Source organism: Microbacterium mcarthurae, assembly GCF_046064585.1.
Classification (GTDB): domain Bacteria; phylum Actinomycetota; class Actinomycetes; order Actinomycetales; family Microbacteriaceae; genus Microbacterium; species Microbacterium mcarthurae.
In genome coordinates, this window is sequence record NZ_JAROCE010000004.1 from 170,147 (window position 1) to 283,326 (window position 113,180).

Below are 113,180 nucleotides of genomic sequence, written 5' to 3' on the forward strand. Positions count from 1 at the left end.
GTGGGGCTGGGCAACGTCGATAACGCCGACGACGTCTTCCTCGCGCTGAAGGACGGGCTCTTCGGCCCGTTCGGCTGGATCCTCATCGTCGCCGTCCTCATCTCGGCGGTCTCGTCCACCCAGACGACGATCCTGCCGACGGCCCGCGGAACCCTCGCCATGGCGGCGTACAAGGCGCTGCCACGACGCTTCAGCACGGTGCACCCGCGGTTCCAGACGCCCTCGTTCTCCACGCTCGTCATGGGCATCGTCGCGAGCGTGTACTACGTGGGGATGACGCTGATCAGCGACAACATCCTGCAGGACTCGATCCTGTCGCTCGGGCTGGCCATCGCCTTCTACTACGCCATCACCGGCTACGCGTGCGTCTGGTACTACCGACGTGACCTCTTCACGTCGGGCAGGAACCTGGTGTACCGCGGCATCCTGCCGCTCCTGGGCGCGCTCATGCTGACCTACGCCTTCGTCCAGTCGGCGATCGACATGTACGACCCGGAGTACGGCTACACGGTGCTCTTCGGCATCGGCGGCACCTTCGTGGTCGGTATCGGGGCGCTGGCTCTCGGTGTCGTCCTGATGATCGTCTGGTACCTCGTGCCGACGTCGAAGCCGTTCTTCCGCGGCGAGAGCCTGAACCGCGACACCGAGGTGCTGGTGCCCGACGAGCCCATCACCTACCCCCGGTCGGTCGACGGCGGCATCTGATCCGCGGCGGTCAGCGGTCGGGTGCGTTCACACCGCGGCGCGGATGACACCCACCTGCTGACCGCCGCCGAGCACGGTCAGTCCCAGCGCGGGAAGCACGTCCGCAACGGCGGCCGCGTCGAGGGAGCCCGCGCGCTCGAGCAGACGCAGAGCGACGGCGTGGCCCGCGCGGTTGGAGCCGTCGAGCATCTTCAGCGCCACGGTGGTGCCGTCGGGCGCGGTCATGACCTGCACACCCTCGGCGCCCATCTTCGCGAACACCCCGAGGCGCTCGATGACGATCGTGTCGGGACGGCCCGGACCGTCGATGGTCCACGGGTGCTCCCGGACGGCACGCACGAGGGCACCCGCACTGCGGTGCAGAGCGAACGGCGACCGCTCCGACGACGTCGCGATCCGTTGGATGGCACGGGCGAGCCCGGTGAGGCTCATGGCGTAGACGGGAGCCCCGCACCCGTCGATGGCCGTCGTGGTGACCCGTTCGCCGACGAGCCGTTCGATGACCTCGCGGATGTGCACCTGCAGCGGGTGCTGCAGGTCGAGGTAGTCCGCGGTGGACCAGCCGTTCGTCACGCAGGTGAGAAGCATCGCGGCATGCTTGCCCGAGCAGTTCATCCGCAGCGGGGAAGGAACGCCGTGGTCGCGGACGAGCTCGTCGCGCGTCTGCGTGTCGCTCGGCCAGGCGGCGGGGCAGCCCAGATCGTCTTCGGTCAGACCCGCCGACTGCAGGATGCCACGGGCGACCTCCGCATGGCGGTCGGTGCCGCAGTGGCTCGCCATCGCCAGCGCGAGGCGTTCTCCGCTCAGGTCTGCACCCGCCGACAGACACGCGAGCGCCTGAAGCGGCTTCATGCTCGAGCGGGGGAGGAACGGTGCCCCCGGGTCGCCGAGCGAGAGGTGCTCCGAGCCATCCGGGGACAGCACCACGGCGACGCCGTGATGGCGCGACTCGATGAATCCGCTGCGTTCGACGACAGCGAGTTCGACGGCATCCGGGGACGTTGCAGGCATCCGTCCATCGTATCCGCCGGGTCCGTCCCGTCAGGTGCGGGCGCGAGTCGCCAAGGTTTGTCGCTTCTCGGCCTCGCGAGGCGACAAATCCTGGCCACTCACGCGACGTGCGCGCGGGAGGGAGCAGGATGGAACCATGAACGGAGAGCACCAGTACCGTCTGCGCGCGACGTGGACCGGCGACCGGGGGACCGGGACGAGCGGATACCGCGACTATGACCGCTCGGTCTCGCTCGAGGTCGATGGCAAGCCGCTCGTCGAGGCATCCGCCGACACGCCCTTCCGCGGCGACGGGTCGAAATGGAACCCGGAGGAACTCCTGCTGGGGGCGCTGAGCGAATGCCACCTGTTGTCGTATCTGTACGCGTGCGTGAAGACGGGGGTGGTCGTGGTGTCGTATCGGGATGACGCCAGCGGAACGCTCGTCGAGGACGGCAAGGGCGGGGGAGCGTTCTCCGACGTCCTGCTGCGCCCGCAGGTCGTGGTGGCCGATTCGTCGATGATCGACGCCGCCGTGGCCGCGCACCGGCAGGCGCGCGAGTGGTGCTTCATCGCGAACTCGGTGAACTTCCCGGTCCGGCACGAGCCCGTCGTGACCGCCGCCTGAGCGATTCGACGCCACTTCCCCCGAAACGACGGAACCCCGCCGGCACGAAGCCGACGGGGTTCCGCTTCTGCGGGCGAGGGTTCAGCGCACGTCCTCGTCGACCCAGTCCATCGACTTCGTGACGGCCTTCTTCCACAGGCGCAGCTCGCGGTCGCGCTCGCCGGAGTCCATGTCGGGCTCCCAGCGCTTGTCCTCCTGCCAGTTGGCGCGGAGGTCGTCGAGGTTGTCCCAGAACCCGACGGCGAGGCCAGCCGCGTACGCGGCACCGAGCGCGGTGGTCTCGGCGACCACCGGACGCACGACGGGCACGCCGAGGATGTCGGCCTGGAACTGCATGAGCGCGTCGTTGGCGGTCATGCCGCCGTCGACCTTGAGCTCGGTGAGGTCGACACCGGAGTCGGCGTTGACCGCGTCGAGCACCTCCCGCGTCTGGAAGGCCGTGGCCTCCAGAGCGGCGCGCGCGATGTGGCCCTTGTTGACGTAACGGGTCATGCCCACGATCGCGCCGCGGGCGTCGGGACGCCAGTACGGGGCGAACAGGCCCGAGAACGCCGGCACGAAGTACACGCCGCCGTTGTCGTCGACCGAGCTGGCCAGAGCTTCGACCTCGGGCGCCGACGAGATGATGCCGAGCTGGTCGCGCAGCCACTGGATGAGCGAACCGGTGACGGCGATCGAGCCTTCCAGCGCGTACCGTGCGGGCTGGTCGCCGAGCTTGTAGCCGAGGGTCGTCAGCAGACCGTTCTTGGAGTGGACGATCTCCTCACCCGTCTGGAAGATGAGGAAGTTACCGGTGCCGTAGGTGTTCTTGCTCTCGCCCGGATCGAAGGCGGCCTGACCGAAGGTCGCGGCCTGCTGGTCGCCGAGGATGCCGGCCACGGGCGTCTCGCGCAGCAACGACGAGGACTCGACAGTTCCGTACACCTCGGAGGACGAGCGGATCTCGGGCATCATCGACCGCGGCACGCCGAAGTCGGCGAGGATGTCGTCGCGCCACTCGAGCGTCTCGAGGTCCATGAAGAGGGTCCGGCTGGCGTTGGTGACGTCGGTGGCGTGGACACCGCCGTCGATGCCGCCGGTGAGGTTCCACAGCACCCAGCTGTCGGTCGTGCCGAAGAGGAGGTCGCCCGCCTCCGCCTTCTCGCGCGCGCCGTCGACGTTCTCGAGGATCCACACGATCTTCGTGCCCGAGAAGTAGGTCGCCAGCGGCAGGCCCACGACGCTCTTGTAGCGCTCGACGTCACCGTCGGCGAGACGGTCGACGATCGACTGCGTGCGGGTGTCCTGCCACACGATGGCGTTGTAGACGGGCTTTCCGGTGTTCTTGTCCCACACCACCGCCGTCTCGCGCTGGTTGGTGATGCCGACGGCGGCGATGTCGTGGCGGGTGATGTCGGCACGGCTCAGGGCGAGGCCGATCACTTCCTGGGTGTTGTGCCAGATCTCCAGCGGGTCGTGCTCGACCCACCCGGCCTTGGGGAAGATCTGCTCGTGCTCTTTCTGTCCGACGGAGACGACACCGCCGGACTTGTTGAAGATCATCGCGCGGGTCGAGGTCGTGCCCTGGTCGATGGCAAGGACGTAGTCGGCCATGAATGGACTCCTTTGTCAGTAGAGGAAGGGGAATGGGTGAGGAAGAGGCGCGGGGGTGTCGTTGACGACACCCCCGCGGGGATCAAGCGGCGACGAAGCCGAGGAGGACGGGGGCCAGGAGGCCGGCGAGCGCGCCTCCGACGAGGGGGCCGGCGACGGGCACCCACGAGTAGCCCCAGTCGCTGGAACCCTTGCCCTTGATGGGCAGCAGGGCGTGCGCGATGCGGGGTCCGAGGTCACGGGCAGGGTTGATGGCGTAGCCGGTGGGGCCACCCAGCGAGGCGCCGATACCGACCACCAGCAGCGCCACCGGGACGGCCGACAGGCCACCGAGGCCGCCGGGCACGCCGATGTCGGCGACGCCGTAGTCACGGAATCCGAAGATCACGAACACCAGGACGAACGTCGCGATGACCTCGGTGACGAAGTTGAAGCCGTAGGAGCGGATCGCGGGGCCGGTCGAGAACACGCCAAGCTTGGCGGCCGGGTCCGGCTCGTCGTCGAAGTGCTGCTTGTAGGACGCCCACGCCAGCACCGCACCGATGATGGCACCCACGAGCTGGGCGGCAACGGCCACGAAGAACTGCGCGATGGTGATGTCGCCGTGGACCAGGAGTCCGATCGACACGGCGGGGTTCAGCTGTGCGCCGGAGTAGGCGGAGACGATGACACCGGCGAAGACCGCGAGGCCCCAACCCCAGTTCACCATCAGGAATCCACCGGCATTGCCCTTGGTCTTGGCCAGCGCCACATTGGCGACCACGCCACAACCCAGCAGGATCAGCATGGCGGTGCCGACGACCTCCGAAAGGAAGTACAGCCCCAGATTCACTTCTTGCATGTCGTCATCGACCTTTCTGTTTTGCCCGGCCCCCATCGGCGCGGACGTGTGCGGCTCGGTGTCTCGAACCTATGACCGCCGTGCGGGCGCGCAACAGAAGGCGCGCCCGCACGTTCTCTCAAATTGTGGCGACGCCGGCTTCCTCGAGGTCGACCCGGTGCGCGGTGCGCAGCGCCTCGGTCGCGCGCGCGATCTCCTCGTCGACACGCGCGGCGTCCCATCCGAGCGGACCGGCGATCGTCTCCGCGACCTCCCGCAGCGTGCGCTCGGTCATGCCGCCCACGAACGCGAGGTGGGTGCGGCGCAGGAGGACGTCGATCAGGTGGACGACCTGCTCGTTCTCGGCGATCCACACCAGCTCTTCGCGGTAGTAGCCGGGGACGTTCGCCAGCGCCGTCGGCTCCGCCGGCAGGACGTCGAGGATCCCATCCGCGCGCGTGCCGTAGCGCTCGAGCATGGCATCCACGAGGGCTGCCGAGTGCGCATTCGTGCGAGCGGCGATCCAGCGCCGACGCTCTTCCTGGCTCGCCGGGAAGCCCTTGCCGCCACCGATCGGGAGGCCCTGCGTGCTCACCCGGTGCGGTCGACGCAGCTTCTGCAGCGTCTTCATGCTGAGGTGCTCGGCGAGGGCGCGGAAGGTGGTCCACTTGCCACCCACGAGGCTCATCGACGGGGTGCCGGCGATCTCGTCCTCGACGATGCGGTAGTCGCGCGAGACGAATCCGGGCGCGGTGTCGTCGTGGCGCGGCAGGGGGCGGATGCCGGAGAAGGTGTAGACGATCTGCGTGCGATCCACGCTGACGGTGGGGAAGACGTGGCCGATGAGGTCGAAGAAGTACTCGATCTCATCGTCGGTGCACACCACGGGCGTCGACGGGTCGGCGTCGATGTCGGTGGTACCGACGAGGACGCGGTCCTTCAGCGGGTAGATGAGGACGATGCGACCGTCGGAGTGCTCGAAGAAGATCTCGCGACCGCCCGTCGCGGCCAGCAGCTCGGGGTTGTCGAGCACGATGTGCGAACCCTTGGTCCCGCCCATGAACTGCGTCGGAAGCCCCATCGCGCCGTTGGTGAGGTCGGTCCACGGCCCCGAGGTGTTCAGGATGACCTTCGCCTTGACGGAGAACTCCTCGCCCGAGACCTCGTCGCGCACCCGCACGCCGTTCTCGTCGGCGCCGACCGCGGAGACGTAGTTGACCGCCTGCGTGCGCCCGCCACCGGCGACGATGCCGTCGTGCAGGACGTCGAGCGCGATGCGCTCGGGGTCGTGCATCGAGGCGTCGAAGTACGTGGCGGTGTAGGCGAGGTCGGGGTTCAGCCGGGGCAGCTCGGCGAGCGACTTCTTCTTGCCCAGGAACTTGTGCCGGGGGACGGTCCCGCCGTCGCGCGAGAAGGTGTCGTACATGATGAGGCCGACCTTGATCAGCAGCGCGCCGCGCTCGTTGGGCTTGCCGCGTCCGTGCGTGACGAGCAGGCGGAACGGAGCCGACAGGATGCCGGAGAACGTCTTGTAGATCGGGATCGTGGTCTCGAGCGGCTTGACGTAGTGCGGCGCGGTCTTCAGCAGATCGTTGCGCTCGGTCACGGCTTCCTTCACGAGCCGGAACTCGCCGTTCTCGAGGTACCGGATGCCGCCGTGGACCATGTGGCTGGAGGCGGACGAGGCGCCGGAGACGAAGTCGCCGCGTTCGACGAGGGCGACTTTCACGCCTTGCAGGGCGAGATCGCGGAGGGTGGCGATGCCGTTGATGCCCCCTCCGATGATGAGGACGTCGAGGTCCTCGGCGTCACGGAGCGCCTGGACGTCGGCGCGAAGCGAAGGTGAGGGGGACGACATGTCGACTGCGACCTTTCGTTGGGGTACGAGAAAGGATGCGCCCATCTGCACGTTGTTGCAAGCCCCTTGAACAAACGTGCAGAATGGGCTCTGCACGAAAGGGCCGACCATGACGACGCAGACCGAGGAGCGCTCGCGCGACGCCCTGCGCGCCGCCCAGTTGTACTACATGCAGGACCTGACGATGGATGCCATCGCCCACGAGATGCGCGTCTCGCGGTCGTCGGTGTCACGGCTACTGCAGCACGCGCGCGACGTGGGCCTCGTGACGATCTCGATCAGTCCGCCCGACGATGCGCGCGGCCAGATGGCCCAGCGCATCGCCGATCGATTCGGCATCACGGCGCACGTCGTGCCCACGCCCGCGCGCACCTCCGAGGCTGAGCGCCTGGAGCGCACCGCGCTGACCGCCGCGCGCATCCTCGCCGAACGGATCGAGTCCTCCATGACGGTCGGCATCGCCTGGGGATCGACGCTGTCGGCGATCGGCCGGCACGTGCCGTCGAAGGACGTCCACGACACCCACATCGTGCAGATGAACGGGGCCGCCAACCTCCGCACCTCCGGCATCCCGTACGCCGGCGAGATCCTCTCGCGGTTCGGGGCCGCCTGGTCGTCGTCGGTGCACCAGTTCCCGGTTCCGGCGCTGTTCGACGACCCGCGCACGAAGCAGGCGATGTGGCGCGAACGCTCGGTTCGTTCGGTGCTCGAGATCCAGCAGCGCGTGGGGCTGTTCGTCTTCGGTCTCGGCTCTCCCCATGCCGAGGTCCCCTCGCACGTCTACAGCGGCGACTACTTCGACGAGCGCGACCGCTCGATCATCGAGCGCGAGGGCATTGTGGGCGACTGCGCGACGGTGTTCTACCGCGTGGACGGGTCGTGCGACATCCCCGAACTCAACGCCCGCTCCAGCGGGCCCGACCTCGACACCGTGCGACGCATCCCGCGACGGTTCTGCGTCGTGTCCAGCCTCTCCAAGCTCGACGCCCTGCGCGGCGCACTCGCCGCGAGGCTCATCACCGAGCTCGTCGTCGAGGAGGCCCTCGCCCGAAGGCTGCTCAGCGTCACGCGCTGAGCAGCCTCAGACCTCGCCGAAGCCGTCGTCGATCAGGCTCCGAAGTTCGGCGAGAGCGTCCCGCGCCTGCGGCCCGGTGGCTGTCACGCGCACGCGGGCACCCTGGCGGACGCCGAGGGACATCAGGGCGAGAAGGCTCCGGGCCGAGACCGGTTGCGCTCCACCGTCCAGATCCGTGATCTGCACGTCGGCGTCGTAGCGCGACGCGGCCTTGACGAACGTCGCCGCCGGGCGCGCGTGGAGGCCCGACGGATTGATGACGGTGGTCTCGAACGACAGTTGCCCGCTCGCGGGTTCTGCGGGCACCGCCGTGGGCGCATCCGGTTCCGTCGCCCCGAGCTGAGCCCGCTTGGCATCCGCGGCGCGAGCGACCTCGGCGGCGGTGTCGGCCAGCGTCGCGCCGCCCGCGGCGGTCACGACCGCGCTCACCAGACCCTCCACGAACGGTGCGGGGCTCAGGACGATTCGATCGGGATCGGCGGTGAACTCCCGCGCCATCTCGGCGCTGAGCAGCGCCGACCCCAGGTCCATCAGCACGAGGACGCCGTCACCCGAGTCCGCCTCGGCGAGGGCCTCGGCGATGGCCGTGGCATCCGTCCCCAGGTCGCCGTCGGGGCCGCCCGCGGCGATGCGCACGGTCGGGGGAGCGTCACCACCCATCCGCAGCGCCAGATCGGCTGCGGCCTCGGCGAGCGGACGGCTGTGCGAGACCGCGACGATGCCGATCACCCGCGCGCCGCCAGAGCGTCGCTGAGGGCACGGAAGAGCAACGCCGAGGAGGCCGCCCCCGGATCGATGTGGCCCGCACTCCGCTCGCCGAGGTAGCTCGCCCGACCTTTCCGCGCGACGAGCGGCTCGGTGTCGTCGCGCCCTGCGGCGGCGGCTGTGGCGGCCGCTGCCGCCGCCTCAGCGACGCCCTTCCCCGCGGTCACCGCGTCGTCCCACGCGCTCAGGGCAGGCATCTGCGCGTCGATCATCGTCTTGTCGCCGGGTTCCGCGCGCCCGCGGGCGACGACCCCCTCGGCGCCGGCCCGCAGCGCCGCGCCGAGGGCGGCGGCATCCATCTCACCGGTGAGGACCGGCCCCATGCGGAGGAAGAACGTCCCGTAGAGCGGGCCGCTGGCACCTCCCACCGACGAGACCAGGGTCATCCCCACGACCTTGAACAGATCGGGGGCGGACGAGGGCGGCGGGTCGAGCTTGGCGACGACCGCGTCGAGGCCCCGCGCCATGTTCGAGCCGTGGTCGGCGTCGCCGATCGCGGAGTCGAGCGCGGTCAGCTCGTCACGGTGTTCCTGCACGGCATCCCGGAACTTCCGGATCCAGGCAATGAGGTCGGCGGTCGAGACCGTGTCGATCATGCGCCCCACCGCAGGCCGGGCGTGACCACGGGCGCGTCCCACAGACGCAGCATCTCGTCGTCCGCCTTCACGACGGTCAGCGACGCCCCCGCCATGTCGAGGCTCGTGATGTAGTCGCCGATCAGAACCCTCTTCACGTCGACGCCCGCCTCTGCCAGTCGAGGGGCGATCTCGCCGTACAAGAGGTATTGCTCGATGAGAGGCGTCCCGCCGAGGCCCGAGAGCAGCACGATTGCGTCGCCGACCGGCTCGCCGAAATCGTGCACGATCGGGTCGACCAGGAGCCCGGCCACCTCGTGCGCGGTGGCGAGCTTCACGCGCGTGCGGCCGGGCTCACCGTGGATGCCGACCCCGACCTCCATCTCGTCTTCCGGAAGCTCGAACGTGGGGTGGCCGACGGCGGGAACCGTGCAGCTGGTCAGGGCGACGCCCATCGACCGCCCTGCGGCGGACACTCGTCGGGCCAGTGCCGCGACGGCATCCAGGTCGGCACCTTCTTCGGCCAGGGCGCCGACGATCTTCTCGAGGATCACGGTCGTGCCCGTGCCTCGGCGGCCGGCCGTCCAGGTGGAGTCCTGCACCGCGACATCGTCGGCGACGACCACCGACTCCACCCGGACGCCCTCGGCTGCGGCCAGCTCGGCGGCCATCTCGAAGTTGAGCACGTCGCCGGTGTAGTTCTTCACGATGTGCAGGACGCCGGCGCCGGAGTCCACGGCCTGGGTCGCCGCGAGCACCTGGTCGGGGGTGGGGGAGGTGAACACCTCGCCGGCAGCTGCCGCGTCGAGCATTCCGCGCCCGACGAATCCGCCGTGCATCGGCTCGTGGCCGGAGCCGCCGCCGGAGACGAGCGCGACCTTGCCCGCCGGCGTCGGCTCGGCGCGCGCGATGACGCGATTGTCCATGTCGACGCGCAGATCGGGATGAGCCGCGTGGATGCCGCGCAGAGCCTCTGCCAGCACGTCAGCCGGGTCGTTCACGAATTTCTTCACGGGTGCCTCCTCGTCGTGGCTGCGGCGGGTTCGGGCCCGCTTCTTCAGACCCTGCTCGCCGCGAGGCTCCACGTCAAGGGCACTTGGTCACATGCGTTCGTGCGGAAGGACCTGCTTGATGCGTTCGAGGGGATTCTGCGCGGGGACCTCGTTGTAGGCGTGAGCGAGCTCCTGCTCACTGAGCGCGTGAATGGCGGCCATGATCTCGTCCGTGGCTCCGCGCCGAGCGCGTCCCGAGGTGGCGGCGCCGTGCGGGGACAGGTCGAGCGGGGCCCCGAAACGCACCGTGATGCGCTCCTTCGTCGTGGGGATCTTCGCGCCCACCGGCATTACCTTGTCGGTACCGATCAGCCCCACCGGAACGACGGGCGCTCCGGTCTGGAGGGCGAGGAAGGCGACACCCGTGCGGCCCTTGTAGAGACGCCCGTCGAGCGAACGCGTCCCCTCCGGGTACAGCGCCACGGCCCGCCCGTCCTCGAGCAGCGCGCGCTGCTGGTCGAGTGCGTCGAGGGCGGCCTGACCGGCGCCGCGCTCGACGGGAATGGCTCCGATCGCGGTGAAGAACTGCCGCGACGCCCACTTCTCGAAGTAGGCCGACTTGGCCAGGAAGTGCACCGGGCGGGGGGAGGCGACCGGGATGGCGACGGAGTCGATGAAGGAGAGGTGGTTGCTGGCGAAGATGACCGGCCCCGTGCGCGGGACGTTGTCGCGTCCCTCGACACGGGGGCGGTACACGGCGCGCGCGAGCGGGGCGATGAAGAAGCGCCCGAGGCCGTAGGCCGCGCCCATCTGCTTCGGGGGGACGGCGGGGGTGCCGCCCGGATCGTCGGAACTCACCCGTCGAGGCTACTGTGCACCGCATGCGCCGCCGCGCATGGGGCTCTCAGCGGCGGCAAAGGCCGATGGGGGATGATGGACCGGTTCCCCGTCGTCTTCGAGAGGTCTGCCGTGCGCATCCGCCCGATCGCTTCCCTGTCCGTCGCCGCCGCCGCGGTCCTGCTCCTGGCCGGGTGCAGCGGCTCGTCGGACGAGAGCCCGACCCCGGACGCCAGTGGCTCGGCGGACGCCGGTCAGTGTCAGAGTGCGTTGTCGCAGGGGGCGGTCTCGGACGACGTGCAGGTGTCGGGCGACTTCCGCGGAAAGGTCGAGGTGACCCTGCCCGACGGGTATGCACCCGCCGGCCTCGAGCGCACCACTCTCGTCGAGGGGTCGGGCGAGCAGGTCCGCTCAGGTGACGTCCTGCGGGCCAACTTCACGCTCGTCGACGCCGCCACGGGCGAGGTGCAGCTCGAGACGCAGACCACTGCCCCCGACGGCATGGACACCCTGATCTCGTCGCAGCAGATCTTCGGCGCCGCGCTCGAGTGCGCCACCATCGGGTCGCGCACCGTGTCGGCCTTCCCCGCCGGAGCGCTCGGCGAGGGGTCGCCGGCGTTCATCCTCGTCGCGGACGCGCTCGAGGAGCTCCCCACCCGTGCCGACGGCGCCGAGGTCGAGCCCGCGGAGGGGATGCCGACCGTCACCTTCGGCGACGACGGCGCGCCCACCATCACCATGCCCGACGCCCCCGCTCCCTCTGAGACGCGGGTCGAGAACCTGCGCAAGGGCGACGGCGACGTCGTCAACCCGGGCGACCAGGTGATCGTGCAGTACACCGGCGCGCTCTACGACGACGGAACGGTCTTCGACTCGAGCTGGGAACGCGGCACTCCGGCAGAGTTCGCCACCACCGGTGTGGTTCCCGGATTCCGCAAGGCCCTCGAGGGTCAGACCGTCGGCTCGCAGGTCGTCGTCGTGATGCCGGCCTCCGACGGATACGGCGAGGCGGGTCAGGGCGACATCCCGGCAAATGCCCCGCTCGTCTTCGTCGTCGACATCCTCGGCGTTCAGCACGCGGCGGCGCCCGCTCAGTAGGCTGAGCGGATGCGTCGCGTCGTCATCCTCGGCTCCACCGGTTCGATCGGCACCCAGGCCCTCGACGTCATCCGGGCCAACCCTGACCGGTTCGAGGTCGTGGGCCTGGCTGCCGGAAGCGATCGCGCGGGCGTCGCGGCGCAGGCGGAGGAGTTCGGCGTCGACGCGGTCGCGCTGGGCGCGGTCGAAGCGGAGCAGCTCGTCCGGGACGTGCCCGCCGACGTCGTGCTCAACGGCATCACCGGATCGGTGGGTCTCGGGCCCACGCTCGCGGCGCTCGAAGAAGGGCGAACGTTGGCCCTCGCCAACAAGGAGTCGCTCATCGTCGGGGGCGACCTCGTCACTCGTCTGGCGGCCCCCGGGCAGATCGTCCCGGTCGATTCCGAGCACTCGGCCATCGCTCAAGCGTTGCGGTCGGGCGAGCCCGACGAGGTGCAGCGGCTCGTCCTCACGGCATCCGGGGGTCCTTTCCGCGGACGTTCGCGCGCGCAGCTTCTGAACGTGACCCCCGCGCAGGCCCTCGCCCACCCGACGTGGGACATGGGACGCGTGGTCACCACGAACTCCGCCACCCTGGTGAACAAGGGGCTCGAGGTCATCGAGGCGCACCTGCTGTTCGACGTGCCCTATGAGCGCATCGATGTCGTCGTGCACCCGCAGTCGATCGTGCACTCGATGGTCGAGTTCGTCGACGGCTCGACGATCGCGCAGGCGTCGCCTCCCGACATGCGGTTGCCGATCTCGCTCGGGCTCGACTGGCCGCACCGCGTCGCGGGTGTGGGCGTGCCGCTGGACTGGACGACAGCGACCCAGTGGACGTTCGAGCCGCTCGACGAGGAGGCGTTCGGATCCGTCGCTCTGGCCAAGCGCGTCGGCCGCGCCGGCGGGACGTATCCCGCGGTGTTCAACGCCGCGAACGAGCAGGCCGTCGACGCGTTCCACGAGGGACGCCTGAGCTTCCTCGGCATCCTGGATGTCATCGAGCGTGTCGTGGAACGCCATGACGCGCCCGCGGCGCTCACGCGCGAGTCGCTCGCGGAAGCCGAGGCCTGGGCGCGCCGCACCGCCGACGACGTGATCGCCGCGCTCTGACGGGAGCCGCCGCACCGGCGGCGCGCGCACGTCCGGAGGGTCCGTTCGTCCGCGCCGCTGCACCGGCCGCGCGCACAAGTCCTGCGCACCCCGCGGACCGGGGCCCCCGAACGCGCGCAGCGCCTCTCCTGCAGGACTTGTGCGCGCGTCTCCGGGCTGCGCGCGCAACGGGCTGTGCACGACTCCGGCAGAGGGGGATGCCACGGCCCAGCGCGCGTGCATTCGGTCGGCGGCGCAGGAGTTATGCGCGACCGCCGTCGCGACGTCGCACCGCCGTGTCAGGCCGGGAAGTCGACCGGTCGCTCGGGATCGGACGACGGAGTGCGGTCGTCGGGGTAGGGCACGGGCCACTGCGCGTCGGGGACGGACCAGCCAGCGGCCCGAAGCGCACGACGCGACAACTCACGCGCGGAGTACGGCGTGCGGATGCCGCGGATGTCGCGGTAGTCCTGGTGACCGGGCCCCGCCCACAGGATCGCATCGCCCTCGCCGACCAGCTTCACGGCCTCGAGGATCGCGCGCTCCGGCGGGGTGAACTCGAGGATCTCGGCGTCGGGCCGGGCGCGGCGGGCGCCCTCGACGAGCACCGCGCGGATGGCATCCGGGTCTTCGTTGCGGGGGTGATGGTCGGTGACGATGAGCACATCGCTGCCCTCGACCGCCGTGCGCCCCATGTCGTGGCGCTTGGTCGCGTCGCGGTCGCCGTCGGCGCCGAAGAGCATGACGACCTTGCCCGGCGTCACGCGACGCACCGCCGCGAGTGTCTTCTCGAACGCGTCGGGGGAGTGCCCGAAGTCCACGTACACCGCGGGACCCTCGGGGCCGGAGACGAGCTGGGTGCGACCGGGCAGGGATGCCGTGATGCGCCCGCCGTCGAGCGCGGCGACGAGCGTCTCCCACGCGTGCCCCGCCTCGAGCAGCATGACGATCGCGAGACCCGCGTTCGCGGCCATGTGGCGCCCGATCACGGGGACCACCGTGGTGAGGGACCGGCCGCCGCGGTCGCGGAGCGTGAACTCCGTGCCCTCCTGACGCTCGTCGACGATGTCGACCATCCAGTCGGCCTCCGCCGTGGGGTCGTCGGCGATCGCCGGGGTCACGATGGTGACGACGGGGATGTCGGCCCGCGCGGCGATCTCGGCACCCGCGGGGGAGTCCAGGCACACCACGCCACGGCGAGAGCGATCCGAACGGAACAGGGGCAGCTTGGCCTCGAAGTACTCGCGCATGTCCGCGTAGTCGTCGAGATGGTCGTGCGTGAGATTGGTGAACCCCGCCACGTCGAACAGCAGGCCGTCGACCCGGTGACGTGTGAGTGCCTGGGCGCTCACCTCCACGGCCACGGCCTCGACGCCGCGCTCGCGCATGAGGGCGAGAAGGGCGTGGAACTCGGATGCCTCGGGGGTGGTGAGCCGCGACACAATGACCTCGCCCGCGATGTGGCGTTCGGCGGTCGAGGAGAGCCCCGTGACGACGCCCAGCTGCTCCAGGATGCCCTCGAGCAGGTGCGACACACTCGTCTTGCCATTGGTTCCGGTGGTGGCGAGCAACTGGGGGAGGTCGTCCCCCGGGCCCGTGCCGTAGACCCACGCGGACAGATCCCCCAGGAGCGCCCGGGGGTCGGCGACGACGACGATGGGGAGACCGGCCGACGCGGCGATCGCGGCGCCGTCCTCATCGGTCACCACGGCGACGGCACCGCGTTCGGCGGCCGTCACGGCGAACTCCGCACCGTGCCGGTGGACGCCGCGGATGGCGACGAACGCCTCGCCGGCGCGCAGGTCGGCGGTCGCGAGGGTGATGCCGGTGAGCACGGTGCCCTCGACATCGCCGACGGTGCGCTCGCCGAAACGGCGGGCCAGCTCCGACAGGTCGCGGCGGGGCGGGTGCTCCGGCCGGAGGACGGGCGGGAGGTGGGAAGGCGTGTCGATCGGCATCCCTCCCATTGTCTCATCCGACCCCGCTCAGCCCTCGCATCGGCACCGCACGGGAGGTTCCAAGGGCAGCGGCGGTATCGTCGGCGGGTGACCGCGATCGCCTTCCTCATCGGCGTGCTCGTGCTCGTGATCGGCTTGGCCGTCTCGATCGCCCTGCACGAGATCGGGCATCTGCTGCCCGCGAAGCTGTTCGGCGTGCGCGTCGGGCAGTACATGATCGGCTTCGGACCGACGCTGTGGTCGCGCCGTATCGGCGAGACCGAGTACGGCGTCAAGGCTCTGCCCCTGGGCGGGTTCATCTCGATGTCCGGCATGTATCCGCCGGCGCCCGAGACCGACGCCCCGCCGACCCGCCGGTCGCGCCTGTTCGCCACGATGATCCAGGACGCGCGCGACGCCAACGCCGAGACGATGATCGCCGGCGACGAGCGCGTGTTCTACCGGCTGCCGGTGTGGAAGCGCATCGTCATCATGCTCGGCGGCCCCGTGATGAACCTGATCCTGGCGTTCGTGCTGTCGGCGGTCGCGGTGAGCGCCATCGGTGTCGCGCAGGGGACCACCACGGTGTCCTCCGTCTCGCAGTGCGTGATCCCCGCCGACGCGGAACGCGCCGACTGCCAGGCGAGCGACCCCGTCGCACCGGCGGCGGCAGCCGGCATCCGTCCCGGCGATGTGATCCTGTCCATCGGCGGGACCGCCGTGTCGACCTTCGACGAGGCGGCGGCGATCATCCAGCGCTCGCCGGGGCAGGCGCTCCCGGTCGTCGTCGAACGCGATGGCGTCGAGCAGACGCTCACGATCACCCCCGTCTCCACGGAGCGGCCCGTGGTGGGGGCGGATGGCCAGCCCGAGGTGGATGCCGCGGGCGCACCGCTGTATCGGACGGTCGGATTCGCCGGCCTGAGCCCGCAATCGGCGTTGGTGCCCCAGCCGATCTGGGCAGGGCCCGAGGCCACCGTGCAGCAAGTCGGTCAGGTCGCGCAGATCATGGTTCAGCTGCCCGTGCGCATCTACGACACCGCGGTCGATCTGTTCACCGGTCAGCCGCGCGACCCCAACGGCCCCCTGAGCGTCGTCGGAGCCGGGCGTCTCGCGGGCGAGTTCGCGGCGGTGGATGCGCCGATTCTCTCCCGCGTGCAGGCGATCATCGGGCTGCTCGCGGCCCTGAACATCGCCCTGTTCGTCTTCAACCTCATCCCCCTCCTCCCGCTCGACGGCGGGCACGTGGTGGTTGCGCTGTGGGACGGGCTGAAGCGCTGGTTCGCCCGCATGCGTGGGAAGGTCGCCCGCCCGGTGGATGCCACCAAGCTGGTGCCGGTGACCTTCGTCGTCGTCGTGCTGCTCATCGGCATGGGCGGCATCCTCTTCCTCGCCGACATCTTCAACCCGATCCAGCTGCTCTAGAGGCCGCACAACTCCTGCGGCGTGCACGGTACGCGACGGCGAACCGCTGCCCGACGTGGATCTGCAGGAGATGTGCGCGCGTCAGAGGGCGGCGGCGATCAGACGCTCGAGGGTGCGCATGCCGTCGCGCGACAGGATGGACTCGAGGTGGCCCTGCACACTCGCCACGGCGGGTCCGCGCAGGGCGTACACGTCGCCGGTCCCGGCGTCCGCCGAGACCTCCACCGCGATGTCCAGGCCAGCCGTCGGTACGGGCGACACCGCGTCGGCGGGCTCCGAGAGGGCCGTGACGGGCCCGATCGTGATCCCGCGCTGCGTCGTGCCGGGGGCCACGCACGCCGTGAACGTGTTGTAGAACCCGATCGCGGCGGGTTCGCCGAACACGTCCACGCTCTTCTGCAGACCCTGGTGCGGTTGCGCGAGGGGCACCAGGTCGATGCCCAGCTGATCGGCCAGGATCTGATGGCTCAGGCACACCGCCAGCAGGGGAGCGCGGCGGAACAGGCGGCGCGAGACGACGTGGCGCATCGCGGCGATGCGCTCGCTCGCGTCATCGCGCGGGTCGCCCGGACCCGGGCCCGCGACGACGAGATCCGCGGCATCCACCTCGGCGTCGGTCGCCTCGGACCAGTGCACGATCCGGGTGTCCAGACCCAGGTGACGCAGCTGGTGCGCGAGCATCGTGGTGAAGCGGTCCTCGGCATCCACGACGAGCGCCGTGCGCCCGGCGAAGGGGCCGGAGCCGTCGGGATCCTGCGGGTTCATCCAGAACGGCGCGAGGCGTTCGTTGCGGGATGCCAGCAACTCGGCGATCGCGGGATCCTCGGCGAGCGGCCGGCGCGGAGCGACGGGGGCGTCGGGGTCGGCCTCGGGTGCGGCGGCGGGCGCGGAGTCGCGGGGGATGGCGCCGATCGCGCCGAGCACTCCGGCAGCCTTGCCGTGCGTCTCGCCGACCTCGCCGTAGGGGTCGGAGTGGCGCACGAGAGTCGCTCCGACCGGCACCCGCAGCCGCCCGTCCACGAGGTAGGCGGTGCGGATGAGGATCGGCGCGTCCAGGTCGTGCGTCGGACCCTCGGTGGCGCCGTTGGGGGTGAACAGGGCCGCGACGCCGGAGTAGTAGCCGCGCGGCGTCGTCTCGTGCCGCGCGATGACGGTGCACGCGTTCTGCATGGGCGAACCCGTGACCGTCGGTGCGAACATCGTCTCGCGCAGGATGTCGCGCGGGTCCAGAGTGCTGCGCCCGCGCAGCATGTACTCGGTGTGCGTCAGCCGCGACATCTCTTTCAGGTGGGGGCCGGTAATGCGGCCGCCGTCGCTGCAGACGGCGCTCATCATCTTCAGCTCCTCGTCGACGACCATGAAGAGCTCCTCGGTCTCTTTGGTCGAGCGCAGGAACTCCGCGAGGGTGTCGGCCGTGGCGCCCCCCTGCGGGTGGCGGAAGGTGCCCGAGATGGGGTTCATCGTGACGACGCCGTCGTGCGCGCTGACGTGCGCCTCGGGGCTCGCGCCCACCGCGACGTGACCGGGCGTGACCACGGCGAACGTCCAGTACGCCCCCTTCTCATGCTCCAGCAGTGCGCGGAACCACGTCAGCGCCGCGACGCGCGGCTCGGCGTCGACGCCGGCGACGAAGTCGCGGCGGATGACGAAGTTCGCTCCCTCGCCTCGACCGATCTCGTCCGCGATGACGCGACGCACGATGTCGGCATACGCCTCGTCGTCGATGTCGAACCCGGCGTCCGCGAGGGCGACGGGGGCCGGAGGAAGGGATGCCACCACCTCGGCGCGGGGGAGAGGTATCCGCTGCTCCACGACGAGGCAGCGCAGCGGCGCGCCGTCGTCGTGGCAGACGAACCCGCGCTCGCGCACCTGCCGGAACGGCACCAGCGCGAGCACCTCGCGTGGCCGGCCGTCACCGTCGATCAGAGGGATGTCCGCGAGGAGGTCGACGTCGACGACGGTGCCGGTGAGCACCTCGACGCTCGACGCGTCGCGCGCGATGAGGGCGAACGGCGCGTCGCCGGTCAGCAGCTCGTGGATCAAGGAGGAGGGGTCGGGCCCGGTCATCGAAGTACTTCCGTCTGTGATCGAGGGTCCAAAGCGGCCGCCGGAAACACGAAGACCGCCCGAATCCCGAGGGAGGGCGGTCTGTCGCACGCGTGCTCACCGCCTAGACGGTGAGCCACCAGCTGGAATACGCGCGCATGGCGCCGAACCTATCACAGAGCGCCCTTCAGCCCCCGTGCGGGTCCGGCGGCGTAGGCTGTGGGCGTGCCTGCAGTGAACATCGGGATGCCCCGCGTGCCGGAGGTCCTCGCTCCCCGTCGCAAGACCCGCCAGATCAAGGTCGGCAAGGTCCTCGTGGGGGGAGACGCCCCCGTCAGCGTGCAGTCGATGACGACGACGCCGACCACCAACATCAACGCCACCCTCCAGCAGATCGCCGAGCTCACGGCATCCGGCTGCGAGATCGTGCGCGTCGCGGTGCCGTCGCAGGACGACGCCGATGTGCTGCACATCATCGCCAAGAAGAGCCAGATCCCGGTCATCGCCGACATCCACTTCCAGCCCAAGTACGTCTTCCAGGCCATCGACGCCGGGTGCGGCGCGGTGCGCGTGAACCCGGGCAACATCCGCAAGTTCGACGATCAGGTCGGTGCGATCGCCAAGGCCGCCAAGGACGCGGGCGTCTCCCTCCGCATCGGCGTCAACGCCGGGTCGCTCGACCGTCGCCTGCTCGAGAAGTACGGCAAGGCCACGCCCGAAGCTCTCGTGGAGAGCGCGGTGTGGGAGGCGTCGCTGTTCGAGGAGCACGACTTCCACGACTTCAAGATCTCGGTCAAGCACAACGACCCCATCGTCATGGTGAAGGCCTACCGCCTGCTCGCCGAGCGGGGCGACTGGCCGCTGCACCTCGGCGTCACCGAGGCCGGCCCCGCGTTCCAGGGCACGATCAAGAGCGCGACGGCCTTCGGCATCCTGCTGTCCGAGGGCATCGGCGACACGATCCGCGTCTCGCTGTCGGCGCCGCCGGCCGAAGAGGTGAAGGTCGGTCACCAGATCCTGCAGTCGCTCAACCTTCGGGAGCGCAAGCTCGAGATCGTCTCGTGCCCGTCGTGCGGTCGCGCCCAGGTCGACGTCTACACGCTCGCCGACAACGTCACCGAGGGCCTCAAAGACATGACGGTGCCGCTGCGCGTCGCGGTCATGGGGTGCGTCGTGAACGGTCCGGGCGAAGCGCGCGAGGCCGACCTCGGTGTCGCATCGGGCAACGGCAAGGGGCAGATCTTCGTCAAGGGCCAGGTCATCAAGACCGTTCCCGAGGCGGAGATCGTCCAGACGCTCATCGAAGAGGCCAATCGCATCGCCGACGAGATGGGTCCCGACGCCGCCCCCGGCACGGCCCAGGTCATCACGGCCTGACGACCAGTCCACGCGTGCGGCGGTGGCCGCCCGAGGAGCTGAGCCCGATCCGCTAGCGTCGGGAGTCTCATGCCTGAGACCGCCGTTGCCCCCGTGTCGCTCGCTCGCCCTCTCGTTGCGGGGATGGTGACGGCGCTCGTCGGCTTCACCAGCACGTTCGCCGTCGTGCTGACGGGCCTTCGCACCGTGGGGGCCACCCCCGCGCAGGCTGCGAGCGGACTGCTGGCGATCTCCCTCGTCGTGGGGGTCGGATGCATCATCCTCGCGTGGCGGTATCGCATCCCCATCACGATCGCGTGGTCCACCCCCGGTGTCGCGCTCCTGGCCGCCACGGGCGCGGTCGAGGGAGGGTGGCCGGCGGTCGTGGGCGGGTTCCTGGTGTCGGCGGCCCTCATCCTGTGCACGGCGCTGTTCCCTCCGCTGGGGGCGCTCATCGCCCGCATCCCGCCGTCGATCGCCCAGGCCATGCTCGCGGGAGTCCTGCTGCCCCTGTGCGTCGCCCCCTTCGTCGGGCTCGTCGACGACCCGTGGGGCGTGGCGCCCGTGCTGATCGTGTGGCTCGTGGCATCCCGGCTCGTTCCGCGGTGGGCGGTGCCGCTCGCGTTCCTGGCCGCCATCGTCGTTGTCGCGATCGAGCTCACCCGCACCGGGGTCGACGCGGATGCCGCAACCCTGCTGCCGCGACTGGAGTTCACGGCCCCGACGCTCACCGTCGGGTCGGTCGTCGGGATCGCCCTGCCGTTGTTCGTGGTGACGATGGCCTCGCAGAACGTGCCGGGCGTCGCGGTCATGCGAAGCCTCGGGTACACAATCCCGTGGCGTCCGGCGATGCTCGTCACGGGGCTGGGGTCGGCACTGGCCGCGACCGCCGGCGGGCACGCGGTGAACCTCGGCGCGATCAGCGCCGCGATCGCCGCGGGCCCGGACGCGCACCCCGATCCCCGCCGGCGCTGGGCGGCCGGCGTGTCGGCCGGCGGCATGTACCTCGTGCTGGGTGGGCTGTCCGCCGCCTTCGCGGCGATCGTGCTGCTGGCCCCGCCCGGTGTCATCCCCGCGGTGGCGGGCGTGGCGCTGTTCGCCGCGTTCGGTTCGGCGGTGCAGCAGGCAATCGACGACCCGGGTGAGCGCCTCCCCGCTGTGGTGACGTTCCTCGTCGCGGCATCTGGGATCGCCATCGCCGGCGTCAGTGCGGCGTTCTGGGCGCTGGCGGCAGGGCTCGTCGTGCGCACCGTCCTGCACCTGGGGCGGCGCCCCGCGGCCTGAGCCCCGGGTCAGTCCAGACCGAACTCGGCGCGGATGCGCTGACGTGCGTCGGCGTACTCGGGCAGGGCATCGAAGAAGGCGTACTTCTCGCCGATGACCGAGTCGCGGGAACCGTCGGGCTCGAGCACGTAGGTCGCGAACGTCTCGGCGAAGTCCTCGGACGCGTTGGTCGCGGCGTAGTCGCTGACGAAGTCGCTCTCGTGAGCCTGGTAGAACTCCCACGCGATGTCGGCGTCGACGTTGTCGCGGGCGGGAGCGTCGTCGTACGCCGCCCAGAACCGCTCGGCGAACCGCTGCAGGTCGGAGTCGGGGAGCAGGCATCCCGCTCCGCTCCACTCGGTGTCGCACACCTCGGCCGCGGGGTCCACGTCGTCGAGTCCCAGGCTCAGCAGGTGTGCGTACTCGTGGACGAGCGTCGACAGGAGGAGGTCGGCGTCGTCGGCGTAGGCGAGGTTGGCGGCGAACACCCACTTCGTCGGGTCGTTCTCGTCGCTCGTGACGTAGGCCAGGGTGTCGCTGTCGGGGTCGTCGCCCGTGTGGTACCCCGTGATGTCGGATGCCACGAAGTCCGGGGTCGCGACGCGCACGAACTCGTCCCACACCTCGCGTGCGCGCCCCTCGGGCTCGGGGTCGAGCGTGCCATCGGGCAGCACCGCGTACGTCTCGGTCGGGGTGAAGTCGCCCGTGGACCCCACCGAGGGCTGCCGTGTGCCGGTTCCGAACAACCCGCTGGTGCCGGCCACGGCGCCGATACCGATCCAGACGAGAACGCCCACCAGGACGACGGCGGAAACGGTGAGGAGGGCGATCCAGCGGCTGCGCACGTGCTCACCCTAGGGGGTGAGGTGGGGCGGTGCTGGTGTTGCGGTTTCGTTACCGAATCGGCCATGTCGGCGGGAACCGATCCGCGGGACGCGGACACTACTGGGTGTGGAAGATGACGACGCCGAGCTGTGGGTTCGGGTGCGCCAGGGGGATGAGCTCGCGCTCGCCGCGCTGTTCGATCGGTATGAGGGGCGGTTGTTCCGTCATGCGTCGCGGTTGTTGTCGCATCGAGAGGATGCGAAGGATGCCGTGACGGTGGCGTTCTTCGAGCTGTGGCGTAAGCGGGCGTCGGTGCGGTTGGTGGAGGGGTCGCCGTTGCCCTGGTTGGTGAACACGGTGGCGCATTGTGCGCGGAATCTAGAGCGATCGGGGCGGCGGTATCGGGCGTTGCTGGATCGGGCGCCGGTGGCGGAGATGGCGGTGACGCCGTCGGGACACGATGACAGCGGCGTTCTCGCCGCGCTGAAGCGGCTGCCCGAACGGGAGCAGGCCGTTGTGGTGCTGGCGGTTCTGGAGGGCTATGCCGAGCGCGAGGTCGCTCAGGTTCTCGGCATCCCTGCGGGCACCGTGAAGTCGCGTCTGGCGCGAGCCAAAGCGAAGCTGCGCAACGACATCACTCTGGAAGGGGCACGGTCATGAACGACGAACTGACGCCCGATGAGCGGGCGGCGATGCGTGCGCGGATCGTGGGTGGTGCTCGTGGCATTCGGCCGGTGGGAGCTCACCGGAATGCGTGGATCGCGGGGTCGGTGGCGGTGGCGCTGGTTGCGGCGGTCGCTGGCGGGGTGGTGGCGACGTCGACGCTTTCGGCGCCGCAGATCGCGACCACGCCCACCCCCAGCCCGACGGCGACGACCGAGTCGACCCCCACGCCGACCCAAACGCCCACGCCCACCCCGAGCCCCACTCCGGCCGCGGCAGCGCCCGCCGTTGCGTTCGGAGGACAGTGCTCGAGAATGCTCGACGACTTCGAGGCGCGCAATTTCGTCTCCGACGCGGCGCCCTGGACATGGGGCGATGGGATCGAAGCCACTCCTCCGAGCTCTCCCGACATTCACGCCTTGCTCGGTGGCCTGTCCTGCTGGTGGGGAGGCGAGCAGGAGAGCTTCGGGGTGACTGTGTTGCCCCGCTCCGTCGTTCCCACCTCGATCATCGAGACGTGGCAGTCGACGCTGAGATGCGACCTGGGCATCGTGTGCCTCGCCGAACAGACGGTGGGAGATTTGTGGGTCGGCGTCCAGTGGTACGAGCCGGGGTGGCCTCAAGAGCAAACGTTCTCGGAATCGTCGGAGATCGACCGTGTGCGAGCGAGTGCACAAGCGGTGCTCGCGATGGTTCTGCCACGTGCACAGGTGGCAAGCGGTGCTCCGCAACCGGACCTTGCGTTGTCCCCGTTGCCCGAGTGCGCGAGCTTCGACGATGTTGTTGCGCAATGGGCGGGGGCCGAACTCGAAGCCGGATACCCGACCGACTGGGTTCCATCCGGTCCGATCTGGGACATCACCGTCGCCGCCGGGGCGAATCGCTACTGCGGGTGGCACCTCAATCCGGCCGACTCAACGCAGTCGCCGCTTGCGGTCGAGTTCTACATTCAGCCCCTGCTGGGTGCGCCGCGCGCCGAGGATCTCCAATCCACCGGCATGGCGTACCGCGACATACCCGGTACATCCTCGGCATGGCTGAAAGAGAGCGTGGAGAATCCCGGTTCCGTGCGCATGATCGTGGATGTGGGAGGGACGAGAGTGACGGTAGCGGGCGGTGGGCGGAGCACGGCGGAATGGAACGACCTCGTCTCTCGGCTGGCGGATGCGGTATCCGCCCCCGGTGACCGCGGCTGAGGCCACGGCATCCCCCGCTCTAGACTCGATTCCGTGGTCACCCGTCTGTCGAACTACTTCCTCCGCACGCTTCGCGAAGACCCCTCGGATGCCGAGGTCACGAGCCACCGTCTGCTCGTGCGCGCCGGATACATCCGTCGCAACGCCCCCGGCATCTTCGCGTGGTTGCCGCTGGGCTTGAAGGTCAAGGCCAAGATCGAGACCGTCGTTCGCGAGGAGATGGCGAACGCCGGGGCGTTCGAGGTGCATTTCCCGGCGCTGCTGCCCCGCGAGCCGTACGAGGTCACGGGCCGCTGGGAGGAGTACGGCGACGCGCTGTTCCGCCTGCAGGACCGCAAGGGCGCCGACTATCTCCTCGCCCCCACGCACGAGGAGATGTTCACGCTCCTGGTGAAGGACCTGTACTCGTCGTACAAGGACCTCCCGCTGACCATCTATCAGATCCAGGACAAGTACCGCGACGAGGCCCGCCCCCGCGCCGGCCTCTTGCGGGGCCGCGAGTTCACGATGAAGGACGCGTATTCCTTCGATGCGACGGATGCGGGACTGGATGCCTCATACCAGGCGCAGCGCGACGCATACGAGCGCATCTTCCAGCGCCTCGGGCTCGAATACGTCATCGTCGCGGCCGACGCCGGCGCCATGGGCGGCTCGAAGTCGGAGGAGTTCCTTCACCCGACGCCCATCGGTGAGGACACCTTCGTGCGTTCGGCCGGCGGGTACGCGGCGAACGTCGAGGCGTTCACGACCGTCGCGCCCGACGCCCTTCCCCTCGAGGGGCTGCCCGAGCCGGTGATCTTCGATTCGCCGAACACCCCCACGATCGCGACGCTCGTCGACCACTCCAACGCGCATCTCGACGCCCCGGCCCCCGGTATCGCGGGTCCCGCCACCGCGGATTCCGCCGAGTGGACGGCGGCGCACACGCTCAAGAACGTGGTCTTGGCGCTCACGCACCTCGACGGCACGCGCGAGATCGTCGTCGTCGGCATCCCCGGCGACCGCGACATCGACGACAAGCGCGTCGAGGTGGCCTTCGCGCCCGCCGAGGTGGAGGCGGCGACGGAGACCGACTTCGAGAACAACCCGCTGCTGGTGAAGGGATACATCGGTCCGTGGTCGCCCACCGGCCCCGTGCTCGGCGAGGAGTCGGCGACCGGCATCCGGTACCTGCTCGACCCGCGCGTCGTGGACGGGACGGCCTGGATCACCGGCGCCAACATCGACCAGAAGCACGTGCACTCGCTCGTCGCGGGCCGCGACTTCACGGGCGACGGCTTCGTCGAGGCCGCCACGGTGCGAGCGGGTGACCCCGCGCCCGACGGCTCGGGCCCCGTGGAGCTGGCGCGCGGCATGGAGATCGGTCACGTGTTCCAGCTCGGCCGCAAGTACGCCGAGGCGCTGGGCTTGAAGGTGCTCGACGAGAACGGCAAGCTCGCGACCGTCACGATGGGGTCGTACGGCATCGGCGTGACGCGCATCCTCGCGATCATCGCCGAGCTCAACAACGACGAGAAGGGCCTCGTCTGGCCCGCGTCGGTGGCGCCGTTCGACGTGCACGTCGTGGCGACGGGACGGGATGCCGTGGCCTTCGACCTCGCCGCCTCGGTGTCCGCGCAGCTGGAGGAGGCCGGGCTCGACGTGCTGTACGACGACCGCCCCAAGGTCTCGCCCGGCGTGAAGTTCGGCGACGCCGAACTCGTCGGCATCCCGCGCATCCTCATCGTCGGCCGCGGTGCCGCCGATGGCGAAGTGGAGCTGTGGGACCGCCGCACCGGGGAGCGCGAGACCCTGCCGGTCGCCGAGGCCCTGGCCCGGCTGCAGGCTTGAGCCGTCTCGAGGGAACCTGCCGGGTGGGACGCCGATAGCGTGGATGCCATGATCGCCGCGCCCCGTGTGCCCCTGTCCGACGGTTCCTCGATCCCGCAGCTGGGCGTCGGAACCTACAAGGTGCCCGCCGAGGTGACGGCGGACCTCGTCGCGGGTGCGCTCGCCGCGGGGTATCGGCACGTCGACACGGCGGCGCTGTACGGCAACGAGCGCGAGGTCGGGGAGGGTGTCCGCGCCTCGGGACTCGCGCGTGACGAGGTCTTCGTGACCACGAAGGTGTGGAACGACGACCAGGGTTATGACGAGACGCTCCGCGCCTTCGATCAGAGCGCGGCGAGGCTCGGTCTCGACCGCGTCGACCTGTACCTGATCCACTGGCCCATTCCGAGTGCCGACCGCTACGTCGACACGTGGCGAGCGCTCATGCGGCTGCAGGAGGAGGGGCGGGTCACGTCCATCGGCGTGAGCAACTTCTCGCCGACCCACATCGAACGTCTGCGCGACGAGACCGGTGTCCTCCCGGTCATCGACCAGGTCGAGTTGCACCCGCGTTTCCCGCAGCGCGACCTCGTCGACTGGAACACCGCGCACGGCATCGTCACAGAGTCGTGGGCGCCGCTGGCGCGCGGCGGTCTGCTCGATGAGCCGGTGCTGGCCGGCATCGCGGCGCGCTACGGCAAGACCCCGGCGCAGGTCGTCGTGCGGTGGCACCTCGATCGGGGGCTCGTCGTCTTCCCGAAGTCGGTGTCGCTCGACCGTCTGCGCGAGAACGGCGACGTCTTCGACTTCGTACTGGATGCCGACGATCACGACGCGATCGCGACGCTGGAGACGGGGGAGCGCACCGGGCGTGACCCCGACCTCGACTGACCGATCCCGCGCTTCCGCCTACGCTCCCAGCCGGGCGTATTTGGCCCGGAAGATCGTGAACACCCCGTAGGCGAGGAACCCGGCGCCGACGATGCACGCGAGCAGGGGCCCGGCGGGGAGTGCCACGAGAGCCGCTACCGCGCCGTCCAGTCCGCCCGCGGTGTCGGGTTCGACACGGATCGCCGCGATGATCAGGAGCACGCCCACGATGGCCAGGGCCACGCCCTTGGCGAGGAATCCCGAGACGCCGAGCACCGTCAGCGCACCCCCGCCGCGTCCGTCCGGGAGGCGCACCTTGTCGCGGAACGAGCGGCGCACGCCCATCCCGCAGAACCCGACCCCGACCGCCGCGACGGCAACGCCGACGGTTCCGAGCACGAAGCCGCCGATGGGCAGGGTCAGAACGCCCTGACTGACGTCTTCGGCCGCCTGCTCCGCGCGCGGGCGAGCCCCCAGCGCGACCGAGGCGGACACGACCCCGATGACGAGGAAGACGATGCCCTGCGGCGCTTCGGTGGCGATTCGCGAGATCCGGCGGGGGACGGAAAGCCCGCGAGGCACGAAAGCCTGCAGCAGGTGCCACGCGCCGAGGGCCACCAGACCCACCGCGAGAGCCCAGAGGGCGACGGCACCCAGGGGCGCGGCGGCCACGGCCCGGAAGGCGCCCGTCTGATCGCTGTCCTCGGCAGCCCCGAGACCGACCGCGATGACCAGCGCTCCGATCACGAGGTGGAGGATGCCGTTGGCGGCATAGCCCGCTCGGGCGGCGACGCGGAACGCGGGGTTCGCCTCGGCCTCGCGGGCGGCGGAGCGGGCGTGCGAGGGCATTCCGGAACCGTACGCTGTGTCACGCCCGAGCGACAAACGCGGACGCCGGGTGGCCGCCCCTCGCCCGATCACCCGGTCACCCGTGCCTATAGTGGCCTGATGCCCGCGCCCCGCCGACCGTTGCCGCGCCGGTGGAACGCGCTTCCCGCGCTTGTGCGGAATGCGCCCCCGCGGGTGCTGCTCGTGGTCGGCGCCGTCGTCGTCGTCCTCGGCATCCTGATCGTCACGCGACCCCTGACTTCTCTCGTTCTGCTGGGTGTGTACGTGGGGTTGAGCGCCGTCGTGATGGGCGTGCTCGAGCTCGTCGGTCGACCGGCCGGCTGGTGGGCGCGGGCGGTGTCGGCGGCCTGGATCCTCGCGGGCGTCGCCGTCCTGGTGTGGCTCGGGCGCAGCCTCGAACTGCTGCCGTCGGTGCTGGCCGTTCTGCTGGTGATCGGTGGCCTCGCCTCGGTCGGACGCGCCGTCACGAGGGGGACGGCGAGCTCGCGAGTGCTCTCCCTGGCCTGGGGCGTCGCACAGATCGCGCTCGGGCTGCTGTCGTTCACGTGGCCCGACGTCACGGTGCTCGTCCTTTCGGTCGTGTTCGGTGTCCGCACCATCGTCTTCGGTGTCGGTGTCTTCGCGCGGGGGGTCGTCGGCATCCGGCGTCCGCGTCCGCGCACGACGCCGTTCGACGCGCAACGCGCGGTCCGTCGCCGCCGCGCGCGTACCCGGTGGGCCGCCGCGGGCCGGTACGCCTTGTCGCTCGTCCTGGTCGCCACGGCCGCCGGCGGATGGTGGCTCAATGACTGGCTCAACGACGGCGCTCCCGTGGTCGACGCGTTCTACGACCCGCCCGCGGAGGTGCCGGGCGGGCATGGGCGACTCATCCGCTCCGACGCCTATCTGGGGCGCCTGCCCGAGAACGGCGACGTCACCCGGATCCTCTACACGACCCGGGATGCCGTGAGCCGGCCCGCCGTCGCCAGCGCACTGGTCATCGTGCCGAAGGATCTGCCGCCCGGGCCCCGGCCCGTCATCGTGTGGAACCACGGCACCACGGGGGTCGCGCAGGGGTGCGCCCCCAGCCTCCGCGACGCCTCGGCGACGCGGTGGTCGATCCCCGCGCTCGAGCAGGCGCTCAAGGCCGGGTGGGTGGTCGTCGCGTCGGACTTCTCGGGACAGGGCGCGCCGGGCGATTACCCCTACCTCATCGGTAAGGGGGAGGCCCGCTCCTCGCTGGATGCCGTGCTGGCCACGAGCGAACTGCGCAGCGACCTGACCCTGTCGCCGGACACGGTCGTCTGGGGGCATTCGCAGGGCGGGCACGCCGCGCTGTGGACCACCGCCATCGCCTCCGAGTACGCGCCCGGGATCGACGTCCTCGGGACCGCGGTCGTCGCCCCCGTCGCCGACCCGCCCGCACTCGCGCGCGAGCTGCTCTCGGGGCCGCCGAACGCCCTGCTGTCCGTCCTCACCTCGTGGGTGCTCGTTCCCTACTCGCGCACCTACGCCGACGTGCACCTCGACGACTACATCGCCGAAGGGTCGCGCTCGATCGTCCTCGAGATGACGCAGCGCTGCCCGACCGAGCCGGGCGTCGTCGTCTCGGTGCTGACCGCCCTCGGCGTCTCGGAGGATCGGCCGCTGTACAGCGCCGACCTCACCGACGGCGCGCTCGGCCGACGTCTCGCCGAGAACGCGATGACCGAACCGCTCGGGAGCCCCTTGCTGGTCGCGTGGGGCGCGGAGGACGAGGTCATCCCGCCGAAGCTGCAGCGCGACTACGTCGAGGGGCTCTGCGCGCAGGGGCAGCCGGTGCGGTGGGCGACCTACGCCGGGTACGACCACCTGCGGCCGATCCTGCCGAAGTCGCGCTTCCTGCCCGTGCTGTACGACTGGACGAAGAACCTCATCGAGCGGCGGACGCAGGTCGTCGACGGGTGCGGCCTGCGCTGACGCGCACGCGCGTCGTCCGTGCGGCGGCGCGGTGAAGATCCTGTGTCGATCGCGTTCCCTCTTGGCGCTCGCCGTGGGTTCTGATTACGGTCGAACCGTGCCCGAGAACACTCCCTCCGCGTCTGAGCTCCGCCCGACCCACCCGCTCGCGCTGGCCCCCGTCGCCGCTCCGCCGGCCTCGGTCGACGGTTTCGTCCGGCGGTTCCTGCAGAACCTCAACTTCGACCAGGGTGTCGCCCTGTCGACATCCGATGACAACGACCGTTATCTGGCCCTGGCGGGGACGGTCCGCGACTACCTCATGGCGCGCTGGCTCGACGATCAGGCTCAGCAGAGTCGGCAGCAGTCCAAGACGGTGTGCTACCTGTCGGCGGAGTATCTGCTCGGACGGCAGCTCGACAACAACCTCTTGGCCGCTCGGCTGACCGAGATCGCCACCGAGGCCCTGGCGCAGTGCGGCATCGACATCGATGACCTCCGCGCGCTCGAGATCGAGCCGGGCCTCGGCAACGGCGGCCTCGGCCGGCTCGCGGCATGCTTCATCGACTCCCTCGCGACGATGAGCATCCCGACGATCGGGTACGGCATCCGCTACGAGTACGGCATCTTCCGGCAGGCCTTCGCCGACGGCCAGCAGGTCGAGCAGCCCGACGCGTGGCTGCGGCTGGGCTCGCCGTGGGATTTCCCGCACCCCGAGGCGGCGCAGACCATCTCGTTCGGCGGTCGCACCGAGACGTACGACGACGACGGCGTCGAGCGCACGCGCTGGGTGCCGGAGTGGAACGTCCTCGCCGTGCCGTACAACATGATGGTCCCCGGCTATCACAACGGCCGCGTCAACACCCTGCGGCTGTGGCGCGCGGTGGCCACGAACGCTTTCGACCTGCACACGTTCAACTCCGGCGACTACGTCGCGTCGGTGCGCGCGCAGACCTTCGCCGAGAACATCTCCAAGGTGCTCTACCCCGAGGACTCCACGCCCCAGGGGAAGGAGCTGCGGCTGCAGCAGCAGTACTTCTTCGTCGCGGCATCCATCGCCGATTTTGTCGAGCACGTCCTGCCCGACGGGTTCGACCTGACGAAGCTGCCCGAGCGTGTCATCTTCCAGCTCAACGACACTCACCCCGTGATCGGGGTGCCCGAGCTCATGCGGGTGCTCGTCGATGAGAAGGGCATGGAATGGGATGCCGCGTGGGCCATCACGCAGAAGTGCTTCGCCTACACCTGCCACACGCTGCTGCCCGAGGCGCTCGAAGTGTGGTCGGTCGACCTCCTGGGGCGTCTGCTGCCGCGCCACCTCGAGATCATCTACCGCATCAACGATGCCTTCCTGCTCGAGGTGCGGGAGCGTTTCGGTGACGACGAGATGCTCATCCGCGACATGTCGATCATCGGAGAGCACCCGTTCCGCTCCGTGCGCATGGCCTACCTCGCCACGGTCGCGGGGTCGAAGGTCAACGGCGTGGCCGAGCTGCACTCGCAGCTGCTGCGCGACAACGTGCTCAAGGACTTCGCGCGCATGTGGCCCGAGAAGTTCACCAATGTCACCAACGGGGTCACGCCGCGCCGCTTTCTGCGCCTGGCCAACCCCGAGCTGTCGACGCTCATCACCGAGACGCTCGGCGCGGGCTGGACGGTGGACCTCGAACGGCTCCGGGGGCTCGAGGCCTACGCCGACGACCCCGAGTTCCGTGAGCGTTTCGCGGCGGTCAAGGCCGCCAACAAACGTCGACTGAGTCGCGTTCTCGCCGCCCGCGACGGCACCACGATCGACGACGGCCATCTGCTCGACGTCATGATCAAGCGGCTGCACGAGTACAAGCGCCAGACGCTCAAAGTCCTGCACATCGTCAGCGCGTACGACGAGATCGTCTCCGGCCGCGTGCCCGTCGAAAAGGTCCAGCCCCGCACGTTCCTGTTCGGGGCGAAGGCCGCGCCGGGGTACGCGATGGCGAAGCACATCATCCACCTCATCAACGCCGTCGGCGAGGTCGTCAACGCCGACCCCCGCGTCGAGGGGCGTCTGAAGGTGCTGTACCCGTCCAACTACAACGTGACCCTCGCCGAGAGCATCATCCCCGCCGCCGACCTGTCGGAGCAGATCTCGCTCGCGGGCAAGGAAGCCTCGGGAACGGGGAACATGAAGCTCGCCCTCAACGGAGCCCTCACGATCGGCACCGACGACGGCGCCAACGTCGAGATCCGCCAGCTCGTCGGCGACGACAACTTCTTCCTCTTCGGCATGAGCGAGCCCGAGGTCGAGGCGCTGTGGGCCGAGGGCTACCGCCCCGCCGACTTCTACCACGAGGACGAACGCCTGCGCCGGGCGATCGACCTCATCGCCGCGGGGGCGTTCTCGGGCGGTGACCGGTCGGTGTTCGAGCCCCTCATCTCGAACCTCCTGTACGACGACCGCTTCATGGCGCTGGCCGATTTCGGCTCCTACCTCGACGCCCAGGAACGAGTGGATGCAGCGTACGCCGACCAGGACGCCTGGGTGCGGTCGGCCATCCTGAACGTCGCGCGCAGCGGTTTCTTCTCCTCCGACCGGGCGATGCGCGACTACCTCGACCGCATCTGGCACGCCACGCCGGTGCACTGAGCGTCGGATGCCACGGCTCGCGGGCCGTGGCATCCGTCGTTCCCGCGGCGATTGGCGGGAAGGCGGCGAGAGCTGACCGTTCGAAGCGGGCGCGAGGTGCGTATCCCGGGGAGAGTGGGAACACACCCCAGGAGGAACCATGCGTCTGTCCGAGTTTTCCGTCCCCGACACGCTCGCCGCTCGCGGCGCCCTCGCGCTCGCGGAGCAGTACCAATCGGAGGCGATCACCGCGCACGCCCTGCGCTCCTGGGTGTGGGCCGAAGCCTTCGCGCTCGTCGACGGCATCACCGGCATCGACCACGAGCTCCTGTATGTCGCCGCGGTGCTGCATGACATCGGCACCGTCACGGAGTTCGACAACCACACGCTGTCGTACGAGCATGCGGGAGGTCACGTCGCGATCGCCCTCGCGGCGGGCGCCGGCTGGGAGAGCGAGCGTCGCGAGCGCGCGCTCGAGGTGATCGTGCGGCACAACTGGCCGCGCGTCGACCCGGCGATAGATGCCGAGGGCTACCTGCTCGAGATCGCGACCGGACTCGACATCTCGGGGGCGCGGCCCGACGCGCTGCCGCGGGAGTTCGTGCGCGACGTCCTCGACGCGTACCCGCGGGGCGCCCTCGCGGCGGAGTTCGGCGCGTGCGTGGTGGATCAGGCCGAACGCAAGCCCGATACCGCCGCGCGTCGCCTGGTCGACGGGGGAGTGCTCGAGAAGCTCGCAGCGAATCCGCTGGAAGCCCGGTGACCAGCCGGGATCAGGCGACGAGCTCGACGTCGATGCCGAGGACGTCGTAGGTCGCGCGAGCGCGAGCGTCGCGCGTGGCGAGACGCGGTCCGTGTTACCGGGCCGCGAGAGCGACCAGCCCGTCGTACACGGCGCCGCCCGCGACACCGACGCGGGGGCCACTCTCAGCGCCGCCCCGCGTCCCATGCCTCTCCGGTGAGGGTCGCGGGTGAGCCGGCATCCGGGTATCGTAGGAGGGTTGTCGGCGCCGTTCCGCGTCGACGAGAGCTGAATACGGAGGGTCTTGTGGACATCGATCTGGCACTTCTGAAGACGATCGAACGCGAGAAGGAGATCCCCTTCGACGAACTCGCGCGCATCATCGAACAGGCGATCCTCACCGCCTACGCCAAGCACATCTCGCCCAGCGGTGAGATCCCGGCGGGTGCGCGCGCCGAGCTCGACCGCAAGAGCGGTCACGTGGGCATTTACACGCCCGTCCTCGACGAGGAGGGCGTCGTGATCGGCGAGGAGGAGCAGGCGCCCGACGACTTCGGTCGCATCGCCGCCTTCGCCGCCAAGCAGGTCATCAGCCAGCGTCTGCGCGACATCGCCGATGACGCCGTGCTGGGGGAGTTCCGTGGCAAGGAGGGCGACATCGTCGCCGGCGTCGTCCAGCAGGGCCCCAACCCCCGCATGGTGCACGTCGACCTCGGCACCGTCGAGGCGATCCTGCCTCCCGAGGAGCAGGTGCCGGGTGAGACCTACCCGCACGGTTCACGCCTGCGCGTGTACGTCACGTCGGTCGCGAAGGGCAACAAGGGCCCCCAGATCACGGTGTCGCGCACGCACCCCGGGCTGGTCCGCAAGCTCTTCGCCCTCGAAGTGCCCGAGATCGCCGCGGGCCTGGTCGAGATCGTCTCGCTCGCCCGCGAGGCCGGACACCGCACCAAGATCGCCGTCAAGGCGAACGACCCGACGATCAACGCCAAGGGTGCCTGCATCGGCGAGCTCGGCCGACGCGTGCGCGCCGTCACCGAGGAACTGGCCGGCGAGAAGATCGACATCATCGACTACGACGCCGAGCTGCCGAAGTTCGTGGCCAACGCGCTGTCTCCGGCCAAGGTCACCTCGAGCTTCGTGCTCGACGCGTCGACCAAGGCCGTGCGGGCGCTCGTGCCCGACTATCAGCTGTCGCTCGCGATCGGCAAGGAGGGCCAGAACGCTCGCCTCGCCGCCAAACTGACCGGCGCCAAGATCGACATCCAGCCCGACAGCATCCTCGAAGACAACTGAGCGTCCGTCGTCCGGACGACGGCGAGGTGTACGATGGAACCTGTACGAACGTGCGTCGGATGCCGCGCACGTGCCCCCCGATCATCGCTTCTGCGTGTGGTCGCGGACGGGTCGGTCCTCGTCAGAGACGAGCGGGCGATCCTCCCGGGACGGGGCGCGTGGGTGCACGAGACGGACGCGTGCGTCGGGAAAGCTCTCGCACGCCGCGCCTTCGTACGAGCATTGCGTGTGTCAGGCCCGCTTGACACGCAGACCTTCGAATCAACCCTCCAGCGAAACGGCTGAACGGCTATGGACACGAAGTGAACGGCTCGAAATGAGACCCGTCCGCAACTAACGGTCTGCCCTGTCCGGGGTAGGCCCTCAGACAGGAGAATTGTGGCAAAACCACGCGTGCACGAGATCGCTTCCGAGCTCGGCGTCGACAGCAAGGTCGCGCTTGCGAAGCTGAAGGAGCTCGGCGAGTTCGTCAAGAGCCCCTCATCCACCATCGAGCCCCCGGTGGCCCGTAAGCTCCGCGCCGCCCTCGCGGCCGAGGGCTCGTCGGGATCGACGGATGCCAAGCCCGCCGCCGGTGCGGCGCGCCCCGGCGCCCGTCCCGGCCCGGCTCGCCCGGCCGCCACCCCCGGCACCCGCCCCTCCGGGCCCACGCCCGGACCCGCGCGTCCCGCGGCCAAGAGCGCGCCCGCTCCGTCGGCGCCCGCTCCCGCCGCCCCTTCCGCCGCGCCCGCTCCGGCAGCGTCGGCCCCGTCGTCGCCCGCCACGGAGACGCCCGCGCCCTCGGCTCCCGCTTCGCAGGCGCCGAAGCCCGGCGGCCCGAAGCCCGGCCCCGCCGGCGCGACGCCGCAGGCGCCGCGCCCGGGGGGAACGCCGCGCCCCGGCAACAACCCGTTCGCGTCGTCGCAGGGCATGGGACAGCGCCCCGCGGGGCCGCGCCCCGGCAACAACCCCTTCGCATCGGCGCAGGGCATGGGCCAGCGCCCGACCCCCGGCAACATCCCGCGCCCGCAGGCCCCGCGTCCGGGTGCCCCGCGTCCCGGTGCCCCGCGTCCCGGCGGTGCCGGTCGCCCCGGTGGCGGCGGTCGTCCGGGGGCTCCGTTCCAGCAGCGTCCCGGCGGCCCCGGTCGTCCCGGTGGTGCCGGCGGCGGCTTCCAGCGTCCCGGCGGCGCTCCCGGCGGCGGCTTCGCCGGTCGTCCGGGTGGCGGTGGCGGCCGAGGCCGCGGCCCCGGCGGTGGAACCGCGGGCGCCTTCGGTAAGGGTGGCGGCAAGTCCAAGCAGCGCAAGTCGCGTCGGGCGAAGCGGCAAGAGTTCGAGATGCGGTCGGCGCCGGTCGTCGGCGGCGTCAACGTCTCCAAGGGCAACGGCGAAATCATTCGTCTGCGCCGCGGCGCGTCGATCGCCGACTTCGCCGACAAGCTCGAGGCACTGCGCGGCTACACCGTGCAGCCCGGCACGCTCGTGACCATCCTGTTCAACCTGGGTGAGATGGCTACGGCCACCGAGTCGCTCGACGAGGCCACCTTCGAGGTGCTCGGCGAGGAGCTCGGCTACAAGATCCAGATGGTCTCGCCCGAGGACGAGGACAAAGAGCTCCTCGAGGGCTTCGGTCTCGACCTCGACGCCGAACTGGAGGCCGAGAGCGAGGACGACCTCGAGATCCGTCCTCCCGTGGTCACCGTCATGGGCCACGTCGACCACGGTAAGACGCGACTGCTCGACGCCATCCGCCAGACGAACGTCGTGGCGGGCGAGGCCGGTGGCATCACGCAGCACATCGGTGCGTACCAGGTCTGGACCGAGCACGAGGGCATCGAGCGCGCCATCACCTTCATCGACACCCCGGGTCACGAGGCGTTCACCGCGATGCGTGCCCGCGGTGCGCAGGTGACCGACATCGCGATCCTCGTGGTCGCGGCCGACGACGGCATCATGCCCCAGACGGTCGAGGCGCTGAACCACGCCCAGGCGGCGAACGTGCCGATCGTGGTCGCGGTCAACAAGGTCGACAAGCCGGATGCCAACCCCGCCAAGGTGCGCCAGCAGCTCACCGAGTACGGTCTGGTCGCCGAGGAGTACGGCGGCGACGTCATGTTCGTCGACGTGTCGGCTCGCCAGGGCACCAACATCCAGGAGCTCCTGGATGCTGTGCTCCTGACCGCCGACGCCGGTCTCGACCTGACGGCGAACCCGAACAAGGCCGCCCGCGGCGTGGCGATCGAAGCGAAGCTCGACAAGGGCCGCGGTTCGGTGGCGACGGTTCTCATCCAGTCGGGAACGCTGCGCGTCGGCGACGCGATCGTCGCGGGTACGGCATACGGCCGCGTCCGCGCCATGATCGACGAGAACGGCGAAGCGGTCGACGAGGCCTACCCCTCGCGTCCGGTCCAGGTGCAGGGTCTGAACTCGGTCCCGCGTGCCGGCGACGTGTTCATCGTCACCGAGGAAGACCGCACCGCGCGCCAGATCGCCGAGAAGCGCGAAGCCGCCGAGCGCAACGCCCAGCTGGCCAAGGCCCGTAAGCGCATCTCGCTCGAGGACTTCACCCGCGCTCTCGAAGAGGGCAAGGTCGAGTCGCTCAACCTCATCATCAAGGGCGACGTGTCGGGTGCCGTCGAGGCGCTCGAGGAGTCGCTGCTCAAGATCGAGGTCGACGACAGCGTCCAGCTGCGCATCATCCACCGCGGTGTGGGTGCGATCACCGAGTCGGACATCAACCTGGCCACGATCGACAACGCGATCGTGATCGGCTTCAACGTCCGTCCCGACACCAAGGCCCGCGAGCGTGCCGCCCGCGAGGGCGTGGACGTCCGGTTCTACTCCGTCATCTACAACGCGATCGACGACGTCGAGCAGTCGCTCAAGGGCCTGCTCAAGCCGGAGTTCGAAGAGGTGCAGTCGGGTGTGGCCGAGATCCGCGAGGTGTTCCGTTCCTCGAAGTTCGGCAACATCGCCGGTGTCATCGTCCGCTCGGGCACGATCACGCGCAACGCCAAGGCGCGCGTCATCCGCGACGGAGTGGTGCTCGCCGACGGTCTGCAGATCGAGTCGCTGCGCCGCTTCAAGGACGACGTCACCGAGGTCCGCACGGACTTCGAGTGCGGTATCGGCCTGGGCAAGTTCAACGACATCCAGGTCGGCGACGAGATCGAGACCACGGAGATGGTCGAGAAGCCGCGAGGCTGATTCGTCGAACGGGGGTCGCGCTCGCGGGCGCGGCCCCCGTTCCGTCCTCCCAGAGAAGGAGAAGGAAGTGGCAGGGGAACGACAGGCACGGGTGGCCGACCGCATTCGCGTGGTCCTTGCGGAGCGTCTCGAGCGGGGTCTGCGCGACCCGCGGCTCGGTTTCGTGACGATCACCGACGTGCGCGTGACCGGCGACCTGCAGCACGCCTCGGTGTTCTACACCGTCATGGGTGACGAGGCGCACCGCGCCGACACGGCCGCGGCGCTCAAGTCCGCGACGGGCATGCTGCGCAGCGAGGTCGGCAAGAACCTCAACACGCGGCTCACTCCCACGCTCGAGTTCATCCTCGACGCGATCCCCGAGAACGCCGACCACATCTCGGCGCTCTTGCGCGAGGCGCGCGAGCGCGATGAGTCCGTCGCCGGACTCGCTGCGAGCGCGAGCTACGCCGGTGAGGCCGATCCGTACGTCAAGCCGCGCGAGATCGACGACGACGAGGACGACGAGCGCGACTGACCCGCACACGAACGGCCGGATGCCACCCCCGCGGGGGCGCGTCCGGCCGTTCGTGTTCCGCCGTGCGACGGATCCCGGTGTCTCCCTCGCGCGGGGGAGGTCGTGGCATCCGGGCCCTCGTACTGTCGAGACATGACCGTCTCGCCCCGCCCGGACTGGCCCGCCATCGGTGTCTTCGCCGTGACCTCCGTCGCGCTGTCGTGGCTCGTCGCGCTGCCGCTGTGGCTGCGCGGGCTGGGACTGGCCGATCCGTTCCTGGGGCTGACGGCGGCGGCCATGATGTTCACGCCCGCTCTGGGGGTCGTCGCCGCGCTGCTCGTCCAACGGCGCACGCACGGGCGACGGGGGGCTCGCGTCGTCCTGCGTGAGCTCGGCATGTGGCCTCTGCGCCCCGCGGCTCGCACGATCTGGATGTGCGTCGCCGTCATCGTCGCGGCGCCGCTCCTGATCGCCCTGGGCCTTGTGGGGGTGGGGGCCCTCGGTCTCGCGACGTTCGACGTGGTCGGATTCTCCGGCTTCGCGCAGACGCTCCAGGCCGCCGTTCCGCCGGGGACTCCGCTGCCGCCGATCGCTCTGCTCGCGCTCGTCCAGGTGGCCATGATTCCGATCGGGGCAGTCATCAACGCGCCCTTCGCGTTCGGCGAGGAGCTGGGGTGGCGCGGTTTTCTGCTCCCCGCGCTGCGCCCCTCGGCGTGTGGCCGGCACTGCTGATCTCGGGCGCTTTCTGGGGGTTCTGGCACAGTCCGCTGATCCTGCTCGGGTACAACTTCCTCGAGCCCAACGCCTTCGGTGTGCTGATGATGGTCATGGCGTGCGTCTTCTTCGGCATCCTGCTGGGATGGACGCGCCTGCGCACGGCATCCGTGTGGCCCGCGGTCTTCGCGCACGGTGCCTTCAACGCCTCGGCCGGACTCGGGGCGCTCGTCGTCGCCGCGGGCTCGGCAACGCCCGCGCCGGTCCTCGCGGGCCCGCTCGGCCTGATCATGTGGGTGGTGTTCGCGATCGTCATCGGGGTGCTCGCGCTCACGAGACAATTCCGCGCCGACCGGCTCGACGCTCGACTCGGCCCCGATCCCGTGCGGGCCGCGCCGGTGCCGACCGTCTGATGCGCCCTCCGCCTTCGGAAGAAGTGCTCAGCGCGGGAGGAAGAGGGCGCCGTCCGCAGCCTCGGCGAGACCGTCGGCGATGAGGGAGTCGATCGCCCGATCCCGCTGCGACGCGTCCGGCCAGGTGGGGAGGACGTCGTCCAGGCGAACGGGCGCGGGGGACGCCTCGCGCAGCACCCGCAGCACGGCCCCCCGCGCCTGACGGTCGCTGCCCTCGTACTTGGCCTGTCGACGACGCCGGTCCTCGGAGGCCGGGTAGCCCGCGGCCCGCCACGCGCAGCGCGCCGCCAGCGGGCAGACGCCGCATCGGGGTGAACGGGCGGTGCAGACGATCGCTCCGAGCTCCATCGCGGCCGCGTTGACGACCGCGGCCTCGCCGATGTCGTCGGGGAGTTCGGCGGTCATGCGCACGAGGTCCGACTTTCCCGGCGGCCCCGGCTGCGCCGCGCCGTCGACGACCCGGGCGAGGACGCGGCGCGTGTTGGTGTCGACGACGGGATGCCGATCCCCGTAGGCGAACACCGCCACGGCGCGGGCGGTGTAGTCGCCGATGCCGGTGAGCGCGAGCAGCGCATCGACGTCGCGCGGAACGATGCCGTCGTGGCGGTCGCGAATCTCCACCGCGGCGCGGTGCAGCCACAGCGCGCGGCGCGGGTACCCGAGGTTCGCCCACTGCGTCACCGCCTCGGCGGGAGCAGCCGCGGCGAGGGCGGCCGGGGTCGGCCATCGCTGCAGCCACGCCTCGAGGTGCGGGATGACGCGGGTCACGGGGGTCTGCTGCAGCATGAACTCGCTCACGAGCGTGCCCCACGCACCGAAGCCGGGGCGACGCCAGGGGAGGTCGCGGGCGTGGTCGCGGTACCACGCGATCAGCGGCGCGGCGATTCCTGGCATCCCTCCACCCTACGAGCCCGCGCGGTCCGGGTGCCCGCGGGCATAAACGCGATCCACGCGCGGAAACACGCTGCCCCGCCGTTTCTCCGCGCGGATCGCGTTTATGCCGCCGGACCGACGCGCGCGGACGCCCGAGCAGTGGGCCACCGAGGGGCGGGAGCCCGGCGGCGACCGTAGGCTGGAGGGTATGCCGAGCGAGAACGCCGTCGAGACCCTGCAGCGGAGTCTGCGCGACCTCCTGCGCCAGAACGCGGGCAACGGACGTCTCGTCGTGGCCGTCGACGCCCTGGATGCCGCTGCCGCCGCGGCCTTCGCCGACGGTTTCGCCGCGGCGGTCGGCGAGGACGGAACCGCCGTCTTCCGCGCGACCCTCGCCGACGGCGCCGAGGACGCGCGCGAGCGGCTCGTCGCGCCGTTCCGCGCGGGGGAGCCCTTCGACGACGGCGGACCCGCGCCCGCGAGCGCGGTCCTCGTCATCGACGGCCGTTTCCTGCACGCGGCAGGGCTGCGCGGTCTGTGGAACTGGTCGGTGTGGCTCGAGGCGAACCCTCCCGTCGGCACCCCGCGCCCGGAGCTACCCGACGCCGAGAAGCAGTACCTCCGCGAGTCCCGACCGCGCGCCGCCGCCTCCGTGATCGTCGAGAACTCCGACCCCGCGCACCCGGTTCAGGTGTTCGGCGACTTCTGCTGATGGTCGGCGCCGGCATCCTCCTGGTCGACAAGCCGGGGGGCATCACCAGCCACGACGTCGTCGCGCGGGCGCGGCGCGCCCTCGGAACCCGCAAAGTCGGGCACGCGGGCACGCTGGACCCGATGGCGACGGGCCTGCTCGTCCTCGGAGTCGAGGGCGCCACGCGTCTGCTCACCTACATCGTCGGTGCCGACAAGACCTACGAAGCGACGATCCTCCTCGGTGTCACGACCGACAGCGACGACGCCGACGGTGCGGAGACGGCACGGGCGGATGCCGCTGACCTCGCGGCCGTGACCGACGAGGCGATCGCCGCGGGCATCGCCGATCTCACCGGCGACATCGCGCAGGTGCCGAGCACCGTGTCCGCCATCAAGGTGCAAGGGCGCCGCGCCTACGACCGCGCCCGTGCCGGCGAGACGGTGGAGCTCAAGGCGCGGCACGTGACGGTGTCGCGCTTCGACGTGCGGGGCACGCGTCGCGAGGAAACGTCGATCGCCCTCGATGTCGTCGTGGATTGCTCGAGCGGCACGTACATCCGCGCGCTCGCCCGCGACCTCGGACGCGCCCTCGGTGTCGGCGGCCACCTCACCGCTCTTCGCCGCGCGCGCATCGGCCCGTTCGACGTGGCATCCGCGGCATCCGTCGACGACATCGCCGAGAGCGCGCTCGTCACCCCCGCCGTCGCCGCCGCGACGGTCGTCGGCGCCCTCGCCGTGAGCGGAGACGACGCCCGCGATCTCCGGCACGGCAAGCGCATCGACGGCGGCGGTCGGCTGACGGGGGAGCGGGCCGCCGCGATCGATCCCGACGGCCGCCTCGTGGGCATCGTGGAGCGCCGGGGGAGTCAGCTCAAGAGCGTCATGAACATGCCCGAGGAGGTCGCGCCGTGATTCTGTGGTTCACGCTCATCCAGGTGGGCGTTGCGGTGCTCGCGGGTGTCGTGGCGGTCGTCGCCGGGTTGGCCGGACGGCGCCCGTCCGACCTCACCGTCGGAGCGCTCGCCCTCATCGAGCTCCTCCTCATCGCGCAGATCGTGGTCGCCCTCATCGCGCCGTTCGCGGGAAACCCGCCGACCGGCAGTCTGCTGGAGTACTGGACCTACCTCGTCTCCGCCGCCCTGCTGCCGCCCGCCGGCGCGGCGTGGGCGCTCATCGAGCGCAGCCGGTGGAGCACGGTCATCATGGGCGTCGCCGCGCTCGCCGTCGCCGTCATGGTGTGGCGCATGCACGTGATCTGGACGGTCCAGGTGGCCTGAGCGGCCCCCGCCGCACCGCGAGCGCGGGCCGCGACCGAACTAGACTCGGAAGGTCATGGCATCCACCACTCCCGCCCGCACCCGCGGAATGACCGGCATCGGCCGGGTCCTCGTGATCGTCTACGGCATCATGGCGCTCGCCGCCACGGGGCGGTCGTTCGTGCAGATCGTCCGCGAGTTCGACGAGGCGCCGGTCGCGTACACCCTGTCCGCGCTGGCCGCGGTGGTGTACGTCCTCGCGACGCTCGCGCTGATCTTCTCGGGACGTCCCGCGTGGTACCGCGTCGCCTGGGTCGCGATCGGTTTCGAGCTGGTGGGCGTCCTCGTGGTCGGCACCCTCAGCCTCGTGCTGCCCGCGCTCTTCCAGCACCCCACGGTGTGGTCGGTGTACGGCGTCGGCTACCTGTTCATCCCGCTCGTGCTGCCCTTCCTCGGCCTGTGGTGGCTCGTGCGACACCGCCGGGCGGCGTCGTGATCGTCTTCCGAGACCCCGCGGAGGTTCCCGCGGGCTTCGGGCCGTCGGTCGTGGCGATCGGCAAGTTCGACGGCGTCCACACCGGGCACCGGGCGGTCATCGACCGCGCGCGGGTCGAGGCCGCCGACGGGGCCGAGGTCGTCGCCGTCACTTTCGACCGCAACCCGCTCAGCGTGCTCCGACCCGACACCTGCCCGCCCGACGTCATCGGGCCGCACCAGAAACTCGAACTCCTCGAGCGCGCGGGCGTGGATGCCACCCTGCTGCTGACCTTCGACGAGGCCCTTGCCGCGGTGCCCGCCGAGGAGTTCGTGCGACGCGTGCTCGTCGACGCGCTCGCCGCGCGCACCGTGCTCGTCGGTCGGGACTTCCGCTTCGGTGCCGGAGGAGCGGGCGATCCCGCGTTGCTGGAGCGGATGGGGAGCGCGCACGGCTTCCGCGTCGACGTGGTGGACGATGTCCGCGCGGTCCACGCCGATCGCCGGGTGTCGTCGACGTGGATCCGTGAGGCTCTCTCCGCCGGCGACATCGCCACCGCGACACGGCTTCTGGGGCGCTGGCCGTCGGTGTGGGGCGAGGTCGTGCACGGCCTCAAACGGGGGCGTGAACTGGGGTACCCCACGGCCAACCTGTCGCCCGATCTCGAGGGCTTCGTCCCCGCGGACGGCGTCTATGCGGGCTGGCTGATCGACGTCGACGGGACGCGGCGCATCAGCTACCCGTCCGCCATCAGCATCGGCACCAACCCGACGTTCGACGACGTGCACGCCCGCCAGGTCGAGGTGTACGTCCTCGACGAGACCGACCTCGACCTCTACGGGCACCACGTCGAAGTGCGCTTCGTCGAACGGGTGCGCGGAATGGCGGCCTTCGACGGCGTCGACGCCCTGCTGGTGCAGATGGCCGACGACGTCGAGCGCGTGCGCGGCATCCTGCACTGACCTCGACGGGCGTGCGCCGACTCCTCGGCGTTCGCGGAAGCGAGAGACGGGCTGCGCGGACGCTTTCCCCGAGAAGGGGCGTCAGGGCTGCGCGGACGCCTTCCCGCGAACGGGCCTCAGTCCCGTCGCGACAGATGATTGCGGATGCCGAGGAACGACGTCGCGGCACCGAGAGCCATCAACACGGCGGTGAAGACGGCGGCGCGGTGGAATCCGTCGAGGTCGAGCGCGCCGCCCGCCACCGCGGACACCGCGGCGATCGCCAGCAGTCCCGCGACCCGCGAGACGGCGTTGTTCACCGCCGAGGCGATGCCGGAGCGTTCGGTCTCGATCGCGCCGAGGACCGCCGCCGTCAGTGGCGACACCGTCGCCGTCAACCCCAGTCCGAACACCACGACCCCCGGCAGCACCTGAGTCCAGTAGTCGAACTCGGGCCGCACGGAGAGCAGCAGCAAGGCGCCGATCGCCATGACGGCCGGCCCGATCGTCATGAACAGGCGCGGACCGAAGCGACCCGACAGGGCCCCCATGCGTGAGCTCAGGGCGATCATCAGCAGTGTGCTGGGCAGAGAGGCCAGCCCGGCCAGGGTCGCGGACAGCCCCGCGCCCTGCTGCAGGTACACGCTCAGGACGAAGCCGTTCAGCGACAGCGCGGCGTAGACGAACATCGTCGTGAGGTTTCCCGCCCAGAAGTTGCGGGAGCGGAAGAGGTCGAGAGGCATCAGGGGCTCGCGCGCGACACGCTGGCGCACGAGGAAACCCGTGAACGCGGCGACGCCCAGCGCCCCCGGCACCCAGATCAGGGGCGAGCCCCACCCGAGATTCGGCTGTTCGATGAGGGCGAAGACGATCCCGCCCAGCCCCGCCGCGCACAGCACGGCGCCGAGCACGTCGACACGGGCTCCGGGGCGTCGGTGATCGGCATGCGCTCGCCGCGCCATGAGCCAGAGCGTCAGCGCGATGGGGAGGACGTTGACGAGGAAGACCAGGCGCCACGACAGAGCGTCGACGAACACCCCGCCGATGAGGGGACCGGCGATCATCGCGACGGTGGTGGCACCGGTCCAGATCCCGATCGCACGGGCCTGCGCGGCGCCACGAAACGTCGAGGTGATCAGCGCGAGCGAACTCGGCACGAGCAGCGCGCCCGCCACGCCCTGCAGGGCGCGCGCAACGACGAGGAACTCCGCCGTGGGGGCCGCGGCGATCGCGACGGAGGTGATGCCGAAGCCGACGAGACCGATGCGGAGCACGAGAGTGCGGCCGAGCACGTCGCTCAGGGTTCCCGCCACGAGGATGAACGCCCCGAGCGTGACCAGATACGCATCGACTACCCATTGCTGGGTGGACAAGCCACCGCCGAGGTCGCGCGAGATGGCGGGGAGTGCGACGTTGACGACGGTGCCGTCCAAGAACGAGACGAAGGAGGCGAGCACGGCGACCGTCAGCACCACGCGCTGATCGCGCGACATCCGTTCCGCCATGCGCCCAGCGTAGGGGCGGCCGCGGTGGGCCGGACCTGATCAGCGCCACGAGGCGGAACGGCACGCCCGCGGGGCGACCTCTCCCGCCGGCGCGATCGGGTTAGGGTCGAGACGATCCCCGGAGGTTTCCATGCCCGCCCTCGTCCGTGCTCTTGCCGCCGGCTCCGTCGCAGCGGTGCTGGCCGTCGCCCTCGCCGCGTGTGTGCCCGAACCTGTTCCGACCGACTCACCCAGCGCCGGTGCTCCGGTTGCGGACGACCCCGGGACGCCTACGCCGATCCCGACGTCGACGGTGACACCGACGACAACTCTTCCCGGCTCGTGCGACGACATCTATTCGGATGCCATGCGTGCGGCGCTGGAGGAGCAGAACCCGCCGCTGAATGACCCCGGTGTGACCCTTCTCTCCACGCAGCAGGCCCCTTTGCTGGAGCTGCTCGAGGTCGTACCGACGCTGCGCTGCTCGTGGGGAGGCCCGAGCGAGCGGGGCCTCGCAACCACGGTGTCGATCGTCGACAGCGCGCAGGCCACCGTCGTTCGTGACACTCTCACCACAAACGGGTTCGGATGCGAGGATCGCGGTGATGCGACGATCTGCCGCCTCGAACAGCGTGGTGTGTCATTGGACGACGTGCCGTTCGAGCGGGGCGAAGTGCACGCGCTCCGGGGCGAGATCTGGATCAGTACGTCGTGGATCAACTTCGACCCCGACGGGTACACGGAAGACATCCTCTCGACGGTGGGCGAGTGATGGGCACGGGGACGCGCTAGAATAGGTGCCGACCCCGTCACCCGCCTCCTTGCGAGCCGTTCCGGTGAAGACGCGTAGCGGGTCGCAGGCACGGCCGCTCAGGCGGCGCGTCTCGCGGCGTTCTCCGGGGTCACTGATCCACCGGCGTCAGGCCGGACGTCCCGGACATATCCGGACGACACGCTCAGGAGGAGCATGCCGACCACGGCAACCGCCGCCCGAGGCTCGAGCCAACGGCGCCGCAAGACCTCGTCATCCCGTCGCGACGACGAGGCCCCCGTCATCCCCATCCTCGCTCGCAAGGTGCGCGAGGTCGAAGCCAAGGCCCAGCGCGGCAAGCTCGGCCCCACCAACCGCGTGAAGTTCCAGGTGATCGCCTTCCTCGTGCGCGAGGAGCGCGCCCGCGTCAAGGCCGACACCGAGATCACCGACGCCGCTCGCGCCGAGCTGCTCAAGCGCCTCGACGGCGTGGCCACGATCCTGGCCAAGACCGCCGCACGCGACACCTCGCTCATCCAGCTGCTCGAGGTCGATCAGGCCACCTCGCCCGTCGCGCGTCGGATGCGCCGCGACTGGCTGCTCGAGTCCGGCGCCGAACTGGCGCCCGACGAGCTCATCATCACCGACAACGCCCCCGCCGCAGCTCCCGTCGTGCCCGCGGCCCTCGCCGAGAAGCAGGTCGTTCCGCCGTCCATCGAGGCGCGGCAGATGGCGAACCCCTTCCTCGCTCCCGACCTCACTCCGCGCGCCGCGGGCGACGCCCCCCGTCGGCGCCTGGACGGGTGGGAGCTCATGGGCCCGCTGTACAAAGCGTTCGAGACCGGTGCCGGTGGTTCGGCGGCGAGCATGGAACTGCCCCCGGTGCCCGAGTTCGACCGCGTCTCACCGCGCGGCCTCGAGGTCATGCCGCACCAGTCCCGCTTCCTCGAGGCGGTCCGCCAAGGACACCGCTCCTTCCTCCTCGCCGACGAACCGGGTCTCGGCAAGACCGCCGAATCGGTGCTCGCGGCCTCCGTCGCCGATGCCTACCCGCTGCTGGTCGTCGTGCCCAACGTCGTGAAGATGAACTGGGCGCGCGAGGTGCAGCGCTGGACGCCCCACCGTCGCGCCACCGTGATCTCGGGGAGCGGCGCCGACATCGACGCGTTCGCCGACGTGTTCATCGTCAACTACGAGATCCTCGACCGGCACCTGTCGTGGCTGTCGTCGATCGGCCTGAAGGGCATCGCGGTCGACGAGGCGCACTTCATCAAGAACCTGTCGTCGCAGCGCTCGCAGAACGTGCTGGCCCTGGCCTCCCGGGTCCGTCAGCAGACGCGCGACCCGCTGCTGCTCGCACTCACCGGTACTCCGCTGATCAACGACGTCGAGGACTTCGACGCGATCTGGCGCTTCCTCGGCTGGACCAACGGCGAGAAGCCCGGCCCCGAGCTGATGGAGAAACTGGATGCCACGGGCCTGACGCCCGCCGACAAGGCGTTCTACCCCGAAGCGCGTGAGGCCGTGATCTCGATGGGCATCGTGCGGCGGAAGAAGAAGGACGTCGCCGCCGACCTCCCCGACAAGCTCATCGCCGACCTCCCCGTCGAGCTCGACGACGAGTACGGTCGATCGATCCGTCAGGCCGAGCGCGAACTGGGTGCGCGCCTCGCGGCGAAGTACCGTCGCATCATCGAGGCCCGCGGCGACCGCGGGCTCGCGCCCGGCGAGATCGACGACGACATCGTGCGCCTGGTCGCGCACGGTGAGCTGGAAGAGAGCAAAGCCGCCGGGACCGGCTCCGAGAACGTCTTCACGATGGTCCGGCGCATCGGTCAGGCCAAGGCGCAACTCGCCGCCGACTACGCGGTGCAGCTGCAGCGTTCGGTGGGCAAGGTCGTTTTCTTCGCCAAGCACATCGACGTCATGGACGCCGCGGAGGCGCATTTCAAGGCATCCGGCCTCAAGGCGGTGTCGGTGCGCGGAGATCAGACCTCCACCGCGCGTCAGGCCGCGATCGACGCGTTCAACGGCGACCCCGCCGTGGGAATCGCGGTGTGCTCGCTCACCGCCGCCGGTGTCGGACTGAACATGCAGGCGGCGTCGAACGTCGTGCTGGCCGAGCTGTCGTGGACCGCCGCCGAGCAGACGCAGGCGATCGACCGCGTGCACCGCATCGGTCAGGAGGAGCCGGTCACCGCGTGGCGCATCATCGCCGCGCACACGATCGACACGAAGATCGCCGAGCTCATCGACTCGAAGGAAGGCCTCGCGCAGCGCGCCCTCGACGGCCTCGCCATCGAACCGGGTTCGAGCGACTCGGTCCAGCTCTCCGCGCTCATGCACCTGCTGCGCCAAGCGCTCGGCGCCTGACCCCCTTCTCGAACGCCCCGGCGCTGCCGGGGCGTTCTGGCGTGCACGCGCCGGCTCCCGGCGTTTCCGCGTGCGGGGCAGGACGAGGGAACGCAACCCGCGTCCTTCGGCCGTCGTTTGGCGGGCGCGGCGGGTGGGGCAGTAAGGTCGAACGCGGCAGCGTCGCCGACTCGATCACCCGACTAGCGAGGTTCACAGCATGAAGATCGGCATCCTGACCAGCGGCGGAGACTGCCCCGGCCTGAACGCCGTCATTCGTGGCGTCGTGCTCAAGGGCACGACCAACCACGACATCGAGTTCGTCGGCATCCGCGACGGCTGGCGTGGCGTCGTGGACGGCGACTTCTTCCCGCTGACCCGCCACGAGGTGAAGGGCCTGTCCAAGGTCGGCGGAACGATCCTCGGCACCAGCCGCACCAACCCCTACGAGGGGGTGCGCGGGGGCGCCGAGAACATTTCCAAGACGCTGTACGGGCACCGCATCGACGGCATCCTGGCCATCGGCGGCGAGGGCACACTCGCCGCCGCCGACCGGCTCTCGAACGACGGCATCAACGTCCTCGGTGTGCCCAAGACCATCGACAACGATTTGCGCGCCACGGATTACTCGTTCGGCTTCGACACCGCCGTGAACATCGCGACGGATGCCATGGACCGCCTGCGCACCACGGGCGACTCGCACCAGCGCTGCATGGTCGCCGAGGTCATGGGCCGGCACGTCGGCTGGATCGCCCTGCACGCGGGCATCGCGGCGGGTGCGCACGTCATCTGCATCCCCGAGGTGCCGATGTCGATCGACGAGATCGTCGAGCAGGTCACCCGCGCCCACGACCGCGGTCGCGCACCGCTGGTGGTCGTGTCCGAGGGATTCAAGCTGAAGGGCATGGAAGAGGCCTTCAGCGATAAGGGGCTGGATGCCTTCAACCGCCCCCGCCTCGGCGGCATCGGCGAGCTGCTGGCCCCCGAGATCGAACGGCTCACCGGCATCGAGACCCGCGCCACCGTGCTCGGGCACATCCAGCGGGGTGGCTCACCCTCCGCGTTCGACCGTGTCCTCGCGACGCGTCTCGGCCTGCACGCCGCCGACGCCCTCGCCGACGGCGCATGGGGGCAGATGGTCGCCATGCGCGGCACCGACATCATCCGCGTCCCGTTCGCCGACGCCCTCGGCGAGCTCAACAGCGTCCCCCTCTACCGCTACGAAGAGGCCGCCGCGCTGTTCGGCTGAGCCCGCCTTCCGGCACCGAGAACAGGCCCGGCGCCGAGAACAGGCTGATTCCGCTGCTATCGGCCTGTTCCGGGTGCATGGCCTGTTTTCGGCGCACGGCGGCGACCCCCGGCGAGGCGGCGCTGCCGCGGTGCGACGTCCCCGGAATCACGGCCAGGGCTCGTGGCATCCCATGAGAACCGGCTGCGCGCCCAGACCAGGCCGGTTTCGCCGGGACCAGCCTGTTCCGGGCGCATCGCCTGTTCTCGGCGCCTGTTCGGGCCGCTCCGCCTCAGCGGCCGACGAGATGGCGGTGCTGGGCCATCGCCGTGCGGACCGTTTCGATGACGTACTCCGGTTCGAACAAGACCTGCACGTAGTCGAAGCGCAGGACCGTGTATCCGCGAAGGATCAGACGAGCGTCCTGTCGAAGATCGCGGCGACGGTCGGCGGAGCGGTGATAGGCGAATCCGTCGATCTGAACGACCAAACTGTCGCCGATGAGTGCGTCGACCGGGTGACCGTCTATCCACACCTGCTGGCGGATCGCCACGCCGATCGAGGCCATGAGCTCCCGGAAGTGCGTCTCGAGTCCCGAGTCGGAGATGTGCCCGGCCGCCGTGGCGTAGGCGCGGGCGCGCGCGGATCCCCAGCGCACCGAGCTCACGATCGCGGCATCCACCGCCCCCGTACGCAGAGCGGATTCCCATACGGCGAGGGCGTCGACGCGCGGCAGACACCGAGCGACGTGAAAGAGCACGTTGAGAATCGACTCGTCAGGGTCGGTGCGTGGCAGTGATATCGGCGGGGTCGCGCAATGCACCTTCAGTCCACCGCGCTCCAGACGCGACGCTGTGGACGGTACCCACACATGATGCTCGTCCGTGCGGGGAGTCCAGAGGCCGCGCTCTTGCGCCGCGCTCACGCACGTCAGACGTCCACCGCCGGATGCCGCCGCCCTCCGCCCCGCTGAGCAATCCGGTGCCGCGATCCACGAGCGCCGGATGCGGGCGACCGCTCCCTCGGCCACGGCCGTGGCGATCGAGCGAGTGCCGAACCCGGCTGCCCGGAGCGCGGAGGTGTGCGCGATGCCACCGTGCCCGGTCAGCCACGGAAGGAGAGGTGAGGCCATCGCTCCACCCTTGCGGGCCCTGGGCCGCGGGGCGGGCCGAGGCCTCCGCGATGTGGACAGCGATGCGATACGCGCGTCTGGGGAGGAGCGGCCGCGGCTCAGCGGCATCCACGAGCTTGACCTGAAAACAGGGGATGTCGCAAGAACAGGCCGATCTGGACGGAATCGGCCTGTCCTCGGCGCGGCGCCTGTTCTGACGCGCGTGCGCCGCCCCTACTCCGCCAACCCCAGCACGTCCAGCAGCCAGGCGAGCTCGAAGGCCCGCTCGCGCCACGCGTTGTAGCGGCCGCTGACGCCGCCGTGACCGGCGACCATCTCGCACTTCAGCAGAGCGTCGGCGCCGACCTCGCGCAGTCGCTGCACCCACTTCGCCGGCTCGACGTACAGCACGCGTGTGTCGTTGAGCGACGTGACCGCGAGGATACGGGGGTAGTCGACTCCCTCCCGCACGTTCTCGTACGGCGTGTACGACTTCATGTAGGCGTACACGTCCGCGTCGTGCAGCGGGTCTCCCCACTCGTCCCACTCGATGACGGTGAGGGGGAGCGAGGGGTCGAGGATCGTGGTCAGTGCGTCCACGAACGGCACGTCGGCGAGGATGCCGGCGAACAGCTCCGGGGCGAGGTTCGCCACGGCGCCCATGAGGAGGCCTCCCGCGCTGCCGCCCTCGGCGACGAGACGATCGGGGGTGGTGTACCCGGATGCCACGAGGTGGCGCGCCACCGCGACGAAGTCCGTGAACGTGTTCCGCTTGGCCCTCAGCTTGCCGTCCTCGTACCACTGGCGTCCCATCTCGCCCCCGCCGCGGACGTGCGCGACGGCGAAGACGACCCCGCGGTCCAGCAGGGACAGGCGGGGCACCGAGAAACCCGGTTCGATCGAGTGCTCGTACGATCCGTACCCGTACAGGTGCACGGGCCGCGGCGAAGCTCCGGGCTCGCCGAACGACCGCTTCCACACCAGCGACACCGGCACATGGGTGCCGTCGTCGGCCGTCGCCCAGACGCGGGCCTGGCCGTAGTCCGCCGGGTCGAACCCGCCGAGCACGGGCTGGCGTTTGCGCAGCAGCAGCTCCCCGGTGTCGACGACGTAGTCGTAGACCGTGCCCGGGGTCACGAAGGAGCCGTAGCCCACGCGGAGCACGGGCGGTGCCCACTCGGGGTTCCCGCCGGTGCCGACGCTGTACAGCGGTTCGTCGAACGCGATCTCGGTGACGGCCCCATCGGTGTACGACAGCATGCCCAGGCGCGCGAGCCCCTCGCGCCGGTAGGCCACGACGCCCCAGTCGCGGAAGGTATCGACCCCGAGCAGGCGCTGCCCCGGACGATGGGGGATGACGGTCTCGCGCGGACCCTCGGGGTCGGTCGCCGGCACCCGCACGAGCTCGAAGTCGAGGGCGCCGTCGTTGTGGAGGATGTACAGCACATCCTCCCCGTCGACGATCGCGTGCTCGGCGGAGTACTCCACGCCCTCGCGTCGCGGCCAGACCACGCGCGCTTCGCCGCGCAGGTCGTCGGCGTCGATGAGGCGCTCCTCCGACGTGATGGACGAGCCCACCCCGATGATGAGGTAACGGTCGCTGCGGGTGAAATCCGCGCCGACCCAGTACCGCTCGTCGGGCTCGTGGAACAGCCGCACGTCGGCATCCACCGGCGTCCCGATCTCGTGCAGCCACACGGTGTCGGGACGCCACGCGTCGTCGACGGTGGTGTAAACGATGAAGCGGCCGTCCGGAGAGAAGGTCGCACCCGAGAACGTCCCGGGGATCTCGTCGGCGAGCGTCTCGCCGGTGACGAGGTCGCGGACGCGGACGGTGTACCGCTCATCGCCGGCCACGTCGATGCCGTAGAGCATGCGTGTGCCGTCGTTCGAGATTTCGAAGCTGCCCAGCGAGAAGAAGTCGGTGCCCTCGGCCTCGACGTTGCCGTCGAAGAGCACCTGCTCCCCGGGGACCGGCTCGTCGGGGGAGAGCACGGGCGGAGTCCAGTCGTCGGGCGAGGCGAGCGGGGCGCGGCATTGGATGCCGTACTGGGCGCCGGCGACGGTGCGGCCGTAGTACCACCACTCGCCGCGGCGCGCGGGCACGGACAGGTCGGTCTCGAGCGTGCGGCCCTTGATCTCGCCGAAGATCTCGTCGCGGAGGGATGCCAGGTGCGCGGTGCGCGCGTCTGTGTAGGCGTTCTCGGCCTCGAGGTGGGCCACGACGTCGCCGTCGTCCTTGGCGCGGAGCCACTCGTACGGGTCGTCGAAAGTGTCGCCGTGGTGCGAGCGAGCCGTGGACCGGCGGGCGGCGACGGGCGGGACGGGGCGGGCAGCGGTGTCGGTCACCTCTCCACGGTAGTGCGCTCTCCTCGAACCGGCTCGGGAGGAGCGGTGCCCGTTTGACCGATGAAGCCGCCGGTGAAAGGATGTCGACGGCCCGATGAATGCGGGCGTAACGTCAGGTGAACTCTTCGTTCTCCGCGCCGATCCCGTCGGCATCCCTCCCTTCCCTCTCACGGAAAGCGATCGGTGGAGAGCGCAGCCCTCATCATCGTGCTGGTCATCGGCCTGGCACTGTTCTTCGATTTCACCAACGGGTTCCACGACACCGCGAACGCCATGGCGACTCCCATCGCCACGGGTGCTCTGCGGCCCAAGGTCGCAGTCCTGCTGGCCGCGTGCCTGAACCTCGTCGGGGCGTTCCTGTCGACGGAGGTGGCCAAGACGATCTCGGGAGGCATGATCCGCGAGGATCAGCTGAGTCCCGAGATCTTCCCGCCGATCATCTTCGCCGGCCTGATCGGTGCGATCACGTGGAACATGCTCACGTGGCTGCTGGGTCTTCCTTCCAGCTCGTCCCACGCGTTGTTCGGCGGCCTCATCGGCGCCACGCTCGTGGGCGTGGGCGCCGCGGCCATCGACATGGGCGTGGTGCTAAGCAAGGTCATTCTGCCCGCGCTCATTGCGCCGCTGACCGCCGGGATCATCGCCTTCACGGTGACCAAGATCGCCTACGGCGTGACGCGTCGCTACGACATGAAGGCCGATGGACGCGACGGATTCCGCTGGGGTCAGATCTTCACGTCGTCGCTCGTCGCGTTGGCGCACGGCACGAACGACGCGCAGAAGACCATGGGCGTCATCACGCTCGCTCTCATCACCGTCGGATGGCAGTCCGCCGGCGATCCCGACCCGCAGCTGTGGGTGGTGTTCGCGTGCGCCATCACGATCGCCCTGGGAACGTACATGGGCGGATGGCGCATCATCCGCACCCTGGGCAAGGGCCTCACCGACGTCAAGCCCGCGCAGGGGTTCTCGGCCGAGAGCTCGACGGCCGCGACGATCCTCGCCTCGAGCGCCCTCGGCTTCGCACTGTCGACGACGCAGGTGGCATCCGGCTCGGTGATCGGCTCGGGGCTCGGACGTCGTGGCTCGACCGTGCGGTGGAACACCGTCGGCCGCATCATGATCGGCTGGGTGCTGACGCTTCCCGCCGCGGGCGCCGTGGGTGCTGCGGCCGCGCTCATCGTGGTGTGGCTCGGTGGGTGGGGCGTCGCGGTCGACGCCGTCATCGCCGTCACGATCGTCCTGGGGCTGTTCCTGCGTTCGCGCCGTGACGAGGTCACCTCGGCCAACGCGATGAGCGAGGTCGCCGACTCCGGCGCCGCGGTGAAGGTGCCGCGCAAGCCCGGGCCCACGCGCCGTCAGCTGCGCCGCGAACGCGCTCACGCCGGGAAGGACGGCCGCTCGTGATCATCGACTGGGAAGCCTTTCTGCACGTCTTCGTCGCCGCGCTCCTCGGTGCGGGCGTCGTGGTGACCTTCTACGCTCTCGGCCTGCGGCTGATGGTGCGCGGTGGTCGCCCCCCGCTGGTGGCGCCGGTGGAGTTCACGGATGCCATCACGGTGCTCAGCGACAAGCAGAAGCGCCGTGCCGAGAAGGCCGTCGCGAAGGCGGCCGCGCGCAATCCGCTCAGTGCGGGGCAGAAGCGTCTCGCTCTCACGGGGGCGTACGCGTGCTTCTCGGTGTGTGCGGCGGCCGTGGTCGGTGCGCTGCTGCTCATCCTGTTCAATCACTGAGCCGGCGCCTCGCCACGCGTGCTGTCGGGGGCTCCTTCTAGGCTGGGGGCATGGCATCGGTGCAGTTCGGTCAGCACGCGCCCGCTCGGCGCGTCATCCTCCATCTCAGCGACACGCACCTGCTGGCCGGCGACCGGCTGCTGGGCGGTCGCTATGACGCCGCCGCGCACCTGCGCCGCACGCTCGATGCCGCCGAAGCCACCGGTGTGCGTCCGGATGCCGTGGTCTTCACCGGCGACCTGACCGATCTGGGCGAGCCCGAGGCCTACCGCGCGCTCCGCGCAGCGGTCGAGCCGTGGGCGGCGCGTCTGGGGGCGCCGGTGATCTGGGTCGCGGGCAATCATGACGAGCGTCCGGCGCTGCGGGCGGGGCTGCTGGATGCCGAGGCCACCGAGGAACCCGTGATCGGGGTGTGGAACCTCGATGGGCTTCGACTCATCGCGCTCGATTCGAGCGTTCCGGGGTGGCACCACGGTGACCTCGACGCCGCACAGCTCGACTGGCTGCGCCGCGAGCTCGCCGAGCCCGCGCCGTTGGGCACGATCCTGGCGCTGCACCATCCGCCGCTGCCGACCCACATCCCGTTCTTCGACATCCTCGAGCTGCGCGACCAGGCCGGTCTCGCCGACGCGATCGCCGGCAGCGATGTCCGTGCGATCCTCGCCGGGCACCTCCACTACTCCACATCCGGCACCTTCGCCGGTGTCCCCGTGAGCGTTTCCGCGGCGTCGTGCTACACGATGGACCTCGCCCGCCCGGCCGAGGAGGTCAACGGGATGGATGCCGGTCAGTCGTTCCACCTCGTCCATGTCTGGGACGACACGATCACCCACGCGGTGGTGCCCGTCGTCGACGCCGAGCCGGCGGGATATTTCACGCCCGAGTGGGTCGCTCGCATGGGTGCGCTCACGCCCGAGGAACGTCTCGAGGCGTTCTCCCGCAAGCGCTGAAGAGTGTACGCGCGGGACGGTGTCACCCGCTCGACAGGCCCGGGCGTCGAACGACGCTGCTTCGGCCGGTGGTTAGGCTCGGGGGATCCCTGACCGCCGTGACGACCCACAAGGAATCCCTCCATGGCTTTGGACGCAATGACGCGCACCCGCACCGAGACCGACTCGCTCGGCTCTCTCGAGATCCCCGCCGATGCCTATTGGGGCATCCACACGGCGCGGGCGCTCGAGAACTTCCCCATCGCGAAACGACCCATCTCGGTCTACCCCGATCTCGTCCGCGCGCTTGCGATGGTCAAGCAGGCTTCGGCGCGCGCCAACCGCCAGATCGGGGTGCTCGACCCGGTCAAGGCCGACTTGATCGATCGCGCGGCCCAGCGCGTCATCGACGGCGAGTTCCACGACGAGTTCGCCGTCGGTGTGATCCAGGGCGGGGCGGGCACCTCGACCAACATGAACGCCAACGAGGTCATCACCAACATCGCCCTCGAGATGGCGGGGCGCGAGAAGGGCGACTACGCCTTCCTCTCGCCGATCGACGACACCAACCGCAGCCAGTCGACGAACGACGTCTACCCGACCGCGATCAAGATCGGGCTCTCGCTCACGCTGCAGAGCCTTCTGGACGAGCTCCGGTTGCTCCGCCAGGCGTTCCTCGGCAAGGCCGAGGAGTTCCACGACGTCCTGAAGGTCGGGCGCACGCAGCTCCAGGACGCCGTGCCCATGACCCTCGGCCAGGAGTTCCACGGCTTCGCCACGACCCTCGGCGAGGACTACAACCGCCTCACCGAGAACGCCTACCTGCTATTCGAGATCAACATGGGCGCGACCGCGATCGGTACCGGGATCACCGCGCATCCCGAGTACGGCCCCGCGGTGCTGCGTCACCTCCGTGAGATCACGGGGCTGGATCTCGAGATCGCGACCGACCTCGTGGAGTCCACGAGCGACACCGGTTCGTTCATGTCGTTCTCTTCGTCGCTCAAGCGCAACGCCATCAAGTTGTCGAAGATCTGCAACGACCTGCGCCTGCTCTCGAGCGGGCCGCAGGCGGGTCTCGGCGAGATCAATCTGCCCGCGCGCCAGGCCGGTTCAAGCATCATGCCGGGCAAGGTGAACCCCGTGATCCCCGAGGTGGTCAATCAGGTCGCCTTCGCGGTGGCCGGTGCCGACCTCACGGTCACGATGGCCGTCGAGGGCGGGCAGCTCCAGCTCAACGCGTTCGAGCCGGTCATCGCGCACTCGATCTTCCAGTCGATCACGTGGATGCGTCAGGCGATGTGGACCCTGCGGGTCAACTGCGTCGACGGCATCACCGCTAACCGCGAGCGCCTCGGCGCCATGGTCGGGTCTTCGGTGGGCGTCGTGACGGCCCTCACGCCGTTCATCGGCTACGCCGCGGCGGCGGCTCTGGGCAAGACGGCGCTGTTGACGCATCGCAACGTCGCCGACCTGGTCGTCGAGGCCGGCCTCATGACGCGCGACGAGGTCATGAAGCAGATCTCGCCCGCCCGTCTGTCGGGCCTGCAGGCGATCACCGAGGCCATTCCCATCGTCCGCGCTGCCGACAGCATCGTCGAGGACTGACCCCTCCACCCGCACGTTCCGCGAAAAGGCATCCGGCCGACCACGCCACCGCCGTCTGCGGTGGGTGTGTCGGCCGGATGCTGTGTGGGTGAGCGACGGGATGCCGGGACGTCCGCCGCACCGCCGCCCGGGCTCAGCCGAGGATGCGGCAGTGCGTCGTGAGCTCGCCGATACCGTCGATACCGACGGTCACGGTGGAGCGGTCGCGCAGGAAGATCTGCGGGTCGCGAGAGTAGCCGGCACCCCCGGGGCTGCCCGTGGAGATGAGAGTGCCCGGAAGCAGCGTGGCCGACTCCGAGAGCTTGTGCACGAGGGTGGCGACGGATCGCACCATCTGGGCGGTCGAGGCGTCCTGCACCGTGTGTCCGTCGACGACCGTCCAGATGTGCAGGTCCTGCGGATCGGGGATCTCGTCAGCGGTCACGACGAACGGTCCGGTCGGGGTGAAGCCGTCGAACGACTTGCAGCGCGACCACTGGGCTTCGGAGAACTGGATGTTGCGCGCCGTGATGTCGTTGACCACCGTGTAGCCCCACACGTGGCCGAGCGCGTCGGCCTCGGCGATGTCGCGCCCCGGGCGACCGATGATGACGCCGAGCTCGGCCTCGTAGTCCACCGCCTCGCTGAGAGCGCGCGGCCACGACGTGGTCTCGCGGTGGGCGGTGAGCGAGTTCGGCCACAGCACGAACACCGTGGGACCGGCATCCGTCTTCAGTCCGAGCTCGCCCGAGTGCGCCGCGTAGTTGAGTCCCACCGCGAGGATCGTCGGGGGAGCCAGCACCGCCGAGGCGAACCGCGCGCCCTCGAGCGGATGCCGGGATGCCGTGGTCGTAGCCTCGCGCACCCGCTCCAGCAGCTCGTCACCGCCGGCGATCAGCTGCTCGAGCGTGGCGGGGGCACCCTCGAACAGCTCGTCGACGAACGAGTATTCCTCGGCGTGGACGCTGACCAGGCGAGGGGCATCCGCCGCCTCCGGGGATCGGACGTGGGCGAAACGCATATCTCCACGCTACCGGGCCGCCCGGGGCGGAGTGCCCGCAACGGCCCTGCTGACTCTCGCAACCCGGGCGGGGCCAGGGTCCTGCGCCTCTAGGCTGAGCGCATGAGCTACCCCTCGCCCCTGTGGCAACCGGGCCCGGGCGAGCCCGCGCCCATCGCCGACGCGCCGCGTCCGCCCGCGCCGGTCGCCGCGGCGCTGCTCCCGATCTCACGCCGCGGCGGGGCGCTGCTGTGGGTGGCCGCCGTGCTCCTCGTGCCTGTGCTGGCTCTTCTCGTGCTGTACTTCGTGCGCTTCCTCGGCCCCGCGGCATCCATCGTCGGCGTCCTGCTGGCGGCCGTGCCCTTCGTCGTCGTGTGGCTCGCGGTGCGGCTCGTCGATCGATGGGAGCCCGAGCCACGACGACTGCTGGCTTTCGCCGTCGCGTGGGGCGCGATCGCCTCCGTCGCGATCGCGCTGGGCGTCGACGCGCTGCTGGCATTCCTGGCCGGAGGCCTCCCCGACGCCTTCAGCGCGGTCGTTCAGGCTCCCATCGTCGAGGAGGTCGCGAAGGGGGCGGGGCTGCTGCTGCTGTACGTCGGCGCCCGTCGGTCGTTCGACGGGCCCGTCGACGGGATCGTGTACGGGGCGCTCATCGGTGCGGGGTTCGCGTTCACCGAGAACGTGCAGTACTTCGCGGTGAGCTTCATCGAGGGCGGCGCGGTCCAGGTCGGGGGAGTCTTCTTCCTGCGCGCGGTGCTCTCGCCCTTCGCTCACGTGATGTTCACGAGCCTGACCGGCTTCGCTCTCGGTCTGGCCGCTCGTCGGTCGCTGCGCACCGCCGCGGCTCTCCGGTACGTCTTCCCCGGCCTCATCGGCGCGATCGTGCTGCACGCGCTGTGGAACGGCTCGGCGACGTTCTTCAACTTCTTCGAGGTGTACGCCACGTTGCAGGTGCCCCTGTTCGTGCTGTTCATCCTCGGCATCCTGGCTCTGCGGCGGGAAGAGGCGCGCCTCACGCGCGCCCGGCTGGGGGAGTACGCCGCGGCCGGGTGGTTCACCGCGCAGGAGGTCGACATGCTCGCCACCGGTACGGGCCGTCGCTCGGCGTTGGCGTGGGCCCGCGCCCAGCCGGGCGACCGTACGGCGGTGATGCGGACGTTCATCCGGGATGCCACGGCGCTCGCCGCCACGCGGCAACGCGCGCTCTCGGGGCGTGACGCGACGGCGGCCGCCCAGGAAAGCGCGCTTCTGCAGCGTACGACCGCGGCCCGGGCGGCTCTGCTCGCTCGTTGAGGCGGGGGTCTTGACACCGCCGCGGAGGCGGAGCACCATCGATGTAGGCCAACTCAGCGCCCGGGAGACACGCAGGCATCGCCGCGGCACCGGGCGCTGAGTCTTTGTCCAGGGGGGTCATCCCGCAGCGTCGCGTGCTTGGATGGAGTCATGACTGATCGCACCAAGCCGGAGTTCGACGCTCCCACCGGTCCCGCCCCCTCCGACCTCGTCATTCGCGACATCATCGTCGGCGACGGCGACGAGGCGAAGCCCGGTGACACCGTCACCGTCCACTACGCCGGTGTCGAGTACGAGTCGGGCGAGGAGTTCGACTCGTCGTGGGGACGCGGCGAGAGCATCCAGTTCCCCCTTCGCGGCCTGATCCAGGGCTGGCAGGACGGCATCCCGGGCATGAAGGTCGGCGGACGCCGTGAGCTCGTCATCCCGCCGCACCTCGCCTACGGCCCCGCCGGCGGTCACTTCCTCGGCGGCAAGACACTCATCTTCATCATCGATCTGCTCAAGGTCGGCTGAGCCGGTCTTTCACCGGTCGTTCACGAACCCGAGGGAGCTGCGGCCCCTCGGGTTCGTCTTTTTTCACGATCGTGGAATACATTCGGATGAATGAGAGTTGGGCATCGGCAGGACGCCGAACCGGCTCCCCAGACCTCAAGGAGTGACATGACCGACACGACCACGCTCGAGATCCCCGGCTACAAGACGGGCACCTGGGTGCTCGACCCCTCGCACAGCGAGGTGACCTTCACCGTCCGCCACATGATGATCTCCAAGGTGCGCGGCACCTTCGGTATGAAGAGCGCGACCCTCGTCGCTCCCGAGAACCCGCTCGAGGCGTCGGTCGAGGCGTCCGTCGACGTGACCTCGGTCGACACCAAGGACGAGGGCCGCGACCAGCACCTCCGCTCGGCCGAGTTCTTCGACATCGAGACCTACCCGACGATGGACTTCCGCTCGACCGGTGCCCGCGTCGAGGACGGCGACTTCCTCGTCGACGGCGAGCTCACTATCCGCGGCGTCAGCAAGCCCGCGACCTTCTCGATCGACTTCGGCGGCTTCGGCACCGACCCGTGGGGCAACTACAAGGCCGGCGCGACCGCGAAGACGGTCATCAACCGCGAGGACTTCGGCCTCACCTGGAACGCCGCGCTCGAGACCGGTGGCGTCCTCGTCGGCAAGGACGTGACGATCGAGCTCGACCTGCAGTTCGCGCTTCAGGCCTGATCGCCACCGCTGTGAAGGGCCCCGGATGCCACGGCATCCGGGGCCTTCGTCATCCCGGCCGCGGCCCGGATTCCGTGCTGCTCACGCCCGCGCGCGGCGGCGAAGGCGCACCCGCTCCTGCACCAGGAGAATGCCGAGGAACACGATCGCCGCCCCGACCGGCTCGTTCCACGTGAGCCGCTCACCGAGGACGAGGATGCCCAGCGTGACCCCGACCACCGGGGTGATGTAGGTCACGGTCGACGCGCGCGTGGGTCCCCACGCCCGCAGGGTGTTCTGGTTCCAGACGTACGCCAGGCCCGTGCCGAGGACGCCGAGGGCGACGATGCTGCCGACGACCGGGAGTGTCAGCTCCATCGGCTCGGCGAGGATCACCGGCGACAGCAGCACCATCAACCCCGCAGCCGGGCCGATGTAGCCGAAGGCGAACGCGACGCCCGACAGTCCGGCGTCGCCCAGGAAGCGTCGCATGTACGCGAGGCTGAAGCCGTAGCAGGCCGTCGCTCCCAGCAGTGCGATCTGCGCGACCGTGCTGCCGCCGAGATCGGCGGCCGCGCCGGGCACGATGATCACCACGACGCCGAGGATGCCGACGGCGATGCCGATGAGCTGGCCCGGGCGCAGGCGCTCCACCCGGAACGCGGCCCAAGCCATGATCGCGGTCATGATCGGCGTGGTGGCGTTGAAGATGCTCGCCAGACCCGACGAGACGTGCTGCTCCGCCCAGGCGAACAGCAGGAACGGCACGGCGCAGAACGTCACCGCGAGGACGCACAGGTGCGCCCAGACGCGCGGGCTGCGCGGCATCCGTTCCCGCCGCAGGGCGACGACCGCGGCCAGCGCGACCGCCCCGAACAGCAGGCGGCCACCGGCGACCTGCGCGGGCGTCATGCCCGTCAGCGCCACGGCGATGAAGAGGAAGCTCGCTCCCCACACGATGCCGGTCAGCACGAACTGCACCGTGATCGCGAGGGGCGAGGGGGAGGGAGCGGATGCCACGACCCGACCCTAGGCCTCGGGGCCGACATCGTGCGGCTCCGTCGACAGCGACGGCAGAAATCCGCCGACGAACGGCGGTCGGGCACCCGTGGGCGAACGCGCCGCCCCGCGCCCGACGGCCGGTCCGTCGCGCGCTGCCCTCGCGCTGCCCCGCTGACCTCGCGCTGCCCGCGCTGCCCTCGCGCGTTGCCGCCCGCGCTGCCCCCCCGGGGGGCATAAACGCTTCTGGCGGGCAGAAACGCGCTGACACCGCGTTTCTGCGCGCGGATGGCGTTTATGCGTGTCGGTCAGGGGCGGGGGTTCAGGGCGTCGTAGTCGCGGAACCGCGGCGAGAACCGCACGAGCACGCCGACGAGGGCGAGGATCAGGATGCCGCCGAACAGCGGGGGCACCCACAGCGCCGTGACCGTCGCCAGGGTTCCCGCATACAGGGCGCCGACGCGAGGACCCCCGGCGACCACGACGATGAAGATGCCCTGGAGGCGTCCGCGCATGGCATCCGGGACCGCCGCCTGCATCATGGTCGAGCGGTAGATGGCGCTGACGTTGTCGGCCGCGCCCGAGACGGCCAGGGCGATCGCGGCCAGGACGATGAGCGTGATCGCGCCGGAGTCCTCTCCCGTGTCGGCCGGTCGCATCCACCCGAGGGTTGCGGCCAGCAGGACGAGACCGAAGACCGCGATGGACAGCCCGTAGACCTGGATGGCCCGTTCGATCCCCAGGCCCTGGCGCCGCACGCGTCCGACGGGACCGGAGAACAGGCTCGACAGGAAGGCGCCCGCGGCCACCGCGGCCGTGAGGACTCCCGTCGTGATGGCACCGCCGCCCAGGAGTACTGCTCCGATCGCGGGGAAGAGGGCGACCGGCTGGCCGAAGGTCATCGCGACGATGTCGAGGAGGTACTGCAGCCGGATATTCGGTGCACGGCGCAGGAATCGCGCTCCGTCGCGCAGCGACTCCAGGCCCGGACGCACGGTCTGGCCCTCGGGGCGTAGCCTCGGCAGCGACCACAGGCCGAGAAACAGCGACGTCATCAGCAGCACGTCGAGCGAGTACGTCCACGCGTAGCCCGCGACCGCGACGAGGACGCCCGCGAGTGCGGGGCCCGCCATCACCATGATCCCGACCGTGACGCCCTGTAACGCTGCGGCGGCCGGGAGCAGGTCGCGGGGGAGGAGGCGTGGAGTGATCGCCGAGCGGGTGGCCATGACGATCGAGTTGGCCGCGGAATTGACGACGCTCAGGACGAACAGCCACGCGACGGTCTCGAGGCCCGTCCAGGCGAGGACGGCCAGGAGCGCGGTCGAGATGAACGTCACCGCCGCGGCGAGGAGGGCCACCGTGCGGCGATCGAAGGCGTCGGCCAGCATGCCGCCGTACAGACCCGCGGCCACCATCGGCAGGAGCCCCGCGACCGCGATCATCGATACCGCGAGCGTGCTCTGGGTGAGCTCGAATACGTGCAGCATCACCGCGACGATCGTGAGCTGCCCGCCCAGGCCCGACAGCGTCGACCCGATCCACAGTCTCGCGAAAGCGGGGGAGGTGGTGAGCGGACGTAGGTCGATGAGGGCGCTGCCGCCGCTCACGCTCCGGCCTCGGCGGCGCGGGAGGTGGACGCGGCGGGCGCGCCTCTCCGAGTTCTGGCATGCACGGGTCGAGGCTACGGCACCCCGCGGGGGCGGGGATCGCGGGACGGCCGGTGATGGCATCCGGATGCTGGTAGACTCATGCGGTTGCCGTTGGATCGGCCGCGGATAAAGAGAGCCCACGCATCAGGCGTCGGGCGCCGCGCAACAAGAGGAAGGGGATCCCATCTATGGCACTCGAAGCGGACGTCAAGAAGGCGATCATCGAAGAGTACGCGACGCACCCCGGTGACACCGGATCCCCCGAGGTGCAGGTCGCGATGCTGACGCAGCGCATCAAGGACCTCACCGAGCACCTCAAGGCACACAAGCACGACCACCACTCGCGCCGTGGCCTGTTCCTGCTCGTCGGTCAGCGCCGTCGCCTGCTGGGTTACCTGCAGGACATCGACATCAACCGTTACCGCTCGCTCATCGAGCGGCTCGGTCTGCGTCGCTAAGCGCACCAGCGTTCAATCGCGCAAAACATTCTTGGAAGGCCGCCCCACGGTGTGGGGCGGCCTTCGTCATTCCCGAGCAGCGTCAGCCGGCGGCATCCATCCCCGCTGCCGGTCCCAGCCCATGTATAAACGCGATCCGCGAGCGGAAACACGCGGTGCGCGCGTTTCCGCGCGTCGATCGCGTTTATGCGTGGGGTAAGCGCGCCGCCGGCCGGGGGGCTCAGGATGCCGTGCGGGCGGCGACCAGGTCGGGATGCCAGCGCTCGGCGACGTCGGGGTGGGCGCGCAGGCGTGACTTGAGGGCGTTCTCACCGTACGTGGCGTAGATCGGGTTCGTCGGGTCCTGGGAGACGCCGCGGGTCTCAGTGGCGAGCTCGCTCGGAAGGTCGATGATCGGCAGCACCGCATCCAGGGCCGGGTTGAAGAAGAACGGCACCGAGATGCGCTCGTCGGGGAATCGGGGCGAGATCACGCGGTGGTTGGTCGCGGTCAGGTAGCCCTGGGTCGCGTACTCCAGCAGCTCGCCGATGTTGACGACGAAGGCGCCGGGGACCGGGGGAGCGTCGACCCACTCGCCGTCCCGCTCGACCTGGAGCCCGCCCTTGCCGGGCTCGACCCACAGCAGCGTGAGGACGCCCGAGTCCTTGTGGGCGCCGACGCCCTGCTGGGGTGTCGGGTCGTCCTTGCCGGGGTACCGCACGATCTTGATGAGCGTCTGCGGGTCGCCGAAGTGGCGGTCGAAGTACTCCTCCTCGGCGCCGAGGGAGAGCGCCCATGCCCGGAGCAGGGTGCGTGCGATCTCGGTGAGGCGGTCGTGCCACTCCGTGACGACCTCGCGGAGCTCGGGCTGCGCCGCCGGCCAGAGGTTGGGGCCGATGAGGCGGTTGTAGGCCGGGCCGTCGGGGTCGGCGACGGCTTGCCTCTCGGGTCCGATGTCGATCTGCTCCCGCCAGTCGACCCGGCCCTGGGTGAGCTCGCCCCCGACGCGGGTGTAGCCGCGGAAGTGCGGGCTGGTGAGGTTCTCGATCGCGAGCTTGTCGGCCTCGGGCAGGGCGAAGAAGTCTTTCGCCGCGCGCAAGAGTCGGGCTTCGAGCTCAGCGCTGACACCCGTGCCCGTGAGGTAGAAGAACCCCACGTCGCGCGTTGCGGCGCGCAGGTCGTCGCGGAAGCGGGCGGCCGCTTCGGGCCCCTGGTCGAGGAGCGAGAGGTCGAGGATCGGGAGGTTCAGCTCGGACATGCACCGAGGCTAGATCGCCCTGCCGCTGCCGTGAGGATTGTTGCCCACGGTTACCACCGGTGCCCCGAGGCCTGCACGCGCGGCGTCGAGGAGCGGGGCGCGCGTTCGCGGGTCGGCAGGAATTCTCCCGATCGAGGAGGAAATCCACCGCCGTCAACCCAATGTGACGCCGGGCACGGCCCGAGGGTTGCCCGGCGGGCGGACGACGCGCCCAGGGGATGCGCGCGACGAGCGACATTGCGTAAAGTGGCAGGATAAGGTGAGGCTGTCCTTACCTCACCCCGCCATGTCGCGGTTCTCACCCGAATCTCGAAAGTCGGTCACCCGCTCGTGCTCGCCACCTTTCTCATCGGCCTCCGCGAGGGCCTGGAAGCGGCCCTTGTCGTCGGCATCCTCGTGGCATATCTCTCCCGGCTCGGCCGACGCGACGCGCTTCCGCGGTTGTGGGCCGGGGTAGGGCTCGCCGTCGCCCTCGCCCTCGCGATCGGTGCGGTCTTCACGTTCGGCGCCTACATGCTCACCTTCGAGGCGCAGGAGCTCACCGGCGGTTCCCTGTCCCTCCTCGCGGTGGGGATGGTGACCTGGATGATCTTCTGGATGCAGCGCGCCGGCCGCACGCTCAAGGCCGGACTCGAGGGGGGTGTCGACCGCGCGCTGCGCGGCAGCGTCTGGGCACTGGTGGCCGTCGGCTTCGTCTCCGTGGCGCGAGAGGGCATCGAGACGACGCTGCTGTTGTGGTCGATGGTGCAGTCGTTCGGTGATGCGCCGCTGGCCCTGGCGGGTGCCGTCCTCGGTCTGGCCGCCGCGGTCGTGCTGGGGTGGGCCATCGCGAGGGGCATGCTGCGCTTGAACCTCGGGCGATTCTTCACCTGGACGGGAGCCTTTCTCATCGTGGTGGCCGCGGGCGTGCTCGCGTACGCAATCCACGACCTCCAGGAGGCGGGTGCGCTGCCGGGGCCCTTCGGCGCCAGTGCCCCGATCGATCCCCGCACGGGCGCCGTGTTCGTCGGCGTCGCCGGCTTCCCTCTCGGCTGGGCGTTCGATGTGTCCGGGGTCATCGCCCCCGGCGGTGCCCTCGCTGCGCTGCTGCAGGCGACGGTCGGCTTCATGCCGCAGATGACATGGCTGCAGGTCCTCGCGTGGACGGTGTACGTCGCCGTCGTCGTGCCCCTGTTCGTCCGGGGTGTCCGCGCGAACCGGCGCCCCTCACCCGGAGCAGCCGGCGCCACCGCGTCCGGCCCACCGAGCGCGCCGCGCGGCGACGCCCGCCCGACACCGACTCCGGATGCCGCGACCGCGACGGCATCCGCCCCTCACCCGAACGGAGCATCATGAACCCGACTCGCCTCCTGGTGGCTACGGCCGCGGCCGGCGCGACCGTCCTCGTCCTCTCGGGCTGCGTCGCCAAGACCGACGCGGCCGCCGGCGGACCCCTCACGGTCACTTCGACGGCGGACGGCTGCGCCGTGTCCGCCGCGGCCGCGACGAGCGGAACGCTCGCCTTCGACGTGACGAACGCGGGCGACGAGGTCACCGAGTTCTATCTGCTCGCCTCGGACGGTCTGCGCATCGTCGGCGAGGTCGAGAACATCGCGCCCGGAGCCTCGCGCACCCTCACCGTGACGGCGCAGCCGGGCGACTACTTCACGCTCTGCAAGCCGGGCATGATCGGTGACGGCGTGGGTCGCGCCGCGTTCTCGGTCACGGGCGAAGCCGTCGCGATCGACGGCGAGGATGCCGCGCAGAAGCAGCAGGCGATCGACCTGTACGCCGCGTTCGTCAAGGATCAGGTCGGTCAGCTGCTGCCGGCCGTGCAGATGTTCGCCGCGGCGTACGAGTCGGGCGATGACGCGGCCGCCCGCGAGCAGTTCCCCCGCGTGCGCGCGTACTACGAGCGCATCGAGCCGATCGCGGAAGCGCTCGGCGACCTGGACCCGCGCATCGATTACCGCGAGGTGGATGCCGTGGCGGAGGGGCTCGAGTGGACCGGGTTCCACCGCATCGAGAAGGATCTCTGGGTTCCCGCGCAGGACGCCCTGAACGCCGATGGTGAGACTCCGGCGTGGAAAGACTGGGCTCCCTCCACCGCCGCGGAGCGCGCGTCGTACGGCGACGCGCTGATCTCCGACACGCAGGAGCTGTACGACTACGTCCACTCCGACGCTTTCCTGCAGACGCTGAACGATCAGGGGGTGGCCGGAATTTCCAACGGCGCCATCGCGCTGCTCGACGAGGTCGCGACCGGCAAGATCAGCGGCGAGGAGGACTGGTGGTCGGGCACCGACCTGTACGACTTCGCCGCGAACGTCGAGGGATCGAAGATGGCGTTCTCGCTCGTGCGCGACTTCACCGCGTCCAAGGGTGACGAGGGAGCGTCACTGGTGTCGCGCATCGACGCCGGGTACGCGGATCTCGAGGCGGCGCTCGCCGCGCACGGCTCCGCCGACGCCGGCTTCGTGCCGTACGCCCAGCTGACCGACGCCGACAAGCGTCAGCTGACCGACCTCCTCAACGCCCTCGCCGAGCCGCTCTCGCAGCTCACCGTGACCGTTTTGGAGTGACGTGGGCGAGGATCAGCAGATTCCGGATGCCGCGGGCTTGTCTCGCCGCGGACTGATGGGCCTCGCCGTCGGGGCCGGTGCCGCGGGCCTCGCGATCGGCGGCGGCGCGGGGATCGCCGGCGGTGTCGCCCTGGGGCGCGCGCGGGAACGGCGGACCGCGGATGCCGTGGCGTCGGGGGATGGCATCCATCAGCCGGGCATCACGACGCCGGTGCAGGATCACCTTCACTTCGCCGCCTTCGACATGATGGCCCGCACGACGCGGGACGATGTCGCGTCGCTGCTGCAGGACTGGACGTACGCGGCGAACCGGATGATGCAGGGACTCGAGGTGAGCGCCACCGGCGCGGTCGGCGGATCGCCCGAGGCCCCGCCCGACGACACCGGCGAAGCCCTGGGGCTACCGGCCAGCAACCTCACGATCACGTTCGGGTTCGGGCCGTCGCTGTTCGACGAGCGCTTCGGTCTTGCCGCTCAGCGCCCGGCGGGTCTCGAGCGGCTGCCCGCATTCCTCGGCGACGACCTGGATCCGGAACGTTCGGACGGCGACCTGTGCATTCAGGCGTGCGCCGACGACCCGCAGGTCGCCGTGCACGCCATCCGCAACCTGAGCCGCATCGCGTTCGGGCGCGCCCGTATCCGCTGGTCTCAGCTCGGCTTCGGCCGGACGTCCAAGACGACCAGTGACCAGGCCACTCCCCGCAATCTCTTCGGGTTCAAGGACGGCACGGCCAACATCCTCGCGGACGACGCGGCCGCGCTGGACGAGAACGTGTGGGTCTCCGCCTCCGAGGGTCCGGCGTGGCTCGCGGGAGGGTCGTATCTCGTGGCTCGACGCATCGCGATGCTCATCGAGACGTGGGATCGCGTACGCCTGTCGGAACAGGACCGAATCGTCGGGCGCGACAAGGCGCGCGGCGCGCCGCTGTCGGGTGGGGACGAGTTCACCGCGCCGGATTTTGCCGCGACCGACGGGTCGGGAACACCCCGCATCGACGCGCGCAGTCACGTTCGGCTCGCCCACCCCGACCAGAATGGCGGCATCCGGATCCTCCGTCGCGGCTACAACTTCGTCGACGGCAACACCGATCTCGGACGGTTGAACGCCGGGCTGTTCTTCCTGTCGTTCCAGCGCAGTCCCGACCGGTACATCACGGTGCAGCGCGCCCTCGCGACCGACGCGATGGCCGAGTACATCCGGCACGTCGGTTCCGGGCTGTGGGCCGTGCCCCCGGCTCCCGCGGCGGGGCAATCGATCGGCGCGGGACTGCTCGGCGCGTGAGCCGGCGCGCTCGCCGGGGCCGGGCGACAAGCGCGTCGTGCGCCGAGGCGCGCGGGCAGTGCGCGTGTCTCGGCGCGCCGTACCTCTAGCGCGACGGGCGAGCGGATGCCGCGGCGCCGCGGCCCGCGCCGAGGGCGGGGTCGCGGAGCAGCCATGGCATCCGGGGCTCGACGAAGGGGCGGGTGAGGCGTCGCACCGGCCGGCTGGCTAGGGTCGCGGCGATCGCGACGCTCGCGACGGCGACGAGGGGGATCCACAGCCACACCGGTTCCAGCCCGCGCAGCACTCCGGACTGCCGGAACGGGTAGAGCACGAACGTGTGCAGCAGATACACGTACATCGTGTACTTCCCAAGGTCCGACCATGGCGTCTTCCGGCGGGGGACCAGCACCAGGAAGGCGCTCATCAGCACGAGCGCCGACACGATGATCGCCAGCCGCACGCCGCCCGCCCACCAGTGGGGTGCGTCGAGGTCCGCGTACGCGTCGACGAAGAAGAACCATGTGCCCAGTCGCACGTCGCTCCAGACGTCCACCAAGGCGAAGGCGACGGCGCCCGCCGCGACGAGCACGGCGACGGCGAGGGTGCGCAGCCACGCCGGTCGCCGCTCGAGCAGTCCGAGCCGGGCGACGACGTCCCGGTCGCGCAGCCACCAGCCCATCGTGAAGAACGGCAGCAATCCGAGGAAGCGCGAGATCGAGAACGTCGAGTCGATGCTCGGGAGATACCCCGCGACGATCGAGATCCCGAGGGACCACCAGATCGGTCCCCGCAGCAGCGCGAGGAAGGGTAGGACGAGGCGGAACAACGCCAGCGCGAGCAGGAACCAGAGCGTCCACGCCGGCTGCGCGGGGTCGAGGTTGGTGCGGCCGGTCACGAGGAACTGTGTGAGGGTCCAGATCGCTTCGAAGATCACGTACGGCGCGATCAGGTCGGTGATGACCCGGGCCATGCGCGCGCGGGTGGGCTCGGCGGAGGACGAGAAGTACCCCGACACGAGGGCGAACAGCGGCATGTGGAACGCGTAGACGAGCAGGTACAGCGCCTCGGCGGCATCCGAGTCGTAGGTCAGCCGTTGGAGGGCATGGCCGAACACGACGAGCACGATGGCGGCGAAGCGGGCGTTGTCCCAGAAGGGCACGCGCTGCTTCGTCGGTGCGGGGGTCGGGGCGGCCGGGGTGGTCATCGGGCGCAACGATAATTTGCCACAGGGGCGGGGGCTACGGGGGGGAAGAATCGGATGCCGATGGGGTAGGGAATAGATCGCGCGGCCGAACGTTCTCCTAGGTATATTCAGGTGCATAGAAACAGGAGGGGCATCGTGAACGAGACGAACAACTGGCCCGGGATGCAGTTCGGTGTCATGACGGTGAGCGACATCACCCAGGACCCGACCACCGGCAAGACCCCGAGCGAAGCCCAGCGCATTAAGGACACGCTCACGATCGCGAAGCACACCGAAGAGGTGGGTCTCGACGTCTTCGCTCTCGGCGAGCACCACAACCCGCCGTTCTGGTCGTCGTCGCCCACCACCACACTCGCGTACATCGCCGCCCAGACCGAGCGGCTTATCCTCACGACGTCCACGACCCTCATCACCACGAACGACCCGGTCAAGATCGCCGAAGACTTCGCGATGCTGCAGCACGTGTCGGGCGGACGCGCCGACCTCATGCTCGGCCGCGGCAACACCGGTCCCGTCTACCCGTGGTTCGGCAAGGACATCCGCCAGGGGCTGCCGCTGACCATCGAGAACTACGACCTTCTGCACAAGCTGTGGCGCGAGGACGTCGTCGACTGGGAGGGGAAGTTCCGCACGCCCCTCCAGGGCTTCACCTCGACTCCGCGGCCGCTGGACGGTGTTCCGCCGTTCGTGTGGCACGGTTCCATCCGCACCCCCGAGATCGCCGAGCAGGCGGCGTACTACGGCAACGGCTTCTTCGCCAACAACATCTTCTGGCCCAAGGAGCACTACCAGCGCCTCATCACGCTGTACCGCGAGCGCTTCGCCCACTACGGCCACGGCACGCCCCAGCAGGCGATCGTCGGGCTCGGCGGCCAGGTGTTCATGCGGGCCAACTCGCAGGACGCGGTGCGCGAGTTCCGTCCCTACTTCGACAACGCTCCGGTCTACGGCCACGGCCCGAGCCTCGAGGACTTCAGTGAGATGACCCCGCTGACCGTCGGCTCGCCGCAGCAGATCATCGACCGGTACGCCGCCATGCGCGAGACGTTCGGCGACTACCAGCGTCAGCTGTTCCTCATCGACCACGCGGGACTCCCGACCAAGACGGTGCTCGAGCAGCTCGACATCCTCGGTGGCGAAGTCGTGCCGGTGCTCCGCAAGGAGCTGCAGAAGAACCGTCCGGCCGAGGTGCCCGACGCCCCGACGCACGCGAACCTCGTCGAGAAGATCTACGCCGGCGCCGCTCCGCGCCAGGCCGTGCCCGGCGCGAACCGCGGCGACAACATGGTTGCGGGAAGCCCCTACCAGGACGCCCCGGCGAAGGCCGGCAGCGCCTTCGGCGCGGCCGCGACGCGCGTGGGGGCCTGACATGGCCGCCCGCCGTATCGCGGTCGTGACCGCGGGACTGTCCACCCCCTCCTCGACGCGGATGCTCGGTGACCGGTTGGCGCACGCCGCGCTGGCGGAGCTGCGCGAACGCGGGATCGAGGCCACCAGCGACGTCTTCGAGCTGCGCGACTACGCCCACGAACTGACCGACAACCTGTTGACGGGGTTCGCGCCGCCCGCTCTCGAGCAGATGATCAACACCGTGGTCTCGTCCGACGGTGTCATCGCGGTGACGCCGATCTTCTCGACCAGCTACTCGGGACTGTTCAAGTCGTTCATCGACGTGCTCGACCCGCAGGCCCTCAGCGGTACCCCGGTGCTCATCGGGGCGAACGCGGGGACTGCGCGCCACTCGCTCGCGATCGACTACGCCATCCGGCCGTTGTTCACCTACCTGCACGCCAATCCCGTGCCGACCGGGGTGTTCGCGGCATCCAGCGACTGGGGAGCCAACGCCGACGAGGTCGCCCCGCTCGGTGCGCGTGTCGACCGCGCCGCGCGGGAGTTCGCCGATGCGATCGCCGCGCGAGAACCGGTGCAGGATGCCGACCCGTACGACCCGTCGTCCTACCTCGGCGCCGGGAAGTCGTTCGGCCACCTGCTCGGCGGCCTGTCGGGCGAGTGATCCGCACAAAGCCCCGCCCTCCTCAGGAGGGCGGGGCTTCGTGCCGCCCGGGCCGCCGGCTCTAGGGTGAGGGCATGGATGCCGCGCAGTGGGACGAGCGATACCGCGCCTCCGCGGGCGGGGTGTGGGCGAGCCAGCCGCCCGCCGTGGTCCGCGACATCGCGCGGGCGCTTCGTCCGGGCACGGCGGTGGACGTCGCCACGGGCGACGGGCGCACGGCCCGCTGGCTGGCGGAGCGCGGTTGGGCCGTCACCGGCGTCGACTTCTCGGCGGAGGCGCTGGCCATCGCCGCGGCTCGAAGCGGCGGTGACGCCGTGTCGTGGGTGCGCGCCGACGTGCACGACTGGAAGCCGGCGGCATCCGCCGATCTCGTCGTCGCGTGCTACCTCCACCTTCCGGACAACGCGTCGGCCATCGCCCGTATCTCCGAGTGGGTCGCGGTAGGCGGGACGCTCGTCGTGGTCGGTCACGACGTCGACAACATCGCCGCCGGCGGGCACGGACCGTCCGATCCCGCGATCCTCTTCACGCCGGAGCTCCTCCGCGGGGCACTCGACGAGCGTTTCCGCGTCGAGCGGTGCGAGCGCGTCACTCGCGGCACGGCGGACGCCGAGCTGCGCGAGGGGCACGCCCACCCGGCCGTCGATACGGTGCTGCACGCCGTGCGCGTGCACTGAGCGGACCGGGCGTCGAAACGCCGCCGCGGTGGTCAGAGCACGATGTCGGACGGCGCCCCCACCTCGCGGGCGCCGGTCGCTCGTGCGCCGGCGCGAGCGAGCACGTCGGCGCCGGCGAGGTCTCCCATGTCGATGCGCGCCTCAGCCGCGATCTCTCGAATCGGCACCTGGAACGTGCGGAAGGCGCCGAGCGGGGCCACCGTCAGCCCCTCCCGGGTGTCGACGAGGGCGGTCTGATCGAGCACGAACCCCGCGGCGGCGAGGCCCTCGGGCGAACGCCAGGCCGCGACCTTCCAGAACCGCAAAGGCACTCGGATTCCGCGGTAGGGCGGATCGGCGTCGTCGAGCACGGGCGCCGTGAACACCGCGAGGCGCTGGTCGGTGCTGTCGGCGTAGGCGAGCACGTGGTCCTCGAGCCCGAGCCAGAGCTCTTTCGACTGGTTGAAGCCCGCCGCCTGCGGAGCGGCGTTGGTGTAGAAGAACGTGGCGGCCGTGGCATCCCGAGCCTCCGACACCGTGCCCCATCCGGGATCACGTCGGCGCACCAGGTGGCCCCGGTCGAGGTCGTTGCGGCTGTAGACGTCGGGGCCGGCCTGGGACTCGGGTGCCCGCGGATCGAGCCGCCACTCGCCCGACCGCGGCACGTCGCGCAGGGTCGCCCCGTCGATGACGACCGCCGTGAGAGCGGCGAAGCGCCGCACCGGATCGAGCAGGACCGAGAAGCGCGGGTAATCGAGCCGGATCGTTTCGACCTCGGGTGAGGGCAGGCGCAGGGGGATGCCGAGGAAATCGGGGTCGTAGCCGTCGCTCATGGTCCCATCGTGCCCGCGCCCTCCGACATCGCGACAGACTGGACCGATGGAACGGCTGGTGAAGACACGGCACGACGCGCCCGAGGACTTCTTCGCGGCGGAGGCGGCCGGGCTGCGCTGGCTCGCCGACGCGGGCGGCGCCCGCGTGGTCCAGGTGCTCGAGGCCGGTCCGACGCGCATCGCGCTCGAGCGGATCGAAGCCGTACGTCCGACCGCGGCGGCGGCAGAGGAGTTCGGCGCTGCGCTCGCCGCCACCCACGACGCGGGTGCTGCGGCGTTCGGTGCGCCGCCACCCGGTTGGGCGGGGGACATCTTCATCGGGCGCCGCGCGCAGCCGGCGCGACCCGAGCCGACGTGGGGGCGCTTCTACGCCGCACAGCGCGTGGAGCCCTTCCTCGACCCCGCCGTCGCCGCGGGCAACCTCTCGGACGCCGGGGCGCGGACGGTCCGGCGGGCCTGCGCGCTCATCGCGGCCGGCGCCTTCGATGACGACGACGCACCCGCCCGCCTGCATGGCGACCTGTGGGCGGGGAACGTGCTGTGGTCGGACCGGGGCGTCGTGCTCATCGACCCGGCGGCGCACGGTGGCCACCGCGAAACCGACCTCGCGATGCTCGCGCTGTTCGGCTGCCCGTTCCTCGACCGGATCCTCGCGGCCTATGACCGTCGGCATCCCCTCCGCGCGGGGTGGCAGCAGAGGGTGCCCGTCCACCAGTTGCATCCGCTCGCCGTCCATGCGGCGGGGCACGGGCCGGCGTACGGCGATGAGCTCGAGGATGCCGCCGAACGCACGCTCGCGCTCGGCTGAAGCCCGCCGGGAGCCATCCGCGCTCGCGACATCGACATCGGCGCCCCGGAGGGCCGGTCCCGACGACTACGCCGACCCCTCCCGCGCGGCACGCCGTCGAGCGCGCCGCGCGAGCAGGACGTCGATGCCGACCCCGATCCCGACCGCAACGACGACCGACACGACGACCGCCACCACCGGCCCGCCCGGTACGAGAGCGGCGACGACCGCGCCGATGACCGCCTGATACGTCGCCCACGCCAGGGCCGCGACCGCGGCGATGCCCAGGAAGCGTGGCGGGTGCACGCGGGCGGCGCCGGCGGCGAGGTTCACCGCGAGCCGCGCGAACGGCACGAAGCGCGCGGTGAACAGCACCACCGCGGCGTTGCGTTCCAGCCGTGCACGCGCCCATTCCAGTGCCGCACGGACCCGTGGTCCGCGCATCCATGCCCAGCGTTGCGTTCCCACCGCCCGCCCGACGAGGTAGCAGCACAGGTCGCCGCCGAACGCCGCTGCCCCCGCGACCGCGATGACCGCCGCCAGCGGAGGGGCGCCGTGGGCCACGGCGAGGGCGCCGAAGGCGGTGACGGCCGCCTCTCCCGGAACGACCACGAGGAACGCATCCGCCAGCACCAGGACGGCCATCGCGGGCAGCGCCCACGGGCTCGCCGCGATCGCCTCGAGCCCTGCGTCGATCCCGTCCACCCCGTCACTCTCGGTCGTCGATCGAGACGCGGCGCCCACGCGGTGGTGACGCGACGCGGAGCATCCGGTGAACATCGCGAACGTCGGGCCGTGATCGACACCACGACGTGTCGCGGGGTCCCACCCTGGAGGCGTGAGAGTCGCGCTGCTGGCCGAGTCCTTCCTCCCGCACATGAACGGGGTCACCGGTTCCGTTCTCCATGTCCTGCGCCATCTGGCGGAGGCGGGCCACGAGACGCTCGTGATCGCCCCCAAATCCGGCGACGTCACCGCCGACCTGCACGGCGCCCGCACCGAACTGCTCCGGTCGGTGCCGCTGCCGTCCTACCCCGAGGTCCGCGTGGTGTTCGCGCGCGCGGCACGCCTGGGTGCCCTGCTGCGCGAGTTCCGCCCCGACGTCGTGCACCTGGCATCCCCGTTCGTCCTCGGCTGGCAGGGCCTCGCCGCCGCCGATGCGCTGAAGATCCCCTCCGTCGCGGTCTACCAGACCGATGTCATCGCGTACGCCCAGAAGTACGGACTCCCGCAGGCGACCGCTCTCGTTGCGGGGCACGTCACGCGGCTGCACCGCCGCGCGACGCTCACGCTCGCGCCGTCGTCGGCGTCGATGCGGCAGCTCGAAGGGCTGGGCGTGGACCGCGTGCGCCGGTGGGGCAGGGGAGTGGATGCCATCCGCTTCGCCCCCGAGCACCGCGACGAGGCCTGGCGCGCCGCCGTCGCCCCGTCCGGGGAACGCATCGTGGGATACGTGGGGCGACTCGCCCCCGAGAAGCAGGTCGACGATCTGCGCGCGCTCGCCGACCTCCCGGGCACGCGTCTGGTGATCGTGGGCGACGGACCCTCCCGCCCCGCGCTGGAGCGGGCGATCCCGGATGCCGTCTTCACCGGACACCTCTCAGGGGAGGCGCTGGCGTCGACGATGGCCGGGTTCGACGTGTTCGTCCATCCGGGGGAGAGCGAGACGTTCGGACAGACGATCCAGGAAGCCCTCGCCAGCGGCGTGCCCGTCGTGGCGACGGGCGTCGGCGGGCCGCTGGACCTCGTGCGCTCGAGCGTCGACGGCTGGCTCTACCGTCCGGGTGACCTCGAGGATCTGCGGGCCCGGGTCGCCGACCTCGTCGGCGACGAGTCCAAGCGCCGAGCGTTCGCGCGCGCGGCGCGGGACGCCGTTGCCGGACGCACGTGGGAGGCGCTGACGGGCGACCTGGTGGGGCACTACCGCGAGGCGGCGGCGCTGCGGTCCATGGACGACGGGATGCTGGTGCGTTCGGGAGCGCGCCCCGAAGTGCCCGCCCCCCGGTCGCGCGGTCGTTGGACGCGCTTCGTCGCGCTCGGGGACTCCCTCACCGAGGGGCTGTGCGACGCCTCGCGCATGCCCACCGGGCAATTCCGCGGCTGGGCGGACCGTCTCGCCGAGCTCTTGGCGCACACGAGCGACGAGGGCCCCTTCCGGTACGCGAACTTCGCGGTGCGCAGCCGCCGCGTGCGGCACCTCATCGACGAGCAGATCCCCGCGGCCCTCGCGCTCGAGCCGGATCTCGTGTCGATCCTCATCGGGGCGAATGACCTCGTCGGGCCCGCGCCGGTGATCCCCGCCCTCGTGGCCGAGGTCGAGTCGGCCGTCCGGGCCGTTCGCCGCACCGGTGCCGACGTGCTCCTGGCCACCACGTTCCTGCCCCGACGCGCGGCGGCGCGCATCTTCGCCCGTCGCTTCGCGGCGTACAACGTCGAGCTGCGGCGCATCGCCCGCGCGCACGGCGCGATCCTGCTCGACCTCGAGGCGGTCGCCGAGATCGGCGACCTTCCGCTGTGGGCCGACGACCTCGTCCACCTGCGCTCGCGCGGGCATCGTCTGGTGGCCTACCGCGCCGCGGAGGCCCTCGGGGTGCCGGACGCGGGGGAGCTGTCCGGCCTCGACGAGGCGCTCCACGCCGACGACGACGTGCCGCAGCCCGGCTGGCTCACGCGTGACGCCCTGCCGTGGGTGTGGCGGCGCGTCCGTGGACGGACCGCGGGTGATGGCATCCTTCCCAAGCACACCGGCTACGTCGAGTTGCCCACGCGCGGCGACCGACAGCGGCAGCGCGCCTCGTCGTGATCGCCGGGCGCGTCAGTACCAGCCGGTGGACTCGGAGTGGGCCCACGCGGCGCAGGGGGAGCCGTAACGAGACGTGATGTACGACAGGCCCCACGCGATCTGGGTCGCGGCGTTCGTGCGCCAATCCGGACCGGCCGCGGCCATCTTGTCTCCCGGGAGTGCCTGCGGGATGCCATAGGCGCCGCTCCACGGGTTGTAGGCGTCGGCGCGCCACCCCGACTCCCGGTTCCACAGTGAGACGAGGCAGGAGAACTGATCGTCTCCCCAGCCGTAGCCGCCGAGGGCGCCACGGGCGTGGTCGCGGGCCTGCGCGGGAGTCATGGTGGATCCCGCCGGTGCGGTGGTTCCCCCCGACCCGGAGCCGGATCCACCGGAAGTCGACCCGCCGGAGCCCGATCCTCCCGTCGAGCCGGACCCGCCGGCACCCGTTCCGCCGGACGAGCCGGACGAGCCGGGCGAACCCGACCCGCCGGACGGGCCTGAACCCGAACCGCCGCCGTTTCCGACGGCGGACCCGCCGCCCGCCGGCGCACCGCTCTGACCCCCGGTCGCCCCACCCAGTGCGGCCGCTTGCGCCGCGGTCTGCTGGGCCAGACGCGCGGCGCGTTCCTGCGCGACCGAAGTCGCGCGCAGCGCGGCCAACCGGCCGAAAAGGTCGTCGAGCTCGGTCCGGGTCTGCGCGACCGTGGTCGCCTCGGCATCCGCCCGTGCCCGCGCTTCGGCGGCGGTCGTCTCCGCTGCGCTCGCCAGGCGGGCGGCCTCGACCCGTGCGGCGTCCGCCTGTGCGCGCAGCGACGCGGCGACGTCGGCGGCGCTGCGGGCCTCGCCCGCCGTGCGAGCCGTCACCGTCGTCACCCGATCCAGGATGCCGAGGCGCGGCAGCAGCGACTCCGGGTCGGCCGTGGTCAGCAATTGCGCGACGAGCGGTCCGCCGGCCGTCGTGCGGTAGAGGCGGGACGCGCTCGCGCCCGCGCGCGCGCTCGCCGCCGCCCCGGCCGCGTCGGCGGCGATGCTCTGGGCGGTCAGCGCCTCCGCTCGCTCCGCAGTGCTCTCGGCTAGAAGCCGCGTGCGTTCGGCGGTCGCCGAGGCGTCGAGCGCGTCGCGCGACGCGGCCGACGCCGCTGCCTCCGCGGCATCGAGCTGGCTCTGGATCTCCCGCACGGCGGCATCCCCGTCCTCCGCCGCGACGAGGCGAGAAGGCGTCGCGGTGGCGACGGTCGCGGGTGCGGCGATGGCAGCGCCGCACGCCAGGGCACACGCCAGAACCATGTGACGCGTGTGACGTCTGAGGCCCATGAGGCGAGGGTACGGCACGCCTCGCCGCAGAACCACCGGCGGATGCCCCGCCCTGATAGGCTCTCGGAGGGTGCCGCCATGGCATCCGCTCAACTCAAGATGAGCTCACGGAGCAGGCCGGCAGACGCTGGTCCCCTGTGGTGGACTCCCCGTCATGACGCCGGGTGGTCGTCTACTGGTGGCCAGTCGCCGGGATTTCCGGGTCGACGTGTCGGCGCGCCCTTTCTGCCTGTTCCTGCTCCTTCGCATGTCTGCTCGTCGCCCACACGGGGCGGCGAGCCTAAACAAAGAAGGAGGGACCTCTTGGAAGGTCCGGAAATCACCGCCGCAGAGGCCGTTCTCGACAACGGCCGTTTCGGTACCCGCACGGTTCGCTTCGAAACCGGTCGTCTCGCGCAGCAGGCGCAGGGCTCGGTCGCCGCGTACCTCGACGAAGAGACCATGCTTCTCTCGGCCACCAGCGCCGGCAAGCACCCGCGTGAAGGCTTCGACTTCTTCCCGCTCACCGTCGACGTCGAGGAGCGCTCGTACGCCGCCGGCAAGATCCCCGGCTCGTTCTTCCGCCGCGAGGGTCGCCCGTCCACCGAGGCCATCCTCGTGTGCCGTCTCATCGACCGTCCGCTGCGCCCGTCGTTCGTCGACGGCCTCCGCAACGAGGTGCAGATCGTCGTGACCGTGCTCTCGATCGCGCCGGGCGAGTTCTACGACGCCCTCGCGATCAACGCCGCGTCGCTGTCGACCCAGATCTCGGGTCTGCCGTTCTCGGGCCCCATCGCGGGTGTGCGCCTCGCGCTCATCCCCGGTCACGGCGAGCATGCCGACCAGTGGGTCGCGTTCCCCACCGCCGCGCAGCTCGAGGACGCCGTCTTCGACCTGATCGTCGCCGGTCGCGTCCTGGAGGACGGCGACGTCGCGATCATGATGGTCGAGGCCGAGGCCACCGAGGGCAGCTGGAACCTCATCAAGGGCGGCGCCACCAAGCCGAACGAGCAGGTCGTGGCCGAGGGCCTCGAGGCCTCGAAGCCCTTCATCCGCGAGCTCGTCGCCGCGCAGAACGTCGTGGCGAACACTGCCGCCAAGGAGATCCAGCCCTACCCGGTCTTCCCCGCGTACAGCTCCGAGGTCTACGACTTCGTCGCCGGCCGCGCGTACGACGACCTCGTCGGCGTCTACCAGATCGCCGACAAGCAGGAGCGGCAGAACGCCGACGACGCCGTCAAGGACCGCGTCAAGGCCGATCTTATCTCCGCGGTCGAGGCGGGCGAGCTTCCCGCGGGCGCGCCGCTGGAGTTCTCCGCGGCGTACAAGTCGGTCACCAAGAAGATCGTGCGCGGTCGCATCCTCACCGAGGGTGTGCGCATCGACGGTCGTGGCCTCGCCGACATCCGCCCGCTCGACGCCGAGGTGCAGGTCATCCCGCGCGTCCACGGCTCGGCGATCTTCCAGCGCGGAGAGACCCAGATCCTGGGCGTCACCACGCTGAACATGCTCAAGATGGAGCAGCAGATCGACTCGCTCTCGCCCACGACGAGCAAGCGCTACATGCACCACTACAACTTCCCGCCCTACTCGACCGGTGAGACCGGGCGCGTGGGCTCGCCGAAGCGTCGCGAGATCGGGCACGGCTTCCTCGCCGAGCGCGCTCTCGTCCCGGTGCTCCCCGGCCGCGAGGAGTTCCCGTACGCCATCCGTCAGGTCTCCGAGGCGCTGGGGTCCAACGGCTCCACCTCGATGGGTTCGGTCTGCGCCTCGACCCTCTCGCTGCTGAACGCGGGTGTGCCGCTGCGCGCCCCCGTCGCCGGCATCGCGATGGGTCTGGTCTCCGACGAGGTCGACGGTCAGACGCGCTACGCCGCGCTGACCGACATCCTCGGCGCCGAAGACGCCCTCGGCGACATGGACTTCAAGGTCGCGGGTACGAGCGAGTTCGTCACGGCGATCCAGCTCGACACCAAGCTCGACGGCATCCCGTCGTCGGTGCTCACCGCGGCGCTGCAGCAGGCCCGCGAGGCGCGCCTCACGATCCTCGGTGTGCTCAACGCGGCGATCGACGCGCCCGACGAGATGGCGCCCACCGCGCCCCGCGTCATCAGCGTGCAGATCCCGGTCGACAAGATCGGTGAGCTGATCGGCCCCAAGGGCAAGACGATCAACGCGATCCAGGACGAGACCGGCGCCGACATCTCCATCGAGGAGGACGGCACCGTCTACATCGGCGCGACCGACGGCCCCTCGGCCGAGGCTGCCCGTGCGCAGGTCAACGCGATCGCGAACCCGACCAACCCCGAGGTCGGCGAGCAGTTCCTGGGTACGGTCGTGAAGATCGCGACGTTCGGCGCGTTCATCTCGCTCCTGCCCGGCAAGGACGGCCTGCTGCACGTCAGCGAGGTCCGCAAGCTCGCCGGCGGCAAGCGCGTCGAGAACGTCGAAGACGTCCTGTCGGTCGGCCGCAAGATCCTGGTGCGCATCACCAAGATCGACGACCGCGGCAAGCTGTCGCTCGAGCCCGTGCTCGACGAGGCAGCCACCACCCCGGAGCCTGCCGACACGCAGAGCTCCGCGGCCGCCAGCGAAGGCCCCGAGGCTCCCGCCGAGGGCTGATCCCGCGTCACCGGATGCCCGTCCCGCTTCGTGCGGGGCGGGCATCCGTGCATTCTGCCGCTCCGCGTGCGTGCGATGCGCGTGACACCAAGCGTTATGCAATGTTTACCGCCGAGCCGGGAGAATCGGCAGCCACCGGCCGGCCAGGCCCTACCCTCGAAATACGCGTCGGGGGGCGAAGCGGGCGCCGCCGGCGTCCGGTCTCCGGCGCACGAGGAGAAGCCGATGAGCGGCTCGGGCGTCGACGAGACGGCGCCGCCGCCCCTGCGTCGGAATCGTGTGCCGCACCCGTCCGCACCGGTGACTCTTCAGGGGCCCGGCCTCGGCTCCCACGTGCGCGTTCCCCTCGGTGAGACGGGCTTCGATGTCTTCCCGCTGTTCCTGGGCGGGGGCGAGTTCGGGTGGAACGTCGACGCGAAGGTGAGTCACGACATCCTCGACACCTACGTCGAGCTCGGCGGGAACGCCGTCCACACCGCCGACAGCTACGCCGCCGGTCGCAGCGAGTACATCATCGGTTCCTGGATGCAATCGCGCCGGACGCGCGAGGACACCGTCCTGACGGTGCGGGTGGGGCGACACCCCGACAACCCCGGACTCGGTGCCGTCAACCTCGTTCGGGCCGTCGAGGGGTCGCTGAGTCGCCTGGGCACCGATCGCATCGACGTGCTGTCGCTGGACTCCGTGCGCGGTGATCCGGCGGTGCTCGAAGACACCCTCGCCACGTGCGAGTGGCTCGTCGACAGCGGCAAGGTGCGCGCGATCGGGGCCCACGGCTACACCGCGGCGCAGCTGGTGGAAGCGCGCATCCTCTCCTCGGCCGGCTACCCGCGGGTCACGGTGCTCGACGTGCCCTACAACGTCCTGCGGCGCGACGAGTTCGACGGCGACCTTCGCCTCATCGCCTCCGCGCAGGGCATCGCGGTGACACCCTCGCACCCCCTCGCGCACGGCTTCCTCGCGGGCGAGACTCGGACGCGCGGGCAGCAGACGAGCTCGGTGCGCGGCTCGCAGCTGGCCGCGAATCTGAATCGCCGCGGCTCGCGGGTGCTGCGGGCGCTCGACGCGATCGGCGAAGAGCTGGGGATTCCGGATGCCGCTGTCGCGGTGGCCTGGTTGCTCGCGCAGAAAGTGGTCACGGCTCCGATCGTGAACGCTTTCGCGCCGCGCCACGTCGTGGAATGCATGCGCGCGGTCGGCGTGCGTCTGAGCCGGGCACACTTGTCGGACATCGCCCGCGCCGCGGACTGACCGGCCGCGTGTCGGGGGTGTGACGTAGGCTGGAAGTGTTTTGCGGGGGGCCCGCACACTGACGACGAGGTGAGTTGACGTGACGCACTACATCTACCTGGTGCGCCATGGCGAGCACCAGGATGCCGAGCACGGACTCACCGACGGGCCACTGTCTCCGCGCGGTCAGCGTCAGGCCGGGCTGCTGGCCGACCGCCTGTCCGGGCTGCCGTTGGATGCCGTGTGGCACTCGCCTCTCGAGCGCGCCGCGCAGACGGCCCGTGCGGTCGCCGAACGCCTGCCGTCGGTGTCGCCCGAGGCATCCGCTCTGCTCTTCGACTGCGTGCCGACGGGGATGACGCCCGAGACCCCGGCCGCGTACGAGCCGTTCTTCGGCGCCGTGACCGAGGCGGAGGTGGAGGCGGGGCGCGCGCAGATGGCCGACGCGACCGCGGAGTTCCTCGCTCGGAAGACGGGGGAGGTGCATGAGCTCCTCATCACGCACAACTTCGTGATCGCGTGGTTCGTCCGCGAAGTGCTGCAGGCCCCCGACTGGCGGTGGATGACGATCAACCAGGCCTACTGCGGCCTGACCGTCATCGCGCAGAAGAAGGGCCGACCTTGGACTCTGCTGTCGCACAACGACCTGTCGCACCTGCCGGTCGAGCTGCGCACCGGGCTGGTCGACCCGCTGCCGGTCTAGAACGCGCGCGGCGCTTCGACGACCGCGCGACTCACAGCGACTTGCCGTACCAGCGTGTCGCGTTCGTGTTGTCGTTGTACGCGGGGATCGCGTGGAAGCCCGATCGTGCGTAAAGCCCTCCGGCGGCATCCAGGGTGTGATGGGTGTCGAGCACGAGTTCGGCGGCGCCGCGCTCGCGCGCACGGCGCTCGAGATCCTCGAGGATGAGGCGTCCCCACCCGCGCCCGCGGCCGGTGTCGCGGACGAAGAGGTGCTTCACCTCATCGCGGGGGCCGTCCGGTCCATCGGCGATGCGTCGGATTCCGCCGCACCCGACGGGCCGTCCCTCGTCGTCGTCGAGGACGACGAAGACACCGGCGGGCTCGACGAACGTCGCGGGGAGCGGGAAGACCGTCCGGTAGGCGCCGGGACCACCGGGGAAGATCGAGGCGCGGAGGGCGAAGTACTCCACGAGCAGTGCGTGGGCGTCCGGAGCATCGACGGGGGAGGTGCGAATCGAGACCACCCTCCGATGCTAGGCGAGGGCCGGCTCGGCGCGTCTGTGGACAGGACCGGCCCGCTCACCGTGCCGCCACTTAGGCTGGCAGCATGACCACACGCGTTGCCATCGTGGGCGGAACCGGGAAGCTCGGCGGAGTCATCCGTGACGTCGTCGAGGCCGAAGAGGGGTACGAGGTCTCGGCGGTGCTCGGCTCGGGCTCAGACCTCGCCGAGCTCGACGGCGCCGACCTGGTGATCGACGCGTCCACCCCCGCGGTCTCGATCGACGTGGTGCGTGCGGCCATCGAGCGCGGCATCAACGTGCTCGTGGGAACCTCCGGCTGGTCGAATGAGCGCATCGCCCTCGTGCGACCGCTCGTGGATGCCAGCGGCACCGGTGTCGTGTTCATCCCGAACTTCTCGCTCGGGTCCGTCGTGGGCAGTGCGCTCGCGGCCGCCGCGGCCCCTTTCTTCCCCTCGATCGAGATCGTCGAGGCCCATCGCGAGACGAAGGTCGATTCCCCCAGCGGAACCGCGGTGCGGACGGCCGAACTCATCGCCGCTGCCCGCGAGAAGGTGGGGCCGGTGCAGTCGCCGCACGTGGATCAACGCGCCCGCGGTCAGCAGGTCGCCTCGGTTCCGATCCATTCGCTGCGGCGGCCCGGTGTCATCGCCCGGCAGGAGACCGTCCTCTCGGGGGCGGGGGAGTCGCTGACGATCGTGCACGACACCATCGATCCGGCGACGGCCTACGCTCCCGGCATCCGGATCGCGATGGCGGCCGCTCGTGAGGCCCGCGGCGTGGTGATCGGACTCGACAGCTTCATCGACATCGGGGTGCGCACGCGCCCCGCGCGTCCGGAAGCGCCGGTCGCGGATCAAGACGTGTCGGGTCAGGTCGCCGGCGTCACCAGCGCATGAGGACGCGTGTCGCCGTCGCCGTCATGACGGCGTTGCTGTTGCTCTATGTCGTTCTGGCCGGTCAGCGTGCGATCGTGCTTCTGACCAGTGGCGACGGCGTCGGCGTCGCGATGGGCGTCGCCCTCCTCGTGCTGCCGCTCCTGGCGCTATGGGCGATCGGCCGTGAACTGTGGTTCGGCGTCCGCGCGCAGAAGCTCGGCGAGACGCTGGATGCCGAGGGCGCGCTGCCGCACGAGGAGATCGAGGTGCGGCCGAGCGGGAGGGCGACGCGCGACGACGCCGATCTGCTCTTCCCCGCCTACCGCGCCGACGTCGAGGCTCACCCCGGCGACTGGCGCGCCTGGTATCGGCTGGGGTTGGCGTACGACGCCGCGGGGGACCGCCGCCGCGCCCGCCAAGCGGTCCGCAAAGCCATTTCGCTCGACGCGGCCGACCGCAAGCGCTGAGCGGTCCGCCGTCCGGCTAGACGGGTCGCGGCGCTATCGCGTGGCCGGTACGGCGGAGGCCACGGCGTCCTCGACCGTCGTGTGCGTGAACGTGAAGCCGCTGTTCTCCAGCACGGCCGGCCGCACGTCGGCGTCGGATGTCAGCAGCGCTTCGGTCGCGTCGCGGCCGAGCGCGAGCTTCATCCCCCAGACCGGTGCCCGCAGGGCGTAGGGACGGTTCATGCGGCGCGCCAGCGCGAAGCCGAGGTCATTCGCCGTCGCGCGGGTCGGACCGCACAGGTTGACCGCTCCGTCCAGATCGGAGTCGATGACGTGGCGGATGGCTCGCACCTCGTCGTCGAGCGTGATCCAGGGCCAGACCTGCGTCCCCCGGCCGATGGGGCCGGACACGCCCAGTTTGGTCAACAGAAGCAGGGGCTTGAGGACACCGCGCTCGTGGATGAGGGGCGCCGTCCTCAGCATCGCCACGCGGGCGCGCGGTCCGGCGGCTCGTGCCGCGTTCTCCCATTCGCCGCAGATGTCGGCGAGGAAGCCCTCGCCGCGCCGCGCGTCCTCGGTGAGGACGGCGCCGGGCTGAGAACCGTAGTAGCCGGTCGCGGAGGCGTTCACGAGTGCCGGAGCGTCGTCTCCCAGCTCGCGGATGGCGGTGGCGAGCGTGCGCGTCGGGGTGATCCGCGACCACAGCAGCGTGCTCTTGTACGACGCGGTCCACGGGAACCGGCCGATCGTGGCCCCGTTCAAGCAGACGACCGCGTCCGCGCCCGCGAGAACACCCGGGTCGAGCGGAGAGGCGTCCTCGAGCCACTGGACTTCGTGCGCGCCGGTCGGCTCTCGACGGACGAGGGAGACGACCTCCACGCCGTCCGCGCGCAGGGAATCAGCGAGGGCGGACCCGATCAGGCCCGACGCGCCGGCGAGGACGACGCGTCGGGCCGAGGACTCAGGCAAGCGTGGCCTCGAGCGTGATGTCGATGCCGGCGAGGGCCTGCGAGACGGGGCAGTTCGCCTTGGCATCGTTGGCGATCTTCTCGAACGTCGCGGCGTCGATGCCGGGGACGACGGCGTTGACGTTCAGGTGGCTGCCCGTGATGCCGGTTCCGGGCTTGAAGGTCACCGAGGCGGTCGCGTCGATCGACTCGGGCGGGGTGCCGTTGTCAGCGAGGGCATTGGACAGCGCCATGCTGAAGCACGACGAGTGGGCGCCGGCGAGCAGCTCCTCGGGCGTGGTCACCGAGCTGGAGCCTTCGCTCCGCGCCTTCCAGTTCACGTCGAACGTGCCGATTCCCGACGAGGTGAAAGTGACCTCTCCGGACCCCTCGAACAGGCTGCCCTTCCAGGCGGTGCTGGCTTCGCTCGTGACGGTCATACGAACCTCCGGGTTTCCGCGCAGCCCCATGCGGCTGCGGCGATCGCCAGCGTAGTCCGCGCATCCGCGCGTTCGGAGGTCTTGACAGGTGAGACCGAGCGCGGCGTCAGGCGGGCGAGGGCCGGCGTCGGCCGATGAGCCCCGCGCGCTGCAGAACGAGGTAGAGCTGGCATCCGAGGCACAGTCCGAACGCGGCGTTCAGGAACGCTGCGACGAAAGCCATCGCCGCCGCGATCGGCAGAGCCCACGGCACACCCGCAAGGTGAAGGACGAGCCCGACGACCGTGACGAACAGACCGACGCCCTGGGCGAACCGCGGTGGGCGCGGGTCCTCGAACTCGGCGGGCGGCGCGAGGCGCGGCTGGACGACGCGACGGAACAGGACGCCCCACGGCGCGGTGCGGGGCGAGCCCACGCCCCACGCGAAGAGAACGGCCACGACCAGGAGTAGGAGGAAGCCGGGGTCGGCGATGCGGGCGACCAGCGGTGCGACCGACACCGCCCAGGTGTCGGGGGCGTACCTCTCGCCCGAGAGCGGTTGGTAGGCGAACCACCCGACGTCGGCGCGGGCGGTGGAGATGCCGATGAGCGACAGGAAGGTCGCCACGAGCAGGAGGACGGCGGTGATGGATGCCGCGAACCGCGGCCCCCGGACGTCGATGCGCGGTGTCTCAGGCACGGGCGGACTCCTCCTGCAGGCGGCTCAGTTCGAGCTCGACGACGGCACGTCCCGGCGTACCGCCGAAACGCGTCCGGATCGCACCGTGGCGGTCGAGGACGAGGGTGGTCGGCGTCTGCAGCACGCGGAAGTGCTGCGCGATGTCGGGGCGGTGGGTGAGGTCGACGTCGAGGTGGCGGACGCCGTCGCGATCGCCCGCGATCTCCGACAGCATGCGGTGGACGCCCGGGCAGCGCGAGCACATCTCGGTGCTGAACTGCAGCAGGGTCGCCTGCTCGCCGAGGGCGTCGGCGCCCAGGCGGCGCGGGTCGACGATCTCGGTGGAGTCCACCGTGCGAGCTCGGCCCTGCGAGCGGCGGAGGACGATACCGGCGCCCACGGCCGCGACGATGAGCGCGGCGGTCGCGAGAAGAGCGAAAGTCAGGTCCACGACCGACAACGCTAACGCGCGCACCGCGGGCGAGGGCCCATGCGTCGCAGAATGACGCTTTCGCCCGGGGTTTGTCCAGCGGACGCCCAGGCGGAACCCTTCTCCTCAAACGCTCCACGGCATCCCGGCTGTCGACGTGCACGCCCCGAGCCGGGGAGGGCCCGAGTATCGTGACAGCCGTGACCGCCGACATCCCCACGCCGTATGAAGACCTTCTCCGCGACGTCCTCGAGACGGGCGTGCACAAGTCCGATCGCACCGGGACCGGCACGACGAGCGTGTTCGGACGGCAGATCCGATTCGACCTCGCCGACGGCTTCCCGCTCATCACGACCAAGCGAGTGCACATGAAGTCGATCGTGTACGAGCTGCTCTGGTTCCTCCGCGGCGAGTCCAACGTGGGCTGGCTGCAGCAAAACGGTGTGACGATCTGGGACGAGTGGGCGGATGCCGAGGGGGAACTCGGCCCCGTGTACGGCGTGCAGTGGCGGTCGTGGCCGACGGCCGACGGGGGCGAGATCGATCAGATCGCGCAGGTGATCGAGCAGATCCGCCGCGACCCCGATTCGAGGCGTCTGATCGTCTCCGCGTGGAATCCGGCCGCTATCCCCGACATGGCGCTCGCGCCGTGCCACGCGCTGTTCCAGTTCTACGTCGCCGACGGCAAGCTCTCCTGCCAGCTGTACCAGCGCAGCGCCGACATGTTCCTCGGCGTGCCGTTCAACATCGCGTCCTACGCGCTGCTCACGCTCATGGTCGCGCAGCAGACCGGACTCGAGCCGGGGGAGTTCGTCTGGACGGGCGGGGACTGCCACGTGTACGACAACCACCGCGCCCAGGTGATCGAACAGCTCTCGCGCGATCCGTACCCCGCGCCGACCCTCCGGTTCGCGCGGACGCCCGAGTCGATCTTCGAGTACACCTACGACGACATCGTTCTCGAGGGCTATCAGCACCACCCGGCGATCCGCGCGGCTGTCGCCGTATGACGCGGGTCGGTCTCGTCTGGGCGCAGGCGCATCGAGGCGTCATCGGCGCCCGCGGGGGGATGCCCTGGCACATGCCCGAAGACCTGGCGCACTTCCGCCGCGTGACGGGGGAGTCCGACGTCATCATGGGTCGTCGGACGTGGGAGTCGCTCCCGCCGCGATTCCGTCCTCTCCCGGGACGCCGCAACATCGTGGTCTCGCGGTCGGACGACTGGTCGGACGACGGAGCGGAGCGCGCCGGCTCTCTCGCGGCTGCGCTGGATCTGTCGACCACCGCCGACGTGTGGGTGATCGGCGGCGGCCGGCTCTACGCCGACGCCATCCCGCGCGCCGATGTGCTCGAGGTCACCAGACTGGATCTCGACGTCGATGGCGACACGTTCGCCCCCGCGCTGGACGGATGGGCCCGCACGGGGGCCGACCCCGAGGAGGGCTGGCACCTCTCGCGGACCGGCATCCGGTATCGCTTCGAGACCTACGTCCCGGCGGGGCGCCCATGACGCGCACGGCGCTCATCACGGGCGCCAGCTCCGGTCTGGGCGCGGAGTTCGCGCGGCAGCTCGCCCACCGCGGCGCGGGTGTCGTGCTCGTCGGCCGCGACCACGACGCGTTGTCCCGGGTGGCCGATGAGATCCGCTCCCGGTCGCGCGGGCACGTCGAGATCCTCCGCGCCGACCTCCTCGACGACAACGACCTCGCCGCGGTCGAGGCCCGCCTGGCCGCCGGTGTGGACATCCTGGTCAACAACGCCGGTTTCGGTCTCGATCTCGCCTTCGAGAAGAACGCCGTCACCGACGAGGTGCGCCACCTCCGTCTCCACGTGGAGGTCGCGCTCCGCCTCACCCACGCGGCCATCCCGGTGATGCTCGGGCGAGGCGGTGGACGCATCGTGAACGTCGCGTCGGTGGCGGGCTTCATCCCGCGCGGCACGTACGGCGCGGCCAAGGGCTGGCTCATCTCCTTCAGCCGGTGGGCGAATGCGGCCTACGGTCCGCGCGGTGTCACCGTCACCGCCGTGTGCCCCGGCTTCGTGCACACGAACTTCCACGAACGCCTCGGTCTCCCGCCGGGACAGGAGGGCGTCCCGCCGGGCATGTGGCTCGACGCCGGCGCTGTCGTGCGTGAAGGCCTGCGCGACGCAGCGCGCGGACGTGCGGTGTCCGTGCCGTCGCTGCGGTACAAGCTGCTCGTCCTGGCATCCCGCGTCCTGCCCGACCGTGTCGTCGTCCGCGCCGCGGCGCGAGGCCGGTGAGGTCGGCGGCCCGCACGGCGAACGGGCCTCAGCGGAAGCGGTGCAACCGGATGCCGGCGAATGCCAGGGCCGCGATCGTCTCGCCGTCCGAGATCGTCCCGTCGGCTACGAGGTCGAGCGCATCGGCGAACGGCACCCAGCGGACCGCCTCGATGCCCTCTTCCCGCTGGGACACCGCGGCATCCGTGATGCGCAGGTCGCGCGCGAGGAACACGTGCTCCGGAGCGACCGCGATGCCGTTGAGCGCGTTCATCCGGCCGAGGTGCTCCCACCGTGCCGCCGTCACGCCCGTCTCCTCGTGCAGTTCCCTCTGCGCCGCGACGAGGGGGTCCTCGCCGTCGCTGCCGCCTGCCGGTACCTCGAGCGAACGCCCCGTGGTGTAGCGCTCCAGCTCGACCAGGCACACGCGCTCGCGGTCGTCGAGAGCGATGACGAAGACAGCCGGCTGCTGCATCTGGACGACGCCGTAGATGCCCTCGCCGTCCGGCCCGGTGACCTCATCTTCGTGTACCCGGATCCAGCGGTTCTCGTAGACGGTGCGCGATGAGCGGGTGGTCCAGGCCATGCGGTCAGCCTAGGGCGCGGACGATCCGTCGCCGTCGGTCGCGCGAGGAACGTCTCCACGCACGGGCTCGACCGGGGCGCGGGCAGGTCGAACCGATAACCTGAGACCATGACGCACTCCGGCAACCCCTTCGGTCAGGTGCTCGTCGCGCTCGTCACCCCGATGACGGCCGACGGCGAGGTCGATTGGCCCGCCGTCGAAAAGCACATCGACGACGTCGTCAGCGCGGGCGCCGACGGTGTCGTCGTCACCGGGACCACGGGCGAGACCTCGACTCTCACCGACCCCGAGAAGCTCCGCCTCGTCGAGGTCGGCAAAGACGTCGCCGCCGGACGCGCGAAGATCATCACGGGTGGCGGCTCCAACGAGACCGCGCACGCGATCGAGCTCTACAAGGCCAGCGAGAAGGCCGGCGCCGACGGCATCATGATCGTCACGCCGTACTACAACAAGCCCACGCAGGCCGGCATCCTGACGCACTTCCGTCTCGTCGCCGACGCGACCGACCTCCCGGTGATCCTCTACGACATCCCGGGACGCACGGGCGTGGAGATCAAGTACGAGACGATCCTGCGCCTGGCCAAGCACCCGAACATCCTCGCCGTGAAGGATGCCAAGGGCGACTTCAGCGAGGTCAGCCGCGTGCTCAATCAGACCGACCTGATGTACTTCTCGGGCGACGACGCCAATGTCCTGCCGCACCTGTCGATCGGCGCATCCGGCCTCATCGGGGTCACCGCCAACATCGCCGCGGCGCCGTACCGGACGATCGTGGATGCCGTGAACCGGGGCGACCTGGCCACGGCGACCGCCGCGCACCAGCGTCTGGAGCCGCTCGTGCGTGCGGTCATGACGCACGTGCCGGGCACGGTCGCGGCGAAGTACATCCTGCACGGCCTGGGCCGCATCGGCAGCCCGCGCGTGCGCCTGCCCCTGGTCGGACCCGAGGAATGGGAAGCCGCCGCCATCGAGGACGAGCTCGCTCTCGTGCGCGACGTGCCCGGCGCGGACTTCTCCAACTTCCGCCCCGACCGCAACGCGGCCGCCGGCGGCGCACTGCCCAAGGTGCACGGCACCACCAGATAAGCATCGGCGTCCGCCGAACCGCGGCCTGGGACGCCACACGAAGGGATGCCGCGCGGCGGCATCCGAGGAGGCACCGAATGCCCACGACCGTCTACGATCCCCCCGCACTCGCCCCGGGCACGCTGCGGGTCGTCCCGCTCGGCGGCCTCGGCGAGGTCGGACGCAACATGACCGTCTTCGAGTACGAGGGCAAACTCCTCGTCGTCGACTGCGGCGTCCTCTTCCCCGAAGAGCACCAGCCCGGTGTCGACCTGATCCTGCCCGACTTCGAGCCCATCCGGCACCGCCTCGACGACATCGTCGGCGTCGTCCTGACCCACGGTCACGAGGACCACATCGGCGCCGTGCCGTACCTGCTGAAGCTCAAGTCGGACATCCCCCTCATCGGCTCCGGGCTCACGCTCGCCCTCATCGAGGCGAAGCTCAAGGAGCACCGCATCCGCCCGTACACCCTCACCGTGAAGGAGGGGCAGCGCGAGCAGGTCGGCCCCTTCGACCTCGAGTTCATCGCGGTGAACCACTCGATCCCGGATGCCTTGGCGGTGGCGATCCGCACGCCCGCGGGGCTCGTGCTGGCCACGGGCGACTTCAAGATGGACCAGCTCCCGCTCGACGGTCGCATCACGGATCTTCGTGCGTTCGCCCGCCTGGGGGAGGAAGGCGTCGACCTCTTCCTCGTCGACTCCACCAACGCCGACGTCCCCGGCTTCACGCCCACCGAACGCGCCATCGGCCCCGTGCTCGATCAGGTGATCGCCAGAGCTCCGCGCCGCGTCGTCGTCGCCAGCTTCTCCAGCCACGTCCACCGCGTCCAGCAGGTCCTCGACGCCGCGCACGCGCACGGACGGCGCGTGGCGCTGCTGGGACGCAGCATGGTGCGCAACATGGGCATCGCGGCGGACCTCGGCTACCTGAACGTGCCCGAGGGCGTCCTCATCGACTACAAGAAGGCGCGCGACCTGCCCGACGATCGGATCGTCTACATGTCGACCGGTTCGCAGGGCGAGCCGATGGCGGTGCTCAGCCGTATGGCCAACCTCGACCACGCGATCGAGCCGGGCGAGGGCGACACGGTGATCCTGGCATCCAGCCTCATCCCCGGCAACGAGAACGCCGTCTACCGCGTGATCGACGGGCTCACCAAGCTCGGCGCCACGGTGGTCCACAAGGGCAACGCGAAGGTGCACGTCTCGGGGCACGCCGCGGCGGGCGAGCTGTTGTACTGCTACAACATCCTCCAGCCCAAGAACGTGCTCCCCGTGCACGGCGAGTACCGCCACCTGATGGCCAACGCCAAGCTCGCGCAGGAGACGGGCATCCCCGCGGAGAACACGATCCTCGGCGAGAACGGCACGGTCGTCGACCTGCGCGACGGGCGCGCCGAGGTCGTCGGACAGCTCGACCTCGGCTTCGTCTACGTCGACGGATCGTCGGTGGGCGAGATCACCGACGCCGACCTCAAGGACCGTCGGATCCTCGGCGAAGAGGGCTTCATCTCGGTGATCGTCGTCGTGGACCGGCAGACGGGCAAGATCATCTCGGGTCCCGAGGTGCACGCGCGCGGGTTCGCGGAGGACTCCGCGGTGTTCGAAAGCGTCAAGCCCAAGATCGCCGCGGCGCTCGCCGAGGCGGCGCAGTCGGGTGTGCGCGACACCCACGCGTTGTCCCAGGTCGTCCGCCGCACGATCGGCCGCTGGGTCAACCAGTCGCTGCGACGCCGGCCCATGATCGTGCCCCTCGTCATCGAAGCGTGAGGTCCGTCCCCTCTCTCGCCGCGGCGGAAGGGGGGACCGGCCGCGGTGCCCTCGTCGGCATCGGTATCATGCGGGCATGCCCGCCATCCCGATCCGCGCGGCACTCCCGTCCGACGGCGTGTTCCTGGCCGACATGACGGTCGAGGCCGCCAACTGGCGCGCCGGGAGCGCCCGGCCGCGATACGAGGTGCTCAGCAACCCCGACCATCAGCGCTACGTCGCGGGGTGGCAACGACCGGGCGACGCCGGATTCGTCGCTCAGTCACCCGCCGGTGAGGCGATCGGCGCGGCCTGGTACCGCCTCTTTCCGCGGGGCGAGCCGGGCTTCGGGTGGGTGGGAACCGGCGTTCCCGAGCTCATCATCGGGGTGCGGCCGGTGTGGCGGGCGCACGGCGTGGGGCGCGCGCTGCTGCAGCGCCTGGTCGCCCACGCCCGCGACCAGGGCTACTCCCGGATCAGTCTGAGCGTCGAGAGGGACAACTTCGCCCGGACCTTCTACCGGAGCGAGGGCTTTGCGGTCACACGGGCCGGCCAGGGGCGCGACGTGATGGTCAAGACGCTGCGCTGAACCGCTGCCGCGTATCGGTCCTGTCTCGAACCCCGCGTCGGTCCGCGCGAATGTCGGACACCCCGCCTACCGTGGAGGAATGCCCCGCAGTACGTCCACGTCCGGCGGTCGCGCACCCGCGAAGGGACAGGCGCGATCGAAAGCGTCCGCGCCCGCGCCCAAGCGGTACGTCGACGAGCCCGAGAAGCCGCCGGTCGCCGTCCGCGCCTGGACCGGGCTGGCCCACGGGGTCGGGGGGATGTTCCGCGTCTTCGGTCCCGAGACCCTCGAGCGCGACCAGCGGCGTGACGGGTTCCCCTTCTTCCTCGTCGTCCTCGCCGTGCTGGGCGCGGTGGTCGAGTGGTTCTTCATCGGCACCGACGTCGCCGCCACCATCAGCGCCTACAGCTTCGGAGGCGCGATCGGTCGAGTGGCCTTCGTCTTCCCGGTGCTGCTCCTGCTCCTGGCGGGGTGGCTGTTCCGGCATCCGTCCTCCGTCCACGACAACGGGCGCATCGGCATCGGTTTCGCGCTCTTCGTCATCTCGATGGCCGGGTTCTGTCACGTCGCCGGGGGGCGGCCGGCGCCCAGCGAGGGCCTGCCGACGCTGAGCCTGTCCGGCGGGCTGGGGGGCTGGTTGATCGGTGAGCCGCTTGCTCTCGTCCTCACCGATGTCGGTGCGTACATCGCTCTGTCGGTGCTGACGATCCTTAGTGTCCTGATCCTCACGAAGACCCCGCCGAATCGCATCGGCCAGCGCCTGGGCGATCTCTACGCGTGGATGTTCGGTGCCGAGCGAGTCGAGAAAGACGCGACGACCGCGGTCCTCCCCGTCGACGCCGACGACGAGACGCCCGCCGAGAAGTCGTTGCCGTGGTGGCGGCGGAACAAGTCCGGACGCGAAGAGGACGCGGATGGCGACCTCGGATCCGACGATTTGACGACGCTGCTCACACCGGGGGCGCCTCAGGGCGGCTTCGAGTCGCCGGTCGTGTCTCCCGCGGCCCCCGCCGCTCCGCCCGCGCGCCCGCCGTTGCCGCCGGCGCCCGACGCCATGACCGAGGTCATCGACCCCTCCGCGCTGGCGGGGGTCACCACGGGACGCGGCCTGCAGGACGATTCCCCGAACGTCGACACCGACGATGATCTCCCGGGCATATCGGGGCTCGGAGGCGACAACGCCGGCGTCCCGCCGTCCGCCAACTACCGCCTGCCCTCGGTCACCGCCCTCGCCGCCGGGACGCCCCCGAAGGAGCGGTCCGCAGCCAACGACGCGGTCGTGCGCGCCATCGAGAGCGTCATGGAGCAGTTCAAGGTCGATGCGCGGGTCACGGGATTCTCCCGCGGCCCGACGGTGACCCAGTACGAGATCGAGGTCGGACCCGGGGTGAAGGTCGAGCGCATCACGGCGCTGACAAACAACATCGCGTACGCGGTCGCCTCCAACGAAGTGCGCATCCTCGCCCCGATCCCGGGGAAGAGCGCGATCGGCGTCGAGATCCCGAACACCGATCGGGAGATCGTCACGCTCGGCGACATCCTGCGGTCGGATGCCGCGGCATCCTCGACCCACCCCATGACGATCGGTGTGGGCAAAGACGTGGGCGGCGGGTTCGTCGTGGCGAACCTCGCGAAGATGCCCCACCTCCTGGTGGCCGGCTCCACCGGCTCCGGGAAGTCGAGCTTCGTCAACTCCATGATCACGAGCCTGCTCATGCGGGCGAAGCCGTCCGATGTGCGGATGGTGTTGATCGACCCCAAGCGCGTCGAGCTCACCTCGTATGCGGGCGTGCCGCACCTCATCACGCCCATCATCACGAATCCCAAGAAGGCCGCCGAGGCGTTGCAGTGGGTCGTGAAAGAGATGGACATGCGCTACGACGACCTCGCGTCGTTCGGCTTCCGTCACATCGACGATTTCAACAAGGCGGTCGTGGCCGGTGAGATCCAGCTGCCCGCCGGAAGCGAGAGGGTGCTCAAGCCCTACCCGTACCTGCTCGTGGTGGTCGATGAGCTCGCCGACCTCATGATGGTCGCCCCGCGCGACGTCGAGGACTCGATCGTGCGCATCACGCAGCTGGCTCGCGCGAGCGGCATCCACCTGGTGCTCGCGACCCAGCGTCCGTCCGTCGACGTGGTCACGGGCCTCATCAAGGCGAACGTGCCTTCTCGTCTCGCATTCGCCGTCACCAGCGTGACGGACTCGCGCGTCATCCTCGACCAGCCCGGTGCCGACCGGCTCATCGGCCAGGGAGACGGGCTTTTCCTCCCCATGGGTGCGTCCAAAGCGGTCCGTGTCCAGGGGGCGTGGGTCAGCGAACAGGAGATCGAGCGCGTCGTCGCCCACGTCACCCAGCAGGCGCGGCCCGAGTACCGGGCCGACGTCCAGGCGGCCGCCGAGAAGAAAGAGATCGACGCCGACATCGGTGACGACCTCGAGCTCCTGCTGGCCGCGGCCGAGCTCGTGGTCTCGACGCAGTTCGGTTCGACGTCGATGCTGCAGCGCAAACTCCGAGTCGGGTTCGCCAAGGCGGGGCGCCTCATGGACCTGCTCGAGTCGCGCGAGATCGTCGGTCCGTCCGAGGGTTCGAAGGCCCGCGACGTGCTCGTGACGAACGAACAGCTGCCCGCGGTGCTCGCCCGGTTGCGCGGCGAGGAGCCTCCCGCCGGCGCCGACGACGACCCGTACGGCGGGGATCCGGTCGAAGCGCAGTTCGATGGCATCCCGACCGTCGAGGACGATGAGGGATCGGAAGACGCCTGGCAGCTGACGGGGCGCGACTGATGGCCGTTCACCCGCAGCTGCCCAACGCCATCACCATCGTGCGCATTCTGTGCGCCCCGATCTTCCTCTGGATGCTGCTGGTCGACGGCGGTACCGGGGGAGGGCTCCGCTGGGCCGCGGCGATCCTGTTCATCGTGGCGATCGCCACGGACGGCGTCGACGGGTACATCGCACGGCGCTATGAGATCGTGAGCGACCTCGGCAAGCTTCTCGACCCGATCGCCGACAAGGCCCTGACCGGGGTGGCGTTCGTCGGCCTGTCGATCCTGGGCGAACTGCCGTGGTGGGTCACCGTCGTGGTGCTCATCCGCGAGATCGGTATCACCGTCTACCGCTTCATGGTCGTCAGCGACCACGTCCTCGCCGCCGCGTGGATGGGCAAACTCAAGACAGTGGCGCAAGCCGTCGCGCTTTCCATCGCGCTCCTCCCCTTCGCCTCGTTGTCGGATGCCGCGGTGTGGCAGTCCACCGTGTGGTGGGCGGGAACGGTGACCATGACGATCGCGGTCGTTCTCACGATCGCCTCGGGTATCGACTACGTGGTGTCCGAGGTGCGAGGCGCCCGGGCGAAGCGGAACCGCCGATGATCGACGGCGTCCCCGACGACCTCGACGAGACACTCGTGCGAGAACCCCGCGAGACGGCGGCCGTGCTGCTGGACCGCCTCGTCGAACTCGGCTGGACGGTGGCGGTCGCGGAGTCCCTCACCGGCGGAATGGTGGTCTCGTCTCTCGTCGACGTGGCGGGAGCCTCGCGTGCCGTCAGGGGCGGGATCGTGGCGTATGCCACCGACCTCAAGCGCAGCGTCCTCGGCGTTGACCCCGCTCTTCTGGAGGCCCACGGCGCGGTACACCCGCGCGTGGCGCGACAGATGGCACGAGGCGTCCGTGACGTCCTGGGCCGGGACGGAAGCCCGGCCGACGTCGGCATCGCCACGACCGGCGTCGCCGGTCCAGAGATGCAGGACGGGCAGCCGGTAGGAACGGTGCATATCGCCGTGTCAACGCCCCTCGGCACGCGGGTCGATTCGCTGGTGATTTCCGGCGACCGTGACCGGGTGCGGCGCGAGGCGACGCACATCGCCCTTCGGCGGGCTCTCGCCGCGCTCTGACGACTTCTCGATAGGCGGCGAGCGGGGGAACAAATCATGGCACAAGCCCGTTGTTGTCAGCGATTCCCATCCAGTGCCCAGCGCGCGGCATTAGGGTGACCGGAAAGGTGTTGTACCGTTGACCACCCGGGCAGCGGGGGAATCGGCAGTGAGGAGGGGTTCACATGATCCTGGTCCGTCAAGAGATCGGCGAGGTCCTGCGTGAGCTCCGCCAGCAGAAGGGGCGCACCCTTCGCCAGGTTGCCAGCCGCGCCAGTGTCGCTCTGGGGTACCTGAGCGAAGTCGAACGTGGCCAGAAGGAAGCGTCGAGCGAGATCCTCGCGTCAGTCGCCGAGGCCCTCGACGTCCCCATCTCGACCATCATGCGCGAGGTCGGCGATCGGCTCTCCGTGCTGGAAGGCCTGCAGACCTTCCCGGATGTGGTTCCCGATGACCTGGTGGCAGCGGTCGAGCCCGAGTTGTCGCTGCACTGACGTCGCGGGATGCGTCGTAGCGAATTCGATCGCGCGGTGGCCGACGAGTTCGGCCCGCGTGGGGGCTCTCTCCTGACCGATCTCGTCCTATCGTCCGTCGGGGGAAGGACGAGCGTCGACGCATTGGCCGCCGGCGTTGATCCGCGCGACGTGTGGCTCGCACTTTGCGAGGAGACCGACGTGCCGGCCGAGCGTCGCTACGGGGTCGGCCGGCTGGATCCTCGTCGTCGCTGAACCGTGATGCCGGTGGGGGTCGGTCGGCCAGGGAGCGTTGAAATCTCCCCAGGGCGAGGATTCGGTAGTCGAGGTCGATTCACCGGCGTGTCATCGAATCTTCGTTCGATTCGAGCGTAGGCTCCTTCACATCGGAGTTTCGGACGCTTTCGTCCACCGAAGGCGGGCATTCCTGCGCTGATGTCGGAGGCCCTCTCTAACGTGGACGACGTCGAACGACACTCTGAACGCCTTGTCGGGCATCCCCATCGTCGGTGGGGAGCGCGACAGCCTATAGGCGACGGAACGCGAGAAGAAAGAAGACGTCATGCCCTCACCCGCAGAGCGCGAGAAGGCCCTCGAGTCGGCCCTCGCCCAGATCGACCGGCAGTTCGGAAAGGGCTCGGTCATGCGACTGGGCAGTGACGAGCGCGCGCCGATCGAGACCATCTCCACCGGCTCCGTCGCCCTCGACGTGGCCCTCGGCATCGGCGGCCTTCCTCGTGGCCGCATCATCGAGATCTACGGGCCCGAGTCGTCGGGAAAGACCACGCTGACCCTGCACGCGATCGCGAACGCGCAGCGCGCCGGCGGCATCGCGGCGTTCATCGACGCCGAGCACGCGCTCGACCCCGAGTACGCCAAGAAGCTCGGCGTCGACATCGACGCGCTGCTGGTGTCGCAGCCCGATACGGGTGAGCAGGCGCTCGAGATCGCCGACATGCTGATCCGTTCCGGAGCCATCGATCTCGTCGTGATCGACTCGGTGGCCGCTCTCGTGCCCGAGGCCGAGATCAAGGGCGAGATGGGCGATTCGCACGTGGGTCTGCAGGCGCGACTGATGTCGCAGGCGTTGCGCAAGCTCACCGGTGGTCTGAACACCACGAAGACCACCGCCATCTTCATCAACCAGTTGCGAGAGAAGATCGGCGTGTTCTTCGGATCCCCCGAGACCACCGCGGGTGGAAAGGCGCTGAAGTTCTACGCGTCGGTCCGCCTCGACATCCGCCGCATCGAGACCCTGAAGGACGGCACCGAGGCGGTGGGTAACCGCACGCGCGTGAAGGTCGTCAAGAACAAGATGGCCCCGCCGTTCAAGCAGGCGGAGTTCGACATCCTCTACGGTGTCGGCATCTCGCGCGAAGGCAGCCTCATCGACTTCGGTGTCGAGCACGGCATCGTGAAGAAGTCGGGCGCGTGGTACACCTACGATGGCGAACAGCTGGGCCAGGGCAAAGAGAACGCACGTAACTTCCTCATCAAGAACCCCGACGTCGCGGCCGAGATCGAGTCGAAGATCAAGGGCAAGCTCGGCATCGGTGCCCCTGCCGCTTCGGCACCGACCACGGACGAGCTGGCCGCCCGACGTCCCGCCTGATGATCGACGAAACGCGCCGTCCGGGCCGTGACTCCGACGTGTCGGAGCGCGGCCTGGACGGCTCGGGTGGCGCGACTGTTCCGACCGCCGCAGGCGCGGTGACCGGCGACGACACCCTCGCGCCGGTGATTCCGTTGTTCGGTCCGCGCGTGCACCGCGAAGCGCCGTCGTCCGGCGCTTCGCTGGACGAGAAGGTGCCGCGATCTGCAGCGGATGCCGGTTCCTCGTGGGCCCGCCCGGGGGCGGCATTCGACGATGTGGCGGCGGCCGAATCGCCGGACGACGTTCGCGATCGTGCAGAGGCGCTCCTGCTCCGAAAGCTTCGCGGACGCTCTCTCTCGCTGGCCGAGGCTCGTACGGCGCTGAACAGCGTCGAGGGCATAGAGGCCTCCGTTGTCGACGAGGTCGTGGAGAAGTTCGTCGACCTCGGTTACCTCGACGACGAGGCATTCGCCGAGCAGCTCGCACTGTCGGCGACCGAGCGTCGCGGGCAGGGACGCAGGGCCGTCGCGCAGACCTTGCGCAAGCGGGGTATCCCTCGCGAGGTGGTCGACGCCGCCCTCGCCGAGCTCCCCGACGACGATGCCGAGCGTGCGCTCGAGTTCGCTCGGTCGAAGGCGCGCGGCGTCGGCGGGAAGGATTACGACGCCAGTCTCCGACGTCTCGCGGGGCAGTTGGCCCGACGCGGATACCCGTCATCGGTGTCTCTCGACGCCGCCCGACAGGCACTCTCCGAGGCGGGAATTCGGCGGACTCCGCCCTCGCGACCCACAGCGCCCTCGACCGTCCGCTTCACGCCCGACGACTGACGTGCGCCGCGCGGCCGCCGACCTCTTCGGCGTCCGCGGTCTGCCCCGTCACCTGCGCGGGCGGCGCTTAGAATGGCACGCATCATGACGACCCCCGTATCCACACCGACGCTCATCGCGCCCTCCGCAGCCGCCCTCACGGCCGACGGGCGGGCACGCACCTACGAGGTGCGGACGTTCGGGTGCCAGATGAACGTCCACGACTCGGAGCGCCTGTCGGGCTCGCTCGAGAGCGCCGGCTATGTCCGCGCAGAAGCGGGCACCGACGCCGATGTCGTCGTGATCAACACGTGCGCCGTTCGAGACAACGCCGCGGGCAAGCTCTACGGCACCCTCGGACACCTGAAGTCCCGCAAGGACGCACACGACGGCATGCAGATCGCCGTGGGCGGATGCCTCGCGCAGATGGACAAGGACGCGGTGCAGCAGAAGGCGCCGTGGGTCGACGTCGTCTTCGGGACCCACAACATGGGTTCGCTGCCGGGAATGCTCGAACGAGCCCGCCACAACGGCGAGGCCGAGCTCGAGATCCTCGAAGCGCTCGAGATCTTCCCCTCCACGCTGCCCACCAAACGCGACTCCGTGCACAGCGGGTGGGTGTCGATCTCGGTCGGATGCAACAACACCTGCACGTTCTGCATCGTGCCGAGCCTTCGCGGCAAGGAGAAGGACCGCCGACCCGGTGACATCCTGAACGAGATTCGGCTCCTCGTCGACGACGGTGCCATCGAGGTCACGCTGCTCGGGCAGAACGTCAATTCGTACGGCGTCGAGTTCGGCGACCGCCTTGCCTTCGGAAAGCTGCTCCGCGCCGCGGGCGAGATCGACGGGCTGGAACGCATCCGCTTCACGAGCCCGCATCCCGCCGCCTTCACCGACGATGTCATCGCCGCCATGGCCGAGACCCCCTCGGTGATGCCGCAGCTTCACATGCCGCTGCAGTCGGGGTCCGACCGTGTCCTGAAGGCGATGCGCCGCTCCTACCGTAGTGACCGCTTCCTCGGCATCCTCGAGCGCGTGCGTGACCGCATTCCTCACGCGGCCATCACCACGGACATCATCGTCGGGTTCCCCGGCGAGACCGATGCCGACTTCGAAGAGACGATGCGGGTCGTCGAAGCGTCCCGGTTCGCCAGCGCGTTCACGTTCCAGTACTCCATCCGCGAGGGCACGCCGGCCGCGACGATGGAGGACCAGGTCCCGAAGGCCGTGGTTCAAGAGCGCTACGAGCGTCTCACCGCGCTGCAGGAGCGCATCTCCCTCGAAGAGAACCAGAAGCAGGTCGGCCGGGCGCTGGACGTCCTCGTCTCGGCCGGGGAAGGCAAGAAGGATGCCGCGACCCGACGCCTCACGGGTCGGGCCGAAGACAACCGCCTCGTCCACTTCGAGGCACCGTCCGGGTCCGCCACTCCGCGCCCCGGCGATGTCGTCACGGTCGAAGTGACCCGCGCGGCGCCCTTCTATCTGCTGGCCGACGCTCCCGCCGACTCGCCGTTGCAGATCCGCCGGACCCGTGCCGGCGACGCGTGGGATCGGTCGCAGGCCGAATCCTGCGGTGTGCCCGCACCCGCGACGGACGTCGCAGGAAGCCGCGCCGTCTCCCTCGGTCTCCCGACGCTGCGCATCGGCGGGTGACCGGCGACGCCGCTGCCCCTCGCCGGCTCTGGGCGATCGTCGGGGCGACGGGGACGGGGAAGACCGGTCTTTCCCTGTCGCTGGCCGAGACCCTGCGTCACCGTGGCCGCGCGGTGGAGATCGTCAACGCGGATGCCATGCAGCTGTATCGCGGCATGGATATCGGCACCGCGAAGCTCCCGGTCTCGGAGCGTCGTGGCATCCCGCATCACCTGTTCGACGCTCTCGCCGTGACCGAGGAAGCGGCCGTCGCCTGGTACCAGCGTGCCGCCCGCGAAGCGATCATCGAGGCGCACGATCGCGGCGCCGATGCGATCCTCGTGGGCGGTTCCGGGCTGTACGTCTCGAGCGTGCTGTGGGACTTCCGCTTCCCGCCACGCGACGCCGCACTCCGCGCCGAGCTGGAGGCGGAGCTCGAGCGTCGGGGGCCCGGTGCGCTGTTCGAGCGGCTGCGTGCGGCCGACCCGCGGGCCGCGGAGCGGATCGACCCCCGCAACGGGCGCCGTGTCGTGCGGGCCCTGGAGGTGCTCGCCCAGGGCGAGAAGACCCACGGGGGCGTCCTTCCCGCGGCGCCCGAGCTGTGGCATCCGCGGACCTCGATCCTCGGCACCGCCCTCGAACGCGACGTCCTGGTTCCGCTGCTGGATGAGCGGGTCGAGCAGATGTGGGAGCGCGGGCTGGTCGACGAGGTCGCCACCTTGCGCGCCGAGGGCATCGAGCGCGGAGTCACGGCGGCGCGCGCGATCGGGTACGCGCAGGCACTGGCGCAACTGCGAGGCGAGATGACGCGGGCGGAAGCGGTCGCCGAAACCCAGGCTCTCACTCGGCGTTACGCGCGACGCCAAGTGTCGTGGTTCCGCCGGTACGACGGGGTGCGCTGGGTCGACGCGCGGACCGAGCGCGCCGACGCGCTCCTGGACGAGGGGGAGACATGAGCGTGCACATCCGTCCCTTCGACCTCCGGGACGAAGACACCGTCGTCGCGCTGTGGGAGTCCGCGGGCCTGACGCGGCCCTGGAACGACCCCCGCGCCGACATCCGCCGGAAGCTCACCGTGCAGCCCGAGCTGTTCCTCGTCGCGGTCGACGGCGACGACCTCGTCGGAACCGTCATGGCCGGGTACGACGGCCACCGCGGGTGGCTGTACTACCTCGCCTCGGCCGAGACGCACCGGGGGCGAGGCATCGGCCGCGCGCTCGTCGCCGAGGCCGAACGGCTGCTCGAGGCACTCGGCTGCCCGAAGGTGCAGTTGATGGTGCGGCCCGACAATGCCGCGGCGCGAGGGTTCTACGAGGCGCTGGGGTACGAACCGTTCGACACATGGGCCACGGGGCGGCGGCTGATCGTCGACGGTCCGGGTTGTGCGGTCGAGCCGCCGACGGGACGCTGACCGGCCAGGAGCCGTCCCTCACCCGCAGCGGGGGCGCCGCGCGTGCGTCGCGGCGGTCCCTAGACTGAATGCCATGGCGACTCTCGCGTTCACCAAGGGCCACGGCACGGGCAACGACTTCGTCGTGGTTTCGGATCCTGACGGCGAGCTCGACCTCTCCGGCGATCAGGTGGCGATCCTGTGCGATCGGCACTTCGGGATCGGCGCCGACGGCCTTCTCCGTGTCGTGCGTTCGGCGGCGATCCCCGAGGGGGCGGAGGCGGCCGCGTCGGGTGCGGAGTGGTTCATGGACTATCGAAACGCCGACGGCTCGAAGGCGGAGATGTGCGGCAACGGGACGCGGGTGTTCGCCCGCTACCTGACCGACACCGGGCTCGCCGACATCTCCCGCGGCCTGCGGATCGGTACGCGCGCGGGCGTCAAGACGCTCACGCGCAGCGAACGAGGCTTCGAAGTCGACCTGGGGGAGTACCGCATCGAGAACGGTGACGTGCTCGTGCGCGCGAAGGGTCTGCCCGTGCCGAGACCGGGCGTCGGGATCGATGTGGGGAATCCGCACGTCGTCGTCGCGCTGTCGTCGGACGCCGAGCTGGAAGACCTCGATCTCGCGTACCAGCCCGTGCTCGACCCGGTGCCGGCGCACGGCGCCAACGTCGAGTTCGTGGTCCCCGCCGATCCGCTCGTCCGCGACGGCGTCGGCGCCATCCGCATGCGCGTGTTCGAGCGCGGCGTCGGTGAGACGCTCAGCTGCGGCACGGGTGTGGCCGCCGCCGCTCTGGCGGTCCGGCACTGGGCGGGTTCGGCGGCTCCGGACGTGTGGGCGGTCGACACGACGGGCGGAACCCTCGGGGTGCGCATCGCCGACGGACGCGTTTACCTCTCGGGCCCGGCATCCCTCGTCTTCACGGGCGAGGTCGCTCTCGCGTGAAGCAGGCGCGGCGCGGTCGCGCGAGAGCGCGTGGGCACTCAGCCGTACATGACCCCGCGGGGCGTCGGCACCTGCGGGTGAACCCCCTGAGGTGAAAGCGGGGGTGCCCGCTCAGGCGATGACGTCGATCGGCTCGCTCGGTGGTGATCCGTGGCGACGGACGCGCAGGACCCGGTAACCCCGTCCGGTCGCGGCACGGTGGACGGAGAACCCCGTCGTGAAGGTGGCGGCCAGCCACCGTTGCAGAGAGTCCGAGCCGAGGTTGCGCTGCACGACGAACCAGCCGTCGGAGCGTTCGGCGAGCCGGGGGATCCAGTGTTCCAGCATCCCGTGCAGCTCGTTCTTTCCGACGCGGATGGGCGGGTTGGATCGGATGGTGCGGAACGAGATGCCGTCGGGAACATCCTCGGGTCGCACGGCGTTGACGTTATCGAGGCCCAGACGTTCCGCGTTCTGTCTCACCAGGTCGAGCGCCCGCTCGTTGACGTCGACCGCCCAGACGGTCGCGTGCGGCGCGTCCAGGGCCAGGCTCAACGTGATCGGACCCCACCCGCTTCCCAGGTCGAGGAAGTTCCCGCCGGCGGGCGGGGTCGGTGTGTTCGCCAGAAGAACCGATGTTCCGGCATCCAGGCGATCGGGGCTGAACACTCCGCCCGCGGTCACGACCTCGAGCTCGCGCCCGGCAAGCGTGACTCGGAGGCGGCGGAACTGTTCGGGACTCGATGGCGACGCGCTGAAATAGTGCTCGCTCCCCATGCCGGAAGCGTAGCGGACCGGAGCCCCCGGCGTGGGGGCGACTAAAGTGCGAGCATGCCGCGGCATCGCTCGCGGACGAAAGGAACACATGACCGAACAGACCACACCCTCAAGCACGGACACGTCGCCGGTGGACCCGGTCGACCGCGTGCTCTCGCGCACCGAGGCGCATCGAGGGGTCCGGGTCTTCGGTGCGGCGCAAGCCCTGCAGGATGCCACCACCGCCTCCGGGGGATCCACGGACGGCGATCAGTGGGACCGCGAGGAGCGAGCGGCTCTGCGCCGCGTCCCGGGACTGTCCACCGAGCTGGAGGACGTCACCGAGGTCGAGTACCGACAGTTGCGGCTCGAGAACGTCGTGCTCGTCGGTGTTCACCCCCAGGGGGAGCAGGCGGATGCCGAGAACTCGCTCCGCGAACTCGCGGCCCTCGCAGAGACGGCGGGTGCCGTCGTGCTCGACGGTGTGCTGCAGCGTCGGCCGCACCCCGACCCCGCGACCTACGTCGGACGCGGCAAGGCCGAAGAGCTCCGCGACATCGTCGCGGCGGTCGGCGCCGACACCGTGATCGCCGACACCGAGCTGGCGCCGAGCCAGCGGCGAGCGTTGGAAGACGTCGTCAAGGTGAAGGTGATCGACCGCACGACGGTGATCCTCGACATCTTCAGCCAGCACGCCAAGAGCCGCGAGGGCAAGGCGCAGGTCGAGCTCGCGCAGCTCGAGTACCTGCTGCCGCGCCTCCGCGGGTGGGGTGACTCGATGTCACGTCAGGCCGGTGGACAGGTCGGTGCGGGCGGTGCGGGCATGGGCTCTCGCGGTCCGGGTGAGACCAAGATCGAACTCGACCGTCGTCGCATCCGTACGCGCATGGCCCAGCTGCGCAAGCAGCTGAGGGACTTCGCGCCCGCGCGTGAAGCCAAGCGAGCCGAGCGCAAGCGCCACACGATCCCGTCCGTCGCTATCGCGGGGTACACCAACGCCGGCAAGTCGAGTCTGCTCAATCGCCTGACCAGCGCCGGCGTCCTCGTCGAGAACGCGCTGTTCGCGACCCTGGATGCCACCGTCCGCCGCTCCGAGACGTCGGACGGCCGCGTCTACACGCTGACCGACACCGTGGGCTTCGTGCGCAATCTGCCGCACCAGCTCGTGGAGGCGTTCCGTTCCACGCTCGAGGAGGTCGGTGACGCCGACGTCATCCTCCATGTCGTGGACGCGTCGCATCCCGATCCGGCAGCGCAGCTGTCGACGGTGCGCGACGTGATGGGCGACGTGGATGCCGACTTCGGTCACGAGATCGTCGTCTTTAACAAAGCGGACCTGCTCGGCCCCGACGACCGTCTCGTGCTGCGCGGTCTCGCGCCGTCGGCGCTGTTCGTCTCGTCGCGCACCGGAGAGGGCATCTCCGAGCTGCGTGCGGCGATCGAGGAGGCGCTCCCACTGCCAGCGGTTGAGGTGCAGGCCGTCGTGCCGTACGACCGCGGTGACCTCGTGTCGGCGGTGCACGAGACCGGCCTGATCGTTGCGCAGGAGCACCGCGAGCACGGAACGTTCCTGCACGCCCACGTCGGTGCGCGCCTCGCCGCCGAGCTCGCGCCCTTCGCGGCCTGACCGTGCTCGACGACGCCCCGCCGACCGGCGGGGCGTCGTCGTCTGGCGGCGTTCAGTCGAGCGAGAGCGGCGGGATCCCGGGTGCGTCGAACCCGAACACCGCACCCAGGAAGCCCAGCTCCCGCCGCAGCGAGTCGACGACCGTCTCGGCGCGACGGAACCCGTGCCCTTCGCCCTCGTACAGCACGTAGGCGTGCGGCACGCGGTGGGCCGCGAGCGCGTCGCGGATCGCCTCCGCCTGGGAGGGCGGGACGACATGGTCTTCTGCGCCCTGCAAGATCAGCAGCGGAACGCGGAAGCGCTCGGGATGCGAGAGGGGCGAGCGCGCGACGTAGACGTCCTCGGCGTCGGGGAGCGGGCCGATCAGACCGTCGAGGTAACGCGCCTCGAAGTCGTGCGTGTCTTCAGCGAGTGCGCGGGCGTCGCCGACGCCGTACCGTGAGATGCCAGCGGCGAAGACGTCGGTGCGGGTGACGGCGGCAAGCACCGTCCAGCCGCCCGCTGAACCTCCCGCGATCGCGATCCGGTCGGGGTCGGCGAGGCCCGCGGCGGCGAGAGCGGATGCCGCGGCCGCGACGTCGTCGACGTCGACCACGCCCCACTGGCCGAGAAGCCGTTCGCGGTAGGCGCGCCCGTAGCCGGTCGACCCGCCGTAGTTGACGTCGAGCACTCCGATACCGCGGCTCGTGAAGAACGCCGTCTTCGCCGACGGCGCGGGCCCGACATGCGAGGTGGGCCCCCCGTGCACCAGGACGACGTACGGTGGCTGCTCACCCTCGGGGGCCACGACGTCGGGGTTCGTGGGCGGGTAGGCGAAAGCGTGGACCGGGCCGTGCGGACCGTTCGCGGTGACCGCGCGAGCCGTCGGCATCCATTCGGCTCCGGGATGGTCGCCACCCGTGACGAGTTCGACATCGCGGGTGTCGAGGTTGACCGCCCACAGTCCCGATCGTCCCGACGCGTCCGTGCCCGACACGAGGGCGCGAGATCCGCGGATGTCCTCGATCGACGCCCCCGCGACGACCGGAACGTCGAGGGGACGCACGCCGCTCGGGGCGATCTCGATGATCTCGTCGCCGCCGTTCGTGCGCACGGCCACGATGCGACCGTCCTCGGTCGCGCCGAACCAGCGCGTCCCCAGGACCCAGATCGGCCCCCCGGTGTCCGCGTCCGCCGGCGCGACCGCCTGCGCATCGTCGCCGACCCGCTCGCGGAAGAGATTCCATCGTCCGTCGGGGTCATCGGCGAAAAGGATCTCGTCGTCGGCCATCCAGACCGGTTGCAGTGGTGCGCGGCGGGACCCACCGGCGATCTCGCGGACCGTGCCCGTCGTCAGCTCGCGGACGCGAACGGACGACGCGTCCCACGGCATGTCGGGGTGATCCCAGGCGGTCCACGCCAATCGACGCCCGTCGGGGGAGAGAGCGGGATGCACGAGGAAGTCGCTCCCGTCGGCGAGCGTGTCCGAACCGGAGCCGTCTGTCGCGATACGCACGATCGAGCGTGCGGGCACCTGCTGTGCCCCGTGGACCTCTCGCACGGCGAGGAGAGCGCCGTGCTGCCACGACAGGCCGCCATGACGCACGTCGTCCGCGGCCAGGGTGAGGGGCCGGGCCTCGCCGCCGGGGACGAGCGCGTACACGCGCTGATCGGTCTTCTCGACGTAGAACAGCTCACCGTCGTCCGACGTCGTCCAGGCGCCACCGCCGTACTCGTGCACGGTCGAGCGGGCGTTCGCGGGCGCCGGCAGCAACATCTCGACGGTGCCGTCTCGACGTCGACGCCGGACCGCCACGCGGCCGCCCTCGCTCGGGACCGACTCACCCCACCAGACCTCGTCGCCGACGATGCGTGCCCCATCGATCCGCGGCGATGCCGCGGCGAGGCGCTCGGGGGAGAGAGGCGACGGCCAGGAACCGTATGCGAGGGTGTCTGCCATGTCCCCAGCCTAGGGAGGGGTGGGGACACCCCGGATGCCGAGGCGGGACGCGCGCGGCGAGCACCCATCGAGGCTCGCCGATCTCGGAGAATCGTCAGACGGTGCGGAGAACCGCCACCACTCGACCGAGGACGACGGCTTCGTCGCCCAGGATCGGTTCGAAGGCCGTGTTGCGCGGGAGCAGCCACGTGTGGCCGTCACGGCGGCGGAACGTCTTCACCGTCGCCTCACCGTCGAGCATCGCCGCGACGATCTCGCCGTTCTCGGCGCTGGACTGCGCTCGGACGACGACCCAGTCGCCATCGCAGATGGCCGCGTCGATCATCGAATCGCCGACGACCTTGAGCATGAACAGTTCGCCCTTGCCGACGAGCTGACGGGGAAGCGGGAAGATCTCCTCGACCTGTTGGTCAGCGGTGATCGGGACGCCCGCGGCGATGCGGCCGACCAGCGGGACGAGCGCGGCGTCGCCCACGGCGGGCGCGGTCTCGGCGGGATTCTCGGCGGCGGTGCCGGGCAAGTCGATGAGGACTTCCATCGCCCGGGTCTTCCCGGGATCGCGCCGCAGATACCCGCTGAGCTCGAGCTGGTTCAGCTGGTGCGTGACGCTGGAGAGCGACTTCAGCCCGACGGCGTCGCCGATCTCGCGCATGCTCGGCGGGTATCCGTGCCGAGCGATCGAGCGCTGGATCACTTCGAGGATCGCCAACTGCTTGTCGCTGAGGCTCTTCCGCCGCCGGGTCTGCGGCCGTTCACGGCCGCCCGCGGTCGTCGCGTCGGTCATCTGTGCTCCCCTCGCGCCGCGCGATCGATGCGGCGGAAATTCGAATGTCGGAGGTCCGTGATGGGGTCTCCTCGTCGAAACCGTATCCGGTGAACGGGTCGAACGGGACGGAGCCTCCCGCGTGTCGCGTTCGATTGTCCTCCGAGTGACCCGGTGTTGACACCCCGCCAGTATCGAAGATAGATTCGGAATACAGATTCGCACTCCCGCCCTCCCGGCCGAGGGTGGGGTGCGAATCTCTCCCTACTGAGGAGCACACCATGAGCAGCATCGCCATCGCCCCCACGACCCGTCTGCGTCTCACGACGCGTGGACGCCGCGTGTTCGCCTTCCTCGCCGCCCTCCCGATCGTGGTCGTGCTGTCGATCGCCGTCGTCGGCGGGGGCGCTGCGCTGGCGTCGAGCGACAACGGCGCCGCGTCGGGTGCCTTCACCGAGATCACCGTCATGAGCGGGGAGACGCTGTGGTCGATTGCGGAAGACGTCGCCCCCGGGTCCGACCCGCGCGACGTCGTCGCCGAGATCACCCGGCTGAATGCTCTGGAGAACGGCTCGGTCGCGGCCGGGCAGCGCATTGCACTCCCCGCGGCCTACGCCTCCGGCCGGTGAATCCGCGGGTCATCGCCGCCTACGATGGGTGAGGTGACCGTACGCCTCGACGATTTGCCTCTTCGCGACGATCTGCGGGGGATGACCCCGTATGGAGCCCCGCAAGCCGCGCTCCCCGTCGCGCTGAACGTGAACGAGAACACGCATCCCGTTCCGTCGGAGGTCGCCGACGACATCCTGGATGCGATCGCCCGGGCCCTGCGCGATGTCAATCGCTACCCCGATCGTGAATTCACCGGTCTCCGCGAGGCTTTCGCCGAGTATCTGGGCCACGGTCTCGTCCGCGAGCAGATCTGGGCGGCGAACGGATCGAACGAGGTCTTGCAGCACCTGCTTCAGGCCTTCGGCGGCCCCGGGCGTCGGGCCATGGGGTTCGCGCCGACGTACTCGATGTATCCGATCCTCACGCGCGCCACGGGTGCGGAATGGATCGCGGGGGAGCGGGAGCACGACTTCGGACTGAGCCCCGCGTTCGCGGCCGAGCAGGTATCCCGCGAGAACCCCGACATCGTGTTCCTGTGTGCGCCCAACAACCCCACGGGAACCCCTCTCGGCCTCGATGTCATCGAGGCCGTCTACGCGGTGACCGACGGCATCGTCATCGTGGATGAGGCGTACCAGGAGTTCGCCCCGCACGACGAGCCGTCGGCGGTGACCCTTCTTCCGGGCCGCCCGCGCCTCGTGGTTTCGCGCACGATGAGCAAGGCCTTCGCCTTCGCCGGTGCCCGCGTCGGCTATCTCGCCGCCGATCCCGCGGTCATCGATGCGCTCCGTCTCGTGCGTCTCCCGTACCACCTGAGCACCCTCACCCAGGCGGCCGCAACGGCGGCGCTCGGGCACGCCGACACGATGCTGTCGATGGTGGACGAGATCGTCGCCCAGCGCGACCGCATCTCGGCCACGGTGGCAGCCCTCGGGTACACGGCTCACGAGTCGTGGACGAACTTCGTGCTGTTCGGGGGAGTCGACGACCCCGCGGCCACATGGAAGGCGCTCTACGACCGCGGGGTCTTGATCCGCGACGTCGGGATCGCCCACCACCTCCGCGTCACGGCGGGGACGGCCGACGAGACGACGGCGTTCCTCGACGCCCTCGCGTCGGTAGGATCGCGAGCATGACCGGCCCCGCCACGCCCCGCACCGCCTCGATCCTTCGCGAGACGAGCGAGTCGCGCGTCGAGCTCAGTCTCGACCTCGACGGCACCGGCGCGAGCGAGATCTCGACGAGCGTGCCGTTCTTCGACCACATGCTGACGGCGTTCGCGAAGCACTCCCTCACCGATCTGCGCGTGACCTCCGTCGGCGACACGCACATCGACGCGCACCACACGGTGGAGGACACCTCGATCGTGCTCGGACAAGCGATCCGGCAGGCGCTCGGCGACAAGTCCGGTATCGCGCGGTACGGCGACGCGCTCGTCCCGCTGGACGAAGCGCTCGCCCAGGCCGTTGTCGACATCAGCGGCCGACCGTATCTCGTTCACACGGGCGAGCCCGCCGGTTTCGAGCATCACCTGATCGGCGGGCACTTCACCGGCTCGCTTGTGCGCCACTCGTTCGAGGCGATCTCCATCCACGCCGGGCTGACGGTGCACGTGCGCGTCCTCGGCGGTCGCGACCCGCACCACATCGCCGAGGCCGAGTACAAGGCTCTCGCCCGCGCATTCCGCCAGGCGAAGGCGCTCGACCCGTTCGTCGACGGCATCCCGAGCACGAAGGGCGCGCTGTGAGCAAGCCCCTCGTCGCCGTGCTGGACTACGGCTCGGGCAATGTCCACTCCGCGGTCAACTCTCTGAGCGAGGCGGGTGCGGATGCGCGTCTCACCTCCGACCGATCGCTGCTGCTCGACGCCGACGGTCTCCTGGTCCCCGGTGTGGGCGCCTTCAGCGCCGTGATGAGCGCGCTGAACGCCAGTCGTGGCGGAGAGATCATCGACCGTCGTCTCGCAGGTGGCCGTCCCGTGCTGGGCATCTGCGTGGGCATGCAGGTGCTGTTCGGGCGGGGCGTCGAGCGCGGCGCCGACACCGAGGGACTCGGGGAGTGGCCGGGAACGGTGTCGGAACTCGCCGCTCCCGTTCTGCCCCACATGGGCTGGAACACTGTCTCGCCCGGGGACGGGTCGCGCCTGTTCGACGGCATCCGCGACGAGCGGTTCTACTTCGTGCACTCGTACGCGGCCCAGGAGTGGGAACTCGAGGTCACGCCGCCCTTCCCGGAACCCGTGCTGACGTGGTGCACGTACGGTGCGCCGTTCCTCGCGGCCGTCGAGAACGGTCCGCTCGCGGCGACCCAGTTCCACCCCGAGAAGTCGGGGGAGGCCGGCATCCGGCTTCTCGCGAATTGGATCGACGGCCTGCGCACGACTACTGTGTGACCTCGTGCCCGGGGCCGGCGAGACGCGTCGGTGGGCACGAGGAGCCATGAACGATTTCGCGTCCACACCCGAGCTTGTCCTGCTGCCCGCGGTCGATGTCGCCGACGGCAAGGCCGTCCGACTGACCCAGGGAGAGGCCGGCACCGAGACCAGTTACGGCGATCCGGTGGATGCCGCTCTGGACTTCGCTCGTCAGGGCGCGGCCTGGATCCACCTCGTCGACCTGGATGCCGCCTTCGGGCGCGGCAACAACACCGCGGTGATGCGCAAGGTCATCAAGCAGGTGAAGGGCGTGCAGGTCGAGCTCTCGGGCGGCATCCGCGATGACCGGTCCCTCGAGGCGGCCCTGGAGAGCGGCGCGAGCCGTATCAACCTCGGCACAGCGGCGCTGGAGAACCCCGAGTGGGCTGCAGACGTCATCAACCGCTACGGCGAGGCGATCGCGGTCGGGCTCGACGTGCGCGGCACGACCCTCGCGGCCCGGGGCTGGACCCGCGACGGCGGCGATCTCTGGACGGTGCTGGAGCGACTCGAGGATGCCGGGTGCAGCCGTTACGTCGTCACCGACGTCACGAAGGACGGCACTCTGCGCGGCCCCAACCTGGAGCTGCTGCGCGAGCTCACCCAGCGCACACCGAAGCCGATCGTCGCCTCGGGCGGCGTTTCGAGCCTCGACGACATCGTCGCGCTGCGCGAACTGGTGCCGCTGGGCGTCGAAGGGGCGATCGTGGGCAAGGCCCTGTATGCGGGCCAGTTCACGCTCGCTGAGGCGCTGGATGTCGCCGGACACTGACGGTCGCGCCGACTCGGCGGGTGTGCCCTGGGAGGGCCGCCGTTTCGAGTCGAACCCTCATTCCGGCGACGACGGTTCCGCGGATCCCGCGCTGCTTGCTGCGCTCCGGGCGTTCGCGGACGGAACGCGTGATGGCTCGGCGATCGTCGAGGCGTACCGCACCGCGCGTCTCCTCATCCCCCTCGTGGCGGAGAAGGGCGATCACGGTGTCGGGCCGCACGGCCTCGAGGTCGACAAGACGCAGGAGCTGTCGATCGTGACGGTCGCGGCACCGGACGGGCGGAAGGTGCTCCCCGTCTTCAGCTCGGTGGACGCGATGCAGCGGTGGGATGCGAAGGCTCGTCCTGTTCCCGCGGACGGACGCCGCACGGCGGTGGCCGCAGCGTCTGAGGACACGGAGCTGATCGTGATCGATCCCGCCTCCGAGACCGAGTTCGTCCTCCGTCGTCCCGCCGTGTGGGCGATCGCGCAGGGCGAGCCGTGGGAGCCGGCGCACGTGTCGCCCGCGGTGTTCACCGGGCTGCAGGAGAGCATCTCGGGCGAACTGGCGGTTCTCGATCTCGCGGTCCAACCGGGCGACCCGACCGGGCGTCTGCGCGGTCCCGAGCTCGTCGTGCACCTCCGGCTCATGGCCGGACTCGCTCAGGAGGAGCTGGATGCCGTCCTGGCGCGGCTCGCGCGCCGGTGGGCGGCCGACGACCGCGTGGCGGTCCTGGTGGATTCGCTGACGGTCAGGCTCCATCGGCCCACCGACATCTGACCATTCGCGGCCGGCATCACTACTGACCGCGGAGTCGGCATCCCCGCGCGAGCGATTAGGTGACGGGACCCGTCCACTTCTCGCCCGGTCCCTTGCCGATGGGGTCGGGGATGACGGATGCCTCGCGGAAGGCGAGTTGGAGAGAACGCAGGCCGTCA

109 protein-coding genes (2 of these 109 running past the window's edge) are annotated in these 113,180 nt (G+C 70.4%); 74 read left to right on the plus strand and 35 right to left on the minus strand.

The annotated features are described in order from the left end of the window. Positions 1-705 carry the final stretch of an APC family permease gene (locus P5G46_RS13200; protein ID WP_239277014.1) on the plus strand. 828 nt of this gene lie to the left of the window's left edge, so the window shows 705 of its 1,533 coding nt (coding positions 829-1,533); its start codon lies off the left edge, out of view; its stop codon occupies positions 703-705. 27 nt (positions 706-732) lie between these two features. Here P5G46_RS13200 and P5G46_RS13205 read toward each other — a convergent pair whose 3' ends face one another. After that, the gene (locus P5G46_RS13205; RefSeq protein ID WP_239277013.1) at positions 733-1,716 is read right to left on the minus strand and encodes an asparaginase; all 984 of its coding nucleotides are present in this window, start codon (positions 1,714-1,716) and stop codon (positions 733-735) included. A gap of 136 nt (positions 1,717-1,852) precedes the next feature. On the opposite strand from P5G46_RS13205, the gene P5G46_RS13210 reads away from it, so the two are divergent. Further along, positions 1,853-2,323 (plus strand): OsmC family protein, encoded by a 471-nt coding sequence (locus P5G46_RS13210; protein ID WP_239277012.1) that lies wholly within the window; start codon positions 1,853-1,855, stop codon positions 2,321-2,323. Positions 2,324-2,404: 81 nt separating this feature from the next. Here the strand turns inward: P5G46_RS13210 and glpK are convergent, their stop codons facing one another. The 3 genes from glpK to P5G46_RS13225 all read right to left on the minus strand — a co-directional run bounded on the left by glpK (position 2,405) and on the right by P5G46_RS13225 (position 6,594). Beyond that, positions 2,405-3,916 (minus strand): glycerol kinase GlpK, encoded by a 1,512-nt coding sequence (glpK, locus tag P5G46_RS13215; protein ID WP_239277011.1) that lies wholly within the window; start codon positions 3,914-3,916, stop codon positions 2,405-2,407. 82 nt (positions 3,917-3,998) lie between these two features. Beyond that, on the minus strand, positions 3,999-4,757 hold the full coding sequence (locus tag P5G46_RS13220; protein WP_239277010.1) for an MIP/aquaporin family protein: 759 nt from the start codon (positions 4,755-4,757) through the stop codon (positions 3,999-4,001). A gap of 118 nt (positions 4,758-4,875) precedes the next feature. After that, positions 4,876-6,594 carry a glycerol-3-phosphate dehydrogenase/oxidase gene (locus tag P5G46_RS13225; protein WP_408905871.1) on the minus strand — a complete coding sequence of 573 codons (1,719 nt, stop codon included), beginning with the start codon at positions 6,592-6,594 and terminating at the stop codon, positions 4,876-4,878. Between the two features lie 109 nt (positions 6,595-6,703). On the opposite strand from P5G46_RS13225, the gene P5G46_RS13230 reads away from it, so the two are divergent. Next, on the plus strand, positions 6,704-7,669 hold the full coding sequence (locus P5G46_RS13230; protein WP_239277008.1) for a sugar-binding transcriptional regulator: 966 nt from the start codon (positions 6,704-6,706) through the stop codon (positions 7,667-7,669). 6 nt (positions 7,670-7,675) lie between these two features. Here P5G46_RS13230 and dhaM read toward each other — a convergent pair whose 3' ends face one another. The 4 genes from dhaM to P5G46_RS13250 form a co-directional block, all read right to left on the minus strand. Next, entirely contained in the window at positions 7,676-8,398 is a 723-nt protein-coding gene (gene dhaM / locus P5G46_RS13235; RefSeq protein WP_408905872.1) for a dihydroxyacetone kinase phosphoryl donor subunit DhaM, read from the minus strand. Continuing rightward, on the minus strand, positions 8,395-9,030 hold the full coding sequence (gene dhaL / locus P5G46_RS13240; protein WP_408905873.1) for a dihydroxyacetone kinase subunit DhaL: 636 nt from the start codon (positions 9,028-9,030) through the stop codon (positions 8,395-8,397). Before dhaL ends, dhaM begins: the two co-directional genes overlap by 4 nt. After that, the gene (gene dhaK / locus P5G46_RS13245) at positions 9,027-10,022 is read right to left on the minus strand and encodes a dihydroxyacetone kinase subunit DhaK (RefSeq protein ID WP_239277005.1); all 996 of its coding nucleotides are present in this window, start codon (positions 10,020-10,022) and stop codon (positions 9,027-9,029) included. The genes dhaL and dhaK overlap by 4 nt, the downstream gene beginning before the upstream one ends. Positions 10,023-10,109: 87 nt before the next feature. Continuing rightward, positions 10,110-10,811: a lysophospholipid acyltransferase family protein gene (locus P5G46_RS13250; protein ID WP_239277034.1), complete on the minus strand. Its 702-nt coding sequence runs from the start codon at positions 10,809-10,811 to the stop codon at positions 10,110-10,112. A gap of 120 nt (positions 10,812-10,931) precedes the next feature. On the opposite strand from P5G46_RS13250, the gene P5G46_RS13255 reads away from it, so the two are divergent. Continuing rightward, the gene (locus P5G46_RS13255; RefSeq protein WP_239277004.1) at positions 10,932-11,936 is read left to right on the plus strand and encodes an FKBP-type peptidyl-prolyl cis-trans isomerase; all 1,005 of its coding nucleotides are present in this window, start codon (positions 10,932-10,934) and stop codon (positions 11,934-11,936) included. Between the two features lie 9 nt (positions 11,937-11,945). Next, positions 11,946-13,028: a 1-deoxy-D-xylulose-5-phosphate reductoisomerase gene (dxr, locus tag P5G46_RS13260; RefSeq protein ID WP_239277003.1), complete on the plus strand. Its 1,083-nt coding sequence runs from the start codon at positions 11,946-11,948 to the stop codon at positions 13,026-13,028. 278 nt (positions 13,029-13,306) lie between these two features. Here the strand turns inward: dxr and P5G46_RS13265 are convergent, their stop codons facing one another. Then, on the minus strand, positions 13,307-14,965 hold the full coding sequence (locus tag P5G46_RS13265) for a Mur ligase family protein (RefSeq protein WP_408905874.1): 1,659 nt from the start codon (positions 14,963-14,965) through the stop codon (positions 13,307-13,309). Positions 14,966-15,052: 87 nt separating this feature from the next. On the opposite strand from P5G46_RS13265, the gene P5G46_RS13270 reads away from it, so the two are divergent. Beyond that, on the plus strand, positions 15,053-16,369 hold the full coding sequence (locus P5G46_RS13270) for a M50 family metallopeptidase (RefSeq protein ID WP_239277001.1): 1,317 nt from the start codon (positions 15,053-15,055) through the stop codon (positions 16,367-16,369). 81 nt (positions 16,370-16,450) lie between these two features. Here P5G46_RS13270 and P5G46_RS13275 read toward each other — a convergent pair whose 3' ends face one another. Beyond that, positions 16,451-18,436, minus strand: a complete 1,986-nt coding sequence (locus tag P5G46_RS13275; RefSeq protein WP_239277000.1) for an anthranilate synthase family protein — start codon at positions 18,434-18,436, stop codon at positions 16,451-16,453. 204 nt (positions 18,437-18,640) lie between these two features. Here P5G46_RS13275 and ispG point away from each other — a divergent pair, with 204 nt between their 5' ends. Then, positions 18,641-19,792 (plus strand): flavodoxin-dependent (E)-4-hydroxy-3-methylbut-2-enyl-diphosphate synthase, encoded by a 1,152-nt coding sequence (ispG, locus tag P5G46_RS13280; RefSeq protein ID WP_239276999.1) that lies wholly within the window; start codon positions 18,641-18,643, stop codon positions 19,790-19,792. A 69-nt stretch (positions 19,793-19,861) separates the two neighbouring features. Next, on the plus strand, positions 19,862-21,055 hold the full coding sequence (locus tag P5G46_RS13285; RefSeq protein WP_408905875.1) for a benzoate/H(+) symporter BenE family transporter: 1,194 nt from the start codon (positions 19,862-19,864) through the stop codon (positions 21,053-21,055). 8 nt (positions 21,056-21,063) lie between these two features. On the opposite strand, the gene P5G46_RS13290 is transcribed toward P5G46_RS13285, so the two are convergent. Next, on the minus strand, positions 21,064-21,879 hold the full coding sequence (locus P5G46_RS13290) for an NADH:ubiquinone oxidoreductase subunit 4 (chain M) (protein WP_408905876.1): 816 nt from the start codon (positions 21,877-21,879) through the stop codon (positions 21,064-21,066). A gap of 106 nt (positions 21,880-21,985) precedes the next feature. On the opposite strand from P5G46_RS13290, the gene P5G46_RS13295 reads away from it, so the two are divergent. Continuing rightward, complete coding sequence (locus P5G46_RS13295; protein ID WP_239276996.1) at positions 21,986-22,519, plus strand: RNA polymerase sigma factor; 534 nt, start codon at positions 21,986-21,988, stop codon at positions 22,517-22,519. An 82-nt stretch (positions 22,520-22,601) separates the two neighbouring features. On the opposite strand, the gene P5G46_RS13300 is transcribed toward P5G46_RS13295, so the two are convergent. Beyond that, complete coding sequence (locus P5G46_RS13300) at positions 22,602-22,769, minus strand: hypothetical protein (RefSeq protein ID WP_408905877.1); 168 nt, start codon at positions 22,767-22,769, stop codon at positions 22,602-22,604. 67 nt (positions 22,770-22,836) lie between these two features. Between P5G46_RS13300 and P5G46_RS13305 the strand changes: the two genes are divergently transcribed. Genes P5G46_RS13305 through P5G46_RS13315 form a run of 3 tightly spaced genes read left to right on the plus strand, consistent with a single transcriptional unit; the run spans position 22,837 to position 26,418 of the window. Beyond that, positions 22,837-23,718 carry a hypothetical protein gene (locus tag P5G46_RS13305; protein WP_408905878.1) on the plus strand — a complete coding sequence of 294 codons (882 nt, stop codon included), beginning with the start codon at positions 22,837-22,839 and terminating at the stop codon, positions 23,716-23,718. A gap of 33 nt (positions 23,719-23,751) precedes the next feature. Beyond that, positions 23,752-25,548 (plus strand): proline--tRNA ligase, encoded by a 1,797-nt coding sequence (locus tag P5G46_RS13310; RefSeq protein WP_239278604.1) that lies wholly within the window; start codon positions 23,752-23,754, stop codon positions 25,546-25,548. Positions 25,549-25,596: 48 nt separating this feature from the next. Next, positions 25,597-26,418 carry an aldo/keto reductase gene (locus P5G46_RS13315; protein WP_239278593.1) on the plus strand — a complete coding sequence of 274 codons (822 nt, stop codon included), beginning with the start codon at positions 25,597-25,599 and terminating at the stop codon, positions 26,416-26,418. A gap of 18 nt (positions 26,419-26,436) precedes the next feature. Here P5G46_RS13315 and P5G46_RS13320 read toward each other — a convergent pair whose 3' ends face one another. Next, positions 26,437-27,246: a DUF1206 domain-containing protein gene (locus P5G46_RS13320; RefSeq protein WP_408905879.1), complete on the minus strand. Its 810-nt coding sequence runs from the start codon at positions 27,244-27,246 to the stop codon at positions 26,437-26,439. 99 nt (positions 27,247-27,345) lie between these two features. Here P5G46_RS13320 and P5G46_RS13325 point away from each other — a divergent pair, with 99 nt between their 5' ends. The 9 genes from P5G46_RS13325 to P5G46_RS13365 all read left to right on the plus strand — a co-directional run bounded on the left by P5G46_RS13325 (position 27,346) and on the right by P5G46_RS13365 (position 38,609). Then, the gene (locus P5G46_RS13325; RefSeq protein ID WP_239278570.1) at positions 27,346-29,184 is read left to right on the plus strand and encodes a lipase family protein; all 1,839 of its coding nucleotides are present in this window, start codon (positions 27,346-27,348) and stop codon (positions 29,182-29,184) included. 97 nt (positions 29,185-29,281) lie between these two features. Then, a complete protein-coding gene (locus P5G46_RS13330; protein WP_408905880.1) occupies positions 29,282-31,786 on the plus strand; it encodes a glycogen/starch/alpha-glucan phosphorylase in 2,505 nt (834 codons plus the stop codon). 139 nt (positions 31,787-31,925) lie between these two features. Beyond that, on the plus strand, positions 31,926-32,528 hold the full coding sequence (locus P5G46_RS13335; RefSeq protein WP_375094494.1) for an HD domain-containing protein: 603 nt from the start codon (positions 31,926-31,928) through the stop codon (positions 32,526-32,528). Between the two features lie 285 nt (positions 32,529-32,813). Then, on the plus strand, positions 32,814-33,803 hold the full coding sequence (gene nusA, locus P5G46_RS13340; protein WP_239278530.1) for a transcription termination factor NusA: 990 nt from the start codon (positions 32,814-32,816) through the stop codon (positions 33,801-33,803). 33 nt (positions 33,804-33,836) lie between these two features. Further along, entirely contained in the window at positions 33,837-34,088 is a 252-nt protein-coding gene (locus tag P5G46_RS13345; protein WP_239278520.1) for a YlxR family protein, read from the plus strand. Between the two features lie 93 nt (positions 34,089-34,181). Next, a complete protein-coding gene (infB, locus tag P5G46_RS13350) occupies positions 34,182-36,986 on the plus strand; it encodes a translation initiation factor IF-2 (RefSeq protein ID WP_408905881.1) in 2,805 nt (934 codons plus the stop codon). A gap of 67 nt (positions 36,987-37,053) precedes the next feature. Further along, the gene (rbfA, locus tag P5G46_RS13355; protein ID WP_239277159.1) at positions 37,054-37,503 is read left to right on the plus strand and encodes a 30S ribosome-binding factor RbfA; all 450 of its coding nucleotides are present in this window, start codon (positions 37,054-37,056) and stop codon (positions 37,501-37,503) included. Between the two features lie 132 nt (positions 37,504-37,635). After that, complete coding sequence (locus tag P5G46_RS13360) at positions 37,636-38,214, plus strand: hypothetical protein (RefSeq protein ID WP_408905882.1); 579 nt, start codon at positions 37,636-37,638, stop codon at positions 38,212-38,214. Continuing rightward, positions 38,157-38,609, plus strand: a complete 453-nt coding sequence (locus tag P5G46_RS13365) for a CPBP family intramembrane glutamic endopeptidase (protein WP_408905883.1) — start codon at positions 38,157-38,159, stop codon at positions 38,607-38,609. The genes P5G46_RS13360 and P5G46_RS13365 overlap by 58 nt, the downstream gene beginning before the upstream one ends. 27 nt (positions 38,610-38,636) lie before the next feature. Here P5G46_RS13365 and P5G46_RS13370 read toward each other — a convergent pair whose 3' ends face one another. Continuing rightward, entirely contained in the window at positions 38,637-39,503 is an 867-nt protein-coding gene (locus P5G46_RS13370; protein WP_408905884.1) for an HhH-GPD family protein, read from the minus strand. A gap of 187 nt (positions 39,504-39,690) precedes the next feature. Between P5G46_RS13370 and P5G46_RS13375 the strand changes: the two genes are divergently transcribed. Genes P5G46_RS13375 through P5G46_RS13395 form a run of 5 tightly spaced genes read left to right on the plus strand, consistent with a single transcriptional unit; the run spans position 39,691 to position 42,868 of the window. After that, a complete protein-coding gene (locus P5G46_RS13375; RefSeq protein ID WP_239277162.1) occupies positions 39,691-40,194 on the plus strand; it encodes a nucleoside/nucleotide kinase family protein in 504 nt (167 codons plus the stop codon). Beyond that, positions 40,194-41,087, plus strand: a complete 894-nt coding sequence (gene truB / locus P5G46_RS13380) for a tRNA pseudouridine(55) synthase TruB (protein WP_239277163.1) — start codon at positions 40,194-40,196, stop codon at positions 41,085-41,087. The genes P5G46_RS13375 and truB overlap by 1 nt, the downstream gene beginning before the upstream one ends. Next, a complete protein-coding gene (locus tag P5G46_RS13385; protein ID WP_239277164.1) occupies positions 41,084-41,452 on the plus strand; it encodes a hypothetical protein in 369 nt (122 codons plus the stop codon). The genes truB and P5G46_RS13385 overlap by 4 nt, the downstream gene beginning before the upstream one ends. Before the next feature lie 55 nt (positions 41,453-41,507). Then, a complete protein-coding gene (locus tag P5G46_RS13390) occupies positions 41,508-41,927 on the plus strand; it encodes a hypothetical protein (RefSeq protein ID WP_239277165.1) in 420 nt (139 codons plus the stop codon). After that, positions 41,924-42,868, plus strand: coding sequence for a bifunctional riboflavin kinase/FAD synthetase (locus P5G46_RS13395; RefSeq protein ID WP_239277166.1), 945 nt, complete (start codon positions 41,924-41,926; stop codon positions 42,866-42,868). Before P5G46_RS13390 ends, P5G46_RS13395 begins: the two co-directional genes overlap by 4 nt. 116 nt (positions 42,869-42,984) lie before the next feature. On the opposite strand, the gene P5G46_RS13400 is transcribed toward P5G46_RS13395, so the two are convergent. Further along, positions 42,985-44,352 carry an MFS transporter gene (locus P5G46_RS13400; protein WP_408905885.1) on the minus strand — a complete coding sequence of 456 codons (1,368 nt, stop codon included), beginning with the start codon at positions 44,350-44,352 and terminating at the stop codon, positions 42,985-42,987. Between the two features lie 130 nt (positions 44,353-44,482). Between P5G46_RS13400 and P5G46_RS13405 the strand changes: the two genes are divergently transcribed. From P5G46_RS13405 to P5G46_RS13415, 3 genes are all read left to right on the plus strand, one after another. After that, on the plus strand, positions 44,483-45,103 hold the full coding sequence (locus tag P5G46_RS13405; RefSeq protein ID WP_408905886.1) for a hypothetical protein: 621 nt from the start codon (positions 44,483-44,485) through the stop codon (positions 45,101-45,103). 195 nt (positions 45,104-45,298) lie between these two features. Further along, complete coding sequence (locus P5G46_RS13410) at positions 45,299-47,455, plus strand: DEAD/DEAH box helicase (RefSeq protein ID WP_408905887.1); 2,157 nt, start codon at positions 45,299-45,301, stop codon at positions 47,453-47,455. A gap of 199 nt (positions 47,456-47,654) precedes the next feature. Further along, positions 47,655-48,683 (plus strand): 6-phosphofructokinase, encoded by a 1,029-nt coding sequence (locus tag P5G46_RS13415; protein WP_239277170.1) that lies wholly within the window; start codon positions 47,655-47,657, stop codon positions 48,681-48,683. A gap of 271 nt (positions 48,684-48,954) precedes the next feature. On the opposite strand, the gene P5G46_RS13420 is transcribed toward P5G46_RS13415, so the two are convergent. Beyond that, positions 48,955-49,794: an endonuclease domain-containing protein gene (locus P5G46_RS13420; RefSeq protein WP_408905889.1), complete on the minus strand. Its 840-nt coding sequence runs from the start codon at positions 49,792-49,794 to the stop codon at positions 48,955-48,957. A 213-nt stretch (positions 49,795-50,007) separates the two neighbouring features. Continuing rightward, complete coding sequence (locus P5G46_RS13425; RefSeq protein WP_408905890.1) at positions 50,008-52,122, minus strand: S9 family peptidase; 2,115 nt, start codon at positions 52,120-52,122, stop codon at positions 50,008-50,010. A 183-nt stretch (positions 52,123-52,305) separates the two neighbouring features. Here P5G46_RS13425 and P5G46_RS13430 point away from each other — a divergent pair, with 183 nt between their 5' ends. The 4 genes from P5G46_RS13430 to P5G46_RS13445 all read left to right on the plus strand — a co-directional run bounded on the left by P5G46_RS13430 (position 52,306) and on the right by P5G46_RS13445 (position 56,392). Next, positions 52,306-53,529 carry an inorganic phosphate transporter gene (locus P5G46_RS13430; RefSeq protein WP_239277173.1) on the plus strand — a complete coding sequence of 408 codons (1,224 nt, stop codon included), beginning with the start codon at positions 52,306-52,308 and terminating at the stop codon, positions 53,527-53,529. Then, positions 53,526-53,855, plus strand: a complete 330-nt coding sequence (locus P5G46_RS13435) for a peptidase (RefSeq protein ID WP_239277174.1) — start codon at positions 53,526-53,528, stop codon at positions 53,853-53,855. Before P5G46_RS13430 ends, P5G46_RS13435 begins: the two co-directional genes overlap by 4 nt. Positions 53,856-53,905: 50 nt before the next feature. Continuing rightward, on the plus strand, positions 53,906-54,805 hold the full coding sequence (locus P5G46_RS13440; protein ID WP_408905891.1) for a phosphodiesterase: 900 nt from the start codon (positions 53,906-53,908) through the stop codon (positions 54,803-54,805). 123 nt (positions 54,806-54,928) lie between these two features. Beyond that, on the plus strand, positions 54,929-56,392 hold the full coding sequence (locus tag P5G46_RS13445) for an aspartate ammonia-lyase (protein WP_408905892.1): 1,464 nt from the start codon (positions 54,929-54,931) through the stop codon (positions 56,390-56,392). Between the two features lie 133 nt (positions 56,393-56,525). Here P5G46_RS13445 and P5G46_RS13450 read toward each other — a convergent pair whose 3' ends face one another. Further along, complete coding sequence (locus P5G46_RS13450; protein ID WP_375094483.1) at positions 56,526-57,392, minus strand: fumarylacetoacetate hydrolase family protein; 867 nt, start codon at positions 57,390-57,392, stop codon at positions 56,526-56,528. A gap of 102 nt (positions 57,393-57,494) precedes the next feature. Between P5G46_RS13450 and P5G46_RS13455 the strand changes: the two genes are divergently transcribed. From P5G46_RS13455 to P5G46_RS13465, 3 genes are all read left to right on the plus strand, one after another. Next, positions 57,495-58,664, plus strand: a complete 1,170-nt coding sequence (locus tag P5G46_RS13455; RefSeq protein ID WP_239277178.1) for a PrsW family intramembrane metalloprotease — start codon at positions 57,495-57,497, stop codon at positions 58,662-58,664. 150 nt (positions 58,665-58,814) lie between these two features. Beyond that, positions 58,815-59,180 carry an FKBP-type peptidyl-prolyl cis-trans isomerase gene (locus P5G46_RS13460; protein ID WP_077050208.1) on the plus strand — a complete coding sequence of 122 codons (366 nt, stop codon included), beginning with the start codon at positions 58,815-58,817 and terminating at the stop codon, positions 59,178-59,180. A gap of 147 nt (positions 59,181-59,327) precedes the next feature. Continuing rightward, a complete protein-coding gene (locus P5G46_RS13465; protein ID WP_239277179.1) occupies positions 59,328-59,888 on the plus strand; it encodes a YceI family protein in 561 nt (186 codons plus the stop codon). An 81-nt stretch (positions 59,889-59,969) separates the two neighbouring features. On the opposite strand, the gene P5G46_RS13470 is transcribed toward P5G46_RS13465, so the two are convergent. Both P5G46_RS13470 and P5G46_RS13475 read right to left on the minus strand, forming a co-directional pair. Next, positions 59,970-60,887 (minus strand): DMT family transporter, encoded by a 918-nt coding sequence (locus tag P5G46_RS13470; RefSeq protein WP_408905893.1) that lies wholly within the window; start codon positions 60,885-60,887, stop codon positions 59,970-59,972. Positions 60,888-61,174: 287 nt separating this feature from the next. Continuing rightward, positions 61,175-62,476, minus strand: a complete 1,302-nt coding sequence (locus tag P5G46_RS13475; protein ID WP_408905894.1) for an MFS transporter — start codon at positions 62,474-62,476, stop codon at positions 61,175-61,177. Between the two features lie 230 nt (positions 62,477-62,706). Here P5G46_RS13475 and rpsO point away from each other — a divergent pair, with 230 nt between their 5' ends. Next, a complete protein-coding gene (gene rpsO, locus P5G46_RS13480) occupies positions 62,707-62,976 on the plus strand; it encodes a 30S ribosomal protein S15 (RefSeq protein ID WP_239277182.1) in 270 nt (89 codons plus the stop codon). 220 nt (positions 62,977-63,196) lie between these two features. On the opposite strand, the gene P5G46_RS13485 is transcribed toward rpsO, so the two are convergent. Further along, positions 63,197-64,213 carry an isopenicillin N synthase family dioxygenase gene (locus P5G46_RS13485; RefSeq protein WP_408905895.1) on the minus strand — a complete coding sequence of 339 codons (1,017 nt, stop codon included), beginning with the start codon at positions 64,211-64,213 and terminating at the stop codon, positions 63,197-63,199. Between the two features lie 330 nt (positions 64,214-64,543). Here P5G46_RS13485 and efeU point away from each other — a divergent pair, with 330 nt between their 5' ends. From efeU to efeB, 3 genes are read left to right on the plus strand one after another with little or no spacing between them, the layout of a single operon-like run. Next, complete coding sequence (gene efeU / locus P5G46_RS13490; protein ID WP_408905896.1) at positions 64,544-65,548, plus strand: iron uptake transporter permease EfeU; 1,005 nt, start codon at positions 64,544-64,546, stop codon at positions 65,546-65,548. After that, complete coding sequence (gene efeO / locus P5G46_RS13495; protein ID WP_408905897.1) at positions 65,545-66,774, plus strand: iron uptake system protein EfeO; 1,230 nt, start codon at positions 65,545-65,547, stop codon at positions 66,772-66,774. The genes efeU and efeO overlap by 4 nt, the downstream gene beginning before the upstream one ends. 1 nt (position 66,775) lies before the next feature. Further along, positions 66,776-68,056 (plus strand): iron uptake transporter deferrochelatase/peroxidase subunit, encoded by a 1,281-nt coding sequence (gene efeB, locus P5G46_RS13500; RefSeq protein WP_408905898.1) that lies wholly within the window; start codon positions 66,776-66,778, stop codon positions 68,054-68,056. 85 nt (positions 68,057-68,141) lie between these two features. On the opposite strand, the gene P5G46_RS13505 is transcribed toward efeB, so the two are convergent. Further along, positions 68,142-69,242, minus strand: coding sequence for an acyltransferase family protein (locus tag P5G46_RS13505; RefSeq protein WP_375094476.1), 1,101 nt, complete (start codon positions 69,240-69,242; stop codon positions 68,142-68,144). A gap of 162 nt (positions 69,243-69,404) precedes the next feature. Here P5G46_RS13505 and P5G46_RS13510 point away from each other — a divergent pair, with 162 nt between their 5' ends. The 3 genes from P5G46_RS13510 to P5G46_RS13520 all read left to right on the plus strand — a co-directional run bounded on the left by P5G46_RS13510 (position 69,405) and on the right by P5G46_RS13520 (position 71,933). Beyond that, positions 69,405-70,610, plus strand: a complete 1,206-nt coding sequence (locus tag P5G46_RS13510; protein ID WP_239276666.1) for an LLM class flavin-dependent oxidoreductase — start codon at positions 69,405-69,407, stop codon at positions 70,608-70,610. A 1-nt stretch (position 70,611) separates the two neighbouring features. Next, the gene (locus P5G46_RS13515; RefSeq protein WP_239276662.1) at positions 70,612-71,256 is read left to right on the plus strand and encodes a CE1759 family FMN reductase; all 645 of its coding nucleotides are present in this window, start codon (positions 70,612-70,614) and stop codon (positions 71,254-71,256) included. 74 nt (positions 71,257-71,330) lie between these two features. Beyond that, positions 71,331-71,933: a class I SAM-dependent methyltransferase gene (locus tag P5G46_RS13520; protein ID WP_239276661.1), complete on the plus strand. Its 603-nt coding sequence runs from the start codon at positions 71,331-71,333 to the stop codon at positions 71,931-71,933. Positions 71,934-71,965: 32 nt separating this feature from the next. Here P5G46_RS13520 and P5G46_RS13525 read toward each other — a convergent pair whose 3' ends face one another. Next, a complete protein-coding gene (locus P5G46_RS13525) occupies positions 71,966-72,745 on the minus strand; it encodes a DNA/RNA non-specific endonuclease (RefSeq protein WP_239276659.1) in 780 nt (259 codons plus the stop codon). 46 nt (positions 72,746-72,791) lie between these two features. Between P5G46_RS13525 and P5G46_RS13530 the strand changes: the two genes are divergently transcribed. Then, positions 72,792-73,553: a fructosamine kinase family protein gene (locus P5G46_RS13530; protein ID WP_239276658.1), complete on the plus strand. Its 762-nt coding sequence runs from the start codon at positions 72,792-72,794 to the stop codon at positions 73,551-73,553. Between the two features lie 66 nt (positions 73,554-73,619). Here the strand turns inward: P5G46_RS13530 and P5G46_RS13535 are convergent, their stop codons facing one another. After that, entirely contained in the window at positions 73,620-74,237 is a 618-nt protein-coding gene (locus P5G46_RS13535; RefSeq protein WP_239276656.1) for a DedA family protein, read from the minus strand. A gap of 133 nt (positions 74,238-74,370) precedes the next feature. On the opposite strand from P5G46_RS13535, the gene P5G46_RS13540 reads away from it, so the two are divergent. After that, entirely contained in the window at positions 74,371-76,335 is a 1,965-nt protein-coding gene (locus P5G46_RS13540; protein WP_239276655.1) for a glycosyltransferase, read from the plus strand. A gap of 12 nt (positions 76,336-76,347) precedes the next feature. Here P5G46_RS13540 and P5G46_RS13545 read toward each other — a convergent pair whose 3' ends face one another. Then, complete coding sequence (locus tag P5G46_RS13545; RefSeq protein ID WP_408905899.1) at positions 76,348-77,631, minus strand: aggregation-promoting factor C-terminal-like domain-containing protein; 1,284 nt, start codon at positions 77,629-77,631, stop codon at positions 76,348-76,350. A 303-nt stretch (positions 77,632-77,934) separates the two neighbouring features. On the opposite strand from P5G46_RS13545, the gene P5G46_RS13550 reads away from it, so the two are divergent. The 3 genes from P5G46_RS13550 (at position 77,935) to P5G46_RS13560 (ending at position 82,165) form a co-directional block, all read left to right on the plus strand. After that, positions 77,935-80,232, plus strand: coding sequence for a polyribonucleotide nucleotidyltransferase (locus tag P5G46_RS13550; protein WP_375094472.1), 2,298 nt, complete (start codon positions 77,935-77,937; stop codon positions 80,230-80,232). Between the two features lie 225 nt (positions 80,233-80,457). Beyond that, positions 80,458-81,483: an aldo/keto reductase gene (locus P5G46_RS13555; RefSeq protein WP_239276650.1), complete on the plus strand. Its 1,026-nt coding sequence runs from the start codon at positions 80,458-80,460 to the stop codon at positions 81,481-81,483. Between the two features lie 79 nt (positions 81,484-81,562). Beyond that, positions 81,563-82,165 carry a histidine phosphatase family protein gene (locus P5G46_RS13560; protein WP_239276649.1) on the plus strand — a complete coding sequence of 201 codons (603 nt, stop codon included), beginning with the start codon at positions 81,563-81,565 and terminating at the stop codon, positions 82,163-82,165. A gap of 31 nt (positions 82,166-82,196) precedes the next feature. Here P5G46_RS13560 and P5G46_RS13565 read toward each other — a convergent pair whose 3' ends face one another. Continuing rightward, positions 82,197-82,670 (minus strand): GNAT family N-acetyltransferase, encoded by a 474-nt coding sequence (locus P5G46_RS13565; RefSeq protein ID WP_239276648.1) that lies wholly within the window; start codon positions 82,668-82,670, stop codon positions 82,197-82,199. Positions 82,671-82,753: 83 nt separating this feature from the next. On the opposite strand from P5G46_RS13565, the gene dapB reads away from it, so the two are divergent. Next, positions 82,754-83,566 carry a 4-hydroxy-tetrahydrodipicolinate reductase gene (gene dapB, locus P5G46_RS13570; protein ID WP_239276646.1) on the plus strand — a complete coding sequence of 271 codons (813 nt, stop codon included), beginning with the start codon at positions 82,754-82,756 and terminating at the stop codon, positions 83,564-83,566. Next, positions 83,563-84,012 carry a tetratricopeptide repeat protein gene (locus P5G46_RS13575; protein ID WP_239276645.1) on the plus strand — a complete coding sequence of 150 codons (450 nt, stop codon included), beginning with the start codon at positions 83,563-83,565 and terminating at the stop codon, positions 84,010-84,012. Before dapB ends, P5G46_RS13575 begins: the two co-directional genes overlap by 4 nt. A 33-nt stretch (positions 84,013-84,045) precedes the next feature. Here the strand turns inward: P5G46_RS13575 and P5G46_RS13580 are convergent, their stop codons facing one another. The 4 genes from P5G46_RS13580 to P5G46_RS13595 form a co-directional block, all read right to left on the minus strand. Further along, entirely contained in the window at positions 84,046-84,960 is a 915-nt protein-coding gene (locus P5G46_RS13580; protein ID WP_239276643.1) for a TIGR01777 family oxidoreductase, read from the minus strand. Then, the gene (locus tag P5G46_RS13585; protein ID WP_239276642.1) at positions 84,953-85,378 is read right to left on the minus strand and encodes an OsmC family peroxiredoxin; all 426 of its coding nucleotides are present in this window, start codon (positions 85,376-85,378) and stop codon (positions 84,953-84,955) included. Before P5G46_RS13585 ends, P5G46_RS13580 begins: the two co-directional genes overlap by 8 nt. A 106-nt stretch (positions 85,379-85,484) precedes the next feature. Continuing rightward, positions 85,485-86,057, minus strand: coding sequence for a DUF4395 domain-containing protein (locus tag P5G46_RS13590; protein WP_239276641.1), 573 nt, complete (start codon positions 86,055-86,057; stop codon positions 85,485-85,487). Next, complete coding sequence (locus P5G46_RS13595) at positions 86,050-86,487, minus strand: TlpA family protein disulfide reductase (protein ID WP_239276640.1); 438 nt, start codon at positions 86,485-86,487, stop codon at positions 86,050-86,052. The genes P5G46_RS13590 and P5G46_RS13595 overlap by 8 nt, the downstream gene beginning before the upstream one ends. 179 nt (positions 86,488-86,666) lie before the next feature. Here P5G46_RS13595 and P5G46_RS13600 point away from each other — a divergent pair, with 179 nt between their 5' ends. Genes P5G46_RS13600 through P5G46_RS13610 form a run of 3 tightly spaced genes read left to right on the plus strand, consistent with a single transcriptional unit; the run spans position 86,667 to position 88,728 of the window. Beyond that, positions 86,667-87,476: a thymidylate synthase gene (locus tag P5G46_RS13600; protein WP_239276639.1), complete on the plus strand. Its 810-nt coding sequence runs from the start codon at positions 86,667-86,669 to the stop codon at positions 87,474-87,476. Next, entirely contained in the window at positions 87,473-87,976 is a 504-nt protein-coding gene (locus P5G46_RS13605; protein WP_239276637.1) for a dihydrofolate reductase, read from the plus strand. The genes P5G46_RS13600 and P5G46_RS13605 overlap by 4 nt, the downstream gene beginning before the upstream one ends. After that, complete coding sequence (locus P5G46_RS13610) at positions 87,973-88,728, plus strand: SDR family NAD(P)-dependent oxidoreductase (protein WP_239276636.1); 756 nt, start codon at positions 87,973-87,975, stop codon at positions 88,726-88,728. Before P5G46_RS13605 ends, P5G46_RS13610 begins: the two co-directional genes overlap by 4 nt. A 28-nt stretch (positions 88,729-88,756) precedes the next feature. On the opposite strand, the gene P5G46_RS13615 is transcribed toward P5G46_RS13610, so the two are convergent. Beyond that, a complete protein-coding gene (locus P5G46_RS13615) occupies positions 88,757-89,293 on the minus strand; it encodes an NUDIX domain-containing protein (protein WP_239276635.1) in 537 nt (178 codons plus the stop codon). 108 nt (positions 89,294-89,401) lie between these two features. Between P5G46_RS13615 and dapA the strand changes: the two genes are divergently transcribed. The 14 genes from dapA to dapF all read left to right on the plus strand — a co-directional run bounded on the left by dapA (position 89,402) and on the right by dapF (position 103,402). After that, the gene (gene dapA / locus P5G46_RS13620) at positions 89,402-90,379 is read left to right on the plus strand and encodes a 4-hydroxy-tetrahydrodipicolinate synthase (protein WP_239276633.1); all 978 of its coding nucleotides are present in this window, start codon (positions 89,402-89,404) and stop codon (positions 90,377-90,379) included. 77 nt (positions 90,380-90,456) lie between these two features. Further along, positions 90,457-92,133, plus strand: coding sequence for a ribonuclease J (locus P5G46_RS13625; protein ID WP_239276632.1), 1,677 nt, complete (start codon positions 90,457-90,459; stop codon positions 92,131-92,133). Between the two features lie 76 nt (positions 92,134-92,209). Continuing rightward, positions 92,210-92,701, plus strand: a complete 492-nt coding sequence (locus P5G46_RS13630; RefSeq protein ID WP_239276631.1) for a GNAT family N-acetyltransferase — start codon at positions 92,210-92,212, stop codon at positions 92,699-92,701. Between the two features lie 79 nt (positions 92,702-92,780). Continuing rightward, a complete protein-coding gene (locus P5G46_RS13635) occupies positions 92,781-95,465 on the plus strand; it encodes an FtsK/SpoIIIE family DNA translocase (protein ID WP_239276629.1) in 2,685 nt (894 codons plus the stop codon). After that, entirely contained in the window at positions 95,465-96,052 is a 588-nt protein-coding gene (pgsA, locus tag P5G46_RS13640; RefSeq protein ID WP_239276628.1) for a CDP-diacylglycerol--glycerol-3-phosphate 3-phosphatidyltransferase, read from the plus strand. The genes P5G46_RS13635 and pgsA overlap by 1 nt, the downstream gene beginning before the upstream one ends. Beyond that, positions 96,049-96,576 (plus strand): CinA family protein, encoded by a 528-nt coding sequence (locus P5G46_RS13645; protein WP_239276626.1) that lies wholly within the window; start codon positions 96,049-96,051, stop codon positions 96,574-96,576. The genes pgsA and P5G46_RS13645 overlap by 4 nt, the downstream gene beginning before the upstream one ends. Before the next feature lie 164 nt (positions 96,577-96,740). Then, complete coding sequence (locus P5G46_RS13650; protein WP_138174360.1) at positions 96,741-97,049, plus strand: helix-turn-helix domain-containing protein; 309 nt, start codon at positions 96,741-96,743, stop codon at positions 97,047-97,049. A 9-nt stretch (positions 97,050-97,058) separates the two neighbouring features. Then, positions 97,059-97,283 (plus strand): DUF3046 domain-containing protein, encoded by a 225-nt coding sequence (locus tag P5G46_RS13655; RefSeq protein WP_239276624.1) that lies wholly within the window; start codon positions 97,059-97,061, stop codon positions 97,281-97,283. Positions 97,284-97,590: 307 nt separating this feature from the next. Continuing rightward, positions 97,591-98,640: a recombinase RecA gene (gene recA, locus P5G46_RS13660; RefSeq protein ID WP_239276623.1), complete on the plus strand. Its 1,050-nt coding sequence runs from the start codon at positions 97,591-97,593 to the stop codon at positions 98,638-98,640. Continuing rightward, entirely contained in the window at positions 98,640-99,449 is an 810-nt protein-coding gene (locus tag P5G46_RS13665; protein WP_239276622.1) for a regulatory protein RecX, read from the plus strand. The genes recA and P5G46_RS13665 overlap by 1 nt, the downstream gene beginning before the upstream one ends. 84 nt (positions 99,450-99,533) lie before the next feature. Continuing rightward, positions 99,534-101,084 carry a tRNA (N6-isopentenyl adenosine(37)-C2)-methylthiotransferase MiaB gene (miaB, locus tag P5G46_RS13670; RefSeq protein WP_239276620.1) on the plus strand — a complete coding sequence of 517 codons (1,551 nt, stop codon included), beginning with the start codon at positions 99,534-99,536 and terminating at the stop codon, positions 101,082-101,084. Next, positions 101,081-102,019, plus strand: coding sequence for a tRNA (adenosine(37)-N6)-dimethylallyltransferase MiaA (gene miaA / locus P5G46_RS13675; RefSeq protein ID WP_239276619.1), 939 nt, complete (start codon positions 101,081-101,083; stop codon positions 102,017-102,019). The genes miaB and miaA overlap by 4 nt, the downstream gene beginning before the upstream one ends. After that, a complete protein-coding gene (locus P5G46_RS13680; protein WP_239276618.1) occupies positions 102,016-102,474 on the plus strand; it encodes a GNAT family acetyltransferase in 459 nt (152 codons plus the stop codon). Before miaA ends, P5G46_RS13680 begins: the two co-directional genes overlap by 4 nt. 73 nt (positions 102,475-102,547) lie before the next feature. Next, positions 102,548-103,402 carry a diaminopimelate epimerase gene (gene dapF, locus P5G46_RS13685; RefSeq protein ID WP_239276616.1) on the plus strand — a complete coding sequence of 285 codons (855 nt, stop codon included), beginning with the start codon at positions 102,548-102,550 and terminating at the stop codon, positions 103,400-103,402. Between the two features lie 111 nt (positions 103,403-103,513). On the opposite strand, the gene P5G46_RS13690 is transcribed toward dapF, so the two are convergent. Beyond that, complete coding sequence (locus P5G46_RS13690; protein ID WP_239276615.1) at positions 103,514-104,158, minus strand: class I SAM-dependent methyltransferase; 645 nt, start codon at positions 104,156-104,158, stop codon at positions 103,514-103,516. Positions 104,159-104,435: 277 nt separating this feature from the next. On the opposite strand from P5G46_RS13690, the gene hflX reads away from it, so the two are divergent. Beyond that, positions 104,436-105,764, plus strand: coding sequence for a GTPase HflX (hflX, locus tag P5G46_RS13695; RefSeq protein ID WP_374204600.1), 1,329 nt, complete (start codon positions 104,436-104,438; stop codon positions 105,762-105,764). Positions 105,765-105,816: 52 nt separating this feature from the next. Here the strand turns inward: hflX and P5G46_RS13700 are convergent, their stop codons facing one another. Next, a complete protein-coding gene (locus tag P5G46_RS13700) occupies positions 105,817-107,703 on the minus strand; it encodes a S9 family peptidase (RefSeq protein ID WP_239276612.1) in 1,887 nt (628 codons plus the stop codon). Positions 107,704-107,797: 94 nt separating this feature from the next. After that, the gene (gene lexA, locus P5G46_RS13705; protein ID WP_239276611.1) at positions 107,798-108,487 is read right to left on the minus strand and encodes a transcriptional repressor LexA; all 690 of its coding nucleotides are present in this window, start codon (positions 108,485-108,487) and stop codon (positions 107,798-107,800) included. Positions 108,488-108,747: 260 nt separating this feature from the next. Here lexA and P5G46_RS13710 point away from each other — a divergent pair, with 260 nt between their 5' ends. Genes P5G46_RS13710 through P5G46_RS13735 form a run of 6 tightly spaced genes read left to right on the plus strand, consistent with a single transcriptional unit; the run spans position 108,748 to position 113,022 of the window. Continuing rightward, the gene (locus tag P5G46_RS13710) at positions 108,748-109,095 is read left to right on the plus strand and encodes a LysM peptidoglycan-binding domain-containing protein (RefSeq protein WP_239276610.1); all 348 of its coding nucleotides are present in this window, start codon (positions 108,748-108,750) and stop codon (positions 109,093-109,095) included. Between the two features lie 24 nt (positions 109,096-109,119). Continuing rightward, complete coding sequence (locus P5G46_RS13715) at positions 109,120-110,214, plus strand: histidinol-phosphate transaminase (protein WP_239276608.1); 1,095 nt, start codon at positions 109,120-109,122, stop codon at positions 110,212-110,214. Further along, on the plus strand, positions 110,211-110,825 hold the full coding sequence (hisB, locus tag P5G46_RS13720) for an imidazoleglycerol-phosphate dehydratase HisB (RefSeq protein WP_239276607.1): 615 nt from the start codon (positions 110,211-110,213) through the stop codon (positions 110,823-110,825). The genes P5G46_RS13715 and hisB overlap by 4 nt, the downstream gene beginning before the upstream one ends. After that, a complete protein-coding gene (hisH, locus tag P5G46_RS13725; protein WP_239276606.1) occupies positions 110,822-111,469 on the plus strand; it encodes an imidazole glycerol phosphate synthase subunit HisH in 648 nt (215 codons plus the stop codon). The genes hisB and hisH overlap by 4 nt, the downstream gene beginning before the upstream one ends. Before the next feature lie 46 nt (positions 111,470-111,515). Beyond that, the gene (gene priA / locus P5G46_RS13730; RefSeq protein WP_138174392.1) at positions 111,516-112,262 is read left to right on the plus strand and encodes a bifunctional 1-(5-phosphoribosyl)-5-((5-phosphoribosylamino)methylideneamino)imidazole-4-carboxamide isomerase/phosphoribosylanthranilate isomerase PriA; all 747 of its coding nucleotides are present in this window, start codon (positions 111,516-111,518) and stop codon (positions 112,260-112,262) included. Then, complete coding sequence (locus tag P5G46_RS13735; protein ID WP_239276605.1) at positions 112,246-113,022, plus strand: SseB family protein; 777 nt, start codon at positions 112,246-112,248, stop codon at positions 113,020-113,022. The genes priA and P5G46_RS13735 overlap by 17 nt, the downstream gene beginning before the upstream one ends. A gap of 55 nt (positions 113,023-113,077) precedes the next feature. Here P5G46_RS13735 and P5G46_RS13740 read toward each other — a convergent pair whose 3' ends face one another. Then, a protein-coding gene (locus P5G46_RS13740; protein ID WP_239276604.1) for a DUF1844 domain-containing protein crosses the window boundary here: on the minus strand, positions 113,078-113,180 show its final stretch. The gene runs 302 nt beyond the window's last position; 103 of the gene's 405 nt are visible here — the last part of the coding sequence; the start codon falls outside the window, past its right edge; its stop codon occupies positions 113,078-113,080.

Bases quoted from the DNA above. Each gene is read 5' to 3' on its own strand.
- P5G46_RS13205 (WP_239277013.1), bottom strand. From the start codon at position 1,716: ATGCCTGCAACGTCCCCGGATGCCGTCGAACTCGCTGTCGTCGAACGC.
- P5G46_RS13210 (WP_239277012.1), top strand. From the start codon at position 1,853: ATGAACGGAGAGCACCAGTACCGTCTGCGCGCGACGTGGACCGGCGAC.
- glpK (WP_239277011.1), bottom strand. From the start codon at position 3,916: ATGGCCGACTACGTCCTTGCCATCGACCAGGGCACGACCTCGACCCGC.
- P5G46_RS13220 (WP_239277010.1), bottom strand. From the start codon at position 4,757: ATGCAAGAAGTGAATCTGGGGCTGTACTTCCTTTCGGAGGTCGTCGGC.
- P5G46_RS13225 (WP_408905871.1), bottom strand. From the start codon at position 6,594: ATGTCGTCCCCCTCACCTTCGCTTCGCGCCGACGTCCAGGCGCTCCGT.
- P5G46_RS13230 (WP_239277008.1), top strand. From the start codon at position 6,704: ATGACGACGCAGACCGAGGAGCGCTCGCGCGACGCCCTGCGCGCCGCC.
- dhaL (WP_408905873.1), bottom strand. From the start codon at position 9,030: ATGATCGACACGGTCTCGACCGCCGACCTCATTGCCTGGATCCGGAAG.
- P5G46_RS13250 (WP_239277034.1), bottom strand. From the start codon at position 10,811: ATGGGCGCGGCCTACGGCCTCGGGCGCTTCTTCATCGCCCCGCTCGCG.
- P5G46_RS13255 (WP_239277004.1), top strand. From the start codon at position 10,932: ATGATGGACCGGTTCCCCGTCGTCTTCGAGAGGTCTGCCGTGCGCATC.
- dxr (WP_239277003.1), top strand. From the start codon at position 11,946: ATGCGTCGCGTCGTCATCCTCGGCTCCACCGGTTCGATCGGCACCCAG.
- P5G46_RS13265 (WP_408905874.1), bottom strand. From the start codon at position 14,965: ATGCCGATCGACACGCCTTCCCACCTCCCGCCCGTCCTCCGGCCGGAG.
- P5G46_RS13275 (WP_239277000.1), bottom strand. From the start codon at position 18,436: ATGACCGGGCCCGACCCCTCCTCCTTGATCCACGAGCTGCTGACCGGC.
- P5G46_RS13285 (WP_408905875.1), top strand. From the start codon at position 19,862: ATGCCTGAGACCGCCGTTGCCCCCGTGTCGCTCGCTCGCCCTCTCGTT.
- P5G46_RS13305 (WP_408905878.1), top strand. From the start codon at position 22,837: ATGCTCGACGACTTCGAGGCGCGCAATTTCGTCTCCGACGCGGCGCCC.
- P5G46_RS13315 (WP_239278593.1), top strand. From the start codon at position 25,597: ATGATCGCCGCGCCCCGTGTGCCCCTGTCCGACGGTTCCTCGATCCCG.
- P5G46_RS13320 (WP_408905879.1), bottom strand. From the start codon at position 27,246: ATGCCCTCGCACGCCCGCTCCGCCGCCCGCGAGGCCGAGGCGAACCCC.
- P5G46_RS13325 (WP_239278570.1), top strand. From the start codon at position 27,346: ATGCCCGCGCCCCGCCGACCGTTGCCGCGCCGGTGGAACGCGCTTCCC.
- P5G46_RS13335 (WP_375094494.1), top strand. From the start codon at position 31,926: ATGCGTCTGTCCGAGTTTTCCGTCCCCGACACGCTCGCCGCTCGCGGC.
- P5G46_RS13345 (WP_239278520.1), top strand. From the start codon at position 33,837: ATGGAACCTGTACGAACGTGCGTCGGATGCCGCGCACGTGCCCCCCGA.
- P5G46_RS13360 (WP_408905882.1), top strand. From the start codon at position 37,636: ATGACCGTCTCGCCCCGCCCGGACTGGCCCGCCATCGGTGTCTTCGCC.
- P5G46_RS13370 (WP_408905884.1), bottom strand. From the start codon at position 39,503: ATGCCAGGAATCGCCGCGCCGCTGATCGCGTGGTACCGCGACCACGCC.
- P5G46_RS13375 (WP_239277162.1), top strand. From the start codon at position 39,691: ATGCCGAGCGAGAACGCCGTCGAGACCCTGCAGCGGAGTCTGCGCGAC.
- truB (WP_239277163.1), top strand. From the start codon at position 40,194: ATGGTCGGCGCCGGCATCCTCCTGGTCGACAAGCCGGGGGGCATCACC.
- P5G46_RS13390 (WP_239277165.1), top strand. From the start codon at position 41,508: ATGGCATCCACCACTCCCGCCCGCACCCGCGGAATGACCGGCATCGGC.
- P5G46_RS13400 (WP_408905885.1), bottom strand. From the start codon at position 44,352: ATGGCGGAACGGATGTCGCGCGATCAGCGCGTGGTGCTGACGGTCGCC.
- P5G46_RS13405 (WP_408905886.1), top strand. From the start codon at position 44,483: ATGCCCGCCCTCGTCCGTGCTCTTGCCGCCGGCTCCGTCGCAGCGGTG.
- P5G46_RS13410 (WP_408905887.1), top strand. From the start codon at position 45,299: ATGCCGACCACGGCAACCGCCGCCCGAGGCTCGAGCCAACGGCGCCGC.
- P5G46_RS13415 (WP_239277170.1), top strand. From the start codon at position 47,655: ATGAAGATCGGCATCCTGACCAGCGGCGGAGACTGCCCCGGCCTGAAC.
- P5G46_RS13420 (WP_408905889.1), bottom strand. From the start codon at position 49,794: ATGGCCTCACCTCTCCTTCCGTGGCTGACCGGGCACGGTGGCATCGCG.
- P5G46_RS13440 (WP_408905891.1), top strand. From the start codon at position 53,906: ATGGCATCGGTGCAGTTCGGTCAGCACGCGCCCGCTCGGCGCGTCATC.
- P5G46_RS13445 (WP_408905892.1), top strand. From the start codon at position 54,929: ATGGCTTTGGACGCAATGACGCGCACCCGCACCGAGACCGACTCGCTC.
- P5G46_RS13450 (WP_375094483.1), bottom strand. From the start codon at position 57,392: ATGCGTTTCGCCCACGTCCGATCCCCGGAGGCGGCGGATGCCCCTCGC.
- P5G46_RS13455 (WP_239277178.1), top strand. From the start codon at position 57,495: ATGAGCTACCCCTCGCCCCTGTGGCAACCGGGCCCGGGCGAGCCCGCG.
- P5G46_RS13460 (WP_077050208.1), top strand. From the start codon at position 58,815: ATGACTGATCGCACCAAGCCGGAGTTCGACGCTCCCACCGGTCCCGCC.
- P5G46_RS13465 (WP_239277179.1), top strand. From the start codon at position 59,328: ATGACCGACACGACCACGCTCGAGATCCCCGGCTACAAGACGGGCACC.
- rpsO (WP_239277182.1), top strand. From the start codon at position 62,707: ATGGCACTCGAAGCGGACGTCAAGAAGGCGATCATCGAAGAGTACGCG.
- P5G46_RS13485 (WP_408905895.1), bottom strand. From the start codon at position 64,213: ATGTCCGAGCTGAACCTCCCGATCCTCGACCTCTCGCTCCTCGACCAG.
- efeO (WP_408905897.1), top strand. From the start codon at position 65,545: ATGAACCCGACTCGCCTCCTGGTGGCTACGGCCGCGGCCGGCGCGACC.
- P5G46_RS13505 (WP_375094476.1), bottom strand. From the start codon at position 69,242: ATGACCACCCCGGCCGCCCCGACCCCCGCACCGACGAAGCAGCGCGTG.
- P5G46_RS13510 (WP_239276666.1), top strand. From the start codon at position 69,405: ATGCAGTTCGGTGTCATGACGGTGAGCGACATCACCCAGGACCCGACC.
- P5G46_RS13515 (WP_239276662.1), top strand. From the start codon at position 70,612: ATGGCCGCCCGCCGTATCGCGGTCGTGACCGCGGGACTGTCCACCCCC.
- P5G46_RS13520 (WP_239276661.1), top strand. From the start codon at position 71,331: ATGGATGCCGCGCAGTGGGACGAGCGATACCGCGCCTCCGCGGGCGGG.
- P5G46_RS13525 (WP_239276659.1), bottom strand. From the start codon at position 72,745: ATGAGCGACGGCTACGACCCCGATTTCCTCGGCATCCCCCTGCGCCTG.
- P5G46_RS13530 (WP_239276658.1), top strand. From the start codon at position 72,792: ATGGAACGGCTGGTGAAGACACGGCACGACGCGCCCGAGGACTTCTTC.
- P5G46_RS13545 (WP_408905899.1), bottom strand. From the start codon at position 77,631: ATGGGCCTCAGACGTCACACGCGTCACATGGTTCTGGCGTGTGCCCTG.
- P5G46_RS13555 (WP_239276650.1), top strand. From the start codon at position 80,458: ATGAGCGGCTCGGGCGTCGACGAGACGGCGCCGCCGCCCCTGCGTCGG.
- dapB (WP_239276646.1), top strand. From the start codon at position 82,754: ATGACCACACGCGTTGCCATCGTGGGCGGAACCGGGAAGCTCGGCGGA.
- P5G46_RS13575 (WP_239276645.1), top strand. From the start codon at position 83,563: ATGAGGACGCGTGTCGCCGTCGCCGTCATGACGGCGTTGCTGTTGCTC.
- P5G46_RS13585 (WP_239276642.1), bottom strand. From the start codon at position 85,378: ATGACCGTCACGAGCGAAGCCAGCACCGCCTGGAAGGGCAGCCTGTTC.
- P5G46_RS13605 (WP_239276637.1), top strand. From the start codon at position 87,473: ATGACGCGGGTCGGTCTCGTCTGGGCGCAGGCGCATCGAGGCGTCATC.
- P5G46_RS13610 (WP_239276636.1), top strand. From the start codon at position 87,973: ATGACGCGCACGGCGCTCATCACGGGCGCCAGCTCCGGTCTGGGCGCG.
- P5G46_RS13615 (WP_239276635.1), bottom strand. From the start codon at position 89,293: ATGGCCTGGACCACCCGCTCATCGCGCACCGTCTACGAGAACCGCTGG.
- dapA (WP_239276633.1), top strand. From the start codon at position 89,402: ATGACGCACTCCGGCAACCCCTTCGGTCAGGTGCTCGTCGCGCTCGTC.
- P5G46_RS13625 (WP_239276632.1), top strand. From the start codon at position 90,457: ATGCCCACGACCGTCTACGATCCCCCCGCACTCGCCCCGGGCACGCTG.
- P5G46_RS13630 (WP_239276631.1), top strand. From the start codon at position 92,210: ATGCCCGCCATCCCGATCCGCGCGGCACTCCCGTCCGACGGCGTGTTC.
- P5G46_RS13635 (WP_239276629.1), top strand. From the start codon at position 92,781: ATGCCCCGCAGTACGTCCACGTCCGGCGGTCGCGCACCCGCGAAGGGA.
- pgsA (WP_239276628.1), top strand. From the start codon at position 95,465: ATGGCCGTTCACCCGCAGCTGCCCAACGCCATCACCATCGTGCGCATT.
- P5G46_RS13645 (WP_239276626.1), top strand. From the start codon at position 96,049: ATGATCGACGGCGTCCCCGACGACCTCGACGAGACACTCGTGCGAGAA.
- P5G46_RS13650 (WP_138174360.1), top strand. From the start codon at position 96,741: ATGATCCTGGTCCGTCAAGAGATCGGCGAGGTCCTGCGTGAGCTCCGC.
- P5G46_RS13655 (WP_239276624.1), top strand. From the start codon at position 97,059: ATGCGTCGTAGCGAATTCGATCGCGCGGTGGCCGACGAGTTCGGCCCG.
- recA (WP_239276623.1), top strand. From the start codon at position 97,591: ATGCCCTCACCCGCAGAGCGCGAGAAGGCCCTCGAGTCGGCCCTCGCC.
- P5G46_RS13665 (WP_239276622.1), top strand. From the start codon at position 98,640: ATGATCGACGAAACGCGCCGTCCGGGCCGTGACTCCGACGTGTCGGAG.
- miaB (WP_239276620.1), top strand. From the start codon at position 99,534: ATGACGACCCCCGTATCCACACCGACGCTCATCGCGCCCTCCGCAGCC.
- P5G46_RS13680 (WP_239276618.1), top strand. From the start codon at position 102,016: ATGAGCGTGCACATCCGTCCCTTCGACCTCCGGGACGAAGACACCGTC.
- dapF (WP_239276616.1), top strand. From the start codon at position 102,548: ATGGCGACTCTCGCGTTCACCAAGGGCCACGGCACGGGCAACGACTTC.
- P5G46_RS13690 (WP_239276615.1), bottom strand. From the start codon at position 104,158: ATGGGGAGCGAGCACTATTTCAGCGCGTCGCCATCGAGTCCCGAACAG.
- P5G46_RS13700 (WP_239276612.1), bottom strand. From the start codon at position 107,703: ATGGCAGACACCCTCGCATACGGTTCCTGGCCGTCGCCTCTCTCCCCC.
- lexA (WP_239276611.1), bottom strand. From the start codon at position 108,487: ATGACCGACGCGACGACCGCGGGCGGCCGTGAACGGCCGCAGACCCGG.
- P5G46_RS13710 (WP_239276610.1), top strand. From the start codon at position 108,748: ATGAGCAGCATCGCCATCGCCCCCACGACCCGTCTGCGTCTCACGACG.
- P5G46_RS13715 (WP_239276608.1), top strand. From the start codon at position 109,120: ATGGGTGAGGTGACCGTACGCCTCGACGATTTGCCTCTTCGCGACGAT.
- hisB (WP_239276607.1), top strand. From the start codon at position 110,211: ATGACCGGCCCCGCCACGCCCCGCACCGCCTCGATCCTTCGCGAGACG.
- priA (WP_138174392.1), top strand. From the start codon at position 111,516: ATGAACGATTTCGCGTCCACACCCGAGCTTGTCCTGCTGCCCGCGGTC.
- P5G46_RS13735 (WP_239276605.1), top strand. From the start codon at position 112,246: ATGTCGCCGGACACTGACGGTCGCGCCGACTCGGCGGGTGTGCCCTGG.